General features: G+C 61.8%; 106 protein-coding genes and 1 pseudogene (1 of these 107 running past the window's edge). 31 read left to right on the forward strand and 76 right to left on the reverse strand.

Translation table 11 applies throughout. The annotated features are described in order from the left end of the window. Positions 1-222, forward strand: a 222-nt coding sequence (locus LC298_RS07575) for a hypothetical protein (protein WP_223385591.1), incomplete at its 5' end; no start/stop codon positions are given. Positions 223-269: 47 nt separating this feature from the next. Here the strand turns inward: LC298_RS07575 and LC298_RS07580 are convergent. From LC298_RS07580 to LC298_RS07615, 8 genes are all read right to left on the reverse strand, one after another. After that, positions 270-1,880 (reverse strand): glycoside hydrolase family 43 protein, encoded by a 1,611-nt coding sequence (locus tag LC298_RS07580; protein ID WP_131565949.1) that lies wholly within the window; start codon positions 1,878-1,880, stop codon positions 270-272. Continuing rightward, positions 1,877-2,935, reverse strand: coding sequence for an L-glyceraldehyde 3-phosphate reductase (mgrA, locus tag LC298_RS07585; RefSeq protein ID WP_428977530.1), 1,059 nt, complete (start codon positions 2,933-2,935; stop codon positions 1,877-1,879). Before mgrA ends, LC298_RS07580 begins: the two co-directional genes overlap by 4 nt. Before the next feature lie 38 nt (positions 2,936-2,973). After that, entirely contained in the window at positions 2,974-4,104 is a 1,131-nt protein-coding gene (locus LC298_RS07590) for a Gfo/Idh/MocA family protein (protein ID WP_131565954.1), read from the reverse strand. A gap of 11 nt (positions 4,105-4,115) precedes the next feature. Beyond that, positions 4,116-4,871, reverse strand: a complete 756-nt coding sequence (locus LC298_RS07595; RefSeq protein ID WP_131565956.1) for a sugar phosphate isomerase/epimerase family protein — start codon at positions 4,869-4,871, stop codon at positions 4,116-4,118. A gap of 184 nt (positions 4,872-5,055) precedes the next feature. Further along, a complete protein-coding gene (locus LC298_RS07600) occupies positions 5,056-6,147 on the reverse strand; it encodes an ABC transporter ATP-binding protein (RefSeq protein ID WP_131565959.1) in 1,092 nt (363 codons plus the stop codon). Between the two features lie 6 nt (positions 6,148-6,153). Continuing rightward, positions 6,154-7,074: a carbohydrate ABC transporter permease gene (locus LC298_RS07605; RefSeq protein WP_428977537.1), complete on the reverse strand. Its 921-nt coding sequence runs from the start codon at positions 7,072-7,074 to the stop codon at positions 6,154-6,156. A gap of 16 nt (positions 7,075-7,090) precedes the next feature. Continuing rightward, entirely contained in the window at positions 7,091-7,984 is an 894-nt protein-coding gene (locus LC298_RS07610; RefSeq protein WP_131565964.1) for a carbohydrate ABC transporter permease, read from the reverse strand. A 95-nt stretch (positions 7,985-8,079) separates the two neighbouring features. Then, on the reverse strand, positions 8,080-9,315 hold the full coding sequence (locus LC298_RS07615) for an ABC transporter substrate-binding protein (protein WP_131565967.1): 1,236 nt from the start codon (positions 9,313-9,315) through the stop codon (positions 8,080-8,082). A 311-nt stretch (positions 9,316-9,626) separates the two neighbouring features. Here LC298_RS07615 and LC298_RS07620 point away from each other — a divergent pair, with 311 nt between their 5' ends. After that, positions 9,627-10,721, forward strand: a complete 1,095-nt coding sequence (locus LC298_RS07620; RefSeq protein WP_131565970.1) for a LacI family transcriptional regulator — start codon at positions 9,627-9,629, stop codon at positions 10,719-10,721. 30 nt (positions 10,722-10,751) lie between these two features. Here the strand turns inward: LC298_RS07620 and LC298_RS07625 are convergent, their stop codons facing one another. From LC298_RS07625 to LC298_RS07690, 14 genes are all read right to left on the reverse strand, one after another. Next, positions 10,752-11,183 carry a c-type cytochrome gene (locus tag LC298_RS07625; RefSeq protein WP_131565973.1) on the reverse strand — a complete coding sequence of 144 codons (432 nt, stop codon included), beginning with the start codon at positions 11,181-11,183 and terminating at the stop codon, positions 10,752-10,754. Then, on the reverse strand, positions 11,183-11,575 hold the full coding sequence (gene cueR, locus LC298_RS07630; protein ID WP_131565976.1) for a Cu(I)-responsive transcriptional regulator: 393 nt from the start codon (positions 11,573-11,575) through the stop codon (positions 11,183-11,185). Before cueR ends, LC298_RS07625 begins: the two co-directional genes overlap by 1 nt. Positions 11,576-11,602: 27 nt before the next feature. Beyond that, positions 11,603-14,011, reverse strand: a complete 2,409-nt coding sequence (locus LC298_RS07635; protein WP_131565979.1) for a heavy metal translocating P-type ATPase — start codon at positions 14,009-14,011, stop codon at positions 11,603-11,605. Positions 14,012-14,198: 187 nt separating this feature from the next. Further along, positions 14,199-14,408: a DUF2783 domain-containing protein gene (locus LC298_RS07640; protein WP_131565982.1), complete on the reverse strand. Its 210-nt coding sequence runs from the start codon at positions 14,406-14,408 to the stop codon at positions 14,199-14,201. Positions 14,409-14,412: 4 nt separating this feature from the next. Further along, entirely contained in the window at positions 14,413-16,047 is a 1,635-nt protein-coding gene (locus LC298_RS07645) for an FAD-dependent oxidoreductase (protein WP_131565985.1), read from the reverse strand. 24 nt (positions 16,048-16,071) lie between these two features. Continuing rightward, on the reverse strand, positions 16,072-16,371 hold the full coding sequence (locus tag LC298_RS07650; protein WP_131565988.1) for a hypothetical protein: 300 nt from the start codon (positions 16,369-16,371) through the stop codon (positions 16,072-16,074). A 3-nt stretch (positions 16,372-16,374) separates the two neighbouring features. Next, positions 16,375-17,328, reverse strand: coding sequence for an MBL fold metallo-hydrolase (locus tag LC298_RS07655; protein WP_131565991.1), 954 nt, complete (start codon positions 17,326-17,328; stop codon positions 16,375-16,377). Then, complete coding sequence (locus LC298_RS07660) at positions 17,318-18,331, reverse strand: fumarylacetoacetate hydrolase family protein (RefSeq protein ID WP_131565993.1); 1,014 nt, start codon at positions 18,329-18,331, stop codon at positions 17,318-17,320. The genes LC298_RS07655 and LC298_RS07660 overlap by 11 nt, the downstream gene beginning before the upstream one ends. Before the next feature lie 58 nt (positions 18,332-18,389). Beyond that, complete coding sequence (locus tag LC298_RS07665; RefSeq protein ID WP_131565996.1) at positions 18,390-19,040, reverse strand: TetR/AcrR family transcriptional regulator; 651 nt, start codon at positions 19,038-19,040, stop codon at positions 18,390-18,392. A gap of 95 nt (positions 19,041-19,135) precedes the next feature. Further along, positions 19,136-19,858, reverse strand: coding sequence for an ATP-binding cassette domain-containing protein (locus LC298_RS07670; protein ID WP_131566000.1), 723 nt, complete (start codon positions 19,856-19,858; stop codon positions 19,136-19,138). An 11-nt stretch (positions 19,859-19,869) separates the two neighbouring features. Continuing rightward, positions 19,870-21,045 carry an FtsX-like permease family protein gene (locus LC298_RS07675; RefSeq protein WP_131566003.1) on the reverse strand — a complete coding sequence of 392 codons (1,176 nt, stop codon included), beginning with the start codon at positions 21,043-21,045 and terminating at the stop codon, positions 19,870-19,872. Further along, entirely contained in the window at positions 21,042-22,268 is a 1,227-nt protein-coding gene (locus LC298_RS07680; protein ID WP_158284695.1) for an HlyD family efflux transporter periplasmic adaptor subunit, read from the reverse strand. Before LC298_RS07680 ends, LC298_RS07675 begins: the two co-directional genes overlap by 4 nt. Positions 22,269-22,440: 172 nt before the next feature. Then, a complete protein-coding gene (locus LC298_RS07685) occupies positions 22,441-24,633 on the reverse strand; it encodes a dehydrogenase E1 component subunit alpha/beta (RefSeq protein ID WP_131566009.1) in 2,193 nt (730 codons plus the stop codon). Positions 24,634-24,724: 91 nt separating this feature from the next. Then, the gene (locus LC298_RS07690) at positions 24,725-25,954 is read right to left on the reverse strand and encodes an ROK family transcriptional regulator (protein WP_131566011.1); all 1,230 of its coding nucleotides are present in this window, start codon (positions 25,952-25,954) and stop codon (positions 24,725-24,727) included. Between the two features lie 266 nt (positions 25,955-26,220). Here LC298_RS07690 and LC298_RS07695 point away from each other — a divergent pair, with 266 nt between their 5' ends. The 4 genes from LC298_RS07695 (at position 26,221) to LC298_RS07710 (ending at position 29,866) form a co-directional block, all read left to right on the forward strand. Continuing rightward, complete coding sequence (locus tag LC298_RS07695) at positions 26,221-27,249, forward strand: sugar ABC transporter substrate-binding protein (RefSeq protein ID WP_199223206.1); 1,029 nt, start codon at positions 26,221-26,223, stop codon at positions 27,247-27,249. A 141-nt stretch (positions 27,250-27,390) separates the two neighbouring features. After that, the gene (locus LC298_RS07700) at positions 27,391-28,464 is read left to right on the forward strand and encodes an ABC transporter permease (protein ID WP_199223207.1); all 1,074 of its coding nucleotides are present in this window, start codon (positions 27,391-27,393) and stop codon (positions 28,462-28,464) included. Beyond that, complete coding sequence (locus tag LC298_RS07705) at positions 28,464-29,240, forward strand: ATP-binding cassette domain-containing protein (RefSeq protein WP_131566016.1); 777 nt, start codon at positions 28,464-28,466, stop codon at positions 29,238-29,240. The genes LC298_RS07700 and LC298_RS07705 overlap by 1 nt, the downstream gene beginning before the upstream one ends. Next, positions 29,237-29,866: a nucleoside triphosphate hydrolase gene (locus LC298_RS07710; protein WP_131566019.1), complete on the forward strand. Its 630-nt coding sequence runs from the start codon at positions 29,237-29,239 to the stop codon at positions 29,864-29,866. The genes LC298_RS07705 and LC298_RS07710 overlap by 4 nt, the downstream gene beginning before the upstream one ends. Positions 29,867-30,584: 718 nt before the next feature. On the opposite strand, the gene LC298_RS07715 is transcribed toward LC298_RS07710, so the two are convergent. From LC298_RS07715 to aptA, 9 genes are all read right to left on the reverse strand, one after another. Further along, positions 30,585-30,827 carry a hypothetical protein gene (locus LC298_RS07715; protein ID WP_131566022.1) on the reverse strand — a complete coding sequence of 81 codons (243 nt, stop codon included), beginning with the start codon at positions 30,825-30,827 and terminating at the stop codon, positions 30,585-30,587. Positions 30,828-30,965: 138 nt separating this feature from the next. Continuing rightward, positions 30,966-31,952, reverse strand: a complete 987-nt coding sequence (locus LC298_RS07720; protein ID WP_131566025.1) for an ABC transporter substrate-binding protein — start codon at positions 31,950-31,952, stop codon at positions 30,966-30,968. 59 nt (positions 31,953-32,011) lie between these two features. After that, positions 32,012-32,875 (reverse strand): ABC transporter permease, encoded by an 864-nt coding sequence (locus LC298_RS07725; protein ID WP_131566029.1) that lies wholly within the window; start codon positions 32,873-32,875, stop codon positions 32,012-32,014. Next, positions 32,872-33,750: an ABC transporter permease gene (locus LC298_RS07730; RefSeq protein WP_131566032.1), complete on the reverse strand. Its 879-nt coding sequence runs from the start codon at positions 33,748-33,750 to the stop codon at positions 32,872-32,874. The genes LC298_RS07725 and LC298_RS07730 overlap by 4 nt, the downstream gene beginning before the upstream one ends. 227 nt (positions 33,751-33,977) lie before the next feature. Next, positions 33,978-34,778 (reverse strand): ABC transporter ATP-binding protein, encoded by an 801-nt coding sequence (locus LC298_RS07735; RefSeq protein ID WP_223385592.1) that lies wholly within the window; start codon positions 34,776-34,778, stop codon positions 33,978-33,980. Between the two features lie 7 nt (positions 34,779-34,785). Then, entirely contained in the window at positions 34,786-36,240 is a 1,455-nt protein-coding gene (hydA, locus tag LC298_RS07740; RefSeq protein WP_131566039.1) for a dihydropyrimidinase, read from the reverse strand. 43 nt (positions 36,241-36,283) lie between these two features. Further along, positions 36,284-37,552, reverse strand: a complete 1,269-nt coding sequence (locus LC298_RS07745) for a Zn-dependent hydrolase (RefSeq protein ID WP_131566042.1) — start codon at positions 37,550-37,552, stop codon at positions 36,284-36,286. A 17-nt stretch (positions 37,553-37,569) separates the two neighbouring features. Beyond that, positions 37,570-39,066, reverse strand: coding sequence for a CoA-acylating methylmalonate-semialdehyde dehydrogenase (locus tag LC298_RS07750; RefSeq protein ID WP_131566045.1), 1,497 nt, complete (start codon positions 39,064-39,066; stop codon positions 37,570-37,572). Positions 39,067-39,087: 21 nt separating this feature from the next. Then, positions 39,088-40,413, reverse strand: a complete 1,326-nt coding sequence (gene aptA, locus LC298_RS07755) for an omega-aminotransferase AptA (protein ID WP_131566048.1) — start codon at positions 40,411-40,413, stop codon at positions 39,088-39,090. 203 nt (positions 40,414-40,616) lie between these two features. Here aptA and LC298_RS07760 point away from each other — a divergent pair, with 203 nt between their 5' ends. The 3 genes from LC298_RS07760 to LC298_RS07770 all read left to right on the forward strand — a co-directional run bounded on the left by LC298_RS07760 (position 40,617) and on the right by LC298_RS07770 (position 42,007). After that, entirely contained in the window at positions 40,617-41,264 is a 648-nt protein-coding gene (locus LC298_RS07760; protein WP_131566051.1) for a TetR family transcriptional regulator C-terminal domain-containing protein, read from the forward strand. Between the two features lie 66 nt (positions 41,265-41,330). Then, positions 41,331-41,570: a ribbon-helix-helix domain-containing protein gene (locus LC298_RS07765; RefSeq protein WP_131566054.1), complete on the forward strand. Its 240-nt coding sequence runs from the start codon at positions 41,331-41,333 to the stop codon at positions 41,568-41,570. After that, entirely contained in the window at positions 41,567-42,007 is a 441-nt protein-coding gene (locus LC298_RS07770; RefSeq protein WP_131566057.1) for a TA system VapC family ribonuclease toxin, read from the forward strand. The genes LC298_RS07765 and LC298_RS07770 overlap by 4 nt, the downstream gene beginning before the upstream one ends. Positions 42,008-42,013: 6 nt before the next feature. On the opposite strand, the gene preA is transcribed toward LC298_RS07770, so the two are convergent. The 4 genes from preA to putA form a co-directional block, all read right to left on the reverse strand. Beyond that, a complete protein-coding gene (gene preA, locus LC298_RS07775) occupies positions 42,014-43,327 on the reverse strand; it encodes an NAD-dependent dihydropyrimidine dehydrogenase subunit PreA (RefSeq protein WP_131566060.1) in 1,314 nt (437 codons plus the stop codon). Positions 43,328-43,354: 27 nt separating this feature from the next. Then, complete coding sequence (locus tag LC298_RS07780) at positions 43,355-43,720, reverse strand: VOC family protein (RefSeq protein WP_131566063.1); 366 nt, start codon at positions 43,718-43,720, stop codon at positions 43,355-43,357. Beyond that, on the reverse strand, positions 43,717-45,048 hold the full coding sequence (locus LC298_RS07785; protein ID WP_131566066.1) for an NAD(P)-dependent oxidoreductase: 1,332 nt from the start codon (positions 45,046-45,048) through the stop codon (positions 43,717-43,719). The genes LC298_RS07780 and LC298_RS07785 overlap by 4 nt, the downstream gene beginning before the upstream one ends. A gap of 123 nt (positions 45,049-45,171) precedes the next feature. Then, entirely contained in the window at positions 45,172-48,666 is a 3,495-nt protein-coding gene (putA, locus tag LC298_RS07790) for a bifunctional proline dehydrogenase/L-glutamate gamma-semialdehyde dehydrogenase PutA (protein WP_131567593.1), read from the reverse strand. 125 nt (positions 48,667-48,791) lie between these two features. Between putA and LC298_RS07795 the strand changes: the two genes are divergently transcribed. Beyond that, positions 48,792-49,274: an Lrp/AsnC family transcriptional regulator gene (locus tag LC298_RS07795; protein ID WP_131566069.1), complete on the forward strand. Its 483-nt coding sequence runs from the start codon at positions 48,792-48,794 to the stop codon at positions 49,272-49,274. A gap of 8 nt (positions 49,275-49,282) precedes the next feature. Here LC298_RS07795 and LC298_RS07800 read toward each other — a convergent pair whose 3' ends face one another. Then, positions 49,283-49,741: an SRPBCC family protein gene (locus LC298_RS07800; protein ID WP_131566072.1), complete on the reverse strand. Its 459-nt coding sequence runs from the start codon at positions 49,739-49,741 to the stop codon at positions 49,283-49,285. 176 nt (positions 49,742-49,917) lie between these two features. Here LC298_RS07800 and LC298_RS07805 point away from each other — a divergent pair, with 176 nt between their 5' ends. Further along, positions 49,918-50,940 (forward strand): LLM class flavin-dependent oxidoreductase, encoded by a 1,023-nt coding sequence (locus LC298_RS07805; protein WP_199223208.1) that lies wholly within the window; start codon positions 49,918-49,920, stop codon positions 50,938-50,940. Here the strand turns inward: LC298_RS07805 and LC298_RS07810 are convergent. The 14 genes from LC298_RS07810 to LC298_RS07875 form a co-directional block, all read right to left on the reverse strand. Next, the gene (locus LC298_RS07810) at positions 50,917-51,705 is read right to left on the reverse strand and encodes a crotonase/enoyl-CoA hydratase family protein (RefSeq protein ID WP_131566075.1); all 789 of its coding nucleotides are present in this window, start codon (positions 51,703-51,705) and stop codon (positions 50,917-50,919) included. The genes LC298_RS07805 and LC298_RS07810 overlap by 24 nt on opposite strands. Next, complete coding sequence (locus LC298_RS07815) at positions 51,702-52,580, reverse strand: hydroxymethylglutaryl-CoA lyase (protein WP_131566078.1); 879 nt, start codon at positions 52,578-52,580, stop codon at positions 51,702-51,704. Before LC298_RS07815 ends, LC298_RS07810 begins: the two co-directional genes overlap by 4 nt. Then, positions 52,577-54,556, reverse strand: a complete 1,980-nt coding sequence (locus LC298_RS07820; RefSeq protein WP_131567596.1) for an acetyl/propionyl/methylcrotonyl-CoA carboxylase subunit alpha — start codon at positions 54,554-54,556, stop codon at positions 52,577-52,579. Before LC298_RS07820 ends, LC298_RS07815 begins: the two co-directional genes overlap by 4 nt. Before the next feature lie 10 nt (positions 54,557-54,566). Then, positions 54,567-56,174 carry a carboxyl transferase domain-containing protein gene (locus LC298_RS07825; RefSeq protein WP_131566081.1) on the reverse strand — a complete coding sequence of 536 codons (1,608 nt, stop codon included), beginning with the start codon at positions 56,172-56,174 and terminating at the stop codon, positions 54,567-54,569. Positions 56,175-56,220: 46 nt separating this feature from the next. Then, on the reverse strand, positions 56,221-56,898 hold the full coding sequence (locus tag LC298_RS07830) for a flavodoxin family protein (RefSeq protein WP_131566084.1): 678 nt from the start codon (positions 56,896-56,898) through the stop codon (positions 56,221-56,223). 14 nt (positions 56,899-56,912) lie between these two features. Next, a complete protein-coding gene (locus tag LC298_RS07835) occupies positions 56,913-57,293 on the reverse strand; it encodes a DUF1622 domain-containing protein (protein WP_131566087.1) in 381 nt (126 codons plus the stop codon). After that, a complete protein-coding gene (locus LC298_RS07840) occupies positions 57,290-58,453 on the reverse strand; it encodes an isovaleryl-CoA dehydrogenase (RefSeq protein ID WP_131566090.1) in 1,164 nt (387 codons plus the stop codon). The genes LC298_RS07835 and LC298_RS07840 overlap by 4 nt, the downstream gene beginning before the upstream one ends. A gap of 25 nt (positions 58,454-58,478) precedes the next feature. Next, on the reverse strand, positions 58,479-59,750 hold the full coding sequence (locus LC298_RS07845) for a phenylacetate--CoA ligase family protein (protein WP_131566093.1): 1,272 nt from the start codon (positions 59,748-59,750) through the stop codon (positions 58,479-58,481). Next, positions 59,750-60,583 (reverse strand): ABC transporter ATP-binding protein, encoded by an 834-nt coding sequence (locus LC298_RS07850; protein ID WP_131566096.1) that lies wholly within the window; start codon positions 60,581-60,583, stop codon positions 59,750-59,752. The genes LC298_RS07845 and LC298_RS07850 overlap by 1 nt, the downstream gene beginning before the upstream one ends. A 64-nt stretch (positions 60,584-60,647) precedes the next feature. After that, positions 60,648-61,880, reverse strand: coding sequence for an ABC transporter substrate-binding protein (locus LC298_RS07855; RefSeq protein ID WP_131566099.1), 1,233 nt, complete (start codon positions 61,878-61,880; stop codon positions 60,648-60,650). 76 nt (positions 61,881-61,956) lie between these two features. After that, on the reverse strand, positions 61,957-63,030 hold the full coding sequence (locus LC298_RS07860) for a branched-chain amino acid ABC transporter permease (protein WP_131566102.1): 1,074 nt from the start codon (positions 63,028-63,030) through the stop codon (positions 61,957-61,959). After that, on the reverse strand, positions 63,030-63,923 hold the full coding sequence (locus LC298_RS07865) for a branched-chain amino acid ABC transporter permease (protein WP_131566105.1): 894 nt from the start codon (positions 63,921-63,923) through the stop codon (positions 63,030-63,032). The genes LC298_RS07860 and LC298_RS07865 overlap by 1 nt, the downstream gene beginning before the upstream one ends. A 14-nt stretch (positions 63,924-63,937) precedes the next feature. Continuing rightward, positions 63,938-65,881 (reverse strand): AMP-binding protein, encoded by a 1,944-nt coding sequence (locus LC298_RS07870; RefSeq protein ID WP_131566109.1) that lies wholly within the window; start codon positions 65,879-65,881, stop codon positions 63,938-63,940. After that, on the reverse strand, positions 65,881-66,657 hold the full coding sequence (locus tag LC298_RS07875; RefSeq protein ID WP_131566112.1) for an ABC transporter ATP-binding protein: 777 nt from the start codon (positions 66,655-66,657) through the stop codon (positions 65,881-65,883). Before LC298_RS07875 ends, LC298_RS07870 begins: the two co-directional genes overlap by 1 nt. Before the next feature lie 198 nt (positions 66,658-66,855). Between LC298_RS07875 and LC298_RS07880 the strand changes: the two genes are divergently transcribed. The 3 genes from LC298_RS07880 (at position 66,856) to ggt (ending at position 71,486) form a co-directional block, all read left to right on the forward strand. Continuing rightward, entirely contained in the window at positions 66,856-68,889 is a 2,034-nt protein-coding gene (locus LC298_RS07880) for a hybrid sensor histidine kinase/response regulator (protein ID WP_131566115.1), read from the forward strand. Further along, positions 68,886-69,611: a response regulator transcription factor gene (locus LC298_RS07885; protein ID WP_131566118.1), complete on the forward strand. Its 726-nt coding sequence runs from the start codon at positions 68,886-68,888 to the stop codon at positions 69,609-69,611. The genes LC298_RS07880 and LC298_RS07885 overlap by 4 nt, the downstream gene beginning before the upstream one ends. Positions 69,612-69,689: 78 nt before the next feature. Beyond that, the gene (gene ggt, locus LC298_RS07890; protein ID WP_199223209.1) at positions 69,690-71,486 is read left to right on the forward strand and encodes a gamma-glutamyltransferase; all 1,797 of its coding nucleotides are present in this window, start codon (positions 69,690-69,692) and stop codon (positions 71,484-71,486) included. A 19-nt stretch (positions 71,487-71,505) separates the two neighbouring features. On the opposite strand, the gene LC298_RS07895 is transcribed toward ggt, so the two are convergent. Then, positions 71,506-72,381 (reverse strand): LysR family transcriptional regulator, encoded by an 876-nt coding sequence (locus LC298_RS07895; RefSeq protein WP_131566122.1) that lies wholly within the window; start codon positions 72,379-72,381, stop codon positions 71,506-71,508. Between the two features lie 116 nt (positions 72,382-72,497). Between LC298_RS07895 and LC298_RS07900 the strand changes: the two genes are divergently transcribed. Genes LC298_RS07900 through LC298_RS07925 form a run of 6 tightly spaced genes read left to right on the forward strand, consistent with a single transcriptional unit; the run spans position 72,498 to position 79,058 of the window. Next, positions 72,498-73,994 (forward strand): CoA-acylating methylmalonate-semialdehyde dehydrogenase, encoded by a 1,497-nt coding sequence (locus LC298_RS07900; RefSeq protein ID WP_131566125.1) that lies wholly within the window; start codon positions 72,498-72,500, stop codon positions 73,992-73,994. Between the two features lie 10 nt (positions 73,995-74,004). Further along, entirely contained in the window at positions 74,005-75,153 is a 1,149-nt protein-coding gene (locus LC298_RS07905; RefSeq protein ID WP_131566128.1) for an acyl-CoA dehydrogenase family protein, read from the forward strand. After that, positions 75,150-76,229 (forward strand): enoyl-CoA hydratase/isomerase family protein, encoded by a 1,080-nt coding sequence (locus LC298_RS07910; RefSeq protein ID WP_131566132.1) that lies wholly within the window; start codon positions 75,150-75,152, stop codon positions 76,227-76,229. Before LC298_RS07905 ends, LC298_RS07910 begins: the two co-directional genes overlap by 4 nt. Beyond that, on the forward strand, positions 76,226-77,113 hold the full coding sequence (gene mmsB, locus LC298_RS07915; RefSeq protein ID WP_131566135.1) for a 3-hydroxyisobutyrate dehydrogenase: 888 nt from the start codon (positions 76,226-76,228) through the stop codon (positions 77,111-77,113). Before LC298_RS07910 ends, mmsB begins: the two co-directional genes overlap by 4 nt. Further along, complete coding sequence (locus tag LC298_RS07920; RefSeq protein ID WP_131566138.1) at positions 77,110-78,291, forward strand: thiolase family protein; 1,182 nt, start codon at positions 77,110-77,112, stop codon at positions 78,289-78,291. The genes mmsB and LC298_RS07920 overlap by 4 nt, the downstream gene beginning before the upstream one ends. A gap of 2 nt (positions 78,292-78,293) precedes the next feature. Then, on the forward strand, positions 78,294-79,058 hold the full coding sequence (locus LC298_RS07925; protein WP_131566141.1) for an SDR family NAD(P)-dependent oxidoreductase: 765 nt from the start codon (positions 78,294-78,296) through the stop codon (positions 79,056-79,058). A gap of 6 nt (positions 79,059-79,064) precedes the next feature. Here LC298_RS07925 and LC298_RS07930 read toward each other — a convergent pair whose 3' ends face one another. The 6 genes from LC298_RS07930 to LC298_RS07955 form a co-directional block, all read right to left on the reverse strand. Next, positions 79,065-79,352, reverse strand: coding sequence for a hypothetical protein (locus LC298_RS07930; protein WP_131566144.1), 288 nt, complete (start codon positions 79,350-79,352; stop codon positions 79,065-79,067). A 122-nt stretch (positions 79,353-79,474) separates the two neighbouring features. After that, positions 79,475-79,651, reverse strand: coding sequence for a hypothetical protein (locus tag LC298_RS07935; protein WP_199223210.1), 177 nt, complete (start codon positions 79,649-79,651; stop codon positions 79,475-79,477). Continuing rightward, positions 79,648-80,772: a YeeE/YedE family protein gene (locus LC298_RS07940; protein ID WP_199223211.1), complete on the reverse strand. Its 1,125-nt coding sequence runs from the start codon at positions 80,770-80,772 to the stop codon at positions 79,648-79,650. The genes LC298_RS07935 and LC298_RS07940 overlap by 4 nt, the downstream gene beginning before the upstream one ends. A gap of 37 nt (positions 80,773-80,809) precedes the next feature. Next, entirely contained in the window at positions 80,810-81,748 is a 939-nt protein-coding gene (locus LC298_RS07945; RefSeq protein ID WP_158284696.1) for a sulfurtransferase, read from the reverse strand. A 265-nt stretch (positions 81,749-82,013) separates the two neighbouring features. Continuing rightward, positions 82,014-82,886 (reverse strand): cell wall hydrolase, encoded by an 873-nt coding sequence (locus tag LC298_RS18195; protein ID WP_199223212.1) that lies wholly within the window; start codon positions 82,884-82,886, stop codon positions 82,014-82,016. A gap of 201 nt (positions 82,887-83,087) precedes the next feature. Then, on the reverse strand, positions 83,088-83,474 hold the full coding sequence (locus tag LC298_RS07955) for a hypothetical protein (RefSeq protein WP_131566160.1): 387 nt from the start codon (positions 83,472-83,474) through the stop codon (positions 83,088-83,090). A gap of 638 nt (positions 83,475-84,112) precedes the next feature. Between LC298_RS07955 and LC298_RS07960 the strand changes: the two genes are divergently transcribed. The 4 genes from LC298_RS07960 to LC298_RS07975 all read left to right on the forward strand — a co-directional run bounded on the left by LC298_RS07960 (position 84,113) and on the right by LC298_RS07975 (position 88,277). Further along, a complete protein-coding gene (locus tag LC298_RS07960; protein WP_131566163.1) occupies positions 84,113-86,803 on the forward strand; it encodes a cation-transporting P-type ATPase in 2,691 nt (896 codons plus the stop codon). A 100-nt stretch (positions 86,804-86,903) separates the two neighbouring features. Beyond that, on the forward strand, positions 86,904-87,272 hold the full coding sequence (locus LC298_RS07965; protein ID WP_131566166.1) for a PH domain-containing protein: 369 nt from the start codon (positions 86,904-86,906) through the stop codon (positions 87,270-87,272). Positions 87,273-87,279: 7 nt separating this feature from the next. Continuing rightward, positions 87,280-87,552, forward strand: coding sequence for a hypothetical protein (locus LC298_RS07970; protein ID WP_131566169.1), 273 nt, complete (start codon positions 87,280-87,282; stop codon positions 87,550-87,552). 218 nt (positions 87,553-87,770) lie between these two features. Continuing rightward, positions 87,771-88,277, forward strand: coding sequence for a cupin domain-containing protein (locus tag LC298_RS07975; protein ID WP_131566172.1), 507 nt, complete (start codon positions 87,771-87,773; stop codon positions 88,275-88,277). Positions 88,278-88,317: 40 nt separating this feature from the next. On the opposite strand, the gene scpA is transcribed toward LC298_RS07975, so the two are convergent. From scpA to LC298_RS08000, 6 genes and pseudogenes are all read right to left on the reverse strand, one after another. Then, on the reverse strand, positions 88,318-90,453 hold the full coding sequence (gene scpA / locus LC298_RS07980; protein ID WP_131566175.1) for a methylmalonyl-CoA mutase: 2,136 nt from the start codon (positions 90,451-90,453) through the stop codon (positions 88,318-88,320). Beyond that, on the reverse strand, positions 90,450-90,692 hold the full coding sequence (locus LC298_RS18200) for an acyl-CoA carboxylase biotin carboxyl carrier protein subunit (RefSeq protein WP_428982291.1): 243 nt from the start codon (positions 90,690-90,692) through the stop codon (positions 90,450-90,452). Before LC298_RS18200 ends, scpA begins: the two co-directional genes overlap by 4 nt. A gap of 48 nt (positions 90,693-90,740) precedes the next feature. After that, positions 90,741-92,558: pseudogene (locus LC298_RS07985) on the reverse strand (acetyl-CoA carboxylase biotin carboxylase subunit); the annotation flags it as partial. Positions 92,559-92,821: 263 nt separating this feature from the next. Continuing rightward, positions 92,822-93,199, reverse strand: a complete 378-nt coding sequence (locus LC298_RS07990) for a hypothetical protein (RefSeq protein WP_131566181.1) — start codon at positions 93,197-93,199, stop codon at positions 92,822-92,824. Positions 93,200-93,422: 223 nt separating this feature from the next. Then, positions 93,423-94,343 (reverse strand): glutathione-dependent disulfide-bond oxidoreductase, encoded by a 921-nt coding sequence (gene yghU, locus LC298_RS07995; protein WP_131566183.1) that lies wholly within the window; start codon positions 94,341-94,343, stop codon positions 93,423-93,425. 124 nt (positions 94,344-94,467) lie between these two features. Further along, positions 94,468-96,000: an acyl-CoA carboxylase subunit beta gene (locus LC298_RS08000; RefSeq protein WP_131566186.1), complete on the reverse strand. Its 1,533-nt coding sequence runs from the start codon at positions 95,998-96,000 to the stop codon at positions 94,468-94,470. Between the two features lie 283 nt (positions 96,001-96,283). Here LC298_RS08000 and gntA point away from each other — a divergent pair, with 283 nt between their 5' ends. Together gntA and LC298_RS08010 are read left to right on the forward strand one after the other, a co-directional pair. After that, positions 96,284-96,949 (forward strand): guanitoxin biosynthesis heme-dependent pre-guanitoxin N-hydroxylase GntA, encoded by a 666-nt coding sequence (gene gntA / locus LC298_RS08005; protein ID WP_131566190.1) that lies wholly within the window; start codon positions 96,284-96,286, stop codon positions 96,947-96,949. Next, entirely contained in the window at positions 96,946-97,530 is a 585-nt protein-coding gene (locus LC298_RS08010) for a DUF1989 domain-containing protein (RefSeq protein WP_131566193.1), read from the forward strand. Before gntA ends, LC298_RS08010 begins: the two co-directional genes overlap by 4 nt. 102 nt (positions 97,531-97,632) lie before the next feature. On the opposite strand, the gene LC298_RS08015 is transcribed toward LC298_RS08010, so the two are convergent. The 5 genes from LC298_RS08015 to ccoG all read right to left on the reverse strand — a co-directional run bounded on the left by LC298_RS08015 (position 97,633) and on the right by ccoG (position 102,765). Continuing rightward, positions 97,633-97,986, reverse strand: a complete 354-nt coding sequence (locus LC298_RS08015) for a hypothetical protein (RefSeq protein WP_131566196.1) — start codon at positions 97,984-97,986, stop codon at positions 97,633-97,635. 115 nt (positions 97,987-98,101) lie between these two features. Then, positions 98,102-98,260, reverse strand: a complete 159-nt coding sequence (gene ccoS, locus LC298_RS08020) for a cbb3-type cytochrome oxidase assembly protein CcoS (protein WP_131566199.1) — start codon at positions 98,258-98,260, stop codon at positions 98,102-98,104. Further along, positions 98,257-100,551: a heavy metal translocating P-type ATPase gene (locus tag LC298_RS08025; protein ID WP_131566202.1), complete on the reverse strand. Its 2,295-nt coding sequence runs from the start codon at positions 100,549-100,551 to the stop codon at positions 98,257-98,259. The genes ccoS and LC298_RS08025 overlap by 4 nt, the downstream gene beginning before the upstream one ends. Position 100,552: 1 nt before the next feature. Then, entirely contained in the window at positions 100,553-101,047 is a 495-nt protein-coding gene (locus LC298_RS08030) for a FixH family protein (RefSeq protein ID WP_131566205.1), read from the reverse strand. After that, the gene (ccoG, locus tag LC298_RS08035; RefSeq protein ID WP_131566208.1) at positions 101,044-102,765 is read right to left on the reverse strand and encodes a cytochrome c oxidase accessory protein CcoG; all 1,722 of its coding nucleotides are present in this window, start codon (positions 102,763-102,765) and stop codon (positions 101,044-101,046) included. The genes LC298_RS08030 and ccoG overlap by 4 nt, the downstream gene beginning before the upstream one ends. Between ccoG and LC298_RS08040 the strand changes: the two genes are divergently transcribed. Beyond that, on the forward strand, positions 102,764-103,447 hold the full coding sequence (locus LC298_RS08040; protein ID WP_223385594.1) for a DUF2270 domain-containing protein: 684 nt from the start codon (positions 102,764-102,766) through the stop codon (positions 103,445-103,447). The two genes, ccoG and LC298_RS08040, sit on opposite strands and share 2 nt — an antisense overlap. 27 nt (positions 103,448-103,474) lie before the next feature. Here LC298_RS08040 and ccoP read toward each other — a convergent pair whose 3' ends face one another. Genes ccoP through ccoN form a run of 4 tightly spaced genes read right to left on the reverse strand, consistent with a single transcriptional unit; the run spans position 103,475 to position 106,966 of the window. Further along, the gene (gene ccoP, locus LC298_RS08045; RefSeq protein ID WP_131566211.1) at positions 103,475-104,353 is read right to left on the reverse strand and encodes a cytochrome-c oxidase, cbb3-type subunit III; all 879 of its coding nucleotides are present in this window, start codon (positions 104,351-104,353) and stop codon (positions 103,475-103,477) included. 3 nt (positions 104,354-104,356) lie between these two features. Beyond that, on the reverse strand, positions 104,357-104,512 hold the full coding sequence (locus LC298_RS08050; RefSeq protein WP_131566214.1) for a cbb3-type cytochrome c oxidase subunit 3: 156 nt from the start codon (positions 104,510-104,512) through the stop codon (positions 104,357-104,359). Between the two features lie 9 nt (positions 104,513-104,521). After that, a complete protein-coding gene (gene ccoO, locus LC298_RS08055) occupies positions 104,522-105,322 on the reverse strand; it encodes a cytochrome-c oxidase, cbb3-type subunit II (protein WP_131566217.1) in 801 nt (266 codons plus the stop codon). 15 nt (positions 105,323-105,337) lie between these two features. Further along, entirely contained in the window at positions 105,338-106,966 is a 1,629-nt protein-coding gene (gene ccoN, locus LC298_RS08060) for a cytochrome-c oxidase, cbb3-type subunit I (RefSeq protein ID WP_131566221.1), read from the reverse strand. Between the two features lie 174 nt (positions 106,967-107,140). Between ccoN and LC298_RS08065 the strand changes: the two genes are divergently transcribed. Both LC298_RS08065 and hemN read left to right on the forward strand, forming a co-directional pair. Next, positions 107,141-107,647, forward strand: coding sequence for a hemerythrin domain-containing protein (locus tag LC298_RS08065; RefSeq protein WP_131566224.1), 507 nt, complete (start codon positions 107,141-107,143; stop codon positions 107,645-107,647). Then, positions 107,644-108,999: an oxygen-independent coproporphyrinogen III oxidase gene (gene hemN, locus LC298_RS08070; RefSeq protein ID WP_131566227.1), complete on the forward strand. Its 1,356-nt coding sequence runs from the start codon at positions 107,644-107,646 to the stop codon at positions 108,997-108,999. The genes LC298_RS08065 and hemN overlap by 4 nt, the downstream gene beginning before the upstream one ends. A 9-nt stretch (positions 109,000-109,008) precedes the next feature. On the opposite strand, the gene LC298_RS08075 is transcribed toward hemN, so the two are convergent. The 4 genes from LC298_RS08075 to xylF all read right to left on the reverse strand — a co-directional run bounded on the left by LC298_RS08075 (position 109,009) and on the right by xylF (position 113,126). Further along, positions 109,009-109,746, reverse strand: a complete 738-nt coding sequence (locus tag LC298_RS08075; protein ID WP_131566232.1) for a Crp/Fnr family transcriptional regulator — start codon at positions 109,744-109,746, stop codon at positions 109,009-109,011. Positions 109,747-109,882: 136 nt separating this feature from the next. Beyond that, positions 109,883-110,665: an ATP-binding cassette domain-containing protein gene (locus LC298_RS08080; protein WP_223385595.1), complete on the reverse strand. Its 783-nt coding sequence runs from the start codon at positions 110,663-110,665 to the stop codon at positions 109,883-109,885. A 14-nt stretch (positions 110,666-110,679) separates the two neighbouring features. After that, a complete protein-coding gene (locus tag LC298_RS08085) occupies positions 110,680-111,987 on the reverse strand; it encodes a sugar ABC transporter permease (protein ID WP_131566235.1) in 1,308 nt (435 codons plus the stop codon). Between the two features lie 98 nt (positions 111,988-112,085). After that, the gene (xylF, locus tag LC298_RS08090; RefSeq protein ID WP_131566238.1) at positions 112,086-113,126 is read right to left on the reverse strand and encodes a D-xylose ABC transporter substrate-binding protein; all 1,041 of its coding nucleotides are present in this window, start codon (positions 113,124-113,126) and stop codon (positions 112,086-112,088) included. A 213-nt stretch (positions 113,127-113,339) separates the two neighbouring features. Here xylF and LC298_RS08095 point away from each other — a divergent pair, with 213 nt between their 5' ends. Next, positions 113,340-114,563: an ROK family transcriptional regulator gene (locus LC298_RS08095; RefSeq protein WP_131566241.1), complete on the forward strand. Its 1,224-nt coding sequence runs from the start codon at positions 113,340-113,342 to the stop codon at positions 114,561-114,563. Between the two features lie 10 nt (positions 114,564-114,573). After that, positions 114,574-115,343 carry the 5' portion of a cytochrome c family protein gene (locus LC298_RS08100; protein ID WP_131566244.1) on the forward strand. Its footprint extends 640 nt past the window's final position, so only the first 770 of its 1,410 coding nucleotides appear in the window; its start codon is at positions 114,574-114,576; the stop codon falls past the right edge of the window.

The following is a 115,343-nucleotide window of genomic DNA, read 5'->3' on the forward strand; positions in this document are numbered from 1 at the left end:
GAGATCCGCAAACACACGGTAGTTGCCCGCATCCCTCAAACCGCCAAGACGATCCGCGAAAAACTGTTCGTAATCCATAGCGTTTTTCCTATGTATGGCACGACCATGCGACAGCGGCTGCGCCCCGTCAACCCAATCGGCCGACACAATTGCGTGCATGCCGCCAAGCGACGTTACCAAGCATATGACTCATTTTGGGAGCGAGCACGTCCAACGAGCTGAAAATTCTGCTGAGCAGCAAGCGGCACATACGCGTAGAAGTATCTCCTCTAACCCCTGGGCTCGTAATCGAAACGGCTGAACCGTGCCTCAGCGCCCTGCCCCGTCAGGTCAAATGCAATCATTCCAACGAAAGCACCGGTGAAGGACGCATGTTCTCCGCGTCCCCCCTCATCGGAGATAACAGAGGCGTCTAGCGCTGGACCGACCTCCTTCCAGGCCCCCCCGCTCTGCCGCCAGGAGAATTGTTGTGAGGCGTGATTAACCTCGACCCGCATCTCGACAGGTGCATCCGAAACCCTCACTGGCGCGTCGAGCGCCATTGTGAGTTTCCCATCCGGCCAGTCTCCGTTGCACGAGACAATAGAGAGGACGCGGCCGGCATCCGGATCATGCGTGAGCAAAAGCGCGTGAAATTTGTAGCGATTGTAGTAGGTCGTCAGCCCAGCCGCCTGTTGATAGGTCACAGGATCAAAGCTGACCATGGTCTCGGCGACATAGGCCAGGTGCTCCTGGCGCCGTGCGACGAGCGCCTGCTCAAACCAGCTTCCGATGCTCTCGCGTCCGATCAGAGTGAGTGAGCCATCGCCAAGGCGAAAAATCCGGTCCTTTTCCGGGGTCCGCAGCCATTGGAACTCAGGTGGGAGCGCATCACCATCAAAAGTCCGTCGCACTGACCGCGGCGAGTCAGGCTCGACATCGGTCGGCGAAGGGACCTCGACGCGCGGCAAGAGCCCGCCTTGTTCCAGATAGAGCCAGTCGTCGTCATGCCAAACGCAGCGCTCGATCCCAGTTTCGCGACCAAGAGGACAAAAGCGACCGCTTTTCCCGGGACCGGAAATCGGTCGTCCCATCAGGAACGTGTGATAGGTCTCGCCATCGGGGGTTTCCACATATTGCCCATGGCCGGCCCTCTGGATGGGATGACGCGGCGCAGCGGCGGAGGAGATCAGATGCTTCTGCGGATGATCTTCATATGGGCCGGTGATTGAGCGTGAGCGGGCCATCGTCACGGCATGCCGGTAGCCGGTGCCGCCCTCCGCGGTGGTCAGGTAATACCAGCCATTTCGCTTGAAAATATGCGGAGCCTCGGTGAGCCCTCGCGCGGTCCCGGGATAAATATTGATGGCCGGCCCACTCAGGCCCTCAATCTCGTTCCATTGCTGCAGAAGAATTCCGTCAAACGACGCATGCTCCGGATTGCCACCGGTCCCCGGACCGCGGTGGTTCCATTGCATGTTCATAAACCATTTCCTGCCGTCGTCGTCGTGAAAGAGTGACGGGTCGAATCCGGAAGAGTTCACGTAGATCCGATCGGTCCACTCGCCGTCGACGGCGTCGGACGTCGTGACGTAGTTATGGGAGTCCTTGAAATTTCCGTCGAGACGCTTGACGTCCGTATAAACTAGCCAGAACCGGCCATGGGCGTAGGAAAGGCATGGCGCCCAGATGCCGCAGCTATCCGGATTTCCGCGCATGTCCAGCAGCGCCGCCCGGTTCAATGGCCGCGAGGCCAGTCTCCAGTTCACCAGATCCCGGGATTGGTGGATCTGCACCCCCGGATACCACTCGAATGTAGAGGTCGCGATGTAGTAGTCCTCTCCCACCCGGCAGATCGACGGATCCGGATTGAAGCCGGGCAGAACGGGATTTCGTATCATCGCTCGGCGGCGCCTTCCTGCGTCTCCGACGACTTCGCCCACAGGTTGATGCTCTCGTCCTGAGCGTATTTGTCAATTTCCGCAAGCTCGTCGGCGGTAAACTCCAGATTGGCGACCGCCCCGGCGCAGTCGATGACCTGCGACGGCTTTGATGCACCGATCAGCGCGCTGGTGATCCCGCCGGCGCGCAGCACCCATGCGAGCGCCATCTGGGCGAGCGTCTGACCGCGTCGCTCGGCGATTTCGTTCAGCTTGCGGATGCACTCGATAGTCTGATCGGTGAGGAAATCCGGATTAAGCGATTTGTCCTGCGCCGCGCGGCTGTCCTTGGGGACGCCGCCGAGATATTTCTTCGTTAGCATGCCCTGCGCAAGCGGCGTGAATGCGATCGAGCCGACCCCGAGTTCGGTCAACGTGTCCTTCAACCCGTCCCGCTCGACCCACCGATTGAGCATGTTGTAGGATGGCTGATGAATCAGGCAGGGCGTTCCGAGATCGCTGAGGATCTTCACAGCTTCTCGGGTGCGCTCGGAATTGTAGGAGGATATCCCCGCGTAGAGCGCCTTGCCGGAACGCACGATTTGGTCCAGCGCCCCCATGGTCTCCTCTAGCGGCGTTTCCGGGTCGAAGCGGTGCGAGTAAAAGATATCGACATAATCGAGGCCCAAACGCTTCAGCGACTGGTCGCAGGATGAAATCAGGTATTTGCGGCTTCCCCACTCGCCATACGGCCCAGGCCACATTTCATATCCGGCCTTCGTCGAGATAACGAGTTCGTCGCGATAGCCGCGGAGATCGGTTCGCAAGATTTCACCGAACGCCTCTTCTGCGCTACCCGGCGGCGGGCCGTAATTGTTGGCGAGGTCGAAATGGGTAATCCCGTGGTCGAACGCTGTGCGGCAAAGCGACCGCTTCAGATCATGGGGCGTGTCGCCGCCGAAATTGTGCCACAGCCCGAGCGAAACGGCTGGCAGATCGAGACCTGACCGCCCACAGCGGCGGTAGACCATTTTCTCGTAGCGATCCTCTGCGGGAACGTAGGTCAATTCTCTCATCTCCTTTTCAGTCAGCTGCCACCGGACGGCACAAGGCTTTAGCCCATGAGTTGACGCGCCTCCTCGGGACCGAGGGCCGCCGGGCGCTCGCAACTCGTGGTCATGTCCACGAATGAGCCGGTGTCGCCCGATTTGAGGATGGCCGTCATCACGTCAACCGCGTGCAGCGCCAAGTCAAGGGAGCACCGGTGTTCGCGTCCCTCGACAATCGCCTGCGCCATGTCGGCAAGTCCGGCCGTGCGATAGTTTGCCAGAGGACCGTTGGCATGCTCCTGGTTGGCGATGCCGAAGGGGTGGCTCCACGCCTCGAGTGGCTTGATCAGGCCGTCTCGCCCCGCCGACTCAACGGTTCCGCCGAAGAAGTTTGGATCCGGGACGAACATCGAACCTTCCGTCCCGTAGAGTTCCATGCTCGCATGCCGATGGACCCAGACGTCCCAACTCGCCGAAAGGGTGATGGTGGCACCGTCGGCAAAATCGAGAAGCGCGTGAATGTTGGTCGGTGTCTTCACGGGTATCTGCTCACCCTTTCGCGGCTCCGACAGAATGGTCCGCGTCGTCGTAGCCGAAGTCGCGAGCGAGGCGACCCGCTTCACGGGTCCGAGCAGTTGGATAAGATTGGTAATGTAATAGGGTCCGATATCGAGGATCGGGCCGGCACCCGGCAGGAAGAAGAAATCCGGATTTGGATGCCAATGCTCCATGCCGTGCGACATGACGTGACACGTGCCTGCAATCACCTTGCCGATCAATCCCTCGTCGATCCTGGCGCGCGCAAGCTGGTGGGCGCCGCCGAGGAAGGTGTCAGGCGCCGAGCCGACCCGCAAATTTTTAACACCGGCCAGCGCCCGCAATTCCTCGCCTTCTTCGAGCGTCAGAACCAGCGGCTTTTCCGAGTATGCATGCTTTCCCGCCTCAAGGATCGACTTCGTGACGGCGAAATGCGCGTCGGGAATGGTGAGGTTCACCACCACATCGATCTTGTCTGACGCGAGCATGTCCTGGACGGTCATCGTCTCGACGCCAAATTCCTTTGCCCGAACTTTCGCTGCCTCCATAGACATGTCCGCGACGGCCCGTATCTCCAAGGCTTTGAAAAGCGGCGCCAAGCGGAGATAAGACGTAGAGATATTGCCGCATCCGATGATTCCGACACCAAGTTTTTTCATTTTCGTTACCCTTAAAGCTTGCGTGCCGTTTCGATGGATCGGCGCGCGAAACGCTCGTGATCGCTCGGATTGTCGTGTTCCATGATGAAGTAGCGCGCCTTCGTCTTGCGCAAAGCGGCCATGATCGCCGGCCAGTCCATCACGCCGTGACCTACATCGGCCCAGCCATCCTCGTCGGCGCATTCGCCTTCAGGTGCGATGTCCTTGAGATGCGCCGCGACGATCCGGTCGCCATATTTCGCGACTGCGGTAAGCGGGTCGCCGCCGCCCTTCTGCACCCAGGCGATGTCGAGTTCCACCACCAGATCCGGCGCGGCGGCGAGGATCAGGTCCTGTGGTAAATCGCCCTGCCCCGTCGGCCGGAATTCGAAATCGTGGTTGTGCCACCCGAAGTTCAATCCGGCATCCCGGATCGGAGCGCCCGCCGCGTGCAGGCGCTTGCCGAATGCCTTCCAGCCCTCGCTGTCCGCAGGGCGTTGGTCGGCCATCAGGAAGGGAACGAAGACGTTCGTAATGCCAAGCGCCTTGGCGATCGCCAAACCGCGCGAGGGATCACCCTCGATCAGGTCGAGGCCGAAATGACCGGTCGGCATGGTCAGACCGGTCGCCGCGAGGTTGGCCTCCAGTTCATTGACGGCAGCCTCGTCATTGAAAAGCGCTCCGTAGCCCTCGACCTGTTTGTAGCCGTTGCGGGCGACCATTTTCAGTGTGTCGGCAAGCGGCGGGAAATTGCGGGAGCTATAAAGCTGATAGGAAAAATCGGTCATTGATCATATCCTCCAATGCGGCTCGGCGGAGCCATGTGACGCGCTCGGAAACAAGAAGGCGCAGCGGGTCGAACAGCCCGAGATCGGTGATGTCCCAGCCGGTGGTCGCGGATGAGGTGGGCGACGGACGAACGTTTCATAATGGGCCGTACAGGACCCGAAACATTCAGCATTTGTGTTCGTCTCACATCCTGATTTCGGACTTGGCGTCGAACAGCGACGCCATGGGGATGTTGAAACACACATGCACCGTGTCACCGCGCCTGAATCGCCTCGATGACTCTACGCGAGCAGACAATGTTTGATCACCAAGCGATATCCAGACCAAGCTGTCCGCGCCCATCGGCTCCTCCAGATCGACCGTCGCCGGAAAGGAGACCGCCCCGTTCGCGCCCGCTTCCCGGTTGATCTCGACATGCTCCGGCCGAACGCCGAGCAGCGCGTCTGGTGCTTCCACGATGGCAGTATCCGGCTCGTAGCCATCGAGCGCAATCTCATGGCCCCCGGCTCGGAACGCATGGCCGTGACCAGATTTCACGACCGCGCCGGCAAGAAAGTTCATAGCAGGCGACCCGATGAAGCCGGCGACGAACAGATTGCGCGGACGGTTGTAGATCGTCAGCGGCTCATCGAGTTGCTGAATGACCCCCCCTTTCATTACGGCAATCCGGTCGGCAAGCGTCAGCGCCTCGATCTGGTCGTGCGTCACATAGATCATCGTGTTGTCGAGCTTCTGGTGCAGCCGCTTGATTTCGACGCGTAGTTCCGACCGCAGCTTCGCATCGAGGTTCGACAGCGGCTCGTCAAAGAGAAACACGTCGACATCGCGAACCAGCGCCCGCCCGATGGCGACGCGCTGGCGCTGACCGCCGGAAAGCTGCGCCGGCTTCCGGTTGAGAAGAGGCTCGATCTGCAGGATTTTCGAGGCCCGGTCGATCCGCGCCCTGATATCGTCGCCCGGCAGCCGCTGGTTTTTCAGTCCGAAGCTTAGATTTCCCTCCACTGTCATCTGCGGATAGAGAGCGTAGGACTGGAACACCATTCCGATGCCGCGGTCCTTTGGCTGCTCCCACGTGACGTTGCGATCCTTGATGAAGATCTGGCCATCGCTGACATCAAGCAGCCCGGCGATGCAGTTGAGCAAGGTCGATTTACCGCAGCCGGAAGGTCCGAGCAGGACAAGAAACTCCCCTTCCCTCACATCGAGATTCAGTTTCTCCAGAACATGAACGGCTCCGAAACTGAGACTCACATCGCGGATCGAAACGCTTTCCATGGACAATCAACCTTTTACAGCGCCGGCGGCAATACCGCGCACGAACAGCTTTCCTGAGATGAAGTAGATCACGAGCGGAACAACGCCTGTCAGCAGCGTCGCGGCCATGTTGACGTTGTATTCTTTAACGCCCTGCACGGAATTGACGATATTGTTGAGCTGAACCGTCATCGGGTAGGTGTCCGGCTTCGTATAGATCACCCCGAACAGGAAGTCGTTCCAGATGCCGGTTACCTGCAGGATCATGGCGACGACGAAAATCGGCAGGCTCATCGGCAGCATGATTCGGAAATAGATACTCCAGAAGCCGGCGCCGTCGACACGCGCCGCCTTGAAGAGTTCCTCCGGCAGGGACGTGAAGTAATTGCGGAACAGCAGCGTCAAAATCGGCATTCCGAAGATCGTGTGAACGAGGACGAGACCCCACAGCGAGCCGTAAAGGCCCATCTCACGCAGGATGATCACGATCGGATAGAGCATCACCTGATAGGGGATGAATGCCCCGAAGATAAGGATCGTAAAGAACACGTCCGCGCCTCTGAAACGCCAGTTCGCAAGCGCATAGCCGTTCACGGACGCCACGGCGATCGATAGCACAACAGACGGGATCGTAATCCGCACGGAATTCCAGAAACCTCTCGAAAGCCCGTCGCAATTGAGTCCTGTGCAGGCTTCAGCCCAGGCCTTCACCCAAGGCTGGAAGGTGATCTCGACCGGCGGCGAGAAGATGTTACCGAGACGGATTTCCGGCATGCCCTTCAGTGAGGTGACGAGCATGACGTACAGCGGCACAAGATAGTAAATCGCGACCACCAGTAGAGTACCGTAGATGAAGATGTTGCGGCGAGAAATCCGCTTGCGCGGCCGCGGTCCTCTCGGGCCACCGTCGATTCGATCCTTGACCGCATCCAGGCTTGCGGCGGCGATATTGAGAGAACCGGGATTAGACACGGCGTTTACCCCCGAACTCGAGATAGGCCCAAGGGATCAAGACGATCAGCACCGTCAACAGCATCATTGTCGAACCGGCGAAACCCTGGGCCAGATTCTGCCCGAGAAACATCTTGTCGTAGACATATTTTGCGGGCACTTCGGAAGCGATGCCGGGGCCGCCGCTGGTTTGGGCGACAACCAGGTCGTAAACGCGGACGATCCCGGAGGCGATCAGCACAAGGGTAGTGATGAAGACCGGCCGCATCATCGGAATGATGATGAAGAGATAGGTTTTCCAGATCGGAATGCCGTCGACTCGCGCCGCCTTCCAGACATCCTCGTCAATGCCGCGGAGTCCGGCCAGCATGAGGCACATGATCAGGCCCGTACCCTGCCAGAGGCCGGCGATCAGAATGCCGTAGATCACGATGTCCGCAGTGTAGAGCGGATCGAATGTGAAACTCTCCCAACCCAGGTCCCGTATGACACTCTGAACACCGAAATCGGGATTGAGTATCCATTGCCAGACGAGGCCGGTCACGATGAAACTGAGGGCGAAGGGATAAAGGAAAATCGTTCGGAAGGTGTTTTCGAAACGAATTTTCTGATCGAGCAACGCTGCCAGCACAAACCCGATGACCAGTGAGAAGACCAGCGAGAAAACGCCGTAGATCATCAGATTTTCGATCGAGATGATCCACCGGCTGGTATTCCAAAGCCGATCGTACTGGTCCAGCCCGACCCAGCGCAGGCGCGGCAGCAGCTTGGAGTCGGTGAACGAGTAGACGACCGTCCAGATCGTGCCGCCCGCGAAGATCACAACAGCGGTGAAGATCATGGGAATCGCAGCGATCTTTGCGTTCAGGTTACGGAAAAGCTGCAATGGACGCCCATCACGCGCCATGAACATCCCCTCTGCCGATTTGGGTCCAGTTTCACTGTCGGAGGGCCGCCGGGCCGGAGCATTCCGGCACGGCGGCAGAAATCAAGGGCCGAAGATCAATCGGCGTTGGCTATGATCTCAGCATAACGCTGTTGCGCATCTTCGGCGCTTATCGCGTCGCTCGACCAGAATTCGGTCATCAGATCCTCGATCTGACCCTGCGTGTCAGGCGAGAGCGTTTGGTTGGTGTCCGGAAGAATGTTCCCGCCTGCCAGGATCTCCAGTCCCTTCTTCATGCAATCGTTGGCGGCTGCAAGATCGACGTCGCCCCGGACCGGCAGCGAACCCTTTTTGAGATTGAAAGCAACCTGCACTTCCTTGGACAGCATCAGCGAAGCGAGTTCCATCTGCGCTTGGGTTTTCTCAGGATCGTCCAGTTTCGGGAAATAAAATGCATCACCGCCCGTCGAGATAACCTCGGTGACGCCCAGACCGGGCAGGCAGGAGTAATCTTCGCCCGCAACCTGGCCGGCGACCTGAAACTCACCCTGCGCCCAGTCGCCCATGATCTGGCCGCCGGCCTGGCCGGTGATCACAAGGTTGGTCGCCTGGTTCCAGTCCTGAACATTCGAGTCCTTGCGGAATTCGCGCGCATCGGCCGCAGCTTTGAAGACCTTCGCGTATTCGGGCCCGGCAGCGGCTTCGGCGTCCTTCTCGATATTGACGGCCTTCCAGGCGTCGAGGCCAGCCAGCGCGATCGACATCACGTTGAATGCACCGGACGACTGCCATGGCTGATTGCCCATGGCGAGCGGAATTTTCCCGGCCTCCTTTAGCGCGGGAGCTGCCGCCACGAACTCGTCCCAATTGGTTGGAACCGGGACTCCGGCATCCTCGAATGCCTTGTGGCTTAGCCATATCCATTGCCACGAGTGAATATTCACCGGCACGCAATAGATGCGGCCGTCGACCGTGCAACTGTCAAGCAGCGAAACGGGATGCACGATATCACGCCAACCCTCCTTTTCCGCCAGCTCGGTCAAATCCTGCATCAGCCCCGCTTCGACGAGTTCCTCCGCCTGACGGCCGTGGTTGAACTGCGTGGCGCCCATCGGGTCACCGCCGGTAATCCGGCTGATCATAATCGGACGCGCGGTGCCTCCGGACCCCGCGATGGCACCGTCAACCCACTTGTTGCCCGTTGCATCGAATGCCTTGGCGAATTCGGCCACCGCAGCCGCCTCGCCGCCTGACGTCCACCAGTGTGTTACTTCGAGCTCGGTCGCCTGAGCACCGGCGGCCGGCAATGTGACGAACGCCGCAAGCGCCGCCAGAGTTGAACGAAGACGCATCTATTCCTCCCATGGAACTGTAACGTTGCAGTAAAGACTTTATGGCAACGTCCATTTTCGCGCAACCATCGTACGGAAAATTTCCTTCCGCAGGGGGAGGCATCAGATCGAAGCTGTGTAAAATTTTCGCTTTCCTGTATATTTTCAGCACTTTGTCTGAACTAGACTCCAAGGCAAGGCTCTTGCGCACACTGCACGGCGCACACCATAGGATGCAACGCCTCAAACTTTATCGTTTGCGAAAATGGCTTCCGCTGGTTGAAGCAGACGATGGGGTGAGCCTATAGTCACTCCGAAGGGATACGGGCAAAATGGCAAACAAGCAGCCTGAAGGCGCAATGGAAAGGACTGCGGCAGAAACCGGTCCACCGACGCTCAAGACAATCGCCTACATGACCGGCTACAGCGTGACCGCCGTTTCGCGAGCGCTGCGCGACGCCCCCGATATCGGTGCGGAGGCGAAGGAGCGGGTGCGTCTTGTCGCCAAGCAGATCGGATACAGGCCAAACCGCGCCGGCGTGCGCCTGCGCACCGGCAAGACCAACGTCATCAGTCTCGTTCTGAACACAGAGGAAGAGATCATGAGCCTGACGTCCGAGATGGTTTTCGGCATCTCGGAGGCCTTGCGTGATACACCCTACCATCTCGTTATCACGCCTTATTCCCACGAGAATGACCCGATGGATCCGGTCCGATACGTCGTCGAAACCGGCTCCGCGGACGGAATCATCCTGTCGCGCACCGAGTTGCACGACCGTAGAATTCAGTATCTGAGCGAACGTGGCATGCCGTTCGCGACCCACGGTCGCACGGATATGGGAATCGATCACCCGTGGCATGATTTCGATAACGAACGCTTTGCCCACGCAGCAGTGGCCAGCGTCGCATCCAAGGGCGCCACACGGCTGACCCTGATCGCCCCGCCTGCCAATCTCACCTATGCCCGTCACATGAAGGCGGGCTTCGCCGCCGGCCTTCGCGAATTCGGTCTGGAGGAGATCGCATCGGGCAACGTCACGGTGGACGACAGCCTCGATACCATTCAGGCGCAAGTTTACGAACTGATGTGCTCCCCCAGACGACCGGACAGCTTCGTCTGCGGCAGCGGCAGCGCCGCCATCGCGACCGCGACCGGAATCGAACAGGCAGGGCTTGCGGTCGGCACCGACATCCAGCTTGTTTCCAAGGAGCACACCAGCATCCTCAAGAGGTTCCGACCGGGAATCGAGATTTTCATGGAGGACGTGAAACTCGCCGGGCGGGATCTGGCGACGTGCGTGATGCGCTCGATCGAAGGCGTACCGGCCAAGGATTTGCAGTTTCTATCTTATCCCAACGCCGGATCGACGGGCGACTCGCCCTCGGGGGAATACCACGCGGCTACAAGAACAGCCGCGTCGACCTAGGACATATTGCGCCTGGAGCACACGGTTCTTCTATTCGATTCCGTTCTCCCGCTGGAGCGCACGTACATAGGCTACGATCATTTCTACATCGTCTTCGCTCACGCCATCGACTGGGCGCATGTTGCCGAAACGCCAGTGATGGGCACGCACGCCCTGCTGGACTGCAAGATGAAAGGCCGCATCCGAGTGATGGTTTGGCTCATAAATGATATGCACGAGCGGAGGCGCGATACCCTCTTGACCCGCTGCGTTCACGCCATGACAAGATGCGCAATTTGCTGCGAACAGTGCCTCGCCTTCCTTCGCCACCCCGGCCAGTACCGGGACGCTCACAGAGACCATCGCGGGTCCGGTACGCGGCGGTGCACCTTCGCCCATTTCACTCCGGTTCCGGAGACCGATGGACACCACGGCCAGTACAGCTACCACCGCCAGGACAGAAATCGTAACGCGCCTGCCCATCAACCTTTCTTCCCGGCAAGATCATTAATGATCGGACACTCCGGCCGGTCGTCGCCATGGCAGTGTTCCGCCAGCGACGCGAGTGTTTGCCGCAGAGATCTCAATTCCACGATCTTGGCATCCATCTCCTTCACCTTTTCGAGCGCAATCCGCTTCACATCGGCGCTCGCCCGCTCCTTGTCCTGATAAAGCGACAGCAATAGCCGGCACTCCTCGATCGTGAAGCCAAGGCTGCGTGCCCGCTGGAGAAAGCGCAAACGGTGCACATCGGCGTCGGAATAGTCGCGATATCCATTCGTGGATCGCTGAGGCGAAACCAGCGCGATATCTTCGTAGTAGCGGATCGTCTTGGGCGGCAGGTTCGACCGTTCCGATGCTGTTCCGATATTCATGGCGATTTCTCCTTCCTTCCGAACCCGTCAAAGTTTTAGACTACGCAAGCGCAGCGCATTTCCGATCACCGACACCGATGACAGACTCATCGCCGCGGCCGCGATGATCGGCGACAACAGTGTGCCGGTCAGGGGATAGAGGATCCCCGCCGCGATGGGCACGCCGAGCGAGTTATAGGCGAAGGCGAAGAACAGGTTCTGCTTGATATTCGACAGCGTCGCTTGGGCAAGGCGACGCGCCCTCACGATTCCCCGCAGGTCGCCACGAAGCAATGTGATACCGGCGCTCTCGACAGCAACATCCGCACCTGTGCCCATCGCGATTCCGACTTCGGCTGAGGCCAAGGCCGGCGCATCATTGACGCCGTCACCCGCCATCGCAACTTTCTTGCCGCTGGCGTGGAGCTCGTCGACCAAGGCCTGCTTGTCCTCCGGCAGGACACCTGCGCGAACCTCGTCGATGCCCAGCGATTTGGCCACCGCTCGCGCGGTGCGTTCGTTGTCACCGGTCGCCATGATGATGCGCAGGCCAGCCCGGTGAAGTTCCGTGATCGCTTGCGCGGTCGTCTCCTTGATCGGATCGGCGACCGCGACGATGCCGGCGATCCGTCCCTCGATAGCGACATACATGGCCGTCTTTCCGTCCGACTGAAGGCGGTCGGCCGCCACCGAGATCGAAGCAGGGTCCACGCCGGCGAAATCCATCATGGAGATGTTTCCGAGGACGACCGTCCGGCCGCCGACGTGGCCTTTCACACCTTTTCCAGTGATGGCCTCGAACTCCGATGCCTTCGGGGCCTTTATTCCGCGATCCTCAGCTCCGGCGACGATCGCTTCCGCGAGCGGATGCTCGGATCCTTTTTCGAGCGCTGCTGCCAGCTTCAGCACCTCTTCCTCGCTGAAGTCTCCTGCCACGACCACATCGGTAAGTTTCGGCTTGCCTTCTGTGAGCGTTCCAGTCTTGTCCACAACCAGCGTGTCGACCTTTGCCATGCGCTCCAGCGCCTCGGCATCCTTGATAAGGACCCCGGCCTGTGCGCCCCGGCCCGTGGCGGTCATGATCGACATGGGAGTTGCGAGACCGAGTGCACAGGGGCAGGCAATAATCAGCACCGACACCGCCGAGACGATTGCGAAGATGAAGGCCGGATCCGGGCCGAAAGTGATCCAGACCCCGAATGCAATAACGGCGATAGCGACGACGGTTGGCACGAAGTACGAGGCGACCTTGTCGGCCAGCCCCTGAATTGGCGCGCGCGAGCGCTGCGCCGACGAGACCATCGCGACGATACGCGCAAGCATGGTTTCTTCCCCAACCCTGCCCGCCTCAACAACAAGAGAGCCGTTCTTGTTCATCGTGCCCCCGGTAACCGGCTCGCCTTCGATCTTTTCCACCGGCAGCGGTTCGCCGGTGAGCATGCTCTCGTCCACGGAGGAACGCCCCTCCACGACCACACCGTCTACGGGCACACTTTCACCAGGCCGGACGCGAACGAGATCACCCTCCAGGATGTTCTCGAGTGGCACGTCGTATTCATCACCATCCGGCGTCACGCGGCGAGCCGTCTTCGGGGCGAGATCGAGTAGCGCCTTCACCGCATCGCCGGTCCGCTCCCTGGCGCGCAGTTCAAGCACCTGACCGACAAAAACGAGGGCGACGATAACGACAGCCGCTTCGTAATAAACCGGTGGATGGCCGCCCTCCATCAGAAGCCCGGGCGGAAATAGGCCGGGGAAGAACGTGGCAACCACGCTGTACGCATATGCCGCGCCGACGCCGATCATGATCAGCGTCCACATGTTCAGGTTCCAGGTCTTGATCGACGACCAACCCCGATGGAAGAACGGCCATGCCGCCCAGAGGATGACCGGGGTCGCCAAGGCAAATTCGAGGTAGATCGAGACTTCCTTGCCAATCCACTCGCTCACCGGCAAGCCGATCATCGGCCCCATCGCCAGGATCACCAGGGGCACGGCTGCAAGGGCGCTCACCCACATGCGGCGCGTGAAGTCGATTAGTTCGTGGTTCGGCTCGTCGGAGGTACCGCTCATCGGTTCCAGCGCCATTCCGCAGATCGGGCAGGATCCTGGCTTTTCCTCGACGATTTCGGGATGCATCGGGCAGGTGTAAAGGGCGCTCTTCGGCTCGGTCGTCGTCTTCTTCTTGTGGTTCCCCGAGACATAAAAATACGGATCCGCTTCGAAGCGGTCATGGCATCTCTGACTGCAGAAGTGATACTCATCGCCCTTGTATTCGTGACGGGGCTTGCCGGCGTCCACACGGACTGTCATGCCGCATACGGAGTCGATAGCCGTTCCCTCCTCGGGTCCGAGAACCGCATTCTCTGAATGGGGCTCATGGTTGCAGCCGGTATGGCCCGATGCCTCATGCGATCCATCGTTATGGGAATGATGGGAATGGTCGTGCGCGCTCATTGGCGGATCCTTTCGCAGCAATTTGCTCGATATAATTATTCCAGTCACTGGAAGGTCAAGCCCCAATGTGCGCCGCCCAACCCAAGCTTTTGCCACAGAAACGCACCGAGCCTGAGGTTACGAATTCACAAGCGCAGTTTCTGAGAGCGCCCGCCGGTAATTCAATTCCCCTGAACGGTGGAAGCGATTACGTGGCTGTCCTGCGAGCAGTCGCGAGCGCGGCCCTCAACACCGAGATGTCACCCACCTGATTTGCAAGCAGCAGGATCAGCCGCGCATTCAGACGGACCGACTGTTCGAGAGACAGGCCCTCATGAGCGTCAAGCAACTCCTGGTAGAATTCATCGCCATGCGGCCCTAGGCGGTCTTCCGACAAATTAATTTGGTTTTTTTCCATCGATCTATACCGCCGCCTGGAGAGTTTTCTGCCCAACGGCTCGCTGGCGCGCCTTCAGGATGGCCTTCGAGCCAGGGTGACGGAAAGCCGCAGCGACGTGAGCATCTGGCCTGAACAGGTAGGTCAGACCTTCTCCGTAGCGCTCAAGAGCCATCCCCGTCACATCAACAAAACCGGTATGGTCGAGCCGGGAGCCTTTCGGGTGAACGCGAATGTGCGGGACGCCACGCAACTCGGGATCGTCGCCGTTGCCAAACGAAACGGCAACGAAATCATTGCCTATAAGTTCTACGAGCCAGCGGGGGCCATTTTTTGTCTCAAGTGGCGCATCAACGACGGGCATTCCCGGACGCACCAAAGCGAATTCAGATGGGGTCTGAAGATCGGAAGCCTCCAACGAACATGGGACCGACAACCGGCCGGAATTGATCAGTCTGCGCGCGAAGGAATGATCTGTAGCGAGACCGAGCACCTCGTCCCGGAACAACCGCTCCAAATCCGACTTTGGCGTCATGAAAGAGGTGGCACGGCTGGAATGCAGAATATTCTCATCCGATCCGTACCCACGTTCCCTGTCGTAACTCGCCAGCAGCGCCTCATCCGCCGTTCCCTTCACGACAGCGGCAAGCTTCCAGCCCAGATTATCAACATCATGAATGCCGCCGTTGCCACCCCGCGCCCCGAACGGCGAAACAACATGTGCGCTGTCTCCGCAGAAAATCACGCGACCATGCACGAACCGCTCAAGTCGCGCGCAGGTAAACTTGTAAATGCTCAACCAGTCGACCGTGAATTGCTTGTCTCCTAAAATGCGCTTCAACCGCGGCACCACTGTCTCGTTCGACAGTTCCCGCTCGACGTCAGCGTCAGGGCCAAGTTGCAGGTCGATCCGGTAGATATTGTCAGGCTGCTTGTGCAGCAGGGACGATTGTCCATCATGGAACGGCGGCTCAAACCAGAACCAGCGCTCAGCGGCATCGCTGCCGAACGGACTTTCATCCATTTCGATGTCGGCGATAAGGAACTGCTCTTCGAAACTGTGCCCTTCGAATGTCAGACCCATGCGTTGCCGCGTGGGCGAGCGTGAACCGTCGCAAGCCACGAGATAGCGGCACTGAAGCTCGTAAGGACCATCGGAAGTGGAGACGCGCACAACAACCCGGTCTCCGTAATCTCTGTGTCCGAAGACCTCATTCTTGAAGCGAAGTTCGATCAGATCAGGAAAATCGCGGCAGCGTTCGGCGAGATACTGCTCGACGTAATATTGCTGGAGGTTGATGAAGGCTGGATATTTATGCCCGTTCTCAGGCAGCAGATCGAACGAATAGACTTCCCTGTCTCCATGAAACAGGCGTCCGACCTTCCAGGTTACCCCCTTCTCCAGCATTCGCTCCCCAACACCGAGGCGGTCGAAAATTTCCAACGTACGCTTTGCCCAGCAAATCGCCCTGCTTCCGATCGACACAACATCGTTATCATCGAGAACAATGCTCTTCACGCCCTGGAGTGCGAGATCGATCGCCAATGACAATCCGATCGGTCCGGCGCCGATGATCGCTACTGGCGCATCGCCCATTGCGCCCCCACGCAGTTCTGGCGGCATTTCATAGGGAAACGGCTCATAAGCATATCTCGCCATCTGTGCCCTCACTCGCTTGGGTCGTCAAACTGATTTAACCGCGTGCAAAATCCCGACACCGATCATTCCGAAAAACGCGAGATAGAGGCACCCCATTCCGGACCTCCACGCACCAGAGCGGCCTTCGGCACGGGCTGCCTCCTTGAGAGTGACGGTCAGATAGTGCCATCGCTTGTCGGGCCGCGGCATTGAAAGAAACCATTGCCACGCAGCCTCCTCGGGCCAGTGGTTTCGCACTTTCTCATACCTGAAGGCGATCGCGAGTAGCCGGATATATCCGAACAACGCGATGACCGTCAGGGCGAGATAAGCCAGCCAGAACATCTCTTAACTTTGCAATGCGTCCCACATTCTGCGATCGCGCTCTGCGGTCCAGATTCGCGGCGTGTCGATGTCGAGTGCCTCATCATAGGCGCGCGCCACGTTGAACGGCAGGCAATGCTCGTAAATTGCGAAATCGGAAAACTTCGGATCGCAGGTTTCACGCACCGCGTCCCAAGCCTCTTTCAAAGACCCTCCGCGAAGCGCAACGCGCGCGGCAGGACTGTAGCTGGAACGAAGGAAGTCAGCGGTCGAGTCGAGCGCACTGTTCACCATTTCCGGCCCTACTAAGGCGTCACCTCGGCCCGGCGCGATCGAGTCCAGTTGGAAGCGGCGGATACGCTCGAGCGTCGCGGGCCAGTCATGATAATGACCGTCTCCGCAATAACAGGCAGACTTGTACTCCACGATGTCGCCCGTGAACATCACGTTTGCGTCGGGCACATAAACAACGATGTCGCCGGCCGTGTGGGCGCGACCGAGAAATATCAGGTCGACACGACGGTTCCCGAGGTAGACCGTCATACGGTCATTGAACGTTGTGGTCGGCCACGTCAGGCCCGGAATGCTCTCGTGGCCCTGGAACAGCCGGGGAAACCGGGCGAACTCGGAGTCCCAGTCCTCCTGCCCCCGTTCAGCGACCATTGAGCGGGCCTTTTCGCTCATTATGACCTGTTGGGCGCCATAGGCGGAGGCGCCGAGCACCCGCACGGCATGATAGTGGGTTAAAACAAGATGCGTGATCGGCTTGTCGGTCACCGATCGAACTTTTTCGATTACCTTCGATGCCAGACGCGGGGTCGCCTGAGCCTCGATGACCATGACGCAATCATCGCCGATAATGACGCCTGAATTCGGGTCGCCTTCGGCCGTAAAGGCCCACAGATCAGGTCCAATCTCTGTGAAGGATACCGCTCTATCGGCGAGATCGCCGGCTGAGGCGAATTGCTTAGCCGTCATATTTCTCAACTGTCTGTTCGATTGCTCCGAAAATGGAGTGTCCCTGGGGATCCTTCATTTCTATGCGAACTGTGTCGCCAAACGTCATGAAATCGGTAGCTGCATTTCCATCGTCGATCGTTTCGATCATCCGGATTTCGGCGATGCAGGAGTATCCGGCTCCGCCTTCTGAAACGGGCTTGCCAGGCCCCCCTTCAACCTTGTTCGAAACCGTCCCCGAACCTATGATTGTGCCCGCTCCCAACCGGCGGGTCTTTGCGGCATGAACGACCAACTGGCCAAAATCAAAGGTCATGTCGATGCCCGCGTTTGCGCGGCCAAATGGCTTTCCGTTGAAGTCGACGTTCAGTGGCAGCGAAAGTTTGGCGCCATCCCAAGCCTCACCCAGCTCGTCCGGCGTAACCGCGACAGGCGAGAAGGCGCTTGATGGCTTTGACTGGAAAAAACCGAAACCCTTGCCGAGCTCGGCCGGAATAAGGCCGCGCAGACTGATGTCATTGACCAGCATCAGCAATCGTATCGCCTTTCGCGCTTCATCCCGACCGGCTCCCATCCGGACATCCCCCGTTACGACGGCAACTTCCCCTTCGAAGTCTATTCCCCAGTTCTCGTCCGGCATGCAAATAGCGTCACGCGGGCCAAGGAAGCTGTCGGAACCACCCTGATACATCAATGGATCGGTCCAGAAGCTGGCAGGCATTTCGGCGCCGCGGGCCCTACGCACCAGTTCCACGTGGTTCACGTAAGCCGAGCCATCGGCCCACTGGAAGGCGCGCGGTAAAGGAGACATCGCATCATGCTCGTGGAAGCGCTCAGTGGGCTGCGCTCCAGCTTCGATCCCCTCAGCCACGTTCTCGAGTCGTCGTGAGGCCGTTGCCCAGTTGTCGAGTGCAGCCTGAAGCGTTGGCGCGATATGACGGACGTCCGAACATTTCGTAAGATCGCGCGAGACGACGACCAGCCGGCCGTCGCGCGAACCGTTCTTAAGGGTCGCAAGCTTCATGGGTCCTCCCGAAGATCGTCGCTCCTTTGCCGCCGATCACGGTGATGTTCAACGATTGTCACGGACGGCGCAACAACCCATTCATAATGATGTCCGCATGCGCCCTTGAATATGCCTCGATGTCGAGTGGCTCTAGTCGATCGAACGTCGTCATCCACAATCCAGCCACGATTGCGGGAGCTGCGACGACGAGCGGTTGCTCCACATCGAGATCCGCACGAAACTCGCCCCGTGCCACGCCGCGTTCAAGAATTCTGCGAATAAGCCGCTTAGCGACCGAGATCGTGTTCGCGTGGTAGAATTCCAGTATTTCCGGAAAGCGCGGTCCTTCCGCGAGCACAATCCTCAGGATGATGCGGACCTCCCCCGAGATCAGCCTTGCGTAGATAGTTTGAAAGGCCAGCCTGAGCAGACTTTCGGTGTCGTCCTGGTAAGCGTCAAGCAGATGGGTGACGCTGTCAATTGCGGGTAATACGTTCGACCGGACGGCCGCCCGAAACAACGCTTCCTTGTTGTCGAAGTATAGATAGATGGTGCCTTTCACCACGCCCGCACGGGCAGCGACATCTTCGAGTCGGGTGGCGGCGAATCCCTTCTCTGAAAATTCCAGCAATCCGGCCTCGATGAGCTCTGCCGGTCGCGCCTCCTTGCGTCGCCGCCGCCTACGCTTGGGAGCATGTGATGCTTCGTTGAAATTCCGATCAGGCATTCTTCGGTTTCGATCCGGTAAGACATTCTGAAAGGCAACTTTCCGATGCGTGAGCGGTTCCCAAGCAGCCGAACTGACGCCGGATTAGCAAGGTATCAGTGAGCGGAATCATCGACGACCCTCCCATCCTCGAGTGTGACGACACGGTCGGCAAGTTCCAGGATGCGATTGTCATGCGTCACCATAACGGTGGTTGTTCCCCGCTCGGCGCCCAGGCGCTTAAGCATCCTGATCACCCTGCCGCCGGAGTCCTTGTCGAGAGCTGCTGTCGGCTCGTCCGCGAAGACGATATCGGGATTGCCGACAAGTGCGCGTGCAACCGCCACGCGTTGTTTCTGCCCCCCGGACAGGTTTGAAGGCAGATAGTCGAAGCGATCGCCAAGCCCCATCAGCCCAAGCAGATGGTGGGAAGCCTCCAGATAACGACCTCGATCGTCGCGCCCATGGACCTCAAGCCCCATCATGACATTCTGCGTCGCCGTGAGGCTTTCGTGCAGGTTGTGCGCCTGAAAGATGAAACCCATCCGGCGACGGTTCGCAACCAGCTCGCGCTCGGACGCCCCGTAGAGTTCCTGTCCAAACATCTTGACGCTGCCCTCCTGAACGTCCCGAAGGCAACCCGCAAGCGTCAGCAGCGTGGTCTTTCCGGACCCGGAGGGACCCATCAGGATGGTAAGGCTGCCTCCTTCGATCCGCATATTGACATCGAAAATCACCTGCTTGCGCGCCTCTCCCTCTCCGAACCAGTGATTTAAGCCAGCAATCGCCACCGGATGTCTCGATCCGGCGTCTGTCGGAACAGAGGAGTGCACGTTCATCACGTTTGCCATCAAAAAAGATCGGCGGGATCGGCACTGGCGAGCCGACGTGTAGCGATGCCGCCAGAAAAAGTACAAGCCAGGATTGTGCCGATCAGCACCATCGTTGCCGTCGCAACGCTCATTTCTAGCGGAAGCCCCGACTTTTGGCCAAGAACGCCATATATGAACCAGCTAATAGAGATGCCGGGAGCAAAACCGAAGAGCGCAAGAATAACCGCCTCTTCAAGAACGATTCCGAGGAAAAACCGCTGGCGGTATCCGATCGCCTTGAAGGTCGCGTATTCTCGCATATGGTCCGCCACATCGGTAGAGAGCACCTGATAGACAATTACGATGCCCACGATCACGCCAATGACCACGCCAAAGCCGAAGATCAGCCCGATCGGACGTTCCGTCGTTTGATAAGCGAGATCCTCCTGCGCCGCCCGTTCCAGAGTTCGAACACGCAAATTGTCTCGCGGAAAAATCAAATTCAGTTGGTCGACGATCGCCGCGACACCCGCACCGGCTGTCGCCTTGAGGAGAATATGGTCCGGCGCCCCGGAAATTCGTTTTTGAAATATTCGGAGAAATGTTTGGTCCGACACGAAAAGGTAACCGTCTGCGGTGAACCCACCACCGAAGGATACCGCCCCTCGGATCGTAATGGTGCGCCCGTTCAGTTCGAAATCGATCGATCGTCCGCTCTTCACGGTGTCCATCAGTTCCGCGTCAACACCTCGAGTGTTAACGTCGAGTAGCGCCGTATTGAGTATCGCCAGTTCCGGGATCCTTTCGCGCAAATCCTGCCGCAGGAACCGGGCCGCGCCGGGATCGATTCCGATTACCTGCAGAGAACTCGTATTGCCGTCGTCCTGGGTCCATTCCGTGAGCGCGGTGTAAACAGGTAGAGCAGCGGCGATGCCCGGCACGGTGAGCGCCTGATATGTACGTTGGCGCGCCACGTTACTTCCCTCGAGAAATGTATTGGCGTCATTTGCCGAGATGAGAATATCCGCGTCGAACAACTCGTACGTTACCAGAATCGTCTCGCTGAGCGCGCCAAAAATACCGAGTTGCACGAAGACGAGGACGTTGGCGAATGCGACGCCTGCAACGGCGGCGGCGAGCCTCGTTTTGCTATGCACAAGCTGCAACCAACCGATGGGCAAGCGGCCAAGCACACGCGCGAGTGCGTTCGTCAACGGCTTTCACCGGGGGTGATGTGCGCAACAACTTCCAGATTCGTCAGCCGCGAGGCGCGCTGCGAGGAGTCCTTGTCGAGTTCAACGGTAACGTCGACGACGCGCGCATCGGTGTTTGCCGCGGGCTCGTCCGCGACTATGGTTTGTCGACCCACCTCCAATCCGATCTCGGAAACCGTACCAGTCAACGGCTCCTGCAGCGCATCACCCTCCATGATAACCTTGTCGCCAATGGAAATCCTGCCGATCATCGATTGATAAACTTCTAGTTCGGCCGTCATCTGGTCGATATTGCCGATATCGGCAACACCGTCCTGGCCTGGCTTCTCGCCAGCACGGACGTGGACCGCAATCACCGTTCCGGTGGATGGAGCTCGTACATATCCCTTTGACAGGTCGCGCTCCGCACGCGCCAGTTCTGCGTTGGCGGCATCCAAGCTCCGCTCGGCGACAAGCACGTCTGGCTGAAGGTCCTCACTTGTCTCGGTGAAGCGCGACACCGTTGCGCGTGCGCGTTCTACATCCCGTTCGGCCTGTGTCGCCGCGAGGCGCCCCCTCTCCAATGCGGCAGTCGTTATGATTCCGCGATCGAACAGAGTCTGTGCCCGCGCCAAATCCGCATCAGTGTTCACCGCGGCTTCCTCCGCCCGTTGCAGCGAAGCGCGCGCCTCTTCCAGGCTCGCTCGCACCGCCGAGCGTGTCTGGATCAATGTGGCCTCACGCACTTTGACTGTGGCGCGGGCGGCATCGACCGCGCTTTTCAACTGATCGAGGTTATCGAGAACGGCGATGACCCCACCCGCATCGATGCGGTCTCCTTCGCGTACCCGCATTTCAGCGATGCGCGCGTCGCCCGCCCCAAAGGGTAGTGCAACGGTTATTAGCTTGCCACGCGGCAACAGACGTCCGAGAGCCACAACATCCCGCATCGTGGTGGGTGGTTCATCCGACGTCACGGCAGGAACCGCGATCGGCACACCAGTTCCCCCGCCTGGCACAAGGCCGGTGATCTGGAAAAACTGCCTTAGTGCGGGTGGCTGGAAATACATCCCGATTACAGCGCCCGAAAACAGAACAGCCATCGCGATCGGAATGATCACAACCCGGCGAGCCAGCCGGGCCCGCGCCTTCCCGGCTGGAGCGCCCCCGACATCGCGCTCGACCACGACAAGCGGCAGGTCAAGTGTGCTGGAAGGTCGATCGGTTACCTTCTTATTTGGCATCGACACGTTCATGTTCGGGCCGTCAATACGGAGTTAGGGTAACGGGAAGCATACACGTTAATGACCCGTGTGTCATTAACTGAATTGAGCGGGTTTTTCCACCAAATCTCAAACCGAAACAGAGGACGATATTCGGAACAGTAGTGGATCCGGTCGCTTGGTGCCCCGATCTTCAGCCGCCCGCAAGCAGTGCCTGGGCTGCGGCTACGATGCCGTCCGTGGAGGGCAGGGTCGCAGCATATGCCGGCCCCGTTGCGATGAAGCAATCGTCCGCCGTCAAACGCGAGAACGACCCAATATCGTTTTCAGCTAAGAGAGCCATAAGGGCTTCAGACTGACTGCCCGTTCGACGGCATTCATCTACGATCAAAACGTGGCTTACACCCTCGATCGCCTTGAGGATGCCGGGTTCCGGCAGCGGGGCCAGCCACCGAATGTCGACGATCCGGACCGTTGCTCCGAGTTTGTCTTCAATCATGGAGCGTGCTTGGTGAGCGAGATAGCAACCGTTTCCGTAGGTCACGATCGCCAGATCGGTACCCTCCCCGTCTACACCGACCTGTCCAAACGGAATCCGTTCGCCGGGTACCGGATACGACCGCATCCAAAGCCCGTCCTTCTCGTCGTGAAGGTCGCGCATCGGATAAAGCGCGATCGGCTCGATGAACACGACAACCCGCTGTTCCTCGCGCGCCAGCCTCACGCATTCGCGAAGCATCATCGCCGCGTCAGCGCCATTGGACGGGCATGCGACGATCAGGCCCGGGATGTCGCGCAGAACCGCGAGCGAATTGTCGTTGTGGAAGTGCCCGCCAAACCCCTTTTGATACCCCAGCCCGGCGATGCGGACGACCATGGGATTGGTGAACTGTCCGTTCGAAAAGAACGACAGCGTCGCCGCCTCACCGCGCAACTGGTCCTCGGCATTGTGGAGATAGGCGAGAAACTGAATTTCCGGGATCGGGATGAGTCCGTTATGCGCCATTCCGATCGCGAGACCCAAGATCGATTGTTCATCGAGAATTGTGTCTATCACCCGATGACGGCCGAACCGGTCGGCCAGCTTCTGCGTGACGCCGTAGACGCCGCCCTTCGCACCGATATCTTCGCCAGCAACGACGATCTCGCCATGCTGCAGCATCAGATCCGTCAGCGCCCAATTGATCAGTTTTGCCATCGGTTGCGGCTCTGCCAATGCCTTGGCGTCGGCCCCGAATGCTCTTGCGCGCGCCTCGCCGGCCGATCCATTTACTACGTTACACAATCTCACCGGCGGAATGAGACTTGCCGCAACATCCTTTCCGGTGCGCAGTCGTGGGGCCGTGATGACGGCAGACATCTCCCGCTCGCAAGCCGCTTCAGTCTCATTATAGATCGCAACAGCCTGATCGGGCGAAAGATATCCGGCCAAGTCCAACAGGCCGGCCGACCAAACGAGAGGGTCGTTCGCCTCAGCGCGCTCGATGTCTTCGCGCGACAGGTAGGCCGCTTCGAGATCGGAGCCTGCATGCCCGTAGAGACGCACAGTCTCGACATGCAGGAAAACCGGTTTTCTGTGGGTGCGGACGTGATCGGCGGCTTCTTTCGCGACGCGATAAGCATCGAATAGATCGAGGCCATTGCAACGCATATATTTCAAGCCGGGTCGCGCCGTGAAATTGGTTGCGATCCAGCCGCTCGGAGTCTTCACCGAAATGCCGATGCCATTGTCTTCGCAGACAAAGAGAAGCGGCATCGGAACGGACTGAAAACTGGTCCAGCAAGCGGTATTGAACGCGCCCTGTGCCGTTGAATGGTTTGCCGACGCATCCCCGAACGAACACATGACGATACTGTCTGGCGCGAGCCTCTGATGCTCAGGCTTCAGCCGCTTTGCCAGTCCAATCGAATAGGCTGCCCCAACCGCCTTGGGCAAGTGGCTTGCAATAGTCGAGGTCTGCGGCGGGATCATCAATTCCTTGGAACCGAGCACCTTGTGCCGGCCGCCTGAGACCGGATCATCTACCGAACATGCAAAGCTGAGGAGTATGTCACGGACGGGATCCACTCCCGACAGTTGCGACGAGCGTTCGATCTGAAAAGCGGCATCCCGGTAGTGCAAGAACGCCAAGTCGTCTGGACGCAGTGCCGCTGCGACAGCGGCCATGCCTTCATGGCCGGACGAACCTATCGTGTAATAGCCTTGTCCCGCCTTCTGCATCTTGCGGCCCATTCGGTCCAGATGGCGCGAGACGCATTGCGAGCGGAAAATGCCGATGGCTCGCTCCCGGCCCACGACATCCTCGCCAACGCACAGGCCAGTCGGAAAGTCAGCGGCACCCACGCGCTCAAGAAAGCGCTCGTGCACGTGTTCGGCCCTGTCCATGGGGTTCCTCGAGATCCGGTCGCAGTGATCGCGCACTGAAATCAACCGCCCCCCCGCTGTCAATGTCTCCACGCGCGCCGATCTGACGGTATTAGGCGGGAGTCATCTGATATGCGCTGCGATCCACCATGAAGCGGTCAAACAGCGGGAGGCTGGCAGCGCCAAGCGCCCTCGCATCGGCTCCGACGGAGCCCTCCCGGATTTCGGGAGTTTCAAGGCCCGTCATGTTGAGAGACCCGAGTTCATGCTTTACCGCCTCGACGAGACGGGCCCTGATTGCGACGGGAACCCAGCCATCCACGACGATTGCCGAAAAATTGATCACCGAACATGCGGCGGTAATCGCATGGGCGAGCCCCGCGGCTGCCGATGCGATCCAGTTTTCCAGAATATCCGGATCGACCTCCCAGTCCCTTGAGCTTTCCCAGAGCGAACTCGTTTCCAAACCACCCTTCGCAAGTTGGCGTTCGAGTTCGGACAGGCTGGCCACTTCGATCAGTTGGCAGGTCCTGCCGTCCTTTCCCGGCACCGGCATGGGCCCCAGAGCCCCAGCATTTCCGCCGGGTCCCGTAAACAATGCGCCGTCCAAGACGACCCCGCCGCCAATGAAATATCCGACGTAGAAATAGAGATAATCGTCAGGGCCATTGGACTGCCCAAACGCAACTTCCGCAGCACAAGCAGATGATGCGTCGTTCTCGAGGTAAATAGGAAACTCGTAGCGCGACGCGAGATCCCCGCGTATATCGGCGGTCCGCCAGCCGACCATTGTCTCGTCCGGAACGCCCAGCGCTTGGGCCCAGCTCCACATATAGAATGGCATCGCAATCCCGAGACCGGCAATCCGGGATTGCTCCGATTTGCTGAGACGGCCGGTTAGTTCCGCTATGGCCTCGTGAGCGAATCTGGTCGTTTGATCCGGGTCGGGATAGCGATGTGTCCGGGCAGCGCGATCTATTACTTCACCGAGGAAATTCGTCAGCACGAGATCCGTGCTCCGTCTTCCAATTTTGAGCCCCATTGAGAAGACGCCGTTTGGATTGAGCGCCATCGGCGTCGACGGCTGCCCGATGCGGCCCCGCTGCGGCGTACCTCGCATGACAAGCTCGTCCGCCTCCAGCCGGCGCATAATGACGGAAATTGTCTGCGCAGAAAGTCCGGTTCTTCGCGTCAGTTCCGACTTTGCGAGCGGTCCGGAACGCCCGAGAATCGTCAAGACAAGCTTTTCGTTGTGGGCGCGCACGCCGCTCTGATTGGTTCCGCGCAATAAGCCCGAACCCGCCTCCGCCACGCTGCGGCCGCCCACGTCCGATGAATTCATCAGATACCTCCCGCGAGGAAAACGCTATAATTCGGCAAGCCCTCACCCGCCCCGACCTGCGCTCTTCCGCCAGGAAAGAATGCAGCGCGGCGCCATACCTGTCAATAATTAAATCAACATGAATTAGTTATTGACAGGTGACTTTGTTTGGTGTTCCCTGACGTTCGGGTTCACTGCTAAGGCGCCCTCGACCAAGCGCGCCCTAGCAGGCACCTCATCCGGCTCAGGATTGGTCCGGATACCTGACAAACTCCGGGAGGAACATCGTGAAAAAGACAATACTCGCCACCACCGTTGCCGCCCTTGCCATGAGCGTCGCGGCGATCGTTCCGGCCAGCGCCCAGGACAAGATCGGCGCGTGTCTCATCACCAAGACGGACACCAACCCGTTCTTCGTGAAAATGAAGGAAGGCGCGACCGCCAAGGCCGAGGAGCTCGGCATTGAACTCAAGAGCTTCGCCGGCAAGGTGGACGGTGACCACGAAACGCAGGTCGCGGCTATCGAAACCTGCATTGCCGACGGTGCGAAAGGCATTCTGCTGACCGCTTCCGACACCTCGTCCATTGTCAGCGCTGTTAAACAGGCGCGTGATGCGGGACTTCTCGTGATCGCCCTCGACACGCCGCTCGACCCGATCGATGCCGCCGACGCAACATTCGCCACCGACAACTATAAGGCAGGCGTTCTCATCGGCGAGTGGGCGAAGGGCAAGCTCGGCGACGCGGCTGCGGACGCAAAGATCGCAACACTCGATCTGAACGTGAGCCAGCCCACTGTGGATGTTCTCCGCAACCAGGGCTTCCTCGACGGCTTCGGCATCGATCTGGCTGATCCGAACGTCATTGGCGACGAGAGCGATCCACGCATCGTGGGCAGCGACGTGACCGACGGCAACGAAGAGGGCGGCCGCAGGGCCATGGAGAACCTCTTGGCTACCGATCCCGAAATCAACGTTGTGCACACGATCAACGAGCCCGCCGCAGCAGGTGCCTATGAGGCCTTGAAAGCGATCGGTCGCGAGGGTGACGTCTTGATCGTTTCCGTGGATGGCGGTTGCCCGGGTGTTCAGAACGTCAAGGACGGCGTCATCGGCGCAACCTCGCAGCAATATCCGCTGCTTATGGCCTCGCTCGGCATCGAGGCGATCGCTGCCTGGGCAAAAGACGGCTCCAAGCCGCAGCCGACGGAAGGCAAGGATTTCTTTGACACTGGCGTTGCTCTCGTCACGGACGAACCCGTCGATGGTGTCGACTCGATCTCCGTCGAAGAAGGCATGGACAAGTGCTGGGGCTGATCCCGCTAGCCTGATTTTCATTGCCGCGGAGGGGCCGCTCTAGGCGCGCCCCTCCCCCACAGCCTCCGCGACTGGTCGAGGCTGTCTGTGAACTTACGCGAAATATCGTAAGATGCCCGCTTGAGAAGAATGGGGAGCGAGATGTCCGAGACAACCTCGAGGAGTGATGACTACGAATCTGTCATCGGCCAGAGCGCACAAGGCATCGCCGAATTCGACGATGATCGCCATGGTCTGATTCACAAGGTGCAGCACGCGCTGCATGTGACCCCCTCCCTTGTCCCTCTGATCGTGCTGCTGTTGTCGATCATCATTTTCGGCATCCTTCTCGGATCAAAATTCTTCTCGCCATTTGCGCTGACGCTCATCCTTCAGCAGGTTCAGATCGTCGGCATCCTTGGTGCCGCTCAAAGCCTTGTCATCCTCACCGCCGGCATCGACCTTTCGGTCGGTGCGATCATGGTGCTGAGTTCCGTCGTGATGGGGCAGTTCACCTTCCGGTACGGGATACCCGCACCGATGGCCATAGCCTTCGGCCTTGCCTGCGGGACGCTGTGCGGCTTCATCAATGGCTGGCTGGTCGCGAAGGTCAAATTGCCGCCCTTTATCGTCACGCTCGGAATGTGGCAGATCGTGCTCGCCACCAACTTTCTCTATTCCGCCAACGAGACCATCCGGAGCCAGGACATCGCCGCGGAAGCGCCGATGCTTCAGTTGTTCGGCGCAAAGGTCCAAATTGGCGGGGCAGTGCTGACCGTCGGGGTGATCTTCATGGTGCTGCTGGTGGTGGTGCTGGCATACGTTCTCAAGCACACGGCCTGGGGACGTCATGTCTACGCGGTCGGCGACGATCCCGAGGCGGCGGAGCTTTCAGGCGTGCAGGTCAAACGCACTCTGATTTCGGTCTACATGCTATCCGGCCTCATCTGCGCATTCGCCGGCTGGGCGCTGATCGGCCGCATCGGATCGGTTTCACCGACTTCAGGCCAGCTCGGCAACATCGAGAGCATCACGGCCGTGGTGATCGGCGGCATCTCGCTCTTCGGCGGTCGCGGCTCGATCATGGGGATGTTGTTCGGCGCGCTCATCGTCGGCGTCTTCACACTCGGACTTCGGCTGCTCGGCGCGGACGCCCAGTGGACGTATCTGCTGATCGGGCTTCTCATTATCGCCGCCGTCGCGGTCGACCAGTGGATCAGAAAGGTGTCTGTCTGATGGAACCGATTCTCAAAGGCCGCAACCTAGTCAAGCGCTACGGCAAGGTGACCGCCCTCGATCATTGCGACTTCGATCTCTATCCGGGCGAGATCCTTGGCGTGATCGGCGACAACGGCGCCGGCAAGTCGACGCTTATCAAAGCCGTGTCGGGCGCCGTGACACCCGATGCAGGTGAAGTTTTCCTCGATGGCAAGAAGGTGAAGTTCGCGAGCCCGCTAGACGCTCGCGGCGCAGGCATCGAGACCGTGTATCAGACGCTTGCCATGTCGCCGGCTCTATCGATCGCCGACAACATGTTCATGGGCCGCGAATTGCGCAAGCCTGGGGTCATGGGCAAGTGGTTCCGCAAGCTCGACCGCCCGGCGATGGAGAAGTTCGCGCGGGATAAACTTTCGGAACTCGGCCTGATGACGATCCAGAACATCAACCAGGCGGTGGAGACCCTTTCAGGCGGCCAGCGCCAGGGCGTTGCGGTGGCCCGCGCCGCGGCGTTCGGCTCGAAGGTGATCATTCTCGACGAGCCGACTGCGGCCCTGGGCGTAAAGGAATCGCGCCGGGTCCTCGAACTGATCCTCGACGTGAAGTCTCGCGGCATTCCGATCATCCTCATCTCGCACAACATGCCGCACGTGTTCGAAGTGGCCGACCGCATCCATATCCACCGGCTCGGCAAGCGCCTGTGCGTGATCAAGCCGGGGGACTATTCCATGTCGGATGCGGTGGCATTCATGACCGGCGCGAAAGAGCCCGATCCGGAGATGCTGGCGGCTTGAATCGCGATATCAGCAACATCGCGCAAGCGATTCAGAACAAAGCAAAAAATGCAGATCGGGTGATTGTCGCGGTGGCGGGTCCGCCGGGAGCCGGCAAATCCACTTTCGCGGAAGCGCTCACCGGGAAACTGCGCGCCCAGGGCGAACGCGCGGTCACCGTTCCCATGGACGGGTTTCACTACGACAATGCGATCCTCGACGCGGAGGGAATCCGGCCCCGCAAGGGTGCACCCTTCACATTTGACGCCGCCGGGTTCCTAAGCCTGCTGAAACGCCTGCGCGCCGGCGAGGACCGGGTCGCCATTCCCGCCTTCGACCGCAGGCGCGACATCTCCATCAACTGCGCGTGGCTGGCCGGAATCGATGACCGTATACTGGTCGTCGAAGGCAACTACCTGCTGCTCGACGAGGAGCCGTGGTCGCAAATGCTCCCGCTGTTCGACCTGACCGTATTCCTCAATCCCGGCATGGAAACGCTGAAGCGCCGCCTGATCGACCGCTGGCTCGGTCACGACCACACGAGAGAACAGGCGGAGCGGCGGGCGATGGAAAATGATATCCCGAATGCCCAATACGTTCTCGATAATTCGGCCGACGCAGACATCGTCCTCACGCGAGAGGGATAGCGGCTAGGTTCGTTCATCGATCTGCCCACCCGGTTCCATCGCCGCTGCGAGTCGTCTGTCCCGCCGTCAGCGAGCGACCGGGCCCTGCGGGCGCGCCTCTTGGTTGCCACGCCCCGTTTCCGGTCTGGCCATTTCAAAGATCAGGAAGACGGGCGGTCGGGGGATCGCTCTGTCTAGTATGTATGTGCGATCTTCCGACCGCCCCTTCGGCGTTCTTCCGGTTCGGGAATGCATTGGCGCTGGGAGATCGCTCGTCCCGACTGCCCCGGCGGTTAAACCTTCGGTCCGCAAGCGACGGAACCTCTTGGCCGGGCGGGGATTGAGGAGCTAGCCGTTCCACCGGCGCTACGCCGGCGTCACTGTCGTCGGCGGCAAGCCGCTTTTCGACACACCCTTTCGGGCGGGGTCGCTCCAACACCGCAAACCTTCTTCCGGCCCGACGTGGGGGCTCATCACCCAGGCAGGGACCTCTCCCCGCCCCGTCAGGCGCCGGCCTCTCCCTGTTTGCCGGTGTGCACCCAGGCTTCCTGCGAGAGACGGGAACAGTATGCGGCAGGCCGGGGAGGTGTGGATAAGTTTTCGGCGGAAAAAATATAATAACCAGTCAGGACAATGCGTTAGCGAGAACCGGGCAAAAAACTTATCCACCTTTTCGCGGCCATGCCGGCGGTCGATCCGTAACCGGACGATGCTGCGACCGCCACGATGACCTATTTGCTCAGTCGTCGTTGGCGGAGTTCAGATCCTCGGGCCTCGTGCCGCCGCGCGATCCGGCGGGCCGCATGTGGCCGTGTGCGCGCAGCCAATCGCGGACAATCCGGCGGACGGTTTCGGGACGCGACGGTGTGTCCCTCAGTGTCGCCGCATAGGCATCGAGCCCGCCAATGATTTCGTGGTCCATCTCCAACTGGAGCGTCTCGACTCCCGATACACGGGGTTGGTTTTTTTCAACCGTGGACATGTGCGGTACTCCATCCATCTAATGGACGATCAACGCCTTGAAATAGTCGCGCAAATCAGGACCCGGTGTCCACCAAATTCGACCGGAACGAAAAAGGGCGGCGCCAAAGCGCCGCCCTCTCACGGATACCACCCGGAATTACTGCATCATCGAGGTGATCTTGTCGGTCCAGGCGCCTTCCGGCTTCGAGGTGATCACCGGATCGGAACCGCCGCTGAGCAGCGACTCGACGGTCGTTTCCGCTGACGAGACGTCGAGTGTGCCGTCGGAGCCGTCGACCAGCTTGCAGATCTCGCCGATCATGCGCTTCTGGTGCTTCTCGGTCTGCGCGCCGGTCGCATCGTTATCGAGAACGATCTCGGCGGCCTCGTCCTGATTCTCGCAGGCATAGTCCCAGCCCTTCATGGAGGCATTGACGAAGCGCGAAAGCTTGTCGACCATCTCCGGGTCCTCCAGGCTTTCCTCGAGAACGTAGATGCCGTCCTCAAGCGTTGCCACGCCCTGGTCCGTATAGTTGAAGACGACGAGATCCTCCGGCGCGAAACCCGCGTCGATGACCTGCCAGTACTCGTTGTAGGTCATGGTCGAAACGCAGTCGGCCTGCTTCTGGATCAGCGGGTCCACATTGAAGCCCTGCTTCAGAACCGTGACGCCATCCTCACCGCCTTCCGTCGGAATGCCGAGCTGGCTCATCCATGAAAGGAACGGAAACTCGTTTCCGAAGAACCAGACACCGAGCGTCTTGCCCTTGAAGTCCTCAGGGCTTTCGATGCCGGTTTCTTTGCGGCAGGTGAGCATCATGCCCGAGCGTTTGAAAGGCTGGGCGATGTTGACGAGCGGCACACCCTTTTCCCGCGCCGCGAGAGCGGCCGGCATCCATTCGAGAATGACGTCCGCGCCGCCACCGGCGATCACCTGCGGCGGTGCGATATCCGGTCCGCCCGGCTTGATCTCGACGTCAAGATCGGCTTCCTCGTAGAAGCCCTTGTCCTTGGCGACGTAGTAGCCGGCGAACTGGGCCTGCGTAACCCATTTCAACTGCAGGGTCAGTTTCTCCGCCGCCTGCGCGGTTGTAGCGGTTGCCGCAATGGCGACCCCCGCGGCCAGTGCAATCCATTTCCTCATTTTCCGTTCTCCCTTTGTGAACTCTCACGTGGTGGCACCGCCATCCCGTCTTATTGTGCTCAGTTTCTGTTGGACGGATGCCAGAAGGTTACCGACCGCTCGATCAGGGCAATGAGCCCGTAGGTGAGCGATCCGGCCAGTGCGGCGACAAAGATCTCGGCCCAGACCATGTCGACGTTCAAACGGCCCACCTCGGCGGAGATGCGGAAACCCATCCCCACGATCGGCGTGCCGAAGAATTCGGCCACGATAGCGCCGATCAGCGCCAGCGTGGAATTGATTTTCAGCGCATTGAAGATGAACGGCATCGCCGCCGGCAGGCGAAGCTTGAACAGAGATTGCCAGTAGTTCGATGCATAGGTGCGCATCAGGTCACGCTCCATGTGACCAGCCGCGCCAAGCCCGGCAACGGTATTCACCAGCATCGGAAAGAACGTCATCACGACGACGACCGCGGCTTTCGACGGCCAGTCGAAGCCGAACCACATTACCATGATCGGCGCGATGCCTATGATCGGTAGCGCCGACACCAGGTTGCCGACGGGCATGACTCCGGCCTTGAAGAAGGGTGACCGGTCGACAAGGATAGCGACGACGAAGCCGGAGCCGCATCCGAGCAGATAACCGGCGATAACGGCCTTGAGATACGTCTGGCGGAAATCGGCCCAGAGTATCGCGGTTGAATTGACGATACGCTCCCAGATCATCGAGGGCGGAGGCAAAAGCACGGTTGGGACATTCAGCCCGCGCGTAACGCCTTCCCAAAGGGCCAGCAGCGCCAGCCCGAACAGAAGCGGTATCGCCAGATTGACCGCGGTCATCACGGACCGATTGCGGGTATGAATCAGCGCAAGCCGGCTGTTGACGAACCAGGCGGCGACCCAGAAGACGAGCGACGCGACGAGAATTCCGATCCCGCTCATTGCGCCGCCTCGCGAATTCCCATCCGGCGGTTAAGCCAAGCGCCCGTCATGCCGACAATCGTCACGAGAACAGCGGCCATGGCCGCCGCGGCGATGAGCGCCGACCAGATCTGCACCGTCTGGCCGTAATAGGAACCCGCCAGCAGCCGCGCACCAAGACCGGCAACGGCGCCCGTCGGCAGTTCACCGACGATCGCACCGACCAGGCTGATCGCTATGGCAACCTTCATGGAGGCGAACAGGAACGGGACTGAAGACGGCCAGCGCAGTTTCCAGAAAACGTCGGAGCGGCTGGAATTGTAGGTCTTCATCAGGTCGAGATGCATTGCTTCCGGCGAGCGGAGGCCCTTCACCATGCCGACGGCGACCGGGAAAAAGGACAAATAGGTGGAGATCAGCGCTTTCGGCACGAGCCCGGTAACGCCGACCGAGTTCAGGACGACGATGATCATCGGCGCGATGGCGAGAATGGGGATCGTTTGAGAGGTGATGATCCAGGGCATCAGCGACTTGTCGAGAACCCGGCTATGGACAATTCCCACGGCGAGCAGGATGCCGAGCACGGTGCCCATGACGAAACCAAGCAGCGTGGCCGACAGCGTTATCCAGCCATGATAGACGAGGCTGCGCTTCGATGTGATCTTCTTGTTGACGGTGGTGTCCCAGATCTCGGCGGCGACCTGGTGCGGCGCCGGCAGAACCGGCCGCTCCTGCGCCATCGTATTGGTGAGGATCTGGCTAAAGGCGATGTCGCTTCCGGCCCGGCGCGCCTGGTCGCGTTCGAACGGCGCATTGAGCAAGACCGCGGCGGCATACCAGATCGCGATGATCGCCGCGACGATCGTCAGAACCGGGAGGATGCGGGCGCGGATCAATGCTCACTCCCCTCTCGTTGCTCCGCAGACATCTTTTGGAGGTTCTGGCCGGCCCATCTCATGTCGTACTGCCATGTGTATAGCGCTGTGGGGTGTTTCTCGATTTCCTCTCGATGATTCTCCCAGATATACTTGGCAATGGCGGTCACGTTTGCACGCCCCTTGTGCAGATTCAGGGCCGCTATAATCCACGGTTCCATGTCGCTGCGAAAACTCAAAAGTTTACCTCACCCCTCATAGGCATGCCCTGCCCTGAGACCGTCGCGGACGCGGTGGGCGATCTTCAGGAACTCGGGGGACTCGCGAATATCGAGCGGACGGTCGTCGCCGAGATCGCAGTCGATGATGTCATGGATGCGGCCCGGCCTCGGGCTCATCACGACGATCCGGGTCGACAGGAACACCGCCTCCGGAATCGAGTGGGTGACAAAGACGACGGTCTTCTGGGTGGCGGCCCAAAGCTTCAGCAACTGCTCGTTGAGGTGGTCGCGGACGATCTCGTCAAGCGCGCCGAACGGCTCGTCCATCAACAGCATCTCCGGCTGGACGGCAAGCGCGCGGGCGATGGAGGCGCGCTGCTGCATCCCCCCCGACAATTGCCAGGGGAATTTCTTCCCGAATCCGGCAAGATCGACCAGTGCAAGGTTTTCCCGGATGCGCCGCTCACGCTCGGCACGGTCGAGACCCATCACCTCCAGCGGCAGCGCGACATTGTCGGCGATGGTGCGCCAGGGAAACAGCGCGGCGGCCTGAAAGACGTAGCCATAGGCGCGCTTCAGCCGCGCTTCCTCCGGCGTCATGCCGTTGACGGTGATGGTTCCGGCGGTCGGCTTCTCGAGATCGGCGATTACCCTGAGAAGCGTGGTCTTGCCGCAGCCGGACGGGCCGATCAGCGACACGAATTCGCCCTTGTGGATGTCGAGATCGATATCCAAAAGCGCCTGGACCGGACCGTCATTGGTCTGGAAGGTGAGATCGAGCCCCTCGGCCCTGATGACGGTTTCCATCATGCGATCAGGTGCGAGCATCCGGCGATTACACCCCGCTCGCCGGAATGCCGGAGCGCTGGACCGGGCGCGGCGCCACCAGTTCCTTCCATGTGGAAAGAGCAGTGTTGACTGCCTGGAACGGCTCGCGCCTGACGAATTCGCCGTGGCCCTCCTCGGTCTTCACTGCGCCATCGTCCACGACGATCTTGCCGCGCGACAGCGTGTAGCGCGGCAGGCCCTTGACGTGCTTGCCCTCGAACACGTTGTAGTCGATGGCCGATTGCTGCTTGTCCGCCGTGATCGTCTTTTCCTTTTTCGGGTCCCAGACGACGATATCGGCGTCCGCCCCGACGAGGATTGCACCCTTTTTCGGATAGATATTCAAGATCTTGGCGATATTCGTTGAGGTGACCGCCACGAATTCGTTGGGCGTCAGCCTGCCCGTCTCGACGCCATGCGTCCAAAGCATCGGCATCCGGTCTTCGAGCCCGCCGGTGCCGTTCGGGATCTTGGTGAAATCGCCGACCCCGGTTCGCTTCTGCTCGGTGGTAAAGGCGCAGTGGTCGGTCGCCACCACCTGAAGCGAGCCGGACTGCAGGCCGGCCCACAGCGAGTCCTGGTGCTTCTTGTTGCGGAAGGGCGGGCTCATGACGCGGCGCGCCGCATGATCCCAGTCCGGGTTCGAATATTCGCTATCATCCAGCGTCAGGTGCTGGATTAGCGGCTCGCCATAGGCGCGGATGCCGTTCTGGCGCGCCCGGCGGATCGCCTCGTGGGCCTGTTCCGACGAGGTGTGGACGATATAGACCGGCACACCCGCCATATCGGCGATCATGATAGCACGGTTGGTGGCCTCGCCCTCAACCTCGGGCGGCCGCGAATAGGCGTGTGCCTCGGGGCCGTTGTTGCCCTCCGCCAGCAATTTGGCCTGCAACTGCGCGACGACGTCGCCGTTCTCGGCGTGGACCAGCGGCAGCGCGCCGAGTTCGGCGCAGCGCTGGAACGAGGCGTACATCTCGTCGTCATTGACCATCAGCGCTCCCTTGTAGGCCATGAAGTGCTTGAAGGTGTTGATGCCCTTGTCGCGGACGACGGTCTCCATCTCGTTGAAGACCTGCTCGCCCCACCAGGTGATCGCCATGTGGAAGGAATAGTCGCAATTGGCGCGCGTCGACTTGTTGTCCCACATCTGCAGCGCTTCAAGCAGGGACTGGCCCGGAGACGGAAGCGCGAAATCGACCACCATGGTGGTGCCGCCCGAGACCGCGGCGCGCGTGCCGCTCTCGAAATCGTCGGACGAATAGGTCCCCATGAACGGCATTTCGAGGTGGGTGTGCGGGTCGATCCCGCCCGGCATCACGTAGCAGCCGGTGGCATCGAGTTCGTGGTCGCCGTGCAGGTCCGGCCCGATCGCCGCGATCTTGCCGTTCTTGACGAGAATGTCGGCCTTGTAGGTCAGGTCGGCGGTGACGATGGTTCCGTTTCGGATGACTTTGGACATTGATTACTCCCGATTTCGTCGATTGAGGCGCTTCCGGCCGGCATCACTCCGCGATCCCCGCCGATTCCACCACCGCGTGGAACAGCACGTCGGCGCCGGCGCGCGCCCATTCCGGGCTAATGTCCTCGGCCTCGTTGTGCGACAGGCCGTCGACGCACGGGCACATCACCATCGCCGTCGGCGCAACGCGATTGATCCAGCAGGCGTCGTGCCCGGCGCCCGAGATCAGGTTGCGGTGCGAATAGCCCAGCCGCTCGGCGGCGTCGCGCACCGCCTTGACGCAATCCCTGTCGAACTCGACGGGGTCGAACCCGCCGACCTTCTCGAACTCGATGCCGAGATCCATCTCCTCGCAGATCTTCTTCGCGCCGATCTTCAGGCGCTGCTCCATGTCGGTGATCACGGCCAGATCCGGCGACCGGAAATCGACGGTGAACACAGCCTTGCCGGGGATCACGTTGCGCGAGTTCGGATAGACCTCGATATGGCCGGCCGCTCCGACGGCGTGCGGCTTGTGGCTCCAGGCGATCTCGTCGACGAGCTCGAGCACCCGCGCCATGCCCAGCCCGGCGTTCCTGCGCATCGGCATCGGGGTCGAGCCGGTATGGGCCTCCTTGCCGGTGATGGTGACCTGCGTCCACGAAAGTCCCTGCCCGTGCGTGACGACGCCGATGTCCTTGCCCTCGGCCTCGAGGATCGGTCCCTGCTCGATGTGCAGTTCGAAGAACGCGCGCATCTTGTCCTTGCGGGCGCCGACCTCCTCGTCGCCCTTCCAGCCGATGCGCTCAAGCTCGTCGCCGAATTTCTTTCCGTCATGGTCCGTGTGTACGTACACATCCTCCTGGTCGAGCACGCCGGCAAACACGCCGGACGCCATCATCGCCGGGGCGAAGCGCGTGCCCTCCTCGTTGGTCCAGTTGGTAACGACGATCGGATGTTTGGTCCGGATGTCGAGATCGTTCAGCGTGCGGACGATCTCGAGCCCGGCAAGCACACCGAGCACACCGTCATACTTGCCGCCCGTCGGCTGGGTATCGAGGTGGCTGCCGACATAGACCGGCGGCGCGTCGGGGTCGGTTCCCTCGCGGCGCATGAACATCGTGCCCATCCGGTCGACGCCCATGGTCAGGCCGGCGTCTTCGCACCATTGCTGGAACAGCTTGCGGCCCTCGCCGTCCTCGTCGGTCACCGTCTGGCGGTTGTTGCCGCCGGCAACGCCGGGGCCGATCTTCGCCATTTCCATGATCGAATCCCACAGCCGGTCTCCGTTGATCCTGAGGTTTTCGCCGGGAGGTGCGGGGGTGGCTGCCATGGAACGCTCCTGTCTGCTTATTTCATGCTCGGGAAGGTGAAGACCGCCCCTTCGTGCAAATCGTCCGGCCAGCGCGCGGTCACCGTCTTCAGGCGGGTGTAGAAGCGCACGCCCTCCGGCCCGTAGATCGAGTGATCGCCGAACAGCGACCGCTTCCAGCCGCCGAAGGAATGATAGGCGACAGGCACCGGGATCGGCACGTTGACCCCGACCATGCCGACCTCGATCCGGTCGGCGAAGTCGCGCGCCGCGTCACCATTGCGGGTGAAGATCGCGGTGCCGTTGCCGTATTCGTGCTTGTCGATCATACCGACGGCTTCGTCATAGGAATTGGCGCGCACGACCGAGAGGACGGGGCCGAAAATCTCTTCCTTGTAGATCTTCATGTCGGTCGTCACGCGGTCGAACAGCGTGCCGCCGACGAAATAGCCGTTCTCGTAGCCCTGCAGCGAAAAGCCTCGCCCGTCGACGACGAGTTCCGCGCCTTCCCTGACGCCCTCGTCGATGTAGCCGAGCACCTTTTCCTGATGCTGCTTGGTCACCAGTGGCCCCATATCGGCGTCCGCGTCGGTGGCCGGGCCGATCCTCAGCGATTCCACCTTCGGCTTCAGCGCCGTAACGAGCTTGTCGGCCGTCTCTTCACCGACAGGCACCGCAACCGAGATCGCCATGCAACGTTCGCCGGCCGAGCCGTAACCCGCGCCCATCAGCGCATCGGCCGCCTTGTCGATGTCGGCATCCGGCATCACGACCATGTGGTTCTTGGCGCCGCCCAGCGCCTGAACGCGCTTCCCCGCGGCCGTGCCGCGCGTGTAGACATATTCGGCGATCGGCGTCGAACCGACGAACGAAACCGCCTTGATGTCGGGATGATCGAGGATCGCGTCGACAACTTCCTTGTCGCCGTGCACGACATTGAGAATGCCGTCCGGAAAGCCCGCCTCGCGGAACAGGTCGTAGACGAGCATCGGCGCGGACGGATCGCGCTCGGACGGCTTCAGGATGAATGTGTTTCCGCAGGCGATCGCCATCGGATACATCCACAAGGGAACCATCGCCGGGAAGTTGAAGGGCGTGATGCCGGCAACGACGCCCAATGGCTGGCGGTCCGCGTGGGAATCGATCGCCGGTCCGACATTGCGGCTGAACTCACCCTTGAGAAGGTTCGGAATGCCGCAGGCGAACTCCACCACCTCCGTGCCGCGCGAGACCTCGCCCAGCGCATCGGCATGGGTCTTTCCGTGCTCCTTCGAAATCGCGCGGGCGATATCGTCGGCATGCTTGTCGAGCAGTTCGCGGAATTTGAACATGTAGCGCGCCCGCTTGAGAGGCGGCATGTCGCGCCACTCCGGGAACGCGGCCTTGGCCGCCTTCACCGCATCGTCAAGCTCAGCGGCGGTGGACAAGGGCAGGACCGACGACTGCTCTCCGGTCGCCGGATTGAAGACCGGCTGCGTGCGCGACGACGCCGATGCCGAGACCGCTCCGTTGATCGCATTGCAAATGGTTTCCATGGCGTCTCGTCTCCGCTGGATTCATGGAATCGACTTCAGCACACCCCGGAGGGTGTCAAACAACACGTCGATATCGCTCTTTTCTATGATCAAGGGCGGCGACAGCGCTATGATGTCGCCGGTGGTGCGGATCAGAACGTTGCGTTCATAGGCTTCCAGAAACGCCGCGAATGCCCGCTTTGTCGGCTCGCCCGCAATCGGCTCGAGTTCGATGGCGCCAATCAGCCCGAGATTACGGACGTCGATGACGTTCGGGCAGTCCCGCATCGAATGGACCGCGTCTTCCCAGTAACCGGCGAGTTCCGCGGCCCGGGTGAGAAGACCTTCCTCCTCGTAGGTGTCGAGGGTGCCGAGCGCGGCGGCGCATGCCAGCGGGTGGGCGGAATAGGTGTATCCGTGGAACAGCTCGATCATGTTCTCGGGGCCGTTCATGAACGCTTCGTAGATCGCGCTGGCGCAGAAAACCGCTCCCATCGGGACTACGCCGCTGGTCAGGCCTTTCGCCGTCGTCACGAGATCGGGAACCACCTCGAAATAGTCGGTCGCGAAAGGTGTGCCGAGACGGCCAAAGCCTGTGATGACCTCATCGAAAATCAACAGGATGCCGTGCTGGTCGCAGATCTCGCGCAGTCGCTTGAGATAGCCTTTCGGCGGAACCAGCACGCCCGTCGATCCGGCGACCGGCTCGACGATGACGGCGGCGATGGTCGAGGGATCGTGCAACTGGATGACGCGGATCAGGTCGTCGGCGAACTCCTCGCCATGTTCGGGCTCGCCGCGGGTGAACGCGTTGCGTTCCAGGTCATGTGTATGACGAATGTGATCAACGCCGGTCAGCATGGTGCCGAAGGTGCGGCGGTTGGCGACAATGCCGCCGACCGAGATTCCGCCGAAGCCGACGCCGTGATAGCCGCGTTCGCGGCCGATGAGGCGGGTGCGCGTGCCCTGCCCGATGGCGCGCTGGTAAGCGAGCGCAATTTTCAGGGCCGTATCGACGCTTTCCGAACCGGAATTGGTGAAGAACACGTGATCCAGCGGCTTGGGCAGCATCGCGGCGAGCCGCGCCGCCAGTTCGAACGCTTTCGGATGGCCCATCTGGAAGGCCGGTGCGTAATCCAGTTCCTCGGCCTGCTTCTGGATCGCCTCAACGATTCTGGGACGCTTGTGTCCGGCATTGCAGCACCAGAGGCCGGCTGTTCCGTCCAGCACCTTGCGGCCATCGGACGTAAGGTAATGCATACCCTCCGCGCCAACAAACATGCGCGGGTTGGACTTGAACTGGCGGTTTGCCGTGAACGGCATCCAGAACGCTTCAAGATCGTTCGGCGCGACTGCCCGTTGAGACATTTCTGATCACCCTCCCCAGCGATCGAAACAGTATATGATGCGCGGCCAAGAATTCGCCGCCCACTGCCGACCGGACTTGACGAAGCTTTGCATTTGCTTGACCGTTTGGTCAAAATGAACGCTAAAAGAGCTTTCGAGGCCGGTCAAGTGACTTTACCGTGCGATCGGCCGCACAATCCATCGGCAGCGCGGGGAAGAATCGTTTGAACCAGACAAAGCGCAAGGACGCCAAAGCCTCGAAACCGCTCTCGCGAATCCAGGAGGCAAACCGGAAGGCCATACTCGACGCTGCGCTCGACGTCTTCGCGACGTCCGGATTTCGAGGCGCAACCATTGATGCGATCGCCGCGAGAACCGGCATGTCAAAACCGAATTTGCTTTATTATTTCAAAAGCAAACAGCAGATTTATCAACAAGTTCTCGAACAGACGCTGGAAGACTGGCTCGCACCTTTCGAGGCAATCGATCCGGAGGGCGATCCGGTCGAGGAATTGCGCCGCTACATCACGGCGAAGCTGGAGATGTCGTCAAAGCGGCCGGAAGCGTCCAAGCTCTTCGCCAACGAGATTCTGCACGGCGCGCCCGTCGTCGGTTCCTTTCTGGAAACCACGTTGAAAGATCTCGTTACAGAGAAGACCAAGGTGATCCGCCATTGGGTCGGCGAGGGAAAACTCGCGCCCATCGACCCTTATCACCTGATTTTCATGATCTGGGCGACGACCCAGCACTACGCGGATTTTGATATCCAGATCCGGGCGGTCGCCGGCAGCCAGGCCGGACGGCCGGGATTTTCCGAACAGGCGGCGCAGGCCGTGCTGACCATCATCCTGAACGGCATCAAGCCCCGTTAGCGCATCAGCGCATCAATGCATCAATGCATCATTGCATCATGATGCCTCGGTGACTATATTGGCGTCATGCGCACGACCCTCGATATTGACGACGACATACTCGAAACGGCCAAGAAGATGGCCCGCACCCGCAAGGTTTCCACGGGCAAGGTCATATCCGAGCTCGTGAAAAAGGGCTTGGTCGAGACAGCATTTGAAGACATCAAATGGAAAGACGGGTTCCCGCTTATAGAGGGAAACGGACTACCAATCACCGTCGAGCAGGTTGAAAGGTTGCTCAACCAAGAGTTCGAAAATTATCCGTGAAGCCAATATCGCTGCTCGATATCAGCGCACTTCTGGCGCTTTCCACGATCCATCATCAATTCCATGCTTCGGCGCGCAGATGGTGGGAAAGCGAGCGTGAATTTGGCTGGGCCTCGTGTCCGATCTCGCAAAACGGCATGCTCCGCATTTTGTCCCAGCCAACCTTTCCGGGCTTTGTCGGCTTTCGAACGGCAACGGCGGTTCTCAATCGACTGGTCTCGGACGAACACCACACCTTCATTTTGGATGACATCAGCATCGCAGATCCGGAAATATTCGATCTCAGCCATCTCCAAGGCCCCGGCCAGATAACCGACGCCTATCTGCTGGCGCTCGCCGCGAAGAACGGCGGCCGACTGGTGACATTCGACCGGCGCATGTCGATCGCGCCGGTCAAGACGGCCAAGCCCGAGAATCTCCTCATCCTCGGCGAGTGACGAAGCCTACTCCGCTGCTTCCTTGGCCCACACAGCGGGGTTGTTCGGATGCGTCGTCCAGTTGGCGTAATCCGGATCGACCGGCTTCTTCGTGCGCGGATCGACGCCCGCGATCGGTTCCATCGAAATGCAGCCCTCGACCGGGCATACATTGACGCACATATTGCAGCCGACGCACTCCTCGTCGATCACCTCGAAATGGCGCGCTCCGTCGACCATGTTGGTGATCGCCTGGTGGGACGTGTCCTCGCAAGCGATGTGGCAACGGCCGCACTTGATGCAGAGATCCTGGTCGATCCGCGCCTTGGTCACATAATTGAGGTTGAGATACTGCCAATCCGTGACGTTCGGCACGGCCTTGCCGCGGAAGTCCTCGATGGATTCGTAGCCTTTCTCATCCATGTAATTGGAGAGGCCCGCGATCATCTCCTGCACGATCTTGAAACCGTAGGTCATGGCCGCCGTGCATACCTGAACCGAACCGCAGCCGAGCGCGATGAACTCGGCGGCATCGCGCCACGTCGTCACGCCCCCTATGCCGGAAATCGGCAGCCCATGGGTTTCCGGGTTCCGAGCGATTTCCGAAACCATCGAGAGCGCGATCGGCTTCACGGCCGGCCCGCAATAGCCGCCATGCGAGCCCTTGCCGTCGATCGTCGGCTCCGGCGCGAAATTGTCCAGATCGACCGCCGTGATCGAGTTGATCGTGTTGATCAGGCTGACGGCGTCGGCGCCGCCGCGCTTCGCTGCCTCGGCCGGCTTGCGGATATCGGTGATGTTCGGCGTCAGCTTGACGATTACCGGCATGCGCGTGTGTTGCTTGCACCAGCGCGCGACCATCTCGATGTACTCCGGCACCTGCCCGACGGCCGAGCCCATGCCGCGTTCGCTCATGCCATGCGGGCAGCCGAAATTGAGTTCCACACCATCGGCCCCGGTTTCCTCGACCCGGGCCAGGATCTTCTTCCACGGCTCTTCCTCGCACGGCACCATCAGCGAGACGATCATCGCCCGGTCCGGCCATTTGCGCTTGACCTCCTTGATCTCGCGCAGATTGACCTCGAGGTCGCGGTCGGTGATGAGTTCGATATTGTTCAGACCGAGAAGGCGGCGGTCGGCACCCCAGATCGCGCCGTAGCGCGGACCGTTGACATTGACGACGGGCGGCCCTGCCTCGCCGAGTGTCTTCCAGACGACACCGCCCCACCCAGCCTCGAACGCGCGCTCGACATTGTACTGCTTGTCGGTCGGCGGCGCGGAGGCCAGCCAGAATGGGTTCGGAGACCTGATTCCCAGAAATTCGGTTGAAAGATTGGCCATCGGTTCCTCCCAATGATGTTCGTCGCGCTAGCGCGACGCCAGCAAGATCATGTTTCCTTCGCTGTCGCGAAAGAGCGAATAGGTGGTCTGCGCATCCCATTCCGCCGGACCGGGCTCGCGGATCACCTCGACATTCCGATCGCGAAGCCGCTTCACCGTTCCGGCGACATCGTCGTCGATCAGCACCAGTGCGGGTTTGTCCGCCTCCGGCATCGCTGCGACGTGGTCGAGATGGATCTGCGTGCGTGCGCCGGGTATCTCCAGCATGATCCAGCGCGTTTCGCCGAAAGGCGCATCGGTTCCGACAGCCAGCCCGAGCTTTTCGACGTAGAAATCGCGGGCCCGCTGAACATCCGTCGCCGGAATGCTGTCGAAACTGATGTGTGTGATCATGACGCTCCGCTGCTCAGCATGGTGTGAATGCTCTCCGCCGCATCGCGCCCTTGAGCGACGGCGGTGACGGTCAGGTCGTCGCCGGCATTGACGCAGTCGCCGCCCGCCCAGACCTTGTCCATCGAGGTGCGGCCCTCGGCATCGACGCGGATACGCCCGCGCTCAAGCGTAATCGACGGACCCGAACCGTTCAGTGCCTCGGGCGTGAACGACTGGCCGATGGCCTTCATGACCTCGTCGCACTCGATAACGACACGTTCTCCGTCGCGCTCGAACTCCATGCCGGTGACAACACCGCCGGATGCGATCATCCGCTTCGGCAGCATCCCGTAGCGCACCGTCACGCCGCGGATCTTGGCGATCTCCTGCTCGTATTCCGACGCCTTCATTCGTTCCTTGGGGCCACGATAGCAAATCGTCACCTCGTCGGCGCCGAGCGATTTCGCCTGCACGGCGGCGTCGACCGCCGTCATGCCGCCGCCAATGACGACGACGCGTCGGCCGACCGGCACGGTCGACAGATCGGTCGTCTGGCGCAGATCGCGGATCCAGCCAACAGCATCGAGGCTGCCCTCGGCTTCGGCGTCGGCGTCACCGAGCGCATTGACGCCCGCCAGGCCCATGCCGAGAAAGACCGCGTCGTAATCCCGGGTCAGCCTTTCGAGCGCGATGTCACGGCCAAGCGCCTTACCCTCATGAATGGTGATGCCGCCGATGGCGGTGATGTAATCCACCTCGGCCTGCGCGAAATTTTCGGGCGTCTTGTAGGCGGCGATGCCGTATTCGTTCAAACCGCCCGCCTTTTCGCGCGCCTCGTAGACATCAACCTCGTGGCCGCGCATCGCCAGACGGTGGGCACAGGCCAGTCCAGCCGGACCCGCGCCCACGACCGCGACGCGCTTGCCGGTCGAGGGCGCGCGCACGTAGAAATGCTTGTTCTGCGCCATCGCGGTATCGGTGGCGTAGCGCTGCAACAACCCGATCTTGACCGGTTTGCCCTCCGCAAGTTCGCGCACACAGGCCTGTTCGCAGAGCGTCTCGGTCGGACAGACGCGGGCGCACATCCCGCCGAAAATGTTCTGGTCGAAGATGGTCTTCGCCGCGCCGAGCGGGTTGTCGGCTGAAATCTCGCGGATGAAGAGCGGAATGTCGATTTCGGTGGGACACGCCGTCATGCACGGCGCGTCGTAGCAGAAATAGCAGCGATCCGCCTCGACATGCGCTTCGTGGCGGTCGAGCGGGGGATGCAGGTCCGAAAACAGTTCGAGATAGCTATCGGCGTCAAGGCGGCCCGGCTTCACGTCACGTTCGCGCGGTGCTTCGCTCATTCGGTCTTCCTCCGTCTGCAGCCGCACGCCAGAGGCATGCGTCTCTCCTACCCAGAGAGGAAAGATGACCGAATTTTATCATTAGGTCAAATTTTTTAGCGGCGCTGCCCTGGTCGCGAAGTCTCAGGCATTTGCGGCCAGCAACGCGGCGTTTCCACCGGCAGCCGTAGTGTCGATACAGATATGCCGCTCGGTACGCAGACGCATCCCGGGCTCTTCCTCGGTGATCAGCGGAACGAGGGGCCCGTCGCGCGACGCCAGCGCCTGGCGCACGGCCCGGAGATCTTCCGCATCGCTCCAGAGCATCACCGCATCGATGCCATGCAGCGTCGAGAGGGCTTCGCGCTTGAGGAAAAACGGGATTCCGCCGGCATTCGCACCGCCCGGCACGACGGCGAGGGCCGAACACCCGTTGGCGTGTGCGAGCCGCAGTTGCTGATCCGCGGCCTCGCGCGACGGGCCGAGGCAAAGCACGACGCCCCGCCCGTAGGTGGAAAGCCGGTTCGATTCACCTGTCACGCCCGGCATGGCCTGCGTGCCGAAGGCCGAATGCACGCTGCGCTGCAACTGGTGGAGGCGCGCCTGCACGGCGGTGGGATCAGCGGCGCTCCCCGGCTGCACGCTCTCACTGTGGCTCGATTTCAGGAGGAACCGGTCGAGATAGTGCGGCCCGCCCGCCTTCGGTCCGGTGCCTGACAGCCCTTCCCCTCCGAACGGTTGCGAGCCGACCACCGCCCCGATCTGGTTGCGGTTGATGTAGATGTTGCCGGCGCGAACCCGCGATGTGACGTGCTCGACGCGGTCGTCGATGCGGCTGTGAAGTCCGAAGGTCAGCCCGTAGCCTGATGCGTTTACGGCGTCGATCACGGAACCCATCTGCCATGCCTGGTAGGTCGCGACGTGCAACACCGGCCCGAATATCTCGCGGTCCAGATCGCCGATCCCGTTCACACGGATCACGGCGGGTCCGACATGTGTGCCATCCTTTGGCGCTTCCAGTTGCTTGAGCAGCCGTCCGTCGCCGCGTGCCTGTTCGATATGGCTGACGATGGTTTGCCGAGCGTCCTCGTCAATCACCGGCCCGATGTCGGTCGAAAGGTTCCAGGGGTCATCTGCTTCGAGTTCTTCCATCGCGCCGAGCAGCATGTCCAGCATCTGCGGCGCGACGTCTTCCTGGAGATAGAGGACGCGCAGCGCCGAGCACCGCTGCCCTGCCGACTGGAATGCAGAGGCGAGAATGTCACGGACGGCCTGCTCGGGCAGCGCCGTGGAATCGACGATCATCGCGTTGAGGCCGCCCGTCTCGGCGATGAGCGGCGCGTCGGGATCGAGATTGGCAGCCATGGCGCGGTTGATCGCCTGGGCGGTTTCCGTCGACCCGGTGAAACATACGCCGCCGATCCGCGGATCGGAAACGAGCGCCGCGCCGACAGTCGGCCCGTCGCCGGGAAGGAGTTGCAGAACTTGCCGCGGAACGCCGGCCTCGTGCAAAAGCCCGACCGCGAACGCGGCGATCAACGGCGTCTGTTCGGCAGGCTTTGCGAGCACGCCGTTCCCCGTTGCAAGCGCTGCCGCGATCTGGCCCGTAAATATCGCGAGGGGAAAATTCCACGGTGAGATACAGGTAAATAGCCCGCGCGGGCTTACCCCCTTGCGGGCCTCGATCTGACTTGCATAGTAGCGCAGGAAATCCACCGCCTCCCGCAGTTCCCCCACCGCATCGAGCGGCGTCTTGCCGGCCTCACGCGCAAGCAGCGCGAAAAATTTTCCGTAATTCGCTTCGTAAAGATCCGATGCCTTGCGCAGGATTTCCGCCCGCTGCTTAACTCCGGCCGATCTCCACTCACACGCCGCATCGAGCGCCGCCGCGACGTCTTTGGCTGTGGCGTTTCTCACCGTACCGACCCGGTCCGCCCCATTGGCCGGGTTGAACATCGCCTTCCCGCCCTTTCTGCCCTTCGCGGCTGACGAACCGGCAATAATGGGCGCAGCTTCGAATTTATCATCCCGGAACGGTCCCCTGGCGCTATCGATCGCTTCCAGATCCGCAACATTGCGGAGATCCCAGCCCTTTGAATTGAGCCTCTCCGGTTCGAAGATCGCCGCCGGCTTGCGTATCGGAGCGGTGGCACGCGGCTCGCCGACGCTCTCGAACGGATCGGCAACAATCGCACCCACCGGAACGCTCGAATCGACGATCTGGTTGACGAATGAAGAGTTCGCGCCGTTCTCCAGGAGCCGGCGGACCAGATAGGCGAGCAGATCGCGGTGCGCGCCCACCGGAGCATAGATGCGGCAGCGCGTGTTTTCCCGCGACATAACCAGGCGATGCAGGGCCTCGCCCATGCCGTGCAGCCGCTGGAACTCGTAGCTCTCGGCGTCGTCTGCCATCTCCAGGATCGCCGCGACGGTATGGGCATTGTGTGTCGCGAACTGCGGATAGATCCGATCAGTCATGGAAAGCAGCTTCGTCGCGCAGCAGATGTACGAAATGTCAGTCGCCGCCTTGTGCGTGAAAACCGGAAAATCCGGAACGCCATCCACCTGCGCGCGCTTGATTTCCGTGTCCCAGTAAGCGCCCTTGACCAGCCGCACCATGATCCGCCGGTCGAGCCGCTCGGCCAGATCGTGAAGCCAGTCGATAACATGGGGTGCGCGTTTTCCGTAAGCCTGGACGACGACCCCGAACCCATCCCACCCGGCAAACTGGTCTTCCGACAGGACAGCTTCGATAATGTCGAGAGAAAGATCCAGGCGATCGGCCTCTTCAGCGTCGATATTGAATCCCATCCCCGCCTTCGACGCCATGGCGGCAAGTTCGATCAAACGCGGAACGAGTTCCTTCATCACCCGCTCGCGCTTGGCCACTTCGTAACGCGGATGCAGGGCCGAAAGCTTGACGGAGATACCCGGGTTTCGTCGCGTATCGGACTCTTCGCAACGGCTGGCGATAGCTGAAATAGCGGCGGAATATGAGTTGAAGTAATATTGGGCGTCATCGGCAGTCAAAGCCGCCTCCCCCAGCATGTCGTAGGAATATGTAAAGCCCTTGGCCTCCATGCCGGCGCCTCGGGCCATCGCCGCACCGATGGTCTCGCCGAGCACGAACTGGCTGCCGAGTTCCTTCATCGCACGCCGCACAGCGGTGCGGATCACAGGTTCGCCGAGACGCTTGACTGCTCCGTGAAGCAAGCCCGCCATCCCAGCCGTGCCCTCGGTATCAAGAACCCGCCCGGTCAGCATAAGCGCCCATGTCGAAGCATTGACCAGTGAGGAGTTTGACCTGCCCAGATGGACGCCCCATTTTGAGGGCGCGATCTTGTCCTCGATGAGATCGTCGATGGTCGGCGCATCGGGCACGCGTAACAACGCCTCGGCAAGACACATCAACGCGACTCCCTCCTCGGTCGAAAGACCGTATTCAGCGAGGAAAACTTCCATAAGACCGGGACTTTTCTCGGAACGGATCGCCCGCACCAGATCGGCCGCCCGTTCAACGGCAGCCCCCCTTGTTTGCGGATCGGGCGCGGATTGCGCGATCAGGACCTTGAGAAGCTCCTCCTCATCCGCACGGTGGGCGGCGCGCATTGCCTGCCGGATTGAAGCCGCACTGCTCATGGAATCCATTCACCGTCTCCGTATTCAAGGTCGGCGCCAGCCTACCATTGATACACAAGGCAGACTTCCCTAGAATTCAACTATTACAGGCATTTTTCCTTTTAGTTCAGTATAAAGCCTCTTCAATGACCGAAATTACCTCGAATTCAGATCAACTCGACCGTTTCGACCGGCTCATTTTGAGCGCCTTAGAGCGCGACGGACGCATGCCGGTTACGGAACTGGCCAAACGGGTCGGGCTTTCCAAGAGCCCTTGCCAGGTGCGCCTCAAGCGGCTCATCGAAGACGGCTACATTCTCGGGTTCCGCGCGGTCCTGAACATGGCGAAGCTGGACCGCCAGCATATCGCATTCACAGAAGTAAAATTGTCAGACACGACGGAAAAAGCACTATCCGCATTCAACGCGGCCGTGAAAGACGTCCCGGAGGTCGAGCAGTGCCATATGATCGCCGGCTCGTTCGATTTTCTGCTAAAGGTCCGGACCCGCGACATCGGCTCCTATCGTCGTGTGCTCGGAGAGATCATCTCGGCGCTCCCGCACGTATCCAACACTTCCACCTTCGTTTCAATGCAGGCCGTAAAAGACGGTCCTCTGCGGGACGTGTGAGCTTCGCGCTATGCGGCTTTCGGCTTTTCTCCAGAGACGACTTCGGCAAAGTTCTTGAAGAATGTTCCGGCCAGCTTGCGTGACGTACTGGTCACGAGCCGACTCCCCAATTGCGCGAGTTTGCCGCCAATATCCGCCTTGGCATCGTAGCGCAGGATCGTCTCGTTACCCTCCTCGACCAGTTCCACATCCGCGCCGCCTTTGGCGAAGCCAGCAGCCCCGCCGCTTCCCTCGCCCCTAAGCGAGAAACGCTCAGGCGCCTGGCTCGGGTCGAGCGTGACATTGCCACCAAAGCGCGCCTTGACCGGACCGATCTTCAGCAGGACCTTGGCCTCCAGTTCCGTATCGGAGTGTTTGATCAGCTCTTCGCAACCAGGAATGCACTGGCGCAGTATCTCCGGATCGTTCAACGCGGCATAGACCTCGTCGCGCGGCGCGGAGATCCTCACTTCGTCCTGCAATTCCATGCCAAAAGTCCTCCCGAACGAACTGTTCATTCTGCAAACTGCGGGAGCCACATAGCGTCTCGGAAGGCGAACGCCAACCATTCTCTTTCCCCGCCCAATTCGGACGCGCGGTTGAATGAGCGCCGTCACGGCCATAACTGGAATGACGGCAATCGATCGAAGGTGACTCACCCCCAATGATTCCCTATTCACTGCTCGACCTGTCGCCAATCCCGCAAGGGTTCGAGGCGGGGGACGCGCTGCGCAACACGCTCGAACTAGCCCGCAATGCCGAAAGGTGGGGATACAAGCGTTACTGGCTTGCTGAACATCACAACTCCGCCGGCATTGCCAGCGCCGCGACATCGGTGCTGATCGGCCACGTCGCCGGCGGCACGAGTTCGATCCGGGTGGGCGCTGGCGGCATCATGCTGCCCAATCACGCGCCGCTGGTCATCGCCGAACAGTTCGGGACACTCGCGACGCTCTATCCTGACCGAATCGACTTGGGTCTCGGCAGGGCGCCAGGAACGGATATGACAACCGCACGAGCCCTGCGGCGTGGAAAAGACGCGGAAAGTTTCCCGTCCGATGTTGTAGAATTGCTGGGCTATCTCGGCGAGCCCGACCCCGATGCCAAAGTTCGCGCCATCCCGGGTGCCGGTACGAACGTTCCAATCTGGATTCTCGGATCGAGTCTTTTCGGGGCGCAGCTAGCCGCCCATATCGGTCTTCCCTACGCATTCGCGTCACATTTCGCACCGGCGGCTCTCGAACAGGCCGCCGAGATCTATCGTCGCACTTTCCGTCCCTCGCAATTTCGCGACAAACCGCACTTCATGATGGCGATCAACGTGTTCGGGGCTCCGACCGACGCCGAGGGTCATTTCATCAGGACGTCGATGCAACTCGGATTTGCGAGACTGCGCACCGGCATGCCCGGAAAGCTACCTCCACCGACCGACGATATCGACGCGAAAATCAGCCGGGAGATCAGGCCGATGGTCGACGAAGCGCTTCAGGTCACCGCCGTCGGATCGCCACAGAGCGTGAAATCCCAACTTGCGGACTACATCCAAGTTTACCAGCCCGACGAAGTCATTCTCACGGGGCATATCCACGATCACCAAGCGCGGCTGCAGTCATTCCGGATCGGGGCCGAAGCGATGGAGGCGCTTGCAGAGGAAAAAACCAGTTCAGTCCATCCGCCAAGGAGGTGACCTCTTGGCGAAGAAAGCGGCGATACCGTCGTTCGCCTCGGCTGTCTCCCAGCGGTCTGCGAGCGCGGCGACCGTCAAATCGACGAGACTTCCAAGATCCTCACCACCCAGCCGCCGGCACAGCGCCTTGGCGTCCGCCACCGCGCCGGGTGCGCATTGCAGAAAAGCCGCCGCTTCCTCCTCGATTGCCGCATCGAGATCCTCCGGCGCACAGACACGCGTCAGGAGGCCCGAGCGCAGGGCGAAATTCGTGTCGAAGGTCTTGGCGTTGAAGAATATCTGCCGGGCGAAGCCCTCGCCCAGCCGTCTGACGACAAAAGGGCCGATTGTCGCGGGGATAAGGCCCAGTCGGGTCTCCGTGAGCCCGAATTTGGCGCCCTCGACCCCCACCGCTATGTCCGACACCGAGATCATGCCGACACCACCGCCATAGGCGGGACCATGCACCCGCGCAATGACGGGCTTCGGCAAGCTGTGCCAAGCTGTCAGCATGTTCGCCAGCGCCCGGGCCTCTTCTATTTTGCCCTCGCGGTCCTTTTTGGCCTGAGCCTTCATCCAGTTCAGGTCGCCGCCCGCGCAAAACGTCTTCCCGGCGGCGGCCAGAACGACAGCGCGGACGCCAGTGTTCGCCCCAAGCGACGTAGCCGCTCCGGTCAGTTCGCCGATCATGTCGGCATCCATTGCATTGTGCTTGTCGGGCCGGTCGAGCGTCACCGCCGCTACGCCCCTGCGATCGATGTCCAGCGCGATAGTCCGGTAGTTCACGACGCGGCCTCCCCGCGGTAGGTGGTCACCGCGATCCGGGTTGAAAGATAGGTTTCGACGACCGCGAGCCGCTCAAGATCGAGCCCCGTTTGCCAGCCTTCCTCCGCCAGCATTTTCGCTAGCCCCGACGTCGAGACGTTGCCCTTGGCGCCCGGGGCGTAAGGACAGCCCCCAAGACCGCCGACGGCACTGTCGAAAGTGCGCAAACCGAGATCGAGACTTGCGCGCACATTGTCGAGCGCCCGGTTGTTCGTGTCGTGATAGTGGCCGGCCAGCATTTCCGCCGGAACTGCCGTCAGAACATCGTCCAGCATGGCGGCAATGGTGTCGGGCGTCCCCTTGCCGATCGTGTCGCCGAGCGAGATTTCGTAGCAGCCGGCCTCAAGCAGCCTGGCAGCGACCTCGCGCACTGCGGCAGGCGCGATGTCACCCTCGTACGGACACCCGGCGACGCAGGAGACATAGCCCCGGACCGGAATAGCGGCCTTCGCCGCCGCCTCGAGCACCGGCTTGAACCGCTCGAGGCTCTCGGCGATTGAACAGTTGATGTTTTTTTGGCTAAACGTTTCCGACGCCGAGCCGAAGATCGCGACCTCGTCCGCGCCCGACGCCAGCGCCCGCTCGAAACCCTTCAGGTTCGGCGTGAGCGCCGCATAGGCAACGCCCGGAACGCGTGCGATGCCCGCCATCACCGCTTCGGCGTCGGCAAGCTGCGGCACCCATTTCGGCGAGACGAAGCTCGTCGCCTCGATCTTCTCGAAGCCGGCCTTCGACAAAAGGTCGATCAGCGCGATCTTCTTCCCGGACGGGATGATCGCCTTCTCGTTCTGCAACCCGTCGCGGGGCCCGACCTCGTAAATGCGGACATGGCTCATTCCGCTGCCTCCTCGAAGCGCAGCAACACGGAGCCGCCTTCGACGGCGTCTCCTTCGGCGCAGAGCACTTCGCTGACCATGCCGCCGCGTGGCGCTGCGAGGCTCGTTTCCATCTTCATCGCCTCGAGGACAATCAACTTGTCGCCCTTGGAGACGGCCGCGCCGGCGGAAACGTTCACGGAACGGACGACGCCGGTCATCGGCGCGAGGATGGCGTCCCCCTCATCTGCGTGATGCGCCGCCGCTAGCAGCGGATCCGGAAGAACGAAGGCGTGGGCACGGCCGTCCGCCAGAACGGAAACCGCGCGGCCGGCCGGATCGGCGTATTCCGCAACACGGGCCTCGACGCGCGTCCCGAACGCGCCGGCGCGCGCCGACATGCGGTCCCCGCCGCGAGCAACGTCGCGCATCGTCACCCCATCGCGACCACCTTCCAACGTGAGCGAACCGTCGCCATGCAGACAAAGCCGTCGTTCGATCATCTCCCCCGAGCAAAGGAAGCGCACCGTGTGACCGGCGTCCTCCCAAAGACGCCAGCCCGTCATGGGGGCGTTCGGGTCGATGCCAAGCGCGATCAGCGCCGCCATGGCGATGACGTGCTCTGCCGGCGGTTCCGCAGCCGTCAGGACGGCGATATTGCGGTCGATCAGGCCGGTATCCACATCCCCCGCCGCAAATCCGCCGTGACGCGAAAGCGCCAGCAGAAATGCCGCATTGGTGATTGTGCCTGCCACATGCGTCTGGGCAAGCGCGTCGCCAAGCGCGGCGAGCGCCTCTTCTCGGGTCCCGGCGTGCGTAATGATCTTCGCGATCATCGGGTCGTAGTAGGGCGTGACCGCGTCGCCGGAGCGGATGCCGGCATCGTTGCGTGCGCTCTTGCTGAACGAAAAATGATGAAGTGTTCCGGTCTGCGGGAGGAAACCGTGGGCCGGATCCTCGGCGTAGAGCCGCGCCTCGAAAGCGTGTCCGGACATCGCGATATCATCCTGGGAAAGCGGCAGTTTTTCGCCTGACGCAACGCGAAGCTGCCACTCGACGAGATCGAGTCCGGTGATCGCCTCGGTGACGGGATGCTCCACCTGCAGCCGGGTGTTCATTTCCATGAACCAGAAGCCGTCGGGCCTGAGCGGGCCGCTGCCGTCCGCAATGAACTCGATCGTTCCGGCGCCCGAATAATCGATCGCCTTGGCCGCCTTGACCGCCGCGCCGGTCATCGCCGCGCGCACCTCGTCCGTCATGCCCGGAGCCGGCGCTTCCTCGATCACCTTCTGGTGGCGGCGCTGCAGCGAGCAATCGCGCTCGAACAGATGAACCACGTTGCCGTGGTCGTCGCCGAACACCTGAACCTCGATGTGGCGCGGCGAGGAGATGAATTTCTCGACCAGCACCCGGTCGTCGCCGAACGAGGACCGCGCCTCGCGCTTCGCCGCAGCCAGCGCATCCTTGAAATCGCCCGGGCTTTGGACAAAGCGCATGCCCTTGCCGCCGCCGCCGGCGCGCGCCTTGATGAGGACCGGAAAGCCGATCTCGTTGGCCTTGGCGGCCAGCACGACGACTTCCTGCGCTTCGCCATGATACCCCGGCACGACCGGCACGCCGGCCTTTTCCATCAGTCGCTTGGCGGCATCCTTGAGGCCCATCGCCCGGATCGATTTGGCCGACGGACCGACGAAGAACAGCCCGGCCCCTTCGACGGCTTCGACGAAATCCGGGTTTTCCGAAAGGAATCCGTAGCCGGGATGGATGGCTTCCGCCCCCGACGCCTTGGCGGCCTCGATGATCTTTTCGGCGTTCAGATAACTCTCCGCCGCCGGCGGGGGGCCGATATGCACCGCCTCGTCCGCCATTTCCACATGCAGCGCATGCGCGTCAGCGTCGGAGTAGACCGCGACGGTCCGGATGCCCATTCGGTTCGCCGTCCGGATGACGCGGCAGGCGATTTCGCCACGATTGGCGATGAGGAGCTTGGTGAACATCAAGGTCATCTCACATCCTGAACACGCCGAATTTCGTATGTTCCACCGGCGCGTTGAGCGCGGCCCTCAGACTTAGCGCCACGACATCGCGTGTCTTGCGCGGATCGATGATGCCGTCGTCCCACAGCCGCGCCGACGCATAGAGCGGATGCGACTGGCGCTCGAACATCTCCAGCGTGGGACGCTTGAATTCCGCTTCCTCCTCGGCGCTCCAGCTTCCGCCCTTGGCCTCGATGCCGGCGCGCTTGACGTTCGCCAATACACCCGCCGCCTGCGGCCCTCCCATCACGGAAATGCGGGCATTCGGCCACATCCACAGGAAACGCGGCCCGTAGGCGCGCCCGCACATGCCGTAATTGCCCGCGCCGTAAGACCCGCCGATGATCACGGTCACCTTCGGCACTGCGGCCGTCGCGACGGCTGTGACCAGCTTGGCACCATCCTTGGCGATGCCGCCCGCCTCGTATTTCGAGCCGACCATGAAACCGGTGATGTTCTGCAGGAAGAGCAACGGGATCTTGCGCTGGCAGCACAGCTCGATGAAATGCGCGCCCTTCAGCGAGCTTTCCGAAAACAGCACGCCATTGTTGGCAAGGATGCCGACGGGCATTCCGTCGACATGGGCAAAGCCGGTGACCAGCGTCGTGCCGTAACGCGGCTTGAACTCCGCGAAGTCCGAGCCGTCGACGATGCGGGCGATCACGTCGCGCACATCGTACGGCGTCCTCGCATCGGCGGGAACGATGCCCATGATCTCGGCGGCATCAAATTTCGGGGGGCATGGGGGTTGCAGGGCTATGTCAGGCGAAGGGGCGGGTCCGAGATTGCGTACAATTTCGCGGGCCAGCGCCAGGGCGTGGTGATCGTCATCGGCGAGATAATCCGCGACGCCGGACAGCCGCGTGTGCGTGTCGCCGCCGCCGAGCGTCTCGGCGTCCACGACCTCCCCGGTCGCCTCTTTCACCAACGGCGGCCCTGCAAGGAAGATCGTTCCCTGGTTCTTGACGATGATCGTCTGGTCGCTCATCGCCGGGACGTATGCGCCGCCAGCGGTGCATGAACCCATCACTACGGCGATCTGTGCGATGCCCTTGGCGCTCATGCGCGCCTGATTGTAGAAGATCCTACCGAAATGATCGCGATCCGGAAACACCTCGTCCTGGTTCGGCAGGTTCGCCCCGCCGCTGTCGACCAGATAGACGCAAGGCAGGCGGTTTTCCTCTGCGATCTCTTGCGCCCTGAGGTGTTTCTTCACCGTCAGCGGATAGTAGGTCCCGCCTTTCACCGTCGCATCGTTGCAGAGGATCATGCAGTCGCGCCCTTCCACACGCCCGACGCCGGCGATCGCGCCCGCCGCCGGAATGTCGTCCTCATAGACGCCGCTTGCCGCGAACAGTCCAATTTCGAGAAACGGCGAACCGGGATCGAGCAATCCGGCGATGCGGTCGCGGGGCAGCAACTTCCCGCGTCCCTGGTGGCGGTCGCGAGATGCCTGCGACCCGCCCTGCATGATGCGCGCGGCCTCCTGCGCGATCGTCTCGCATTGCCTCTCCATCGCCGCGCGGTTCGCAGCGAATTCGGGGGAAGCGTGGGAAACAGTGGAGGTGAGAATTGTCATCTGTCTTCCGGGTTCGCGTGGTGGAAACGTCCAGGATGCTCCCTGCCTACGCCGTATTGCCCTCGGCTGGAATGCCACCGGCGTCGGCGATCATCTTCGCCACATGCATCAGGTTCCACGTCATGATCCTCAGATTGGTCTTGGTGAAGTCGTTGTCGAAACCAGCTCGGCTGCCGTCGTCCATCTTGTCGCCATAGGAGGGACCCGGACCGGCCTCGCCGATCCAGCCGCAGTCTGCCTGAGGCGGAATGGTATAGCCGATATGCGCCATCGCATACTGGCAAGTCATCGCCACGTGCTTGATGCCGTCCTCGTTGCCGGTGACGACACAGCCGCCGGTCTTGCCGTAATAGATGTACTGGCCCTTGTCGTTCTTCTGAGCGGAGTGTGCATAGAGACGCTCGATAATGACCCTGCAAATCGATGATTCCTCACCGAGCCAGATCGGCGTTCCGATGACAAGGATGTTGGCGTCACGCACCTTCGGCCAGAAAACTTCCGGCCACGCATCCTGATCCGCACCCTCTTCGCGCATGTCCGGTTGAATTCCGAATGCGATCTGATGGTCGGCGGCGCGCAGATAATCGACGTGCACGCCGTTCTCTTCCATGATCGCGATGGATTCTTTCATCAGGGTTTCGGTGTGAGAGTCACCCTGGGCGGTCGATTTCAAAGTGCAATTGATAAAAAGGGCCTTGAGCCCGGAAAAACTGGCGTTCGTCATATCAAGTTCCTCTGCTAATTGGGGCGCTGGGCTCTCGATAATTCCTTGATCTCGCGCTCGAGGAAGAAACTGATGATCGATCGGATCACGACGAGGCCACCCAGGAAGATCAAGCCATCAAGCTCCAATGTGATGGCTGTGTGAATGACGTCCGAAACGATCAGAAGTTCCAGTCCGGCAAGGATATAGCCTCCCAGTTCACGCCTTGCCGCATTCATCCGAACGAGCCGGTCCTCCTTGCTGCGGGAGAATTCGGCCCGAAGGATCCAAGCCGTGAAACGAACCGCGCCGATAAGCAGTACCGCGATCGACAACAGGTCGATCGCCCCTGCGGCGTACTCGAGCCAGGCTGTCGCCGCGCCGAACACAGACGAAGCGTCGCCGGTTTCACTCACGCCGTTTCCTCGAAGAGTTCTCTTCCGATCAGCATGCGGCGGATTTCGCTTGTCCCCGCGCCGATTTCATAAAGCTTGGCGTCGCGCAGCAGCCGGCCGGTCGGGTATTCGTTGATATAGCCGTTGCCTCCAAGGCACTGGATTGATTCAAGAGCCACCTGCGTCGCCTTCTCGGCCGCGTAGAGAATGCAGCCGGCCGCGTCCTTGCGTGACGTTTCTCCGCGATCGCAGGCCTGCGCGACCGCATACACATAGGCCCGGCAGGCATTCATCGTCGTGTACATGTCGGCCAGCTTGCCCTGCATGAGCTGGAACGTACCGATCGCCTGGCCGAACTGCTCCCGCTCATGGACATAGGGCACAACCACATCCAACGCCGCCGCCATGATGCCGAGCGGGCCGGCGGCAAGGACGACGCGTTCATAGTCAAGGCCAGACATCAGCACATTGACGCCCCTGCCCTCCTCGCCGAGCACGTTTTCGAACGGCACCTCGCAGTCCTCGAACACCAGCTCGCAGGTGTTCGAACCGCGCATGCCGAGCTTGTCGAGCTTCTGCGCTGTCGTGAATCCTTTCATGTCCTTCTCGATCAGGAAAGCCGTGATCCCCCGTGGACCCGCGTCCGGATCGGTCTTGGCATAGACGACGAGCGTCGAGGCGTCGGGACCGTTGGTGATCCACATCTTGTTGCCGTTGAGGACGAAACGATCGTTCCGCTTCTCGGCGCGCAATTTCATCGACACGACGTCAGACCCGGCGCCGGGCTCGCTCATGGCGAGCGATCCGACATGCTCGCCGGAAATCAGCTTCGGCAGATATTTTTTCTTCTGCTCCTCGCTTCCATTGCGGCGGATCTGGTTGATGCACAGGTTCGAATGCGCTCCGTAGGAAAGGCCAACCGAGGCCGACGCGCGAGTGATCTCCTCGATGGCAATGCAGTGGGCGAGATAACCCATTTCCGACCCGCCATAGACTTCCGGCACCGTGATTCCGTGCAGGCCGAGAGCGCCCATCTTCTCCCACAGATCCGCCGGAAATTCGTTCTTCGTGTCGATCTCGGCCGCGCGCGGCGCGATTTCGTCGGCAGCGAAACGCCGCACGGTCTCGCGCAGCGCCTCGATATCCTCGCCGAGGCCGAAGTTCATGGTCTTGTCAAACATGGTGTGATCCGATTGCTCTTGGCGGTTACCGCAGATCGACGATTACCTTGCCGTCGTCAGGGAGGGTTCCTTCCGGTACAATACTGATGTTGCTTTTCAAGTGGCAGAGCGCACGGAATGCCTCCGCAAGTTTCGCCTGAACCTGCGCAGCGTCGCCGAGGACGTGCTCCGGATCGAATTCGCAGAACAGCATGATGTCGTCCTTCTCGTTGGACCGATCAACGACCAGCCGCGCGAGCCGCAGCCCGTCGACCTGCTCTCGCAGCGCGTGAATCTGGCTTGGCCGCACGAACATGCCGCGCACCTTCGTTGCCTGATCGGACCGGCCCAGCCAGCCGGCAAGAACCGGGCCGGTACGGCCGTTCTTCCGGTCAAGCTCGACGAAGGCCGAGAGGTCACCTGTTCCAAAGCGGATCAGCGGATAATCCTCGCGCAAAGTCGTAACCACCACCTCGCCGACTTCGCCCGGAGGCATGGACCTGCCCGTCTCCGGATCAACGATCTCGACGATGACATCTTCGTCAACGGTCATGTGACCTGTGGGAGCGGTCTCATACGCGATCAGACCGAGTTCCGCGGTCGCGTAACATTGGAGTGCCCCGATCCGGCTGGCGTCGAAGAAGGCACGAAGACCGGGCGTGAGCGCTCCGCCGGTCACCAGCGCCTTGGTGAAGGGCACTGGCCCGCGGTCGGCCTTCTGAAACGCCTCCACGAGGGTCTTCAGGAAATCCGGAGTCCCGCAATACGCGCTTGCGCCATACTGGGAGATAGCAAGGATCTGCTGTTCGATTGGCGCGTTGCCGGCCGGGATCACCGAACATCCGAGCGCGCGAGCGCCGGCATCGAGTATCCAGGCGCCGGGTGTCAGATGATAGGAGAACGTGTTGTGAACGATGTCGCCGGCCACGAAGCCCGCTGCACGCATGGCCCGCTCCAGCCGCCAAAACCCGGTTTTCGAGAAGCCCGGCTCGTGGATTGGTCCGGGTGAGACGAACAGATGATCGGCACGGCTTCCGCCAGCCATCAACCCGCCAAATGGGGGATGAGCCGCCTGGATGCCGACAAGATCGTCCTTCCGGAGCAGCGGCAGGCCTTCAAGATCCTCCGGTGTGCGCAGGGATGCAACATCGAGCCCGGAAAACGCCGCCCGGTAATACGGCTCGCGCATCGCGCGGACGACCACGTCGCGCAGGGCAACGAATTGCGCCTCCGTGCGCTCGGAATGCGAGCGCGTTTCGCGCGGATCGAGACCGTTGTCCGAATGCGCCGACGCCGCGTGAAAGGCACTTCCGCTCATCACAGCCACCTTTTGCGCCGTTTGAAGGACTTGATGTTCTTGAAGCTTTTCCGCTCGCCGCTTCCGCCGAGATAGAACTCCTTGATGTCCTCGTTCTCGCGCAACTCCTCGGCCGGGCCGTCGAGAACGATCTTGCCGTTTTCCATGATGTAACCGTGCCGGGCGCAGGCCAGCGCCATCGCGGCATTCTGCTCGACGAGGAGGATTGTCACGCCGAAATCCTCGTTCAGCCGCTTGATGATACCGAAAACCTCCTTCACCAACAGCGGCGACAGCCCCATCGAAGGTTCGTCCATCAGGATCAGCTTCGGCCGCGCCATCATCGCCCGACCGATCGCCAGCATCTGCTGCTCGCCACCGGAAAGATAACCGGCGAGGCCGGTGCGCTCCTTGAGCCGCGGAAAGTATGAATAGACAAGATCGATGTCGTCCTTGACCCCGCCATCCGACCGCGTGAAGGCACCGAGCTTGAGGTTTTCCAGAACGGTCATGTCCTGGATGATCCGTCGGCCTTCCATGACCTGGAAGATGCCTGATCGCACCGTCCGCTCGGGTTCCTGATGGCTGATGATCTGGCCGTCGAACGTGATCGAGCCGCGCGTGATCTCGCCGTCCTCGGACTTCAGCAATCCGCTGATCGCCTTCAGGGTCGTCGACTTGCCGGCGCCGTTCGCGCCGAGAAGTGCGGTGATCGAGCCGCGCTCCACCGTCAGGCTGAGGCCGCGCAGGACGAGCACGTATTCATTGTAGACCACTTCGATGTTGTCGACGGACAGGATCGTGTCCTTCGGCGCGTCGGCCTTTTCGGAACTGGCCGGAACTGTCTGTAACATCGCCTCAAGCCTCGCTTGTCAGGTGCGGACGCTCCCCGCCGGAGCGGGGAGCGATCATTCTCGGTTAGTAACCGATCCAGTCGTCGCGGCGCGGCAGTTCGACTTCCGCAACCTTCTCGATCTGGGCCTTTCCATCCACGGCGGAGCCGCGGTTGACGGTCACGGTGGTGGTGCCGCGGTGGTCCTGATCGGTCCATGTCGACGGCAGGCAGACCCCTTCCAGACCCTCTGGAACCCAGTCGGCCTTCTGGTACATGCCCTGCTTGATGTTTTCGCCGGTGATCCCGCCATTTGCTTTCGCCCATTTCATCGCTTCGATCATGTAATAGGCCGAGCAGATGCCACGGATGTAGTGGTGCGTAGGCGCTTCGGACTTGTCCATCGAACCGGCTTCATGGATTTTCTTCACCAGTTCCATGCCGGGCGCATCGGCGCCCCAGAACGGCGATGCGCTCGGGAAGATGTAACCCTGCGCGTTAGCCGCCTGGATGGTCTTGTAGTCGCCGCCCCAGATGTTCGCCAGGAAGGTCACATCGGTGCCAACGGTGCCACAAGACGACAACAGCGACACGACGGAGCCGCCGAGATTGCCGACGAATGCGTAGTTCGCCCCGCTCTCCTTGATCGACAGGCACTGCGCCTTGAAGTCGCCGGGCGCGAGCGGAACAACGACCGGCGGCAGCACCTCGAAGCCCAGTTCCGCCGCATATTCGGCGCAGGCTGCCTTGGGTGCGTTGGGATAGGGATGATTGTCACCGGTGTGGAGGAATTTCGGGCTTTCGATGCCCTTTTCCTTGGCATCGCCAGCCGCCCACTGGACCATCGCCCGGCAGCCATCCGAATAGCTCGGCCCGTAGAAGAAATTGTAGGGAGCCGGCTTCTCGGTCTTCGGGTTCTTGCCGGTCGGATCGGTCAGATGACCCGAATAAGATGCGGACCAGACCGGGATCTTGTCTTTCGCCACGAATGAGATCAGGGCTTCGGTATCACCGGTTCCCCAACCCTGCATCGCAACCATGTTGTTGCGGGCTTCCCAGCGCTTGTAGGTCGCGATGGCATCCGGCACCTTGTAGGCGTAATCGACCTGCTCGAGTTCGATCGTCGTGCCGTCAATACCGCCATTGGCGTTGACGTAGTCGATCGCGTCCTTGATGCCCGGTCCGTAGGTCTTGCCGACGAAAGCCGTTGGACCGGTGTAGTCCACCAACTGGCCGACAAATACGCTCTCCTGCGATATCGCCATCGACGCACTGGCAAGAAGCGTGGCCGCGGCGGCAGTTGCAATCAGTGTTCTCATATCTTTCCTCCACGATATGAAGCGGTGCGTTGCGCGCCGCGAGTTGTGCCCAATCCTCCGATGCGGGCGAAGTTCATCAGTAGCTGAACGGATAGAGTTTCCACGACTGACGAATGAGTTTGACCCGGTGGGCGAGACCCTCCGGCTCGAAAATCAGAAACAGAATAATGGCCGCGCCGACCGACATTTCCTTGATGTAGGCCTGCCCCGAAGCCAGACCGGCGAGAGCATTGGGGAAGATGTCCAGCATTCCTCCGGTAAACGCTTCCATGAACTGCGGCAGCAGGACGATGAAGGCCGTGCCGAGAATGGTGCCCATGACCGATCCGAGCCCGCCGATGATGATCATGGCGAGAAACTGGATCGACAGCAGGATGGTAAACCCCTCGGCCGAGACGTAACCGAGATAGTGGCCGAACAGCGCCCCGCCGAGCCCGGCGAAGAAGGACGAAATGCCGAAGGCGAGAATCCGGTACTTGGTCAGGTTAATGCCCATGATCTCGGCTGAGAGGTAATGGTCGCGGACCGCGACCAGCGCCCGCCCGTCGCGGCTGCGTTTCAGATTGGCGACGGCAAAAAGCGAAATGAGGGTCCAGAACAGGACGAGGTAGTAATAGCGCTCGTCGCTGTCGAGCGGAAAGCCGAAGATGGTGACCGTCTCGGCGAGCGAGCCGGAAGAGCCGCCCGAAAACCAGTTCGCGCGAGCAAAGAAGTCCTGCAGGATGAATTGCGAGGCAAGCGTCGCGATGGCCAGGTAGAGCCCCTTGATGCGCGCCGCCGGCAGGCCGAAGATCATGCCGACTGCCGTCGTCATCAAGCCCGCGAGGGGGATCGTGAAGAACACTGGAATTCCGGTCGTCGAGTTCAGCCAGGCGGACGAAAAGGCGCCGAAACCGAAGAAGGCGGCATGTCCGAGGCTGATCTGCCCGGTCATGCCGACAAGGATGTTCAACCCGAGTGCGGCGATGCCGTAAATTCCGATCAGGATCATCAGGCTGACGATATAGCCGTCGACAAGCGCCGGCGCGGCTCCAAGGAGCGCGATCGCGAGCATCGTCCAGATGGCGATCCAGCGCGTCTGCAGCAAAAACTGGTCCGCCTTGTAGGTGGTGCGGAAGTCGCCGCAGGGACGAAGCGAGGTGGTTGCCATCAGATCCTCTCGATGTCCTTGGTCCCGAACAGCCCGTACGGCTTGATCATCAGGATGATGATGAGGACGTAAAAGGGCGCGATCGTGAACAGGTTGCCCCAGTTCAGGAACTGGCCGTCGACGAACTCGGCGAAATTCTCTAGAAGGCCGATGATGATGCCGCCAATCACCGCGCCGACGATCGAATCGAGCCCGCCCAAAATGACCGCCGGAAAGACCTTGATGCCAATGATCGCGAGCGACGAGGAAACCGAGTTCACCATGCCTATGATGATGCCGGCGACCCCGGAGACGATGGCCGAGATCGCCCATGCAAGCGCGAAAACCTGCCGCACCGAAATGCCTAGGCTTTGCGCCGTCTGCTGGTTGAAAGCTGTCGCCCGCATGGCAAGGCCGTACTTGGAGAAGCGGAAAAACAGATAGAAGCCGCCCATGATCAGCACGGACATCACAAGGCTCATTAGATAGGCCGACTCGACGTTCAGGCCGGCGACATTGACCGACTCCGTTTCGAATACCTGCGGAAACCGCTCGGCCGAATTGCCGAAGATCCAGTTCATCAGCGCCTGCAGGAAAATCGAAAGGCCGATCGTCACCATGATGACGCTGACCACCGGCTCGCCGATCAGCGGCCGCAGGATGACGACCTGGATCATGATGCCGAACAAAGTCATGAACACCAGCGTGAACAGGAAGGCGACAATGAACGGCATTTGCATGTCGGTGATGAACCAGAGGCAGACCCACGCTCCGAGCACAAGGAACTCACCCTGGGCGAAGTTCACCACCTGCGTGGATTTATAGATCAACACGAAACACATCGCGACAACGCCGTAGAGCATTCCGACGATGAGGCCGTTTGCCAGCAATTGAACGAGCAGTGACCAGTTCATTCCTCTTCCGCCCCCTATTCCGCCGCCTTTAGCGCCGGCGTTTCGATTTCGGCGCCGACATTGCGCACTTTGATCGTCGTCCTGATCCGCTGCTGCGTTCCGTCCTGAAACGAGATCATCGTGTCGATCGCAATGTCTTCCTGGCCGGAATAGATGGTGTCGATGATGTCGCCGTATTTCTCCGCAACGACGGCTCGCCGCACCTTGCGCGTCCGCGTCAGTTCGCCGTCGTCGGGATCGAGTTCCTTGTAGAGCAGCACGAATTTGCGCAAACGCTGCGCTTCCGGCAGCGTCTCGTTGATCGCCTCGATCTCGCGGTGGACGAGATCGTAAACCTCGCGTCGCGATGAAAGGTCAGTATAGGTGGTGAACGAAATGCGGTTCTTCTCGGCCCATTTGGAAACGATCGAATACCGGATGCAGATCATCGCCGCGAGATAATCGCGCTTGTCGCCCAGGATGACGGCTTCGGCGATAAAGGGCGAAAACTTCAGCTTGTTCTCGATGAACTGGGGCGAGTAGCGCCGGTTGCCGGTCATCTCGGCAAGGTCGGCGATGCGGTCGATGACGACGAGATGGCCCTTGTCGTTGTAGTATCCCGCGTCGCCGGTATACATCCAGCCGTCGCGGAGGTCGGCACCGGTCGCGGCCTCGTTCTTGTAGTAGCCCATGAACATGTTGCCGTGAGCAGTCACGATCTCGCCGATGCCCTCAGCGTCAGGTGCCTCGATTCGAACCTTGATGTCCCCGGTGAACGGTACGCCGACCGTGTCGAAATCGACATCGTCGGGGGTGTGAATCGTATAGGCGCCGAGCAGCTCAGTCTGGCCGTAGAGCTGGCGGAGTGGCACGCCCATCGCGAGAAAGAACTTGAACGTGTCCGGACCCAGCGCCGCACCGCCGGTTGCAGCCGAGCGCACATTCGTCAGTCCGATCCGGTCCTTCAATGCGTTGTACAGGAATAACTGCGCGGCCCGCGACGTCCTGCCCTTCTCGAACGCGCCGAGGCCCATGTTCATAAAGAAGTCGTAGAGTTTCTGCTTCAGCCAGGAAGAATCCATGATACGCGCGCGCACGTCTGCCGCGATCTGTTCCCAGACACGTGGCGCAAGAAGAATGAAGGTCGGGCCGATCTCGCGCATGTCGGCCATCATCGTTTCCTGATCCTCGACGAAATTCACCTTCATCCGGGAGATCAGCGCCTGACCGAACACATAGATCTGCTCCATGATCCACGGCAGTTGCAGCACGGAAACATATTCGTCGTCCGGCCCCTTCGGGTCGGCCGAAAGATAGTCATGGCTGTGATCGATGATGCTGCGCGCGCTAAGGACGGCGAGCTTGGGATGCGAGGTCGTGCCGGACGTGGTGCACAGGATCGCCGGCGCCTCGCCGTCCGTCTCCTCGACCATGCGGTCATAGCTCCCGGCGTCTGCCGCGAGCAACTCGTCCCCCTTGGCGCGCAAATCTTCCAGCGACATGAGCCTTGGGTCGTCATATTTGCGCATGCCGCGCGGATCCTCGAAGATGATCCGCTCCACCGACGAGATGCCGTCCCCGAGCAGGAGGAACTTGTCGACCTGCTCCTCGTCCTCGGCAAAGATGAAACGAGCCTCCGAATAATTGACCAGATAGGCGAGTTCCGCCTCCATCAGATCCCGGTACAAACCGAGAGAGAGAGCTCCGCATGCGTGCGCCGCAATCTCGGCCGCAACCCAGTCGGGGCGGTTGTCGCCGATCAGGCCGATAATATCTCCCTTGCGGATACCAAGCGCGGTCAGGCCCAGGGCGATGCGGCGCACATTGGCATTGTAATCCGACCAGGTCTGGCTCACCCAGATCCCGAACGTTTTTTCACGCAAGGCGGTTTCGCTGCCGAAATGCCGCGCATTATGCGCCAGAATGCGCGGAAACGTCTTTAGGCCCTTGTTGTCCCTTGAGATCTCGGACCGGGTCATTAGGCCGCCTCGCCCAAATCGGCGCCGAGATAGGCCCGTTTGACGTGTTCGTTCGCCATGACCTCGTCCGGGAGACCGTCGACGACCTTGGCACCGAAATCGAGCACCATCACGCGATGCGAGATATCCATGACCACACCCATGTCATGCTCGATCATAACCACCGTCATCCCCCATTCCTCGTTGAGGTCGACGACATAGCGGGCCATGTCTTCCTTCTCTTCCATGTTCATGCCGGCCATCGGCTCGTCGAGCAGCACCAGATGCGGGCGCAGAGCGACGGCGCGAGCCAGTTCGACACGTTTTCGAAGGCCATACGACAACGTACCCGCGACGGCATTTCGGATATGCTGAATCTCGAGAAAGTCGATGATATCCTCGACCACGCGGCGGTGCTCGAGCTCTTCGTGCTGTGCGCCCCCGAACCAATACGCCATACCGGTCAGAAAATTGTTCTTCATCAGGTGATGCCGACCAACAAGAATGTTGTCGAGCACCGTCATGTGGTCGAAGAGTGCGAGGTTCTGGAACGTGCGCCCGATGCCGAGATCGGGCCGATGGTTGGGTTTGAGGCCGCTGAGACTCCTGCCCTTGAAGCGGATATCGCCCGAATCCGGTGTGTAACGTCCCGATATGCAATTGAGCATGGAGGTCTTGCCGGCACCGTTCGGTCCGATGATCGAGAAAAGCTCTGCCTCATCGACGGAAAAGGAGACGTCCTTCAGCGCCTGAATCCCGCCGAAGGAAAGCGATACGTTCTCCACCTCTAAAAGCATGGCGGACCGGCCTCCCATTACCACGCACCCGGTTCGGACACGCGTCTCCTCGAGGAGGTGATTAGCCGCCGATCTTTGCGCCACGATTTCAGGAATGTTGCGAAATGTTTCAGCGTCAGCGGAGATCGGGCCGGTTGATTTCCCGCGGTGAAGGTTTCACTTTGACCCTTGGAGTGTGCGTGTGGGAGGAGGCGTCGCTTGCCGCAATTGACGAATGAATTGCTGCCCGATGTATCGCAGGTCGATGACCACGCTCTGGTCACGGCGGGGCTGGAACTGATCCAGCAGGGTCTCTCCATCTTCAACGCCGATATGCAGTTGATAAGCTGGAACCGCCGATTCCTCGAAATGTTTGAATTGCCTGGGGATTTCATTCGTCACGGCATCAGTTTCCACGACATCAATTACTATTTGGCAAGACGGGGCGAATTTGGCCCCGGCGACCCGCGGGCCCTGACCGAAGAGCGCGTGGAGCGCGCACGGCGATTCGAGCCGCATTACTTCGAGCGCACCCGGCCAAACGGACGACGGATATCGGTCGAGGGCAACCCCCTCAAGCAGGGCGGCTGGATCGCGATCTACTCCGACATCACCGAGTCTCATCGGCAGGAGCAATTGCTGAGAGCCCGGAGCGACCTCCTTTCGGACAGACTGCTGCATCATTCCGGCAAGCTCGCCGAATCCAACCGTGAACTTGCCGCGGCAAACCGGGCCCTCACCGATACGAAAGCGGCGCTGCAAGCCTCCGAAGAGCGCATGCGCGTGATCACCCAGGCAATGCCGGCGCACATCGCCTATCTCGACCGCAACTATGTCTACCGGTTCACCAACAACCGGTTTGGTGACGTTATGGGCCTCGATCGCGAAGTGCTGACCGGCAAGAACCTTACAGATGTCTTTCCGCCGAACGTGTTTGAGACCGTTAAACCGCAACTCGAGCGCGCATTTTCGGGGCAAACGGTAACCACCGAATACGAGATAATCGGCCAGAACGGAACGCTGCATTCGATCCGCACCATCTTCACGCCGGAGATTTCCGACGACGGAACCGTCGAGGGCGTGTTCGTGCTTTCGCTCAACGTCTCCGACGAGAAAGCGGCGACCGAACTTCTTGTACGTTCGAAAAGACTCGAAACGACTGCCCAACTCACGAGCGGGCTTGCGCACGATTTTTCCAACATTCTGACGGTCATCCTCGGCAACCTGTCGCGGTTGTCGAAAGTCGATCTGGGCGAAGGCCAGCGAAGTGATCTGGTGACCGCGGCCGAACGAGCGGCCAGGCGAGGCACCCGTATCATCGACAACCTGATGAACTTTCTCTTTCGCCAGAGGCTGCATGCCAAGGAGACGAATGTCAGCCGACTGCTTCGCGAACTGGCGCGTCTCTTTGCCGCCTCGATTGACGAGCGGCTAACACTTGATCTTCAGTTGCCCGCGACCGATCTCGACGCATACATCGATGAAAGCGCCTTTCAGGACGCTGTCCTTAATATCCTTTTCAACGCCCGCGATGCGTTGGAAAGCGGAACGGGAACCGGGACGATCACACTGACCCTTCAGCCAGCAGGGGGGAGCTTTGAGGTCTCGGTGGCCGACGAGGGCCCCGGCTTCTCGGAAGAAGCGCTGAAACAGGCGCAAGAGCCGTTCTTCACCACAAAGCCTCAAGGCAAGGGCAGCGGTCTTGGACTTGCGATGGTGCAGAATTTTGCCGAACAGTCCGCAGGTGCCGTCCGGATCGAGAACCGGGCAGACGGGGGTGCGATCGTGACATTGTCGATCCCGGTGCGAACGCGCCGCGATGAAGGCGCCGCGGTTCCGGCCGGGGCTTACACGGAGGCAGGCGAACCGTTGAGTTTCGGCAGGGGCCGCCTCGTGCTGATCGCCGACGACGATCCGGAGATGCGCGTGCTGATGCGCGACTTTGCAGCAGAGGCAGGCTTTTCGGTCATCGAAGCCGAATGTGCGGGAGAAGCGCTGCAACTTCTGGAAAAAATTCCCGAAATCAAGGCCGTGGTTTCCGACATCACAATGCCGGGAGAAATCCTGGCGGCCGATCTGGACGAGCGGTTGCGCGGCGCGGTGCCGCTGGCATTCGTGACCGGCCTTCCAGCCGCTGATCCAACGGTCAAAGCCCTTGGCGGACATCACAGGATTCTGCGCAAACCGTTTACGAGGATCACGTTCACACGACTTCTGGCGCAACTGGTCGAAGATGAGAAGGAACCGGCATGACGCGCGGCGCAATCCGCATCGCGATCATAGAGGACGATCCGGACATTGCGTCGATCCTCACCGAAACCATGCGCGAGCAGGAATTCGATAGCCGGCACTTTTCGCGTTGCCAGGATTTCCTCGACGCAATGCCGGATTATATGCCCGATATGTGCCTCGTCGACCTCGGGCTCCCCGACACGCACGGGCTGGACCTGGTCAGAAAACTCGAGGCCATTCCGTCTATCGCTACGATCATCATTTCCGGACGCGGTTCGCTGACTGACAAGATCGTGGGCCTTGAAATGGGAGCCGACGACTATGTCGCCAAGCCGTTCGAGCCTGCCGAGATCGTCGCGCGCGTCAGATCGGTTCTGCGCCGTGCGCAGCGAAGCGCATCGGCAGTGGCTGACCGAACCGGCCGGCGGCGCGTACGCTTCGCCGACTGGACGGTCGATTGCGACAACTTCATCCTGACTCATGTCAGCGGACGTTCGGAAACCCTGAGCCTTGCCGAAATGGCGGTCCTGAAGGTGTTCCTTGATTCACCAAACCGGTTGTTGTCCCGCCCACAAATCCTCGACACCCTGGAAGCCGACCCGGACAAGAACTTCGACCGCAGTGTCGATGTGCGAATATCGCGACTTCGCACCAAGCTGAACGAAGACCCGCAAAATCCGAAATTGATCAAGACTGTTTATGGCGCGGGCTATCTGTTCGTCGGCGACGTCGTCTGGGAATGATACCGCGCCCGTTGCGGACATGGCTACGTCGCACTGCGTCATCTCAGGCTTATAGACACATCGAAGAAGGAGACTTTCATGCTTCGCACCCGTAATTGTCTCACCGCCGCCGCACTGATTTTTTCCAGCGCATCGCTGATGGCACAGGAGGCCTCGGACGCCGTTGCTCCGGAAGCGGGCACCGGCGAAACGACAATTGTGACATCGCCGGAAATCCGCGACGCCATACGAGCCAAACTGGCCGGCAAGCCGGTGGAGGCGAAAAAATGGATGGTGGCGGCGGCAAATCCGCTGGCCGCCGAAGCGGGTGCAAAGATCTTGCGCAACGAAGGCAGCGCAGCCGATGCCATGGTTGCAGTCCAGGCCGTTCTCGGTCTGGTCGAACCACAATCCTCCGGCCTCGGCGGCGGCGCGTTTCTCGTCTGGTACGATGCCGCCTCCGGCAACATCACGACATTGGATGGCCGCGAAACCGCCCCCCTCGAAGCAACGCCGACGCTGTTTCAGGACGAGAACGGCGAGCCATTGGCGTTTTTCGATGCGGTCGTGGGCGGACGCTCGGTCGGAACGCCGGGCACGCCCATGCTGATGGTGGAAGCGCATAAGCGGTGGGGCAAGAGCGACTGGGCCGAACTCTTCGACGATGCGATCACGCTTGCTGATAAGGGCTTTCCCGTCTCAACCCGGCTCGCGAGTTTGATCGCAGACGATGCCGAGCGGCTTTCGCGCTTCGAGACCACGGCCAGTTACTTCCTGCCCGGCGGCGAGCCTTTAAAGGAAGGTGTGCGGCTGCAGAATCCCGACTATGCCGATACCCTGCGTGCTTTCGCGCGAGGAGGATCGAGCGCCTTCTATTCCGGCGCGATTGCCGAGGCGATCGTCAGGACGGTGAGAAACGCGCCCGGCAACCCGGGCGTTTTGTCGATGAAGGATTTAGAGACCTATGCGATCAAGGCGCGTCCTGCAGTGTGCGCCGACTTTCGCGGTCACGACGTCTGCGGCATGGGGCCGCCCTCCTCCGGCGCGTTGACCGTCGGACAGATACTCGGTCTTGTTGACCGCTTCCCGCTCGACGCCATCGCGCCGGACGATCCGCAAGCGTGGCGTCTGATTGGAGACGCGTCCCGCCTCGCCTTCGCCGATCGCGGCCGATACATGGCCGACAGCGATTTCGTTCCGGTACCGGTCAAGGGCCTTCTCGACGATGCCTACCTCGACGAACGCGCGCGGCTGCTGGATGGCGATGACGCTCTCCCCGAGGTCATGCCCGGCGAGCCGGCCTATGATCACGCGCTAAATCTCGCAGACGATGTCTCCATCGAACTGCCCTCGACGAGTCACATCTCGATTGTCGATGCCGAAGGCAACGTCCTGTCCATGACGACGACGGTCGAGAACGGGTTCGGGTCACGGCTGATGACCAACGGCTTCCTGCTAAACAACGAGCTGACCGATTTTTCCTTCAAGACCCACAGCGACGGCTGGCCGATCGCCAACCGGGTCGAGCCGGGCAAACGTCCCCGCTCGTCCATGTCGCCCACCATCGTGCTTCGCGACGGCAAGCCTGTGCTGGCCATCGGGGCACCTGGCGGAAGCCGCATCATCGGCTACGTCGCGCAAACGATCATCGCCCATCTGGCGTGGGGCATGGACATCCAGGAGGCGATCGACATGCCCCATCGCGTGAACCGGTTCGGCACATACGACCTGGAGGAAGGCACCGATGCGGTCGAGATGCAGGACGCACTTGAAGAAATCGGATTCGAGGTCAATGTCCGGGATCTGAACTCCGGCCTGCACGGCATAGCGATCACCCCCGACGGCCTTCAAGGCGGCGCGGACCCGCGGCGCGAAGGGATCGCGCTCGGGGAATAACCGTCTCCGCCGCAACGCGTCAGTGCAACTCGGCGCGCATATGCTGAACGATAGCCGAGGACACGGTTCTGATCCGTTCGACCTCGGCGTAGTCTTCATGCACCACGCTCCAGAAGGTGCGCGTGAATCCGATCTGGTCGGGAAGCACTTTGACGAGCGTGTCGTGTTTCTCGGCGATGAATTCATGCATGAAGGCAATGCCCGCCCCGCGCAATACGGCGTTTGCCTGTACGTGGACGCTGGTCGAGGTGAGATGCGGTCGGAAACTCGGATCGACCAGCGGAATGTAGTCGAGTTCCTTGTGGGGTATGAGCTCGGGGACGTAGCCGATCCCACGCACCCGGTGCAGGTCCTCGATCTTGGTTATCGGGCCTGTGCGGACGAGGTAATCCCGCGAAGCGTAAAGACCAAGCTTGTAATCGCCGATTTTCTGAACCTTGAGGCGACCCTGGCGCGGGCGCGACACAGTTATGGCGATATCTGCCTCCCGCTTGGACAGCGAATAGGTTCGCAAGTCCGTCAGGAGCTGGATTTCGAGTTGCGGATGGGCGTCGCACAACCGATGAGCGGCATCGACCACAATCGCCGCGGCGACACCCTCTGGTACAGCCACGCGAACCGGCCCGGAAATATGACCTCGCTCGCCGCTGACAGCACCTTCCGCCATCGCGGCGCTTGCCTCCATGCGCTCCGCAACTTCGAGCAGTTCGCGGCCGGCCGACGTCAGTGCGTAACCGCCGGGAGACCGGTCGAACAATGTGGCGCCAAGCGCCTCCTCCAGCGCCCTGATGCGGCGCGACACGGTGGCATGGTCGACTGACAGAGCACGGCCCGCGGCCGTCAAGCGTCCGGTGCGTGCCACGGCTATGAAATAGCGGACATCATCCCAATTCATTTTCGCTCAACGTGCTCATTCTCTTGTGCAAATATGCACAATGAAACACGAAATTGCGACCCTTTCCAAGCGCCCGGCCGACGCTTTACTGTCCAGCCAATAGAGGAGATACGCTCATGCGCACAATCGGGCATTTCATCGGCGGAGAAGCCGTAGCAGGATCCAGCGGTCGTGAATCGGACATTTTTCTGCCGATGACCGGCGAGGTTCAGGCGCGTGTTGCGCTCGCCAGCAAGCAGGAAGTGGACTCCGCAATCGAGAACGCGAAGGCCGCGCAGCCGCAATGGGCTGCGACCAACCCGCAGCGGCGCGCCCGCGTTCTGATGAAGTTCCTCGAACTAGTCCACCGCGATTACGACGATCTGGCGGAACTGCTGGCGCGCGAGCACGGCAAGACAGTTGCCGATGCACGCGGCGACATCCAGCGCGGCCTCGAAGTCGTGGAATTCGCAATCGGCGTGCCGCACCTGATGAAAGGCGAATATTCGGAAAGCGCTGGTCCCGGCATCGATCTGTACTCCATGCGCCAGCCGCTCGGTGTGGTGGCGGGCATTACGCCGTTCAATTTTCCCGCAATGATCCCGCTGTGGAAGGCCGCACCGGCCATCGCCTGCGGAAACGCCTTCGTCCTGAAGCCGTCCGAGCGCGATCCGGGCGTACCGATGCGGCTCGCCGAACTTTTCCTCGAAGCGGGACTTCCGGCGGGCATCCTCAATGTCGTCAACGGTGACAAGGAAGCCGTCGACGCCATTCTCGATCATCCGGACATCCAGGCAATCGGCTTCGTCGGCTCGACACCGATCGCCGAATACATTTACGGTCGCGGCTGTTCGAACGGCAAGCGCGTGCAGTGCTTCGGCGGCGCCAAGAACCACATGATCATCATGCCCGACGCCGATCTGGACCAAGCTGCGGATGCGCTGGTCGGCGCGGGCTACGGCTCGGCCGGCGAGCGGTGCATGGCCATATCCGTCGCGGTTCCGGTTGGCGAGAAAACCGCCGATGCGCTGATGGAAAAACTCGTTCCAAGGGTCGAGAGTCTGAAGATCGGTCCCTCGACTGACCCATCGGCCGATTTCGGCCCGCTCGTCACCAAGGAAGCGCTCGCCCGCGTCCGCTCATACGTCGAACTCGGTATCGAGGAAGGCGCGACGCTCGCCGTCGACGGCCGCGACTTCAGGATGCAGGGCTACGAGGACGGTTTCTACATGGGCGGCTGCCTTTTCGATCACGTGACGAAGGACATGCACATCTACAAGGAGGAGATTTTCGGGCCGGTGCTTTCCGTGGTCCGCGCAAACACTTACGAGGAAGCCCTCGACCTGCCGACGAGCCACGAATACGGAAACGGCGTGGCCATTTATACCCGCGACGGCGATACCGCGCGGGACTTCTCGGCGCGCGTGCAGGTCGGCATGGTGGGCGTCAATGTTCCCATCCCCGTGCCGCTAGCCTACCACACATTCGGTGGCTGGAAGCGGTCCGGCTTCGGAGACCTTAACCAGCACGGCCCGGACGCAATTCGCTTCTACACCAAGACGAAGACAGTGACCTCGCGCTGGCCATCGGGCATACGCCAGGGCGCGGATTTCGTCATCCCGACGATGAGCTGAGGCGCAAAGGATGGACTTTTCGCTGACCGAGGAGCAGTCGGCCATTTACGACATGGCGAAAGCCTTCGCCGAAGAGCATATCGCGCCGCATGCCACCGAGTGGGACCAGCAGCGGCACTTTCCGCTCGATGTGATCCGCCGGACGGCCGAACTCGGCATGGCCGGGATCTACGTCTCGGAAGAGCACGGCGGTTCGGGCCTGTCACGGCTCGACGCGACGCTGATCTTTGAGGCCCTGTCACTCGCCTGCCCGGCGACGGCCGCCTTCCTGTCGATACACAACATGGTCGCCTCGATGATCGACCGTTTCGGCGGAGAAGAGATGCGCGCCGAAGTCATGCCTGCTCTCTGCACGATGCAGACGGTCGCAAGCTACTGCCTGACCGAGCCGGGATCCGGTTCCGATGCGGCGGCGCTGCGGACGACCGCGAAACGCGACGGCAATCACTTCGTGCTGAACGGCACCAAGGCGTTCATTTCGGGCGGCGGCGCCTCCGACATCTATCTGGTCATGGCCCGCAGCGGCGACGAGGGGCCGAAAGGCATCTCGGCTTTCCTCGTGCCGAAGGACACGCCCGGCCTGTCCTTCGGGGCGAATGAGAAGAAGATGGGCTGGCACGTCCAGCCGACGGCGCAGGTGCAGTTCGACGAGTGCCGGATCCCGGCCTCCAACATGGTCGGCGAGGAAGGCCAGGGTTTCTCCTACGCCATGGCAGGCCTCGACGGCGGGCGGCTCAACATCTCCGCCTGCGCGCTGGGCGGCGCGCAGGCCGCACTCCAGAAGGCGGCGGCCTACCTCCACGAGCGTTCCGCCTTCGGCAAGCCGCTCGCCGCAATGCAGGCGCTTCAATTCCGGCTGGCCGACATGGAAATCGAATTGCAGGCCGCGCGCGTCTTCCTGCGCCAGGCCGCCTTCAAGCTCGACAGCAAGGCCCCCGACGCGACCAAGCATTGCGCCATGGCCAAGCGCTTCGTCACCGACACCGCCTTCAAGGTGGCCAATGAAGCGTTGCAGCTTCATGGCGGTTACGGCTATCTCGCCGACTACGGAATCGAGAAGATTGTCCGCGACCTGCGCGTTCACCAGATCCTGGAAGGGACCAATGAGATCATGCGGCTGATCGTGGCGCGCCACTTGCTGGAGGAGTACCGGCCATGAGGATCGACACCGTCGCCGGAGACGAACTGATCGTCTGGCGTGAGGGAACGGCAGGGCGCATCCGGCTCAATCGGCCGCGCGCCCTGAACGCGCTGACGCATAATATGTGCCTTGCGATCGAGGACGTCCTGCTGGCGTGGATCGACGACGACCGCGTCAAATGCGTCATAATCGAAGGCGAGGGAGAAAAGGCGTTCTGCGCCGGCGGGGACGTCATGCCGATCTTTCAGCATGGCAAGGACCTCGCGCCCTTCTGGTTCAAGGAGTACCGGCTGAACCACCTGATCAAGCACTACCCGAAGCCCTATGTCGCGCTGGTCGACGGCTTCGACATGGGTGGCGGCGTCGGCGTGTCGTCACACGGCTCCCACGTGATCGTGACGGAAAACGCGCTCCTTGCGATGCCGGAAGTGTCGATCGGCTTCATCCCGGACGTCGGGGCCACCTGGATCCTGTCGCGCGCGCCGGGCGAAACCGGGCGTTACCTGGGCATGACGGCCGCCCGCATGCGCGCCGACGATGCGATCCTGACCGGATTTGCCACCCATCGCGTTCCCCGCGACAATCTCGGCAAGGTCGCGAACGCGTTGGTCGGCGGCGCCGATCCGGACGATGTCTGCGGCCAGTTCGCGCAGGCGCCGGAGCCGGGTCACATCGCGGAACACCGCGACGCGATCGATGCGATCTTCTCGAAGGACACGGCGATCGGCTGCCGGGGCGCGCTGGAGGCCGAAGCGGAAAAAGGCGCCGAGTGGGCGGCAAAGGCGCTCGACGCGTTGAATTACGCCTGCCCGCTCTCGGTGGCCGCCATTCACGAGATCGCGCATCTGGCGCGGAGCTTTCCCGACATCGAACAGTGCCTGGCGCTCGAATACCGCTTCGCCTGGAACATGATGGACGGTACGAATTTCCAGGAAGGGGTGCGCGCGCTTTTGGTCGACAAGGACCGCAAACCGAAATGGACACCGGCGAGGCTGGAAGACGTGACGAGCGAGATGATAGCGGCGAGTTTTGCGCCCCTGCCGCCCGGTGAGGAGTGGTCGCTGGCCGCAGCCGGAGGGAGGGCCGTCGCATGAATATCGGTTTCATCGGGCTTGGAAACATGGGGCTGCCGATGGCGAAGAATCTTGCCGCGGCGGGACACCGAGTGACGGGTTTCGATGTCGTCCCCGCGGCGCGTGAAGCAGCGACCGAGGCCGGCATAGCAATCGCTGCCGGCAATTCGGAAGCCGCGACGGATGCCGACGTCGTCATCACCATGCTTCCGAACGGAGCGATCGCCAAGGCGGTCGCGTCAGAAGTCCTTCCCGCGATGAGCAAAGGCGCGCTGTTGATCGATTGCTCAACGGTCGACGTCAACTCTGCACGCGAAATTGACGCCTTGGCGTCCGAGCAAGGCGTGCTGTGCCTCGATGCACCGGTCTCTGGCGGCGTGGGCGGCGCGGAGGCCGGTACGCTGACTTTCATGGTCGGCGGATCGGGTGGCGCCTTTGCCAAGGGCGCGCCGTTCTTCGACATCATGGGCAAGAAGGCCGTGCATTGCGGCGAAGGGGGAGCCGGCCAGGCCGCCAAGATATGCAACAACATGCTGCTCGGCATCTCGATGATCGGCGCCTGCGAAGCCTTTGCGCTGGCTAAAAAGCTCGGCCTGTCGCAGGAACGGCTCTTCGACGTGATATCGACCTCGTCGGGTTCCTGTTGGTCGGTGAACACCTATTGTCCGGTGCCGGGTGTCGGCCCGAAGAGCCCCGCCGACAACGACTACCGGCCGGGTTTTGCCGCCGCGCTGATGCTGAAGGACCTCGGCCTGTCGCAGCAGGCGGCCGATGCGGCGGACGCACCGACGCCGCTCGGCAGGCATGCCGCCGACCTCTACTCCGCCATGAACGACGCCGGTATGGGCGGCGACGATTTTTCGGCGATGATCCGCTTTCTCGGCACGATGGAACGCAAGTCATGAGCGACCCGGTTGTCATTGTCGGCGCGGCGCGCACGTCCATGGGTTCGATGCTCGGCGATTTCACCGGCGTCACCGCCAACGAACTCGGCGGCGTGGCGATCCGCGCCGCTGTCGAGCGCAGCGGCGTTGCGCCCGAGGACATCGACGAACTGCTGATGGGCAATGTGCTGGGCGCCGGCCAAGGCCAGGCACCCGCCCGCCAGGCCGGATTCCACGCCGGTCTGCCGAAGGACGTGCCCGCCGTGACGCTGAACAAGATGTGCGGCTCCGGTATGAAGGCGGTGATGATGGCGCACGACCAGTTGAAGGCAGGCAACGGCACGGTTGTCGTCGCCGGCGGCATGGAATCGATGACCAACGCTCCGCACCTCTTGATTGGGGCGCGCGCCGGCGTGCGCATGGGCCACACAACGGTGATCGACCACATGATGCGCGACGGGCTCGAGGACGCCTACGACACCGGCCACGCCATGGGCACTTTCGCCGAGGATTGCGCCGAGAAGTACCAGTTCACCCGGCAAGCCCAGGATGCGTATGCCCTGGAATCGCTGGCCCGAGCCCAGGAAGCGACGGCTTCCGGCGGCTTCGCGGACGAGATCGCCCCGGTCACCGTGAAGACACGGAACGGCGAAACCGTAGTCGCCGAGGACGAACTGCCGAAACAGGCCCGCCCGGACAAGATTCCACATCTGAAGCCGGCATTCCGCGAGGGCGGAACTGTGACAGCCGCCAATTCCTCATCGATTTCCGACGGCGCGGCCGCACTGGTGCTGATGCGCGAGAGCGATGCGAAGGCGCAGGGCGCGCCGATCCGCGCCCGCATACTCGGTCACGCCAGCCACGCGCAGGAACCGAACTGGTTCACCACTGCTCCGGTTCCGGCCATGCGGAAACTGATGGAGCGCCTCGACTGGCAGATTTCCGATGTCGATCTCTGGGAAATCAACGAGGCGTTCGCGGTCGTGCCCATGGCGGCGATGGCCGAACTCGGCATGGACCGCGACCGACTGAATGTTCATGGCGGGGCCTGCGCCCTCGGCCATCCGATCGGCGCCTCCGGCGCACGCATTCTGGCCACCCTGTTGCATGCGATGGAAAAACACGGCAAGCGGACGGGCATCGCCTCGCTGTGCATCGGCGGCGGCGAAGGCACCGCCGTTGCAATCGAAAGGATCTGACCTTGAAACTCGACTCCTCCATCAGCGCCGTTGTCACCGGCGGCGCATCGGGTCTCGGCGCGGCCACCGCCAAGGCGCTCGCCGACAAGGGCTGCATGGTCGCACTGTTCGACATGAACGAGGAGGCTGGCAAGGCGAAAGCCGCCGAACTCGGGGCGGTGTTCGTCAAGGTCGATGTTTCGGACCCGGAAAGCGTGGCGCGCGGTTTCGAGCATGCCCGCCAGATCAACGGCCCAGAACAAATCCTGGTCAATTGCGCAGGCATCGCGCCCGCCGCCAAGACCGTGTCGCGCGGCCTGCCCCACGATCCCGCACTCTTCATGAAGGCGATTTCGGTCAATCTCGGAGGAACCTTCAACTGCGCTTCGACCGCCGCAGCCGGCATGGCGGCAACGGACCCGCGCGGTGGCAGCGAGCGCGGCGTCATCATCAACACAGCTTCGGTTGCCGCCTATGACGGCCAGATCGGCCAGATTGCCTATTCGGCGTCCAAGGGCGGCGTTGTCGGCATGACCCTGCCGATGGCCCGCGACCTCGCCCAGCACGGAATTCGCGTGATGACGATCGCGCCGGGCATCATGAAGACGCCGATGCTGGAAGGGATGCCGCAGGACGTGCAGGATGCGCTCGGCGCGCAAGTGCCGTTCCCGGCACGTCTCGGCGAACCGGCCGAATATGCCGCGCTGGCGATCCACATCTGCGAGAACCAGATGCTGAACGGCGAGGTCATCCGTCTCGACGGCGCCATCCGCATGGCGCCGCGCTAGCATTTTCTAGAAGCCGGAGCGGTAGGGGGGAGGAACCGGCGAGCCGGCCGCGACCGCATCCCGGGCACGCGACATCGCATTTCCGCTGACGATCATCAGTGCGAGATCTGTGACGTCGATCCTTGCAAGCGGCTGACTGGACGCGCCGACTTCCTGTACCCGAAGCGCGATCCTGTGGCTGAGAGCGTCGTCCTCGAGCCTGAGCAGCATTTCCTCGACACGTGCTTCCGCGTCCGTGACCCCGGCGGTTTTCCGGGCCGGCAGACCTGACGATATCGCTGCAACTGTATTCAACGCGGTTCTCCCCTGCCCGCACATTCTGCATCGAGGGAGTGAAGACCGCGCTCAGGACATTAGCGGCATTTTTCTCAAATTGCGTATGTTTCCACGCGTGAGAGGCGGCCGCGAGGATCAGATCAGAGTTGCGAACAGTGCGCCCCGCCCGGAGCCTGGCCCGATCCCAGCGCCACCGGCGCGGGCGCCTGAAAGGGATCGATCGCGGGAGAGCCCGCCACGTCGGCGAAGACGAAAGCGACCAGCGCAAGGAGCGTGCCGAAGGCAACGACAAGCCTGTTCGGATGCGCCGGAGTCACGCCGCCCTCCCGATTGCCTGCCGCGACTCGGCGAGGCGCAACAGGATCGGCCGCAATCGAATGCCATAAAACGATCCGGCGAATGCTGCCGCGAACCAGACCCAGCCATGCAGGCTGCCTGTAGAAATGCCGCTGAAAAACGCCCCGACATTGCAACCGAACGCAAGCCGCGCGCTGTAGCCGAGCAGCAATCCAGCGATGACGATCGAGGCCCACCCGGAAGCCGCGAAGTTCGTGACCTGCTTCGCCAAGACGGGACGCCAGCGCATCGCCACCAGCGCACCGACGACAATGCCGAAATTGGTCAGCGATGTGAAATCGGTCAGAACGCTCTGGTTCAGCCTGCCGGTATTGGTCGGGTTGGACCAGAACACATTGGCGGCCACATCCATGCCGCCGGCCTGCGCCGCCTTCGCGCCCCACAGGCCGAGGCCATAGACGATGCCCCAGGGCTGGCCGGCAATCACCAGATTGAGGACGGCCAGCACGGCGAGCAGAACGGCGGCGACCCAGAGCCGCCCGGGCGGCAAGCGTTTTCCCGGGTCGGAGCGCCGGAAGAAGATGACGGCAATTGCCAGCAGGCCGGCAAGCGTCGCGGCCAGCCCGCCATTCGAGCCGGCGAGGTCCTGGATGGTGAGAACCGGCAAGCTGCCGAGCGACGTCCACCAGTCCAGATGCAGGGTGCCGGCAAAACTGCCGATGATGAAGCCCACCAGCGCGACGGCGCCGGCAAGATTGCCGCTGCCGGCATTGACCAGCGTGCCCGATCCGCACCCCATCACGATCTGCATCGCCGCGCCAAAGACGAACGCACCGCCGATCATGGCAAGGCCGATCGGCGCGTGCGCGCCCGCCAGTTCGCCCGGGGCGAAATCGAGAAGCGGGATGGCGATCAGCGCCGTCAGGCCGATCGCGACAAGCTGAGCGATGACGCCGCGCCCGTCACGCTCGGTAACCGCCAAGCGCCAAGGACCGGCGAAGCCGAAGCGCAACCCCTCGAGCACCAGCCCGAATCCGACGCCCACCAGCAGAAGCAGGGCGGAGCGCGGGCCGGCCGTCGAAAAAACGGCTCCCGCCAAGAGCAGCGGGAGCACGAGTAGCACCAGGCGCGTCGTCAGCACGGAAATCACCCTCGTTTCAGAAGCCTGGAGTCAGTTCCTAGAGCAGGTCGGAAGCCCACTTCTTGGTCGAGAGCCAGTAATATTTCACCGTGCCGGGCTTGTTGTCCACCGGACGTGCGGTCTGCGTCCATTCCGCCATGCTTTCCGCGTAAAGCTTGGTGTCTTCGACACCAGCGAGTTCGCTGAGGGCAAACCAGTTGATGGCGGCCCAGTGCCCGGTATTGCAGAAGGACACCGTCACCGGCGCGTCCTCCTGCCCGTAACTGTTCGCGATCTCGCGGGCCTTGCCGGGACCCACCATCCTGTCGCCGTCGAACCAGACGTCATAGGTCAGGTTGCCCGCGCCCCTGATCGTGCCGGGCCGGGCGATCGTCCACACATTGCCCTCGAAGAACCCATTCGGGCGAGCGTCGATCAGGCGGGCATCGCCGCTTTCGACCAGCTGCTCGACCTCTGTCGTCGAAACGCGCCACTGGTCGCTCCACTGCGCGTCGAAATCGCTCGGCTGAACCGTCGTGGTCTCGGTCGTGGTCGGCAGCTTGGCGTCGACCCACGCCTTCAGGCCGCCGTTCAGCAGCGCGAGATCCTCGACGCCGAGCGACTTCAGCGTCCAGTAGACGCGCGCAGCGGTGCCCATGTCGGTCTGGTCCTTGCCCTCATTGACGACGACCACCGGCGTATCGGCGTTGATGCCGAGGCTCCGGACAAGCTTCTCGAAGGTGTCGACGTCGCGCAGCGCGCCGGGGTTCTCGGCCGGACCGCGCCAGTCGGCGTATTTGCTGTAGACCGTCCCGGCGATATGCGGATGCGCAGCCTCGCCGCTGATCTGAATGACACGGACGTCGTCGTTCTGCTCAAGGATTTGCAAAAGCTCTGCTGGTTCGAGCAGCGGTTCCCAGCCCTGCGGCGCGGCGTAGGCCGCAGCCGAGGTAAGCGTCACGGCGCCGGCCGCCAAAAATGTGCCGATGGATTTCATGGTTCGTCTCCTGGGCATGCAATAGCAGGGCTGCGCCCATGCGCGCCCTTCTCTGACCGATATTTGATCCTCATTGGGGCACAAATCAAAGGGTTTGCGGTCCGGACGGGCGCGATGTGCGGGAACGTCATGCCCTCCTTGCCCGATCTGCGGAACGCCAGCACCGGCGATGCCGCGAAATGCGGGCGGGGTTTGCCGAATTCGGACCGCGGGCAGAAATGGATTTTTATTTGGCTACAAATGCGACGGGAACGGGCCGCCGCGCCTATCTCCACCCGCCCCTGCGGGTCTTGAAGAAATGATGGGCGCCGATACTCGCCATCTTCACCATCGACCCGGCCCATTTGGGGCGCACGTAATCGGCGAAATAATGCGTCGACGACCCGATCTCGGGAATGAACAACTCCCCCTTGGTGACCGCCTTCGCGATCCATTCGGCCTGCTTGCGGGCGCGCTCCGACTTGAGCCGCTCGGACGCTCCGTCGCAGGCAAAGGAGAACTGGCACCGGTTGCGCATTTCGGCGTTCTGGTAGACGACCCCGCAGGCCGAGTCCGGATAGGCAGGGTTGCGCACGCGGTTCAGGATGACCTGCGCCACGGCCGCCTGGCCCTTGACCGTCTCGCCCCTCGCCTCGAAATAGATTGCGGTTGTGATGCAGTGCTGCTGCTTTGCTGAAAGCGTCTCCGCGGGAAGCGGCCGGCGCATCCATTTGTGGTCGCCCTTGCGCACCGGCGGAGCGACCATCATTCCGTCAGTCGCCGAGAGCGGCTCGGCCGGCGCGAGAAGGATCCGGCCGGGCGCCGCCGGCGCCAGCGCGACCTGGAACGCGCCCGCGGTCTCGGCTGTCGCCAGAGCAGCAGGCACCGGCGCGAGACCGGCGAATCTTTGGCGCGGGCCGGCCAGGTCCGGGCCGACGGCCTCGATCGGCGCACGGCGGACCGCCCACCAGCGCGCGGACTTCTCGCCACCATTGACTCGTGATCTGACGATTTCGACAATCGGGGGAAGCATGGGCAGCGCCGCTGGCAGCCGTGCCGTCCTCTCCCCGGTCGCAGGCCCCGTCCAGTCCATCGCGCTCAATTGGGGCAAAGCGGCCTGCGTCGGCAGCGCCAGATTCGCGAAAATCGCGGTCACCATCAGTGCCGCGATCCGAACTCCCCGTCTAGCGTGGCTGTCTTCCCCTCGAGAAAGCCGCACTCACCCTCCATTCCGTCGCCGGAAACAATTTGTTAACCCTAACCAACCCCTAACACCGGGCAAACACGACGTGTTGGGCGAGAATGTGGCAAACCTGCCAAAAGTGCACTCTCCACACGATTTGGGGACGGCGAAGCGGGCTCAAAGCCTGCTCTCGGCCTTAAAATCCGTGGCGCCAACACTGGAGGGAGGCTCGACATCGAGCAGCCGCATGGTCTCGAGGCAGGCCACGATGCACCCTTCCAGCGCGTCCACCCGCCCGGCCCGCACGATCGCCGGACACATCGCGGTGACGTCCTTTCCGTCGAAACGCGGCTGGCACCATCCCGCCTTGCGGCAGACGGTGCGCGGACAGGTGCGGGAAAATTTCCACTCGCCGGCGGCCGCCGCCGTCAGCACCTTGAGATACCGGAGCGCGTTCTCCGTCGGCGGATCGCCGAAGAACGCGTCGTCGATCTCGCGCCGCACGCGGAAGCTTGCGGGCAGGCGGATGTCGGGTGCCGGGAGTTTTCTTTTCTTGCGGGCCATCGGGCTCCTCCTCGTGGTGTTGTTCGTACGCGGTATCGCTCAGCGCTTTCGGTCGGGACATGCCTCTCCGTTGCCACGCCCTGTCTCCAGTCTGGCCATTGAAACATTCATGGGAAGCGGGCGGTCGTCGTCACGCTTCTATGAATGGTTTGGTGCGATCGGATCGACCGCCCGCCGGCTGCTCACCCGCCTCCCGGCCACGGCTCGCGGTCCCGCAGGACCGGCCGAAAAGCTGAAGGCTAGGGCCCGGCCGTAAGCTCTTGCCAGGCGTGAACCGCACGCCCCAGCCGGCACCGCATCCCTCCGCCTGGCCATCCGGTCCATGAACCCGGCTTCCCGTGGAGGAACGTGCCACAAGTATGCGGGAGGTTTCGGAGGTGTTGATGGGAAACCGGCGGAAAAAATAAAATAACGAGACGGGACAACAGGTTAGAGAAAACCGGACAAAAAACTTATCAACGTCCCGGAATCCTTCGAGGGAATGCCAAGGAACGTCCAAGCCACTCTGCTCTCTGCTCGAACGCCCCCCGGCGAAAATTGTTGCCGGTCGACTGAGCTTGATCAAACCGCCGTGCCGGCAGAGCCGGTATAGAGGCAGCCGGAAATCAACGGATCTGACTTAAGGCGGCATGGGCCCGATGGATCAGGAATTTTACGCGATCGAGATCGACGAGGCGCTGGAAAAGCTCGACGCCGTCCCGGCCGGGCTTTCAGACGAGCAGGCATCGGCCCGCCTGGCGGAACACGGCCCGAACCGCATGCCCGCCCCGCCGGAACGCAGCCTCGCGCTGCGGTTCCTTTCGCACTTTCACAATATCCTCATCTATGTGCTGCTCGGATCGGCACTCATCACGTTGGCGCTCGGGCATCTGGTCGACACTGCCGTCATTATCGCCGTGGTCGTGGCCAATGCGGTCATCGGCTTCGTCCAGGAAGGCAAGGCCGAAAGGGCGATGGAATCGATACGCGGCATGCTGGCGCCGCGGGCGGCGGTCCTGCGCGGCGGCGAGCGCCGGACGGTCGACGGCGCCAAACTGGTTCCCGGCGACGTGGTGCTGATCGAGGCCGGCGACAGGGTCCCGGCCGACCTTCGGCTGATCCGGGCCCACGGCCTGCAGATCGAGGAAGCGATCCTGACGGGCGAATCCGTACCGGCTCAAAAGTCCCTCGCCCCGGTTTCCGCCGGCGCGCCGCTCGGCGACCGCTCCTGCATGGCGTTCAGCGGCACGCTGGTCACCAGCGGCCAGGGACGCGGCGTGGTCACGGCAACCGGCGCGAAATCCGAGATCGGCCGGATCAGCGGCATGCTGGCGACGGTCGAAGTGCTGACAACGCCCCTCGTCGCGCAGATGAACGTGTTCGCCAAATGGCTGACCGTGCTGATCCTGTTGGTTGCGGCGGTCCTGCTGGTGTTCGGATATTACGTCGGGCATCACGATTTCGCGGAAATGTTCATGGCCGTTGTCGGCCTGTCGGTCGCCGCGATCCCCGAGGGCCTGCCCGCCGTGCTGACGATCACGCTGGCCGTCGGCGTGCAGGCGATGGCGCGCCGCAACGCGATCGTGCGGCGACTGCCGGCGATCGAGACCTTGGGGTCCGTGTCCGTGATCTGTACGGACAAGACCGGCACGCTGACCCGCAACGAGATGATGGTTGCATCGGTGGCGGTGTCCGGACACGTCTTCTCGCTGGAGGGCAACGGCTACGAGCCGGAAGGCGCGGTAAAGCTCGCCGAGGTCCCGGTCCGCGCGCTCGATCACATCCATCTCGCCGAACTCGCGCGCGCCGCCGCTTCCTGCAACGACGCCTCGCTGCATCGTCGCGACGGCCATTGGACCATCGAGGGCGATCCGATGGAAGGCGCGTTGCTGGCCCTGGCGGCAAAGGTCGGCGTCGACGTGCAGCGCGAGCTTTCGGCCCGCACGCGCACCGACACGATTCCCTTCGATGCCCGGCACCGCTTCATGGCGACGTTGCACCACGATCATCCCGGCCACGCCGACATCTTCGTCAAGGGCGCGCCGGAGAAGGTTGTCGGCATGTGCAAGGGGCAACGAAACAGGAGCGGCGAACAGGAGCCGCTTGATGAAGGTTACTGGCACGAGGCGGCCGATGTCATGGCCGCACGGGGCCAGCGCGTGCTGGCGATCGCAACCCGCGAGGTGGACCACACGCAGACCGACCTCAAACCGGAGGATGTCGAGGGAACGCTGACCATGATCGGTCTGGTCGGCCTCATCGATCCGCCGCGCGCCGAGGCCATCGCCGCCGTTGCTGAGTGCCGCGAGGCGGGCATTCGCGTCAAGATGATCACGGGCGACCACGGCCGCACCGCCGCGGCGATCGGCCGGATGATAGGTCTGGAAAATCCGGACCGCATCCTGGCCGGCACCGATCTGGACCGGCTAGACGAAGCCGACCTGGCCTCCGCCGTAACCGCCACCGACATATTCGCGCGCACCAACCCGGAGCATAAGTTGCGGCTCGTCAAGGCGCTGCAGTCGCAGGGGCTGACCGTTGCGATGACGGGCGACGGCGTCAACGACGCGCCGGCGCTGAAGCGGGCCGACGCCGGCATCGCCATGGGCCGCAAGGGCAGCGAGGCCGCAAAGGAGGCCGCCGAGCTCGTCCTTGCCGACGACAACTTCGCTTCCATCGCCGCCGCCGTGCGCGAGGGCCGCACCGTCTACGACAACATCCGCAAGGTGATAAGCTGGACGCTGCCGACCAATGCCGGCGAAGCCATGACGATCATCGTCGCCCTGCTGTTCGGCATGACCCTGCCGGTGACGCCGATCCAGATCCTGTGGATCAACCTCGTCACAGCGGTGACGCTGGGCATCGCGCTGGCCTTCGAGCCGACCGAGGAAAACACCATGCGCCGGCCGCCCCGCCCCCGCGATGAACCGCTGCTGAACGGCGAACTCGCCTGGCACATCGTCCTGGTTTCGGTGCTTTTTCTCGGCGGCGTGTTCGGCATCCACGCCTACGCCATCGACCGGGGATATCCGGTCGAGCTGGCTCGTACCATGGCGATGAACACGCTTGTCGTCATGGAGATCTTCCACCTGTTCTTCATCCGCAACATCTACGGCACATCACTGACCTGGAAGGCGGTGCGCGGCACCCGCGTCGTCTGGATCACGGTGGCAATCGTCGTGGCGGCGCAATTTCTGGTCACCTATCTGCCACCGCTCCAAGCGGTCTTCGCCACAAAGAGCGTTCCGTTCCTTGACGGGGTGCTGATCGTCGCGACCGGCGTCGCGCTGTTTGCGATCATCGAGGTGGAGAAGCAGCTTCGGCTGAGCGTGAGGCGGCGGGGGCGGTGAATGCCGCACGCCCGCGCACGCAGCCTCCCGCGATGCCAAAATTCACGGGATTGGCAAATCGCGGCAAGTTCTGCATGGTCGGCGCAACCAAGGGGAAAAGATGTCAGACGTCCTTTACCGCGCCAATCCGCCCATGTTCCGCAACGGACCGATTTCGTTCATCGTCTGCGTGCTGCTGATTCCCGCCTTCGGGCTGGGCATCATCCTGCTTCTGGGCTGGTATATTCAGAGCAAATCGAAGCTGCTCGAGATCACGGAGTCCAGGCTCCGCTTCGAGCAGGGAATACTCAACAAGAAATACACGGAGATCAGCAATTCGAGCGTGCGCAGCGTTCAGATGTCGCAATCCTTCTTTCAAAGGATGTTCGGCACGGGCGATCTCGCCATTTTCACTGCCGGGGACAGCCCCGAGATCGTCGTCAAGGGCATGCCGGATCCGGACGAGATCCGCACGCTGCTGAGCGGTTAGGCCGCCGATGACACCGTTCAGAAAAGGGCTCCTTGCGGCGATGGCCGCCGCGATATTGCTGATCGTCGGCGCGATGGCGGTGACGTCGCTCGGCGACTATCTCAACGAGGGGCTGGGGCTGAGAACCGCGGCGATGCTGTCGTTCGGGCTGACCGTCGCGGTGCTGGTAGTGCTGCTGATCGCGGCGGGCGACGGCCTGATCGGTGAGATCCAGTTCGTGCTGCCGGCGTTCTTCCTGTTCTTCTGCTTCAATTTCCTGCTGATCGCCTGGGTGTTTTAGGGCGGTGCGAGCTCACCTGTTCCGCCGCACCCCCTCCACCTGCGCCAGCACCGCATTCGCCGCCTCCAACACATTCGAGCCCGGGCCGGAGATTTCGGCGACACCGGCGGCGCGGAGTTCGGCAGAGTCCTGCTTGGGGATGACGCCGCCGCACGCGAAGGCCGCTTTCAAACCGACCGGTGAGAGCGTATTGTCACGGGAAATTTCGGAGGCCAGCCATGTCTGACGTCGCGCGTGATGAGGTTGTCCCACGGGGCTATTTCCGCGGCCCGGGCGAAGCGGAGCTGCGATGGTCGGGAGAGACCCGCACGCATTTCCTCGCGACCGGCGAGACGACGGGCGGCGCCTTCTGCCTGATCGACGAAACGGCCAGGCGCGGCGAGACCGTGCCGTTGCACCGGCATCCGCGCGACCTCGAATCCATCTACGTCGTCGATGGCGAATTGAGCCTTTTCCTGAACCATGCCCCGGCCCGGCGGGCGGCCGCCGGGGCGTTCGCCCATTTCCCCGCAGGTTCGATCCACGGCTTCAGGGTCGAATCCGGGACGGCGCGCTACCTGCTCTACACGACGCCGCACCACGGCGAGTTCTACCGGGCGATCTCGCGCCCGCCGGGCCCGGGCGGGACGCCGGCCACCGAGCCGATCGACGACGCGATGATCGATGAGGCCTGCCGGAGGTTCGACATCGAACTGATCGGGCCGCTACCCGACGCGGAGACCTGAACGGCGGATACCGGGTGCGCGGGGTGCGGGATTTTCTCCTTCACCGGTTCCGCCGCACTCCCTCCACCTGCTGCAGCACGGCGTTGGCGGCCTCCAGCACGTTGGAACCAGGGCCGAAGATTTCGGCGACGCCCGCGGCGCGGAGATCCGCGTAGTCCTGCTCGGGAATGACGCCGCCGCAAACGACGATGATGTCCTTGCCGCCCGGCGTCGATTTCAGCTTGTCGATCAGTTCGGGCACCAGCGTCTTGTGGCCGGCGGCAAGCGACGACACGCCGATCACGTCGACGCCCATCTTCGCGGCCTTGGCGGCGACTTCAGCAGGCGTCTCGAACATCTCCGACAGATCGACCTTGAAGCCCATGTCGGCGAATGCGGTGGCGATCACCTTGGCGCCGCGGTCGTGGCCGTCCTGGCCCATCTTGGCGACGAGAATATGCGGGCTCTCGCCGCGCGCCCTGGTGAAATCGGCGATCTTGGCGCAGATGGCCTTGTATTCCGGATCGCTCTCATAGGCGTCCGAATAGACGCCGGAGATGACGCGGGTGACGGCGTGGTGGCGGGCGAACGCCCGTTCCATGGCGTCGGAAATCTCGCCGAGCGTGGCGCGCGCCCGCGCCGCCTCGACCGCCGCCTCCAGCAGGTTGCGCTCGCCCGAGGCCGCAACTTTTTCAAGCGCCGCCAGCGCTTCCGTGCACTTTTCCTGGTTGCGCGTCTCGCGCACCTTTTTCAGCCTGGCGATCTGCGCGGCGCGCACCTTCGAGATGTCGATCGAAAGGATATCGACCTTGTCGGGATCGGCCGGGCGGAAGCGGTTGACGCCGACGATCACCTCCTCGCCCCGGTCGATGCGCGCCTGCTTGCGCGCCGCCGCCTCCTCGATGCGCATCTTCGGCAGCCCCTGCTCGACGGCCTTCGTCATGCCGCCGAGCGCCTCGACTTCCTGGATGAGCTCCCATGCCTTGTCGGCAAGCTCCTTCGTCAGCGCCTCGACATAGTAGGAGCCGCCGAGCGGATCGACGACATTGGCCACACCCGTCTCGTGCTCGATGATGAGCTGGGTGTTGCGGGCGATGCGGGCGGAGAAATCGGTCGGCAGCGCCATCGCCTCGTCGAAGGAATTGGTGTGCAGCGACTGGGTGCCGCCGAGCACCGCGCTCATTGCCTCGAACGCCGTGCGCACGACGTTGTTGTAAGGGTCCTGCTCGGTGAGCGAGACGCCGGACGTCTGGCAGTGGGTGCGCAGCATCTTCGAACGCTCGGACTTCGCGCCGAAATCGGTCATGATCTTCGACCAGAGCTGGCGGGCGGCGCGCAATTTGGCGGCCTCCATGAAGAAGTTCATGCCGATGCAGAAGAAGAAGGAGAGGCGGCCGGCGAACGCGTCGACGTCGAGCCCGCGCGACATGGCGGCGCGGACGTATTCCATGCCGTCGGCGAGCGTGTAGGCGAGCTCCTGGGCGAGCGTCGCGCCGGCCTCCTGCATGTGGTAGCCGGAAATCGAAATGGAATTGAACTTCGGCATCTCGGCCGCCGTGTAGGCGATGATGTCGGCGACGATTCGCATCGACGGTTCCGGCGGGTAGATATAGGTGTTGCGGACCATGAACTCCTTGAGGATGTCGTTCTGCACCGTACCGGTAAGCTGATCCTTACTGACGCCCTGCTCCTCGCCGGCGACGATGAACATGGCGAGCACCGGGATGATCGCGCCGTTCATGGTCATCGAGACGCTCATTTCGCCAAGCGGGATGCCGTCGAACAGGATCTTCATGTCCTCCACAGTATCGATGGCGACACCCGCCTTGCCGACGTCGCCGGTGACGCGCGGGTGGTCGGAATCGTAGCCGCGGTGGGTGGCCAGATCGAAGGCGACGGACAGCCCCTTCTGGCCGGCGGCGAGGTTGCGGCGGTAGAAGGCGTTTGATTCCTCCGCCGTCGAGAAGCCAGCATACTGGCGGATCGTCCACGGCCGCCCGGCATACATGGTGGCGCGGATGCCGCGCGTGAACGGCGCGAAGCCGGGAAGTTCGTCCGCCGCGCCGTCCGGCAGGTCGTCGGCGGTGTAGAGCGGGCTGACCGTGATGCCCTCGGGCGTCTGCCAGTCGAGGGTGGAGGGATCGGCCTTGATCTCCTTTGAGGCGAGATCGAGCCAGTCTCGCTTTGTCCTGCTCATCTCTCGAACTCCATGATCACGGCGTCGACGGCGAGGCTGTCGCCGACCTCGACCGGAATGCTGGCGACCGTGCCGGCCTTCTCGGCGCGGAGCACGTTTTCCATCTTCATCGCCTCGATCATAGCAAGCGCCTGACCCTCCTGCACCTCATCGCCCTCCTTGACATGGAGCGCGACGACCAGGCCCGGCATCGGGCACAGCAGCAGGTTCGACGTGTCCGGCGCAACTTTCTCGGGCATCAGTGCTGCGAGTTTCGCGACATGCGGCGGCAGGACCGAGACCTTCAGATCGGCTCCGCGATGGCGAATGCGCCACCCGCCGGGGGCGGGACTCGCCTTGAGGGCCGCGATCTCCCGCCACTGACCCTCATCGCCCTCGACGGCAAAGATGTGCGCCAGCCGGTCGCCCGGCCGCCAGGCGATCCGGTAGGCGCGCGCGGCATCCTCGTCGGCGAATGACAGCCACACCGGGCTTCCCCACTCGCCGCCATCCGGCGTGGTCAGGTCATCGAGATCGTGGAAGCCGGCGGTTGCCTCGTGATCGACGGTGATGTCGAAGCATTCGCCGGCAGACCTCACCACCAGCGGCGCGTCGGCGGGCCGGATTTTCCTCCCCGCATCCATCCGCCCCGAAATGAAGGAGGCGCGGCGATCCGTGATCCACTGCATCATCGCGGCACCGGATGCGACCAGCCTGAGCGCCTCGTCCTCCAGTTCGGCGCCGGCGAAACCGTCGGGATATTCCTCGGCGATGAAGGCGGTGGTGATGTCGCCCGATCGGAAGCGCCGATGGTCCATCACCGCGGACAGGAACGGCAGATTGTGGCCGATCCCCTCAACCTCGAACGCGTCGAGCGCATCGCGCATCGCCTCCACCGCGTCAACGCGGGTCCGCCCCCACGTGCACAGCTTCGCGATCATCGGGTCGTAGAACATCGAGATCTCGCCGCCCTCGGTAACTCCGGTATCGTTGCGGATGATCGTGCCGTCCCCGCGTTCGCCTTCGGCGGGCGGCCGGTAGCGCGTCAGCCGGCCGATGGAGGGCAGGAAATTGCGGTACGGATCCTCGGCATAGAGGCGGCTTTCGACCGCCCAGCCATCCAGCGTGACGTCATCCTGCATCAGCGACAGGCGTTCCCCGGCGGCGACGCGGATCATTTCCTCGACCAGATCAACGCCGGTGATGAGTTCCGTGACGGGGTGCTCGACCTGCAGCCGCGTGTTCATTTCCAAGAAGTAGAAATTGCGCTCTGCGTCGACGATGAACTCGACCGTGCCGGCGCTGGCGTAGCCGACCGCTTTTGCGAGCGCGACGGCCTGTTCGCCCATGGCGCGGCGGGTCTCCTCGTCGAGGAAGGGCGACGGCGCCTCTTCAATGACCTTCTGGTTGCGCCGCTGGATCGAGCATTCGCGCTCGCCCAGATAGATCGCGTTGCCGTGGCTGTCGGCGAGCACCTGGATCTCGATATGGCGCGGCTCGGTGACGAATTTCTCGATGAAAATGCGGTCGTCGCCGAAGGAGGACGCGGCCTCGGACTTCGAGCGCGCGAACCCCTCGCGCGCCTCTTCGTCGGTCCAGGCGATGCGCATCCCCTTGCCGCCGCCCCCCGCCGACGCCTTGATCATCACCGGGTAGCCGATGCCGGAGGCAATCTCGACGGCATGCTCGGCATCGTCGATCAGCCCCATATATCCGGGAACCGTCGAGACACCGGCCTCGTCGGCGATCTTCTTCGAGGTGATCTTGTCGCCCATCGCCTCGATGGCCTTAACCGGCGGGCCGATGAAGGTGATGCCCTCGGCCTTGAGCCGCTCGGCGAATTCGGCCCGTTCAGAAAGAAATCCGTAGCCGGGATGGACCGCGTCGGCTCCCGTTTCCTTGCAGGCGGCAATGATCTTGTCGATGACAAGATAGCTTTGCGATGCCGGGGGCGGACCGATGGCGACGGCCTCGTCCGCCATCTCGACATGCAGCGCATCCTTGTCGGCCTCGGAATGGACGGCGACGGTGCCGATGCCGAGACGCTTGGCGGTCTTGAAAACGCGGCAGGCGATCTCGCCCCGGTTGGCGACGAGGATTTTCGAGAAGAGTTCAGTGCTGCTCATGGGTGTTGCCTCCCTCTCCCCTTGAGGGCAGCCTGCCGGTTTCCGCGCCAGCCCCCCTCTCCGTCTCGCGAAGCCTGTCCTTGGGCTTGCGGCAGGCAAGACCCGAGGGCTCGACACCTCTCCCCAAGCGGTGGGGGCGAGGAAAAATGCTGCAGACGCCCCCCGCTTCCTCTCCCCTGCCCGCGGGGGAGAGGTGGCCCAGGCGCGAGCCCGGGTCGGAGAGGGAGACTCCGGCGGACAATGACACGCGATTTCGGATCAAGCTAAACCTCCAGCACATCCTCGAACGCTTCGGGGAAATTCGCCCGCGCGACGTCCACGTCGATCATCAGCATCGCTTCGTAAGAAGCCGGGTCGAAAGGCTTCTCCGCCGGCACGACCTCCCGGTTGAACAGGAAGGACAGACGGCGAGCGTCCAGATTGCCGCGCTCGAACGGCTCAGGTCCGAACTGGTGCCACAGCGCGTGCAGGAAGGCGGTATCGGCAAGCTTCTCGGTCGGATCGCGGTCCGGCTGGCGCTTGCGCTCGACGATGGGCGAGACGCCCTTCGGGTTGGCGCGGCGGATGGTGAACTGGTAGCCGGTGCCCGGCAGGCCGGACGGAAAACCGCGATGCTTGGTCATGTCGGGGAGCTTGGGCATCAGATTTTCCCGGAACGAATGTCGACCGCATGTCCCCCGCCTCCCCCTTGTGGGGAGGCCGGCGACTGGCGCGTGAAACGAGACAAAGCCGGGTGGGGGTAAAAACCTCCATCGCGGCGACTTGTTACCCCCACCGGATCAGCGGCGCTGCGCTTGCTTCTCCCGCCTCCCCACAGGGGGGAGGCAGGGCGCTCAGCCGCATGCTCTATCGCGCGTCTGCCGATCACTCCGCCGCCTCGCCGATCTTGTCCTGGGTCTTGGTCTCGAAATCGGACGCGTCGTGACGCTCACGCAACTGCTTCGCCGGATCGCCGTAAGTACGGTTTACCATCGATCCACGCCTTGCCCCTGGCCGCTCGGCGATCTGCTTCGACCAGCGCTGCACGTGCTCGTATTCATCCACGGAAAGAAAGTCGCCGGCATCGTCATAGGCGGCCTTGGCGGCGAGCCGGCCATACCATGGCCAGATCGCCATGTCGGCGATCGTGTAGTCCTTGCCCGCCATGTATTCGTGATCCTTCAGATGCCGGTCGAGCACATCCATCTGGCGCTTGACCTCCATCGCATAGCGGTCGATGGCGTACTGGATCTTCATCGGCGCATAGGCATAAAAATGCCCGAACCCGCCGCCGAGGAACGGCGCGGCCCCCATCTGCCAGAACAGCCAGTTCATCGTTTCCGTGCGGCCGCGCAAATCGGTGGGCACGAAGGCGCCGAATTTGTCCGCCAGATAAAGCAGGATCGAGCCGGATTCGAACAGCCTGAGCGGCCCTCCGCCACCCTTCGGCGCGTGGTCCATCATCGCCGGAATCTTGGAGTTGGGGTTGATTGCGACGAAGCCGGAGCCGAACTGGTCGCCCTCCCCGATGTCGATCAGCCAGGCGTCGTATTCGGCACCCCTGTGCCCCGCCGCCAGCAACTCCTCCAGCATGATCGTCACCTTGACACCGTTCGGCGTGCCAAGCGAATAGAGTTGCAGCGGATGCTCTCCGACCGGCAATTCCTTGCCATGGGTCGGACCGGCGATCGGCCGGTTAATCTTTGCGAAATTGCCGCCGCTTTCGGTTTCCCATTTCCAGACCTTCGGCGGCACGTAGCCTGCGGGAAGGTTGTTCTCGGGCGGGAAGTTGCTTTCGTCGGTCATACGGAATTGTCCTTGTCAGCGTGTGCGGTCACGCCGGGATATAGAGCGTAGTTGCGGGGCGATTGCAGGGAAGGAATTTGCGACTCACTGTCTGAAACCGAAGTATTATTTCGCCCTACCTCCCTCACAACGGAATGTTGTCGTGTTTCTTCGCCGGGCCGTCGACCTGCTTGCCCTTCAAGAGCTCGAACGCCCGCGCCACGCGGCGGCGGGTCGAATGCGGCATGATCACCTCGTCGATGAAGCCGCGCTGGGCGGCGATGAACGGGTTGGCGAAGCGATCCTCGTATTCCTTCGTGCGCGCGGCGATCTTTTCCGGATCGCCGAGTTCGGAGCGGTAGAGGATTTCGGTCGCGCCCTTGGCCCCCATCACCGCGATTTGCGCCGTCGGCCAGGCATAGTTGACGTCGGCGCGAATGTGCTTTGACGCCATCACGTCATAGGCCCCGCCATAGGCCTTGCGGGTGATGACGGTGACCTTCGGCACGGTCGCCTGCGCATAGGCGAACAGCAGCTTCGCGCCGTGCTTGATGATGCCGCCATATTCCTGGCTGGTGCCCGGCAGGAAGCCAGGCACATCGACGAAGGTGAGGATCGGGATGTTGAAGGCGTCGCAAAACCGCACGAACCGCCCTGCCTTCTTCGAGGAATCGATGTCGAGGCAGCCGGCGAGCACCATCGGCTGGTTGGCGACGACGCCGACGGTGGAGCCGTTCAGCCGGATGAAGCCCGTCAGGATATTCTTCGCGTGATCTTTCTGGATCTCAAAGAACGACCCCTCGTCGGCGACCTTGGTGACAACCTCGTGCATGTTGTAGGGCTGGTTGGCGTTGGCCGGCACCAGCGTGTCGAGGCTCGGCTCCAGCCGGTCGGCGGGATCGGCGGTCGGGATCGCCGGCGGCTTATCGCGGTGCGAGGCCGGCAGCAGGTCGAACAGGCGGCGCACCTCCAGCAGGGTCTCGACGTCGTTCTCGTAGGCCCCGTCGGCGACCGACGATTTGCGCGTATGGGTCGACGCGCCGCCCAGTTCCTCGGCCGTGACGATCTCGTTGGTGACGGTCTTCACGACGTCCGGGCCGGTGACGAACATGTAGCTCGTGTCCTTCACCATGAAGATGAAGTCGGTCATCGCCGGCGAATAGACCGCACCGCCCGCGCACGGCCCCATGATCACGGAAATCTGCGGGATGACGCCCGACGCCTGCGCATTGCGCCAGAATACCTCGGCATAGCCGCCGAGCGAGGCGACACCCTCCTGGATGCGCGCGCCGCCGGAATCGTTCAGCCCGATGATCGGCACGCCGTTCTGCATGGCCAGATCCATCACCTTGCAGATCTTCTCCGCGTGCGTTTCCGACAGCGAGCCGCCGAACACCGTGAAATCCTGGGAGAACACATAGGCGGGACGGCCATTGATCGTGCCCCAGCCGGTGACCACGCCGTCGCCGGGGATCTGTTGCTCGCCCATGCCGAAATCGGTGCAGCGGTGCGTCTTGTAGGTGTCGTATTCCTCGAACGAGCCCTCGTCGAGCAGTACGTCCAGCCGCTCGCGGGCGGTCAGCTTGCCCTTGGCGTGCTGGGCCTCGATGCGCTTGCGCCCGCCGCCGAGGCGCGCCTCCTCGCGATGCTGTTCGAGCTGTTCGAGAATTTCCTGCACCGCACGCCCCTCCCGTTTTCACTTCGCGTCCAGCGGCTTATTGGCAAAACCTGCGGTCGAAGGTCAATCGCGTCTTTCGCATTACGAAATCAGTCTAGAGGCTTTCGCGGGAGGAGGAAATGGGACCGGCGATCAGCGGACTATCTCCGCTTCTGCCTCTTGCGGCGGCGCCGGCATAAACGCCAATTGGGCGGTTTGGTTCCCGTAATTCCTCACGGAACCGGCTTCGCTTCTCATCCGTTCAAGGGCAGACCTCGACAGAGGGCCGACGGAGATTTCGAAGATGACCGACACACTAGCAGGACGGCAGTTCCACTCGTTCGTCAAGAGCGCCGAATTCCCGTGCGTCGGCGCGAAATCCGCGCTTGCCCGCGATGCGCTGACGATGTTCGAGGCGGGCGCGATAGACAGCGCCGCATGTGACGTCGACATCTATCGGCAGCTATGCGCCTTCGGCGAGAGCCTCGACCCGGACAGCCCGGTGGTCCGGTCCTTCGTCGTCATCTTTTCGGGCCCCGATGACCTCGACGAGGAGACGTTCGAAAAGACCCTGTGGAACAGGCTGCAATGCCTGCACAATCTCGACGTGGTGGGCGGAAAGGACTGGAACGGGACGGTCGATCACGATCCGGAGTCGCCGCATTTTTCCTTCAGCCTCGGCGGCGAACCGTATTTCGTCATCGGGCTGCATCCGCAATCGTCGCGGCCGGCCCGGCGCTTCCGCCATCCGGCGCTGGTTTTCAACTCGCACAACCAGTTCGAGAAGCTTCGTGCCGACGGCCGCTTCGACAAGATGAAGGAGATCATCCGCAAGCGCGACGCCGAGCTTGCCGGCGGCGTGAACCCGATGCTCAGCGACTATGGCGACGCCTCGGAAGCGCGCCAGTACAGCGGCCGGGCAGTCGACGGCACGTGGAAATGCCCGTTCTCCTTCGTGGAGGCCGCATGATGGAGCGGATACCGCCGCGCAGCGGCACGGCGTTCGAATTGCGAAAGGGACAGTTGCTCACCGTGGCCGATCCGGAAGGCGAACAGGTGTCGGACATGGTGGCGTTCCACATCGCCGACACGAGGGAATACATCTCCTCGGGACGGTCCATCGATTACGCCGGGCGGCTGTTTCTGACGACCGATGACATCCTCTATTCCAACCGGTCCAACCCGATGCTCACCATTGTCGAGGACGAGGTGGGACGCCACGACTTCACTCTGACGCCCTGTTCGCGGGACACCTTCCGCATCATCTATGGCGACGACGATCCCCATCACGGCTGCCAGGGCAACCTTGAACAGGCCCTGGCGCCTTGGGGGATCGGGAGCGACGACATACCCATCGCCTTCAACGTGTTCATGCATGTCGCCGTCGATTCCGAAAGCGGCCAGCTCACCGTTCTGCCGCCTAAAAGCAAGCCGGGCCAGAAGACTGTGTTCCGTGCCGAAATGGACCTCGTGGTGGCGCTGACCGCGTGTTCCGCCGGGCAGTCGAACAATTTCCGCTTCAAGCCGATCGACTACGCCATCAGCGGCTAGCGTGCGCGGCAGTCGCACTCGTTGACCGCACCTATCCTCTCGACAGCTCGTCCCCCTCGACGAAAATACCTTTCCGGGGCGGACTGGCGGATGCTGGACTGCTCACGTGAAAATCGCGTACAGCTCCGCAACCCCTATCAGCCCGATCAATATCGCGGATATCGCCTTGAGCGCCTTGACGTTTCGCGCCTTGATCCCCTTTCCAAAGTTGGTCTGGGCCATCTCGGTATCCAGGTCGGCGATCAAGTTCCTGACGTCTTCCAATGCCGTACTGCCGGCCAGAATGCCAAAAGCCGTCACGGAAATCACCAGCATGGTCAGCGGGGCGGAATAACCTTCCGGACCGAGTTCGATGATTGCGGCAAGCCCGACAAAGGCGAAGATCGTCGTCCTCATGACGTCGAAATAGTGCGTCTGCCGCGCGAGCGACAACGTGCTGCGGATCTGAGAGTCCATTTGCCTGCCCCCAAGGGAATTCATTTCCCGCTTCCGAGATTACCACGGCTTGCCAGGACAGTCCTGAGAAATTGCGGACGGTAGGCGATGCGCCGCGGCGCCTTCATCGACCGCCCTAAGCTTTCGGCCGCTCGTCCACCTCCTCGCCGAGGATGCGCTCGGCTGCGCCGTCGAGGTCGGAATACTGGCCGGAGCGGATCGACCACAGGAACGCGGCGAGGCCGAGTGCGCCAAGGCCGAGCGCCACCGGAATGAGATAGATCAGCACGTTCATGCCAACGCCTCGCTTGTCTGGGGAACCTCCTGCGCGCCCTTGAAGCCCGGAAGCAACTTGCCGCCACGCGCCAGCCGCATCGAGTTGGCGATCACCACGATGGAGGAGCCCGACATGGCGAGCGCGGCGACCAGCGGCGTCACCAGTCCGGCGACGGCGAGCGGCACGGCGATGCAGTTGTAGATCAGCGCCAAGCCGAAATTCTGCCGCACCAGACGCCCCGCCCTGACGGCGACAGCGTGCGCAAAGGGAACCGCGTCCATGCTTTCGCGCGTGAACACGAAATCGGCGGCCATGCGGCCAATGTCGGAGGCTGACGCGGGGGCCATCGAGACATGACCCGCCGCGAGCGCCGGCGCGTCGTTCAGCCCGTCGCCGACCATCAGCACCCTTCGGCCATCGGCATGCAGTTCCCTAATCCGCGCGATCTTGGCGGACGGCGTCGCACCGGAATGCCAATGATCGATGCCGCCAATTCGCGCGACGGTTTCCACCGCGGGCGCGGCGTCGCCGGACAGCAATTCGACCGGCATTCCGGCGTCCTTTAGTGCACGAACCGCCTCGGTCGCGCCGGCGCGCAAGGTTTCCGCGAGCGCGAAGGTGGCGAGCGCACCGCCCTCGACGGCAAACGCGATACCGGGGGCGACTGCGCCACCAGCCGTGCCGGACGCAATCTCCGCAACCCATCCGGCGCGCCCGAGCCGCACCTTCCGCCCGTTCCAGATGCCCTCGACGCCATGGCCTGGAGCCTCTCTTATCTCTGCAAGATCGGCGGCGTCGACATCGGCGAAAAAGGCGGCAATGGCGCGCGAGGCGGGGTGAATCGAGTGGGCGGCGAGCGCCTTGGCGCCGGGCGCATCATCCGGATCGATCGTGACATCGGATATTACCGGCGCGCCGGTGGTCAGCGTCCCCGTCTTGTCGAAGATCGCGGCATCGGCCTCCGCCAGACGCTCCAGCGCCGAGCCGTCCTTCATCAGGATGCCGTCGCCGAACAGCCGCGCCGCGCCGATCACGTGCACCACCGGAACGGCAAGGCCGAGCGCACAGGGGCAGGTAACGATAAGCACGGCGATCGCCGTGTAGAGCGAAGCGTGCCAGTCGCCGCCAGTGGCGATCATCCAGCCTGCGAAGGCAAACAGCGCCAGCAGGTGGACGGCGGGGGCGTAGATTTGCGCCATGCGGTCGGCGATGCGTACGTAGCGCCCTCGCCCGTTCTCGGCGGCTTCCATCATCTGCATCACCTCGGCGATGAAGGACTCTTCCGCCTTGCGGGTGACTGTGATGTCAAGCGGGCCGGTGAGGTTCAGCGTACCGGCTTCGACGCCGCTGTTGGCCGCCACCGCAACGGGCGCGCTTTCGCCGGTCACAAGTGACCGGTCGAGATCGCTCGCGCCTTTCAACACCGTCCCGTCGGCCGGTATGCGCTCACCTGCAGCGACCCGGAGCGTCATCCCCGGCTCGATCTCGTCGACCGGGACGTAGGCGGGGCGGCCATCCGGCGCGATTACCGTTCCGCCGCGCGCGGTCATCTTCGACAGCCCGAGCACGGCGCTGCGCGCGTGATCGCGCATCAACTGGTCGAGATAGCGGCCTATCAGGAGGAAGAACAGCAACGTCACGGCCGCGTCGAAATAGGCTTCCGCACCCCCTGTCAGGCTCTCATACACGCTCATCACCAAGGCCAGGATGACTGCGAGCGAGATCGGCACGTCCATGTTGAGACGGCCCGCCGCGAGCGCCCGGGCGGCTGACGAGAAGAACACCTGGCCGGAATAGGTGACGACGGGAATGGCAATCAGGCCGGAGATCAGGTGGAAAAGGTCGCGCGTCGCGCCTTCCGCACCGGACCACACGCTGACCGACAACAGCATAATGTTGCCCGCCGCGAAGCCGGCGACGGCCATCGACTTGAGAAGACGGCTTGTCTGGCGGGCCTGCGGGCTGTCCTCAAGGTCGCCGAAATCGACTGGCGTCGCCCGGTAGCCGAGGGTATCGAGCGTCCTCAGCACCTCGGCGGGAGTCCGCTCTGCATTATCGAGAATGACGGTGACCCGCTTCAGCGAAAGGTTGACGCGCGCCGAGACGACACCCTCGAGGCCGGACAGACCGCGCTCGATAGCGGATATGCACTGCCCGCAATGGATATCGGGGGCCGAGAGTACGTAGCGCACCGACCCGTCATCCTCACGATGGCCGGAGCGCAGGACCTCCTCGATGCGGGCAAAGTCACCCGTACTAGCCGCGTCCACGACACCGTCGACCGCAATATCCGCGCCGCAGCATCCCATCCTAGAGCGTTTCCACCGTAAAACGGATTTCGCGGGTCCAGACCGTTCCATCCGGCCCGGTTACGGTTAAATGAGCCGCCCAAAGCCCTGGCGTAAGCTCGACCGGGGCGGCGTAGTTTGCCCCGCCCTCGTCCAGAAGCGTAACGGTGAGGTCGTTGTTCTCGTGCGCCGGATGGCCAACCCTTGCCGTCACGATGGCATTGCGAATGGGCGCAGCCGCCGCATCGGTGAGATCGATGGACAGCGTATTGTCGCCATAGCCGGCAACGGCTTTCCAGCCAAGCGCCTGCTGCGCGCGCTTTTCGGCCGTCACGGTGTTGAAGCGCTGGCTCTCGACATAGGAATTCTTGACAACGAGGCCGGTCCAGCTGGAGTTTGCGTAGAAGGCGAGCACCAAATTGACGCTGATGATGGTGCCGAAGAACAGGACCATCACGCCAATCATGTGCCAGCCGGTGAACTCGCGGACAGCGAAAATCTTCTCGATGGTTCTCATAAATCCGGCGCCTCGAATATTGCGTTGTATGTGTCTGTCTCGAAGGACTGCTTGTCCTCGACGATGAGCCTAAAATGGGTCCGCCCCGGCTCAACCTGTTCCGGCGGCTGCGACACGAAAACCCGCAACGAACGGAGCTTGTCCGGCGCGACCTCGATGGCGAAGCTTACGCCGTCCGGCTGGCCGATGCCATTGATGCTCATGGTCGCGCCGGGCAGCCCTTCCAGCGACAAAAAGATTACGCGCGGCTCCGGGATCATGTTGAGCAGCTTGACCGTGTAGCCGTTGCGAATCGAGCCGTCGCTGAGTTGCACGAATACCGGATTGCGATCGTGCTGGACGTTGACCTCCAGCCGATCGCGGCCTAGCAGCGACAACAGCATCACGAGGCCGATCGCCGCCCACGCGGTGAAGTAGATCAGCGACCGCAGCCGGAAGACGATCTTCCAGTCGAAATGCCTGATGGCGTCGACCAAGCGGCCGGTGGCGTCACGCACCCGCGACGGCTCGATCTGCGCCGTCTGCGGGTTCACCGCAACAGCCATGTTATGGTTGTACTCGCGAAGCGTCGCGTAGGAGATCAGGCCGCGCTCGCGACCGGTCTTGTCCATCACGTTGTCACAGGCGTCGATGCACAGCGCGCACGTGATGCATTCGAGTTGCTGTCCGTCGCGGATGTCGATCCCCATTGGACAGACGGCCACGCAGGCGTTGCAGTCGACGCAATCGCCGACCGGCTTGCCCTCCGCCGCCGCCTTCTTGGCATGCCGGGAGCGCGGCTCGCCGCGCCAGTCGTTATAGGTGACGACGAGTGAGTCCTCGTCCAGCATTGCCGCCTGAATGCGTGGCCATGGGCACATGTAGATGCAGACCTGTTCGCGCATAAGGCCGCCGAAAACATAGGTCGTGGCGGTCAGGATCGCGACGGTGGAATAGGCAATGAAGGCCGCCTCCCCGGTCAGGAAGTCCTGCAGCAATGTCGGTGCATCGGCGAAGTAGAAGATCCACGCGCCGCCCGTTGCCACGGAAATCAGCAGGAAGGATATGTGGGTCAGCGTCAGCTTGCGGATCTTGTCGAACGACCACGGCGCCTTTTCGAGACGAATGCGCGCATTGCGGTCGCCCTGCCAGAATTCTTCCACCGCGATGAAGAGGTCGGTCCAGACCGTCTGCGGGCAGGTGTAGCCGCACCAGGCGCGCCCGACGACCGAGGTGATCAGGAAAAGCCCGATACCGGCCATCACCAGAAGGCCGGCTACATAGATGAACTCCTGTGGCCATATCTCAATGAAGAAAAAGTAGAAGCGGCGGTTGGCCACATCGATCAGCACGGCCTGGTCGGGGGCGTGTTCGCCCCGGTCCCACCTGATCCACGGCGTCACGTAGTAGATGCCGAGCGTGACCAGCATGACGATCCATTTCAACCGCCGGAATGTGCCCTCCGCACGCTTGGGATGGATCGACTGCCGGGCCGCATAGAGTGGCTCGGACTTCTGCCTTGCCCCGGCGTTGATCGCCTGAACATTGATCGCACTTATCTCTGCGGGCTGATCCAAAACGTGCTCCGGTTCAGCGGACGCGCCGCTCTCACTGTCACGTCCTTTTCGCCTGCAACGCTCGCCCGATCCTTGACGCAGATCAAGACGATTTTGACGCGTGTGACGGTCCCGTGAGACAGTTCCCCCAGTGCGGACGAACGCCTTGCGGGAGGAACCCATGACAACGACTATCGACCGGAGTGACGCCCGTGCATTCACCAGTCCGGAGATGGGAGCCCTTGCCCATCTCTATCGCGGCGAGGTCTACCGCTCGACGATCTGGCGTACCCGGCTCGACACGACAACCAACTGGGCGGTGGTGACGCTCGGCATCGCGCTGTCGATCGCCTTTTCCTCTCCAAACGCTTCACCGCTGCCGCTGGTGCTGGTCGGTATCCTGATCCTGTTCTTCCTCCTTCTGGAAGCGCGCCGCTACCGCTACTTCAACGTCTGGCGAGCCCGCGCCCGCTGGATGGAGACGAACATGTACGCGCCGTTGCTGGAAGACGGCGACCTCAGGACCGATTCCGGCTGGACCCACACCCTTGCCGAGGACTACCGCCGCCCGGTCTATCACGTCGGTCTGATGACGGCGATCGGCCGTCGGATCCGGCGAAATTACCTCTGGATTCTGCTGATCCAGACGGTTGCCTATATCGGCAAATTGCTGGTTCATCCGAGCGGGGTCGTCTCGGTCGAGGAATTCGTCAGCCGCGCGGATATCGGCCCGGTTCCCGGAGTCCTGGTGCTCGTCACGGGGATTTTCTACGTGACCAGTTGGGCGGCGATCGCCATTTGGAGCGGCCGGCGCGACAGGGCGAAATTCCATTCGCGAGGGCCGGCGCCGACCTCCATGGGTTGAGGGGGCAGCGCACCGCCCCCAGAAGTGCTATTCACCACCGCCCAAGCCGTGAACGTAGACGGCGAGTTGCTTGACAGCCGCCTCGCCGAGCCGTTCACCCCAGCCCGGCATCATGCCCATGCGGGGGTTCGATATTTGCGCGGCGATCTGCGCATGGGTCCCGCCATAGAGCCAGATCGCATCCGACAGGTTCGGTCCGCCGAGTTCAGCGACTCCCTCCCCTGTATCGCCATGGCATGCCGCGCAGTTGTCGGCGTAGATCGCTTCGCCGTTCGCGGCCGCCGTTTCATCGAAGTCCTGATCGGAGAGTTTTCGCACATACCACGCAACATCCGAGATCTCGGCGCGCGTCAGGATTTCGTCGCCGCCGTATGCCGGCATGTCGTTGAACCGCGTGTCGGCGTCGGCGTCGTAGCGAATGCCGTGCATCAGGGTCGAGTAGATGTCGTCCACCGTTCCGCCCCAGATCCAGTCATCGTCATTGAGGTTCGGGTAACCGGCACTGCCCGCCGCGCCCGAACCGTGGCACTGGACACAATAGACCTTGAACGCCGAGGCGCCGCCTGCGGTGGCGAACTGACGAAGGTTCTCGTCGGCTGCGATCTCGGAGACGGCGGCGCTCTGAATTGCGGAAATCTTGTCCTGATTGAGCATCGCGGCCTGCGAGACTTCGTCAGCCAGGTCGGCCCGGCTTGACCAGCCGAGCACGCCTGCGGTCGCGTTGTCGATCAGCGGCCAAGCCGGATACGCAATGGTATAGCCGATCGACCAGACGATCGTTGCGTAGAATGTCCACAGCCACCAGCGCGGCAGCGGGTTGTTGAGTTCCCTGATGCCATCCCATTCGTGACCCGTAGTCTCGACACCCGAGAGTTCATCAATTTCTTTCTTGTCATTATCGGCCACGGGTCAGTCCTCCTTGAACGGGATGCGGGCCGCATCTTCACTGTTTCTTCGGGCACCGGGACGCAGCGTCCACATCACCACCGCCACAAAGACGATGAACATGTAGAGAAGTCCCCAACTGTCGGCGAAAGTCCGCATGGACTGGTATTCGAAATCCATATCCGTCTCCTACCGGTAGTTCTGTTCGGGTTCGTAGACCGAGAAATCGACCAGCGTTCCCATCATCTGGAGGTAGGCGACGAGCGCATCCATCTCCGTCACACGCGCGGGGTCGCCATCGAAATCGCCAAGCACCGCCTTTGGATAGCGTTCCTCAACGCCGGATGTGTCGGCGTTGGGATCGGCCTGGGCGACAAGATCGGCCGTGGCGTTCTCGATCATCTCGTCCGTGTAGGGCACGCCAACGCGGCGGTTCGCAACCAGATGCGCCGAGTAATCGCCGGCCGAAACTTCCGTAGTCGCAAGAAAAGCATAGGACGGCATGATCGATTCCGGCACCACTGCCTGCGGATTGATCAGGTGCTCGACATGCCATTCGTTTGAGTAGCGGCCGCCGACACGGGCGAGATCCGGCCCGGTGCGTTTGGAACCCCATTGGAAAGGGTGGTCGTACATGCTCTCGGCGGCGAGCGAATAGTGGCCGTAGCGCTCCACCTCGTCGCGGAACGGACGGATCATCTGCGAGTGGCAGACATAGCAGCCTTCGCGGACGTAGATGTTCCGGCCCGCCAGTTCGAGCGGCGAATAGGGCCGCATTCCTTCCACCTTTTCAATCGTGTTCTCGAGATAGAAAAGCGGCGCGATCTCGACGACACCGCCGACCGATACGACTGCGAGCGACAGGGCGAGCAACAGCGTCACGTTCCGCTCGATCTTCCCGTGATTGGCAAGAATCGTACGCGAGACCGGGTCCGCCTTGAGTTCGGGCAGCGCGCCTTCCAGCGCCGGGTCTTGTTTCTTGTCGGACATCTTTTGGTCCTTCCCTTATTCGGCAGGCACGAGCGCCTCGGCCTCGGCGCCCATCGGCACCTCGGCACGAACGTCGCCGCGGATCGTTTTGTAGATATTGAAGGCCATGACCAGCGAGCCGGCGAGGTACAGGAGACCTCCCAGGACACGGAGCACGTAGTACGGGTACATGACGGCGATCGACTCGGCGAAGGAATAGACCAGGTAGCCCTGCTCATCGTATTCGCGCCACATCAGGCCCTGCGTGATGCCAGAGACCCACATCACCGCCGCGTAGACGACGATGCCGAGCGTGGCGAGCCAGAAGTGCCAGTTGACGAGCCGCAGGCTGTAGAGGCGCTGGCGCTGCCAAAGCTTCGGCACCAGGAAGTAGATCGCACCGAACGAGATCATTCCGACCCAGCCAAGCGCGCCGGAGTGAACGTGTCCGATGGTCCAGTCCGTATAGTGGGAAAGCGAGTTGACGGCCTTGATCGACATCATCGGCCCCTCGAAGGTCGACATTCCGTAGAAGGCAATTGAGATCACCAGCATGCGCAGGATCGGATCGGTACGCAGCTTGTCCCAGGCGCCCGACAGCGTCATCAGGCCGTTGATCATGCCGCCCCATGACGGCATCCAGAGCATGATCGAGAACACCATGCCGAGCGTCTGTGCCCAGTCCGGCAGCGCGGTGTAATGCAGGTGGTGCGGGCCAGCCCAGATGTAGAGGAAGATCAGCGCCCAGAAGTGGATGATCGACAGCCGATACGAATAGACCGGCCGGCCCGCCTGCTTCGGCACGAAGTAGTACATCATGCCGAGAAAGCCCGCCGTCAGGAAGAAACCGACAGCATTGTGGCCGTACCACCATTGCGTCAGCGCGTCCTGGACGCCGGCGAAGGCGGAGTAACTCTTCGCGCCTAGCAGCGACACCGGCATCGACAGATTGTTGACGACGTGCAGCATGGCGATGGTAACGATGAAGGCTAGATAAAACCAGTTCGCCACGTAGATGTGCGGCTCCTTGCGCTTCACCAAGGTGCCGACGAACACCGCCAGATAGGCGACCCAGACGATTGTCAGCCAGATGTCGACATACCACTCCGGCTCGGCATATTCGCGCCCCTCCGTTATGCCCAGCAGATAGCCCGTCGCCGCCATGACGATGAACAACTGGTAGCCCCAGAACACGAACCATGCCAGATCACCGCCCCAGAGGCGCGCCCGGCAGGTGCGCTGCACGACGTAGAAGGAAGTCGCGAGCAGCGCGTTACCCCCGAACGCAAATACGACCGCCGAGGTATGCAGCGGACGGATGCGTCCAAAATTGAACCACGGCTCGATATTGAGGACCGGCCATGCAAGCTGCGACGCCGCAATCACCCCGACCAGAAAGCCGACGATACCCCAAAATAGCGTAATGACCGCGCCCCAGCGGACCACACCGTCAAGATAACCTCCGCTATCGTCGTCGAGAACGCGGGCCGCGGCCCCGGCAGGCGCGAACCGCATCTGCCGCAGCATGACGACAGTGGAAATCGCCAGCACGAAAAATAACACCCACGCGTGCGCTTCGAAGGCCGCGTCCTGCGCGAAGGCTGCGCCAAGCAGGGCGAGAAACGCTCCCACCCCGACCAGCACGGTTACAGTTTGATTGTTCATGGGTTTTTCCCTTCGGACATGCGTCTTGGCCCCTCGGCAGCCGTCCACGCCGCCCGACCCAATCTGGCACGGTCGATATGTCAGATCGCGATGCGCAAATGCCTTGACCTGGATCAATGCCGGTTCGAGCCGGCTAACGGATTGTTATTTCATAAGAAGACCGAGGCCGTCTGAATGAAGACACCCACCCACCCCCCCGGACACAACGTGGTTCGAATGCACATCTCCGAAGCGAGCGGCGCCGTCGAGGCGTGCCGGCTACTTGTCAGGCACCACGACGAACAGATTGCGCTTTGCCGCCGTCTGGAGGATCTGGCCGATCAGTTGCCCGATGTCGTGGATACCCAGTCGTGCCTGCGGCTCGCCAAGCAGATCAATGCGATGATTCGCACAGCGCACGAGCATGAGGAGCGGACCTTGTTCCCCATGCTGCTTGCGGCGCATGACGATGACGAAAGGCTGGGCGCGACAATCGAGCGCTTGCGCTACGAGCACTGGGAGGACGAGAGCTATGCGGACGAGGTCAGCGACGGGCTGGAGCGCTTCGTCACCGATCGCGCTTCGTCGAATCCGGAAACGCTCGCCTACATGCTGCGCGGATTTTTCGAGGGCCTCCGCCGCCACATCGCGTTCGAGCGCGAGTACATCCTCCCGCTGCTGACGTCGGAGTCGCCCCAATGACTCTGAACATCGATGCGATCCTCTCGAACCAGCGGGCCATTCCGCGTTACACCAGTTATCCGACCGCGCCCCATTTCGCCGATCAGGCGGGGCTCGCCATCGCGCACGAGCGACTGGCGACACTACCGGAAAACGGCCCGGTATCGCTCTATCTGCACGTGCCATATTGCGACCGCCTGTGCTGGTTCTGCGGGTGTCACACCAAACACACGCTGAAATACGAGCCGGTGCAGCGCTATGTCGAGGCTCTCGTCGCCGAGATCGCGCTGGCGCGCGAACGCGCGGGCAAGCGTCTCAGGGCCGGGCAAGTGCATTTCGGGGGCGGCTCCCCGAGCATGTTGCGGCTGCCGGAATTCGACCGCCTGTCGACAGCCCTGCGCACCAGCTTCCTCATAGACGAGAAAACCGAAATCAGCGTGGAGATCGATCCGTCGGACGTGACGCCCGAAACGCTGGACGGGTTGAGGCTTCTCGGCGTCACCCGCGCCAGCATCGGCGTCCAGGATTTTGATGAGGCAGTCCAGAAGGCGATCAACCGTCCGCAGACCTACGGGCAAACTCGCGATGTTGTTGCGGAATTGCGCTCGACCGGGGTGGATTCACTCAATATCGACGCGCTTTACGGCCTGCCGTTGCAGACGCTAGAAAGGCTTGAGACTACCATCGGCAAAGTGCTTTCGCTCGGGCCGGACCGCATCGCGCTGTTCGGTTACGCGCATGTGCCCTGGCTGAAGAAGCACCAGACCATGATCCGCGAGCAAGATCTCCCCGGTACACGCGCACGTTTCGACCACGCGCGGCGCGCGGCCGAATTAATCTCCGCCGCCGGTTACGACCGGATCGGCATCGACCACTTTGCAAAACCCGATGACGGTCTTGCCAAGGCCGCCCGTGCGGGCCGCCTTCACCGGAACTTTCAGGGCTACACGGCCGACCCCTGCCGGACCCTTGTCGGTCTCGGCGCATCCTCGATCAGCTTCTACGGCAACGCCTACGTCCAGAACATCGTTCCGACCTCGCAATACGAGACAGCGGTCCATGCCGGGACGCTGCCGGCGATGAGGGGAGTTCGGCTGACGCTGGACGATCAGATCCGCGCCTTCATGATCGAACGGTTGATGTGCGATTTCGCGCTTTCGTTTTCGCATATCGAGCGCCGCTTCGGCTCGGCCGCGCGGTCCTACATCGCAGAGGCGAGGCTGGCATGCGCGAACGATCGTTTCGGACTTTCCGAAGTTACCGGACACGGCGTGACCATTCCCGATGAGGCGCGGCCCTTCGCGCGGATTGTGGCGAGCCGCTTCGACGCCTATCTCAGCGAGAGTTGGGTGCGTTACTCGAAAGCGGTTTAGGAAAAGCTTCTAAGTCTCTCGTTCACAGGCAAAACGCAGCCGGTCCAAGTCGGGCACTATGACCGTACGGTTGTTCTCAACTTCGATCACGCCGGCCTTGCGCAGCTTCGTGATCTGACGGCTGACCGTCTCGATGGTCAGGCCAAGGAAATCCGCGATGTCGGAGCGTTTGAGTGGCAGTTCGAAACTTATCGGTCCGTCACGCTCGTCGATTTCAGGGTCGACATGCGAAGCGATCAGAAACAGGAAGCTTGCAACCTTCTCACCGGCATTCTTGCGGCCCAATGTCAGCATCCACTCGCGCGCCTCGTCGAGCTCCTCGAGCGCCTGCGTATGCAGCCGGTGCTCGAGCTCAGGCGACTCGCCGATCAGTTCCTCAAGAGATTTCCTCGGGAAAGAACACACCTGAATGTCCGTTGCCGCGTCCGCGATTACGTGGCTTTCGCGGCGAAACGGACGACCGGTGAAATCCGGCGCAAACTGAAGGCCAACAATCTGCTGACGGCCATCAGCCAGCAGTTTCGTCAGCTTCACCACGCCGCGCAGAATGTTGGAGTATCGCTCCACCTCCTGGTCGGCGGACTGCAGCTCCTGTCCACTCTTGTAGCTGTGCTGTTTGGTATGCTGGTTCAGCTTGACCAGCTGAGCAGGCGTCAGCGCCCCGCAGATGCCGCGATGGCGCGCTTCGCATGCGCGGCACAGGACAGGAATATCCGAATTGTGAATATCCTTCCGCGCATTGTTCATCTTGATCCGCTTCCCCGCCAATCTCCGGCACAACATATTCGCCTGAGACTATCTATTACATGAGATCATATGTCGCGGTAAGCCGAAGCCCGGCGAAAAAAGCCCGGCTCCGTTAGACCATTAGGCTTACTCGCGCCTAGAGGGCGCCAGGACCGGGCGTCGCCCCGGGCGGGCACTTGCCGAGGATGATCATACCCAGGACCTCGTCCTTGGTTACATCCTCGGTGCGCGCCGTTCCGACCATCTGGCCGTTCTTCATGACCGCCACGCGGTCAGCCAGATCGAACACATCGTGAATGTCATGACTGATCAGGAAGATGCCGATGCCTTCGGCCTTCAGTTGCTTGATCAGTTCTCCGACCTGCGCCGTCTCTTGCGGCCCCAGTGCGGCCGTCGGCTCGTCCATGATCAGAATGCGGGCGTTGAAAAGGATCGCGCGTGCAATTGCCACCGACTGGCGCTGACCGCCAGACAATTGCTTAACCGGGTCCTTGAAGCGCTGGAAACGCGGATTGAGCCGCCCCATCACTTCGCGCGATTTCGCCTCCATGGCGACATCGTCGAGTGTTCCCCATGGCGTTTTCAGTTCGCGTCCGAGATAAAGATTGGCTGCAGTATCGACATTATCGGCCAGCGCGAGCGTCTGGTAGATTGTCTCGATGCCGTAGCCCTTGGCGTCGCGCGGGTTATGAATCGTGGCCGTCTTTCCGTCGATTCGGATTTCGCCATTGTCGCGTTTGTAGGCGCCGGAGAGAATCTTGATCAATGTGGATTTTCCGGCGCCGTTGTGGCCGAGAAGTCCGACCACCTCACCCGGAAAGAGATCGACCGACGCATTGTCGACGGCGTGAATTCCTCCGAAGGAGATCGACATGTTCTCCATCTCGACGAGCGGTGTCATTCCTGCGTGAACATTCATGGTCCTGCTCCTCCCTAAGCCTTCCCGCGCCGGTAAAGCGAATCCAGCCATACCGCGATCACAAGAACGATGCCGACGACGATATTCTGCAAGGGCGTGTCGAGGCCCATCAGCACCATGCCGGACTGCAGCGATTGCATGACCACCGCACCGATCATCGCACCCGCAATGGTGCCGACACCCCCTGCAAGCGACGTTCCGCCGATCACCGCCGCCGCGATGGTCAGCAGCTCGTCCAGCGTGCCCTGCGCATTGGTTGCCGCATTCAGGCGCGCAGTGGAGATGGCGGCCGCGATGGCGCAAAGGACACCCATCAGGATGAAGATCTTCATCGTCACCCAGCGTGTCTTGATACCGGCGAGTTCAGCGGCTTCCGGGTTCCCCCCGAGCGCGAACACATAGCGTCCGAAGGTGGTGCGGGTGGCGATGAACGTCATCACGATCCCGACCACGATGGCAACAAGAACCGGAATGGCTATGCCGTGCGCGATGAACAGCCCGCCATCAGGAATGGCAATGCTATTGGCCTCGGCATAGCGCCGCACGATACCAACAGGCCAAGGATAGGAATTGGCCACCCATACGGCACCCAGGACCACCGCACAACCGACGGTGGCAAGAAAGGCCTCCGCCCAGATCGGCCGTTGTGGAAAATCGAACCGCTGGCGTTGACGCCGTCCCATGGCGATGATCGCGATGATTGCCACACACGCGATCAGCCCGATAATCCAGCTCCAGGTAGCGCCGATTGCGCCATTCGGTCCACCCCCGAACAACCGGAAATTTGCGTCCATCGGGGCGACGGTACGACCCGAGGTTACCCACCAGGCCGCGCCGCGCCAGACAAGCAGACCGCCGAGCGTCACGATGAAGGCAGGTACACCCATATAGGCAATGATGAAGCCGTGCAGCGCGCCAATGGCCGCCCCGACCAGGATTCCGGCCGCCAGTGCAATTACCCAGATCATCGGATTGCCGAAACCGAGCATTCCCGGCAGGATTTCGGCCTGAATGACCGCCATGATCATGCCGACAAAACCGAGGATGGAGCCGACGGAAAGGTCAATGTTGCGGGTGACGATGACCAGCACCATGCCGGTCGCCATCACGGCGACGGAGGCGGACTGGACCGACAGATTCCAGAGGTTCCTCGGTGTCAGGAACAATCCTCCGGAAAAAATGTGAAATGCGATCCAGATCAGCAGTAGCGCGCCGATCATGCCGAGCATGCGCGTGTCCAGCTCGGTTGCCTTTATGAAACGCTCGACCGGGCCAAGGTCGGACGCCCGCGCCTTGTCGGTGTTGGCCGTGGCTTCGCTCATTGCCATCCCCTGCTCTGGTACCTTATCGAAACGCCGCGGCCCGGGAACTCCTCGGCCGCGGCGCAATTACGGTCAAACTGGCCGTATGATCACTGCGATCACTCGCAGGCGGAAACGCTTCCCGCAGATACACCCTGGCAGACCACGTCCTTTTCGACCCAGCCGGCGTCGATCACCGTGGCGAGCTTGTCCTGGGTCACCGGAACCGGCTTCAGGAACCTGGCCCAAAGTTCGGTGCCGCTCGGGCTGGTCCACTGCTCGGCGCCCTCGATGTCCGACATCGCCGTTCCTTCCGCGAGCTCACCCGCGATTTCGGCGGCCGCCTTGCCGAGTTCACGCGCGTCCTTCCAGACCGAAACAGTCTGCGTGCCAAGTGCCACGCGGTTGAGCGCTGCATGGTCGCCATCCTGGCCGGAGACCGGAACCGAACCGGCAAGCCCCTGTGCTTCCAGTGCCGCGACAACTCCGCCGGCAGTACCGTCATTGGATGCGACCACTGCGTCGACCTCGTTGTTGTTGGCGGTCAGGATCTGCTCCATGTTCCGTTGCGCGTTCTCGGGCTTCCAGCCATCGGTGTACGCTTCGCCGACGTTCTTGATTTTGCCCGAGTCCATCGCTTCCTTCAGGACTTCCATCTGCCCCCCGAACAGGAAGTCGGCATTCGGATCGGCCGATGAACCCTTGATGAAGGCGTAGTTGCCTTCCGGCATTGCTTCCAGAACCGCGCGCGCCTGCATCCGGCCGACTTCGATGTTGTCGAAGGTCAGGTAGAAGGCGTCAGGATTGTCGATCAAGCGGTCGTAGCCCACCACCGGAATGCCCTCATTGACGGCATTCTCGACCGCGGGAGCGATCGCGCTGGCGTCCTGCGCCAGAATGATGAGCGCGTCGGCGCCCTGTGCAATCAGGCTCTCCACATCCGTAAGCTGCTTGGCGGCGGAAGATTGGGCGTCAGCCGAGATGTAGCTGTTTCCCGCTTCCTCGATTGCGGCTTTCATCGCGGCCTCATCGGTCTTCCAGCGCTCTTCCTGGAAATTCGACCAGGATACGCCGATGGTCTTGCCCTCGGCCCAAGCGGCGCCGGCCAGCGATGCAGTAAATACCGCGCCCGCCAGGAGCGCGCTCGCAAACTTTTTCATGATATTCCTCCCGGTGCATCAAGATGCAACTGTCACAAAAGACCCGGCAATGCATTCCGGGTCCGTCCCTGAAACTCTTTAATTCGAGCCTCAAAAAAAATCGTGACTCAAAAGCGCTTCCATGTCAACATGAATTACAATCGATTAAATCAAGTGCAACCAGCTTCGGTCAGTTGCGCTGCAGCCGGAACGTGAGGAGGCGGACCGGTAACCATGACCATGGTTCTTCGATCCGATGACATGCGCAGGCGCAATCGCCTGACGATCATGCAAATCGTCCGGAGACGGAAAGAGATCAGCCGCAGCGAGATCGCGCAGGCGGCGGCTTTGAGTCCGGCCACCGTCTCCACCATCACCAGTGATCTCATCAGTGAGGGCGTCCTGATTTCGCAAACTGGCGAGAACCCCGCCGGTACAGGGCGCGGACGGCCGAGCGTCGGCTTATCAATGAATCCGGAATTTCGCTATGCGGTGCTTCTGATCCTGAAGACCGGAGCGGTCAACGTGGCGATCGTCGACTACGCGGGTGCTGTCGTGGCGCAGCAGGATTTCCGACTTGAAATGACATCAATCACCCAGCCGGAATTCCGAAGCAAGCTGACCGCCGAGATCCGGCAGACATGGTCGGCTTCGGGATTGGATCACGGATTGCTCGCCCGTATCTCCGTCGGCATACAGGGAGTGACCGGCTCGGGAGGGCGCCGGATGCTATGGTCGCCGATCACGCCCCTGACCGAGGTTCCCATAGGCGACTGGCTGCGCGACGAATTCGGCGTGCCGGTTCGCCTTGCCAACGACTGCGATCTGATAGCCAGAGCGTTGCATGTCCGCGAACCCGAAATCTACCACGAGAATTTTGCTGCGATCCTTCTCGCACACGGTGTCGGCATGGGCCTGTTTCTTCGCGGCCAGATCGTTAACGGAACGCGTTCCTCAGGGACGGAATTCGGCCACATGATGTACATGCCGGACGGCGCGCTGTGCCGCTGCGGCTCGCGCGGCTGCATCGAAGCCTACGCGGGCGATTACGCGTTGATACGCAGCTATTCCGGGCAGATCGATGACTGCCCCCCGCCCCCGCGAGTAGAGCCTGCGGAGGTCGACCGCGTTGCGGAGGCGGCGCGGTCCGGCGATGTTCGGGCCGTGAGGACTTTCGACGCCGCCGGGCGAGCGATCGGTTCGGGTCTTGCGGGCATGTTCGCACTGGTCGATCCCTTCCGGATAGTGCTTGTCGGCCATGGCGCGGAAGCCTTCGATCTCATGGAGGACGCCATTCGAAGAACCTTGAAGAATTGCAACGCCATGTCCGCCGAGGACATCCCAATCGACCTGTTTCCAGAAGAGTTGCCGCTCATTCTCGAAGGTTGCGGCATCGACGCGCTCACGGAGATCGATGCAGCGCAGGCTGATCAGGTCGGTGAGCCAGTGAGGACCTGAGGCCGTGCGGATGGTGAAGAGATTTTCCGTGGTGCTGGTGTGTAGCCTCATCACCAGTACGACCGCCGCCGGTGAACCGGCATGGACTGAACGCGCCATTCTCGAGCATGTCGACCAGGAAAAACTTTCCGGCGCATTGAGTAGCGAAGCGCTCCACGACCTGATTGCGCAAGGCGAAGTTCTGTTCAGCGCGAAGTTCACCGACCTCGATGGCGCCGGCCGGCCAATGGCGACGCAGGCGATCATCCCGACAAAACGCAAGCGGCCGACCGACAAGGAGTTCCACCGCACCGCCGGCCTCGACGCAAACTCATGCGCGAGCTGTCACAACCAGCCCGTCATCGGCGGTGCCGGCGACTTCACGGTCAATGTCTTCGTGTCCGAAGGCTTCGCCAACGCCGATTTCGACACAACCGATCCGCAATTCTCCAACGAGCGCAACACCAACCACCTGATGGGCGCGGGGCTGGTCGAACTGCTGGCGCGAGAGATGACCGCCGACCTGCACGCCATCCGGCGCGACGCGTTGCGCAAGGCTCGTGCGAATGGTGAGCCGGTGAGCGCGCGACTGGTCACGAAGGGCGTCGATTTCGGCGCGCTCACCGCGATGCCGGACGGAATCGTGGATCTGGAAGAGATCAATGGGGTCGACACCGATCTGGTGATCCGTCCCTTCAGCCAGAAGGGCGTGATGACCTCGCTGCGCCAGTTCACGGTCAACGCCATGAACCACCATCACGGCATGCAGGCCGCCGAGCGCTTCGGCGCGCGCTGGACCGG

The sequence above is a fragment of the Oricola cellulosilytica genome (assembly GCF_019966575.1).
In the GTDB taxonomy this organism is placed as follows: domain Bacteria; phylum Pseudomonadota; class Alphaproteobacteria; order Rhizobiales; family Rhizobiaceae; genus Oricola; species Oricola cellulosilytica.

Bases quoted from the DNA above. Each gene is read 5' to 3' on its own strand.
- LC298_RS07830 (WP_131566084.1), bottom strand. From the start codon at position 56,898: ATGACGAACGCCAGTTTTTCCGGGCTCAAGGCCCTTTTTATCAATTGC.
- LC298_RS07945 (WP_158284696.1), bottom strand. From the start codon at position 81,748: ATGAAATCCATCGGCACATTTTTGGCGGCCGGCGCCGTGACGCTTACC.
- LC298_RS07615 (WP_131565967.1), bottom strand. From the start codon at position 9,315: ATGCGTCTTCGTTCAACTCTGGCGGCGCTTGCGGCGTTCGTCACATTG.
- hemN (WP_131566227.1), top strand. From the start codon at position 107,644: ATGACTCTGAACATCGATGCGATCCTCTCGAACCAGCGGGCCATTCCG.
- LC298_RS07875 (WP_131566112.1), bottom strand. From the start codon at position 66,657: ATGCTTTTAGAGGTGGAGAACGTATCGCTTTCCTTCGGCGGGATTCAG.
- hydA (WP_131566039.1), bottom strand. From the start codon at position 36,240: ATGTCCAAAGTCATCCGAAACGGAACCATCGTCACCGCCGACCTGACC.
- ggt (WP_199223209.1), top strand. From the start codon at position 69,690: ATGCTTCGCACCCGTAATTGTCTCACCGCCGCCGCACTGATTTTTTCC.
- LC298_RS07910 (WP_131566132.1), top strand. From the start codon at position 75,150: ATGAGGATCGACACCGTCGCCGGAGACGAACTGATCGTCTGGCGTGAG.
- LC298_RS08065 (WP_131566224.1), top strand. From the start codon at position 107,141: ATGAAGACACCCACCCACCCCCCCGGACACAACGTGGTTCGAATGCAC.
- LC298_RS07670 (WP_131566000.1), bottom strand. From the start codon at position 19,858: ATGAACGTGCACTCCTCTGTTCCGACAGACGCCGGATCGAGACATCCG.
- LC298_RS07655 (WP_131565991.1), bottom strand. From the start codon at position 17,328: ATGACGGCTAAGCAATTCGCCTCAGCCGGCGATCTCGCCGATAGAGCG.
- LC298_RS07580 (WP_131565949.1), bottom strand. From the start codon at position 1,880: ATGATACGAAATCCCGTTCTGCCCGGCTTCAATCCGGATCCGTCGATC.
- LC298_RS07855 (WP_131566099.1), bottom strand. From the start codon at position 61,880: ATGAGAACACTGATTGCAACTGCCGCCGCGGCCACGCTTCTTGCCAGT.
- LC298_RS07905 (WP_131566128.1), top strand. From the start codon at position 74,005: ATGGACTTTTCGCTGACCGAGGAGCAGTCGGCCATTTACGACATGGCG.
- gntA (WP_131566190.1), top strand. From the start codon at position 96,284: ATGACCGACACACTAGCAGGACGGCAGTTCCACTCGTTCGTCAAGAGC.
- LC298_RS07920 (WP_131566138.1), top strand. From the start codon at position 77,110: ATGAGCGACCCGGTTGTCATTGTCGGCGCGGCGCGCACGTCCATGGGT.
- LC298_RS07715 (WP_131566022.1), bottom strand. From the start codon at position 30,827: ATGTCCACGGTTGAAAAAAACCAACCCCGTGTATCGGGAGTCGAGACG.
- LC298_RS07870 (WP_131566109.1), bottom strand. From the start codon at position 65,881: ATGACCCGGTCCGAGATCTCAAGGGACAACAAGGGCCTAAAGACGTTT.
- yghU (WP_131566183.1), bottom strand. From the start codon at position 94,343: ATGACCGACGAAAGCAACTTCCCGCCCGAGAACAACCTTCCCGCAGGC.
- LC298_RS07700 (WP_199223207.1), top strand. From the start codon at position 27,391: ATGTCCGAGACAACCTCGAGGAGTGATGACTACGAATCTGTCATCGGC.
- LC298_RS07745 (WP_131566042.1), bottom strand. From the start codon at position 37,552: ATGGCAGCCACCCCCGCACCTCCCGGCGAAAACCTCAGGATCAACGGA.
- LC298_RS08050 (WP_131566214.1), bottom strand. From the start codon at position 104,512: ATGGATTTCGAATACCAGTCCATGCGGACTTTCGCCGACAGTTGGGGA.
- LC298_RS07720 (WP_131566025.1), bottom strand. From the start codon at position 31,952: ATGAGGAAATGGATTGCACTGGCCGCGGGGGTCGCCATTGCGGCAACC.
- LC298_RS08025 (WP_131566202.1), bottom strand. From the start codon at position 100,551: ATGGGATGCTGCGGCGCGGATATTGCGGTCGACGGTGTCGTGGACGCG.
- LC298_RS07900 (WP_131566125.1), top strand. From the start codon at position 72,498: ATGCGCACAATCGGGCATTTCATCGGCGGAGAAGCCGTAGCAGGATCC.
- LC298_RS07660 (WP_131565993.1), bottom strand. From the start codon at position 18,331: ATGAAGCTTGCGACCCTTAAGAACGGTTCGCGCGACGGCCGGCTGGTC.
- LC298_RS07975 (WP_131566172.1), top strand. From the start codon at position 87,771: ATGTCTGACGTCGCGCGTGATGAGGTTGTCCCACGGGGCTATTTCCGC.
- LC298_RS07955 (WP_131566160.1), bottom strand. From the start codon at position 83,474: ATGGCCCGCAAGAAAAGAAAACTCCCGGCACCCGACATCCGCCTGCCC.
- cueR (WP_131565976.1), bottom strand. From the start codon at position 11,575: ATGAATATCGGAACAGCATCGGAACGGTCGAACCTGCCGCCCAAGACG.
- LC298_RS07735 (WP_223385592.1), bottom strand. From the start codon at position 34,778: ATGCTCGCACCTGATCGCATGATGGAAACCGTCATCAGGGCCGAGGGG.
- LC298_RS07850 (WP_131566096.1), bottom strand. From the start codon at position 60,583: ATGTTACAGACAGTTCCGGCCAGTTCCGAAAAGGCCGACGCGCCGAAG.
- putA (WP_131567593.1), bottom strand. From the start codon at position 48,666: ATGAGCAGTGCGGCTTCAATCCGGCAGGCAATGCGCGCCGCCCACCGT.
- LC298_RS07860 (WP_131566102.1), bottom strand. From the start codon at position 63,030: ATGGCAACCACCTCGCTTCGTCCCTGCGGCGACTTCCGCACCACCTAC.
- LC298_RS07725 (WP_131566029.1), bottom strand. From the start codon at position 32,875: ATGAGCGGGATCGGAATTCTCGTCGCGTCGCTCGTCTTCTGGGTCGCC.
- LC298_RS07970 (WP_131566169.1), top strand. From the start codon at position 87,280: ATGACACCGTTCAGAAAAGGGCTCCTTGCGGCGATGGCCGCCGCGATA.
- LC298_RS07650 (WP_131565988.1), bottom strand. From the start codon at position 16,371: ATGTTCTGGCTGGCTTATCTCGCCCTGACGGTCATCGCGTTGTTCGGA.
- aptA (WP_131566048.1), bottom strand. From the start codon at position 40,413: ATGTCTCAACGGGCAGTCGCGCCGAACGATCTTGAAGCGTTCTGGATG.
- preA (WP_131566060.1), bottom strand. From the start codon at position 43,327: ATGGCCAATCTTTCAACCGAATTTCTGGGAATCAGGTCTCCGAACCCA.
- LC298_RS08040 (WP_223385594.1), top strand. From the start codon at position 102,764: ATGACAACGACTATCGACCGGAGTGACGCCCGTGCATTCACCAGTCCG.
- LC298_RS07665 (WP_131565996.1), bottom strand. From the start codon at position 19,040: ATGCCTGATCGGAATTTCAACGAAGCATCACATGCTCCCAAGCGTAGG.
- LC298_RS07765 (WP_131566054.1), top strand. From the start codon at position 41,331: ATGCGCACGACCCTCGATATTGACGACGACATACTCGAAACGGCCAAG.
- LC298_RS08095 (WP_131566241.1), top strand. From the start codon at position 113,340: ATGACCATGGTTCTTCGATCCGATGACATGCGCAGGCGCAATCGCCTG.
- LC298_RS07820 (WP_131567596.1), bottom strand. From the start codon at position 54,556: ATGTTCACCAAGCTCCTCATCGCCAATCGTGGCGAAATCGCCTGCCGC.
- mgrA (WP_428977530.1), bottom strand. From the start codon at position 2,935: ATGAGAGAATTGACCTACGTTCCCGCAGAGGATCGCTACGAGAAAATG.
- LC298_RS07805 (WP_199223208.1), top strand. From the start codon at position 49,918: ATGATTCCCTATTCACTGCTCGACCTGTCGCCAATCCCGCAAGGGTTC.
- LC298_RS07960 (WP_131566163.1), top strand. From the start codon at position 84,113: ATGGATCAGGAATTTTACGCGATCGAGATCGACGAGGCGCTGGAAAAG.
- ccoS (WP_131566199.1), bottom strand. From the start codon at position 98,260: ATGAACGTGCTGATCTATCTCATTCCGGTGGCGCTCGGCCTTGGCGCA.
- LC298_RS08030 (WP_131566205.1), bottom strand. From the start codon at position 101,047: ATGAGAACCATCGAGAAGATTTTCGCTGTCCGCGAGTTCACCGGCTGG.
- LC298_RS07865 (WP_131566105.1), bottom strand. From the start codon at position 63,923: ATGAACTGGTCACTGCTCGTTCAATTGCTGGCAAACGGCCTCATCGTC.
- LC298_RS08015 (WP_131566196.1), bottom strand. From the start codon at position 97,986: ATGGACTCTCAGATCCGCAGCACGTTGTCGCTCGCGCGGCAGACGCAC.
- LC298_RS07705 (WP_131566016.1), top strand. From the start codon at position 28,464: ATGGAACCGATTCTCAAAGGCCGCAACCTAGTCAAGCGCTACGGCAAG.
- xylF (WP_131566238.1), bottom strand. From the start codon at position 113,126: ATGAAAAAGTTTGCGAGCGCGCTCCTGGCGGGCGCGGTATTTACTGCA.
- LC298_RS07635 (WP_131565979.1), bottom strand. From the start codon at position 14,011: ATGAGCGCGCACGACCATTCCCATCATTCCCATAACGATGGATCGCAT.
- LC298_RS07640 (WP_131565982.1), bottom strand. From the start codon at position 14,408: ATGGAAAAAAACCAAATTAATTTGTCGGAAGACCGCCTAGGGCCGCAT.
- LC298_RS07625 (WP_131565973.1), bottom strand. From the start codon at position 11,183: ATGGGCAGGCGCGTTACGATTTCTGTCCTGGCGGTGGTAGCTGTACTG.
- LC298_RS07965 (WP_131566166.1), top strand. From the start codon at position 86,904: ATGTCAGACGTCCTTTACCGCGCCAATCCGCCCATGTTCCGCAACGGA.
- LC298_RS07750 (WP_131566045.1), bottom strand. From the start codon at position 39,066: ATGGAAACCATTTGCAATGCGATCAACGGAGCGGTCTCGGCATCGGCG.
- LC298_RS07595 (WP_131565956.1), bottom strand. From the start codon at position 4,871: ATGACCGATTTTTCCTATCAGCTTTATAGCTCCCGCAATTTCCCGCCG.
- LC298_RS07895 (WP_131566122.1), bottom strand. From the start codon at position 72,381: ATGAATTGGGATGATGTCCGCTATTTCATAGCCGTGGCACGCACCGGA.
- LC298_RS08075 (WP_131566232.1), bottom strand. From the start codon at position 109,746: ATGAACAATGCGCGGAAGGATATTCACAATTCGGATATTCCTGTCCTG.
- LC298_RS07685 (WP_131566009.1), bottom strand. From the start codon at position 24,633: ATGGACAGGGCCGAACACGTGCACGAGCGCTTTCTTGAGCGCGTGGGT.
- ccoO (WP_131566217.1), bottom strand. From the start codon at position 105,322: ATGTCCGACAAGAAACAAGACCCGGCGCTGGAAGGCGCGCTGCCCGAA.
- LC298_RS07785 (WP_131566066.1), bottom strand. From the start codon at position 45,048: ATGAGCGAAGCACCGCGCGAACGTGACGTGAAGCCGGGCCGCCTTGAC.
- mmsB (WP_131566135.1), top strand. From the start codon at position 76,226: ATGAATATCGGTTTCATCGGGCTTGGAAACATGGGGCTGCCGATGGCG.
- LC298_RS07845 (WP_131566093.1), bottom strand. From the start codon at position 59,750: ATGAGCGGAAGTGCCTTTCACGCGGCGTCGGCGCATTCGGACAACGGT.
- LC298_RS08010 (WP_131566193.1), top strand. From the start codon at position 96,946: ATGATGGAGCGGATACCGCCGCGCAGCGGCACGGCGTTCGAATTGCGA.
- LC298_RS07800 (WP_131566072.1), bottom strand. From the start codon at position 49,741: ATGGAATTGCAGGACGAAGTGAGGATCTCCGCGCCGCGCGACGAGGTC.
- LC298_RS07590 (WP_131565954.1), bottom strand. From the start codon at position 4,104: ATGAAAAAACTTGGTGTCGGAATCATCGGATGCGGCAATATCTCTACG.
- LC298_RS07680 (WP_158284695.1), bottom strand. From the start codon at position 22,268: ATGCCAAATAAGAAGGTAACCGATCGACCTTCCAGCACACTTGACCTG.
- LC298_RS07610 (WP_131565964.1), bottom strand. From the start codon at position 7,984: ATGGCGCGTGATGGGCGTCCATTGCAGCTTTTCCGTAACCTGAACGCA.
- LC298_RS18200 (WP_428982291.1), bottom strand. From the start codon at position 90,692: ATGCCCGAGAAAGTTGCGCCGGACACGTCGAACCTGCTGCTGTGCCCG.
- LC298_RS08080 (WP_223385595.1), bottom strand. From the start codon at position 110,665: ATGAATGTTCACGCAGGAATGACACCGCTCGTCGAGATGGAGAACATG.
- LC298_RS07990 (WP_131566181.1), bottom strand. From the start codon at position 93,199: ATGCCCAAGCTCCCCGACATGACCAAGCATCGCGGTTTTCCGTCCGGC.
- ccoG (WP_131566208.1), bottom strand. From the start codon at position 102,765: ATGGGTTCCTCCCGCAAGGCGTTCGTCCGCACTGGGGGAACTGTCTCA.
- ccoN (WP_131566221.1), bottom strand. From the start codon at position 106,966: ATGAACAATCAAACTGTAACCGTGCTGGTCGGGGTGGGAGCGTTTCTC.
- LC298_RS07600 (WP_131565959.1), bottom strand. From the start codon at position 6,147: ATGGAAAGCGTTTCGATCCGCGATGTGAGTCTCAGTTTCGGAGCCGTT.
- LC298_RS18195 (WP_199223212.1), bottom strand. From the start codon at position 82,886: ATGGTGACCGCGATTTTCGCGAATCTGGCGCTGCCGACGCAGGCCGCT.
- LC298_RS07885 (WP_131566118.1), top strand. From the start codon at position 68,886: ATGACGCGCGGCGCAATCCGCATCGCGATCATAGAGGACGATCCGGAC.
- LC298_RS07840 (WP_131566090.1), bottom strand. From the start codon at position 58,453: ATGTTTGACAAGACCATGAACTTCGGCCTCGGCGAGGATATCGAGGCG.
- LC298_RS07815 (WP_131566078.1), bottom strand. From the start codon at position 52,580: ATGAGCCATGTCCGCATTTACGAGGTCGGGCCCCGCGACGGGTTGCAG.
- LC298_RS07690 (WP_131566011.1), bottom strand. From the start codon at position 25,954: ATGAATTCATCGGACGTGGGCGGCCGCAGCGTGGCGGAGGCGGGTTCG.
- LC298_RS07620 (WP_131565970.1), top strand. From the start codon at position 9,627: ATGGCAAACAAGCAGCCTGAAGGCGCAATGGAAAGGACTGCGGCAGAA.
- LC298_RS07795 (WP_131566069.1), top strand. From the start codon at position 48,792: ATGACCGAAATTACCTCGAATTCAGATCAACTCGACCGTTTCGACCGG.
- scpA (WP_131566175.1), bottom strand. From the start codon at position 90,453: ATGAGCAGGACAAAGCGAGACTGGCTCGATCTCGCCTCAAAGGAGATC.
- LC298_RS08085 (WP_131566235.1), bottom strand. From the start codon at position 111,987: ATGAGCGAAGCCACGGCCAACACCGACAAGGCGCGGGCGTCCGACCTT.
- LC298_RS07825 (WP_131566081.1), bottom strand. From the start codon at position 56,174: ATGACAATTCTCACCTCCACTGTTTCCCACGCTTCCCCCGAATTCGCT.
- LC298_RS07780 (WP_131566063.1), bottom strand. From the start codon at position 43,720: ATGATCACACACATCAGTTTCGACAGCATTCCGGCGACGGATGTTCAG.
- LC298_RS07645 (WP_131565985.1), bottom strand. From the start codon at position 16,047: ATGGCGAGATATGCTTATGAGCCGTTTCCCTATGAAATGCCGCCAGAA.